Source organism: Floricoccus tropicus, from assembly GCF_001832905.1.
GTDB lineage: Bacteria > Bacillota > Bacilli > Lactobacillales > Streptococcaceae > Floricoccus > Floricoccus tropicus.
In genome coordinates this window covers 57,672-173,014 of record NZ_MKIR01000024.1, presented here as the reverse complement: position 1 = coordinate 173,014, position 115,343 = coordinate 57,672, and the positions used below count along the sequence as shown (strand labels likewise).

General features: G+C 33.4%; 114 protein-coding genes, 3 tRNA genes, 1 pseudogene and 1 other annotated feature (2 of these 119 cut by a window edge). Of the genes and pseudogenes, 26 read left to right on the top strand and 92 right to left on the bottom strand.

All coding sequences use genetic code 11. The annotated features are described in order from the left end of the window. The 9 genes from BG261_RS08875 to BG261_RS08835 form a co-directional block, all read right to left on the bottom strand. On the bottom strand, window positions 1-730 hold the 5' portion of the coding sequence (locus BG261_RS08875; RefSeq protein ID WP_070792968.1) for a branched-chain amino acid ABC transporter permease. Its footprint begins 224 nt before the window's first position; only the first 730 of its 954 coding nucleotides appear in the window; its start codon is at window positions 728-730; its stop codon lies off the left edge, out of view. A gap of 1 nt (window position 731) precedes the next feature. Next, the gene (locus BG261_RS08870) at window positions 732-1,613 is read right to left on the bottom strand and encodes a branched-chain amino acid ABC transporter permease (RefSeq protein ID WP_070792967.1); all 882 of its coding nucleotides are present in this window, start codon (window positions 1,611-1,613) and stop codon (window positions 732-734) included. Between the two features lie 27 nt (window positions 1,614-1,640). After that, complete coding sequence (locus tag BG261_RS08865; protein ID WP_070792966.1) at window positions 1,641-2,822, bottom strand: ABC transporter substrate-binding protein; 1,182 nt, start codon at window positions 2,820-2,822, stop codon at window positions 1,641-1,643. Between the two features lie 202 nt (window positions 2,823-3,024). Then, window positions 3,025-3,807, bottom strand: coding sequence for a TMEM175 family protein (locus BG261_RS08860; protein ID WP_070792965.1), 783 nt, complete (start codon window positions 3,805-3,807; stop codon window positions 3,025-3,027). Between the two features lie 126 nt (window positions 3,808-3,933). Next, entirely contained in the window at window positions 3,934-4,386 is a 453-nt protein-coding gene (dtd, locus tag BG261_RS08855; protein ID WP_070792964.1) for a D-aminoacyl-tRNA deacylase, read from the bottom strand. Beyond that, window positions 4,387-6,609, bottom strand: a complete 2,223-nt coding sequence (locus tag BG261_RS08850) for a RelA/SpoT family protein (protein WP_070792963.1) — start codon at window positions 6,607-6,609, stop codon at window positions 4,387-4,389. Window positions 6,610-6,866: 257 nt separating this feature from the next. Next, the gene (locus BG261_RS08845) at window positions 6,867-7,619 is read right to left on the bottom strand and encodes a 16S rRNA (uracil(1498)-N(3))-methyltransferase (RefSeq protein WP_070792962.1); all 753 of its coding nucleotides are present in this window, start codon (window positions 7,617-7,619) and stop codon (window positions 6,867-6,869) included. A gap of 3 nt (window positions 7,620-7,622) precedes the next feature. Further along, window positions 7,623-8,579, bottom strand: a complete 957-nt coding sequence (prmA, locus tag BG261_RS08840) for a 50S ribosomal protein L11 methyltransferase (RefSeq protein ID WP_070792961.1) — start codon at window positions 8,577-8,579, stop codon at window positions 7,623-7,625. A 16-nt stretch (window positions 8,580-8,595) separates the two neighbouring features. After that, entirely contained in the window at window positions 8,596-9,063 is a 468-nt protein-coding gene (locus BG261_RS08835; protein ID WP_070792960.1) for a DUF3013 family protein, read from the bottom strand. Window positions 9,064-9,252: 189 nt separating this feature from the next. Between BG261_RS08835 and bioB the strand changes: the two genes are divergently transcribed. Beyond that, a complete protein-coding gene (gene bioB / locus BG261_RS08830) occupies window positions 9,253-10,236 on the top strand; it encodes a biotin synthase BioB (RefSeq protein ID WP_070792959.1) in 984 nt (327 codons plus the stop codon). 144 nt (window positions 10,237-10,380) lie between these two features. Here bioB and BG261_RS08825 read toward each other — a convergent pair whose 3' ends face one another. Genes BG261_RS08825 through metE form a run of 3 tightly spaced genes read right to left on the bottom strand, consistent with a single transcriptional unit; the run spans window position 10,381 to window position 14,321 of the window. Then, window positions 10,381-11,139 (bottom strand): cyclase family protein, encoded by a 759-nt coding sequence (locus tag BG261_RS08825; protein ID WP_070792958.1) that lies wholly within the window; start codon window positions 11,137-11,139, stop codon window positions 10,381-10,383. Between the two features lie 16 nt (window positions 11,140-11,155). Continuing rightward, window positions 11,156-12,073, bottom strand: coding sequence for a methylenetetrahydrofolate reductase [NAD(P)H] (gene metF, locus BG261_RS08820; protein ID WP_083318317.1), 918 nt, complete (start codon window positions 12,071-12,073; stop codon window positions 11,156-11,158). Window position 12,074: 1 nt separating this feature from the next. Next, the gene (gene metE / locus BG261_RS08815; protein ID WP_070792957.1) at window positions 12,075-14,321 is read right to left on the bottom strand and encodes a 5-methyltetrahydropteroyltriglutamate--homocysteine S-methyltransferase; all 2,247 of its coding nucleotides are present in this window, start codon (window positions 14,319-14,321) and stop codon (window positions 12,075-12,077) included. Window positions 14,322-14,488: 167 nt separating this feature from the next. Here metE and BG261_RS08810 point away from each other — a divergent pair, with 167 nt between their 5' ends. Beyond that, a complete protein-coding gene (locus BG261_RS08810; RefSeq protein ID WP_070792956.1) occupies window positions 14,489-15,412 on the top strand; it encodes a LysR family transcriptional regulator in 924 nt (307 codons plus the stop codon). Window positions 15,413-15,526: 114 nt separating this feature from the next. Here BG261_RS08810 and BG261_RS08805 read toward each other — a convergent pair whose 3' ends face one another. The 4 genes from BG261_RS08805 to BG261_RS08790 all read right to left on the bottom strand — a co-directional run bounded on the left by BG261_RS08805 (window position 15,527) and on the right by BG261_RS08790 (window position 20,016). Next, a complete protein-coding gene (locus BG261_RS08805) occupies window positions 15,527-16,423 on the bottom strand; it encodes a homoserine O-succinyltransferase (protein ID WP_070792955.1) in 897 nt (298 codons plus the stop codon). Window positions 16,424-16,481: 58 nt separating this feature from the next. Beyond that, window positions 16,482-17,636: an N-methyl-L-tryptophan oxidase gene (gene solA, locus BG261_RS08800; RefSeq protein ID WP_070792954.1), complete on the bottom strand. Its 1,155-nt coding sequence runs from the start codon at window positions 17,634-17,636 to the stop codon at window positions 16,482-16,484. Window positions 17,637-17,649: 13 nt separating this feature from the next. Further along, the gene (locus BG261_RS08795; protein ID WP_070792953.1) at window positions 17,650-18,924 is read right to left on the bottom strand and encodes an O-acetylhomoserine aminocarboxypropyltransferase/cysteine synthase family protein; all 1,275 of its coding nucleotides are present in this window, start codon (window positions 18,922-18,924) and stop codon (window positions 17,650-17,652) included. A gap of 516 nt (window positions 18,925-19,440) precedes the next feature. Then, window positions 19,441-20,016 carry a TetR/AcrR family transcriptional regulator gene (locus tag BG261_RS08790; RefSeq protein ID WP_070792952.1) on the bottom strand — a complete coding sequence of 192 codons (576 nt, stop codon included), beginning with the start codon at window positions 20,014-20,016 and terminating at the stop codon, window positions 19,441-19,443. Between the two features lie 157 nt (window positions 20,017-20,173). Here BG261_RS08790 and BG261_RS08785 point away from each other — a divergent pair, with 157 nt between their 5' ends. Then, the gene (locus BG261_RS08785) at window positions 20,174-21,133 is read left to right on the top strand and encodes an amidohydrolase family protein (protein WP_070792951.1); all 960 of its coding nucleotides are present in this window, start codon (window positions 20,174-20,176) and stop codon (window positions 21,131-21,133) included. 1 nt (window position 21,134) lies between these two features. Beyond that, the gene (locus tag BG261_RS08780) at window positions 21,135-22,082 is read left to right on the top strand and encodes an alpha/beta fold hydrolase (protein WP_070792950.1); all 948 of its coding nucleotides are present in this window, start codon (window positions 21,135-21,137) and stop codon (window positions 22,080-22,082) included. A 47-nt stretch (window positions 22,083-22,129) separates the two neighbouring features. Here BG261_RS08780 and BG261_RS08775 read toward each other — a convergent pair whose 3' ends face one another. The 4 genes from BG261_RS08775 to BG261_RS08760 form a co-directional block, all read right to left on the bottom strand. Continuing rightward, window positions 22,130-22,486, bottom strand: a complete 357-nt coding sequence (locus BG261_RS08775; RefSeq protein WP_070792949.1) for a DUF1622 domain-containing protein — start codon at window positions 22,484-22,486, stop codon at window positions 22,130-22,132. Window positions 22,487-22,663: 177 nt separating this feature from the next. Continuing rightward, window positions 22,664-23,689, bottom strand: coding sequence for an alpha/beta hydrolase (locus tag BG261_RS08770; protein ID WP_070792948.1), 1,026 nt, complete (start codon window positions 23,687-23,689; stop codon window positions 22,664-22,666). Between the two features lie 145 nt (window positions 23,690-23,834). Then, window positions 23,835-25,556 (bottom strand): ABC transporter permease/substrate binding protein, encoded by a 1,722-nt coding sequence (locus BG261_RS08765; protein ID WP_070792947.1) that lies wholly within the window; start codon window positions 25,554-25,556, stop codon window positions 23,835-23,837. Continuing rightward, window positions 25,549-26,784: a quaternary amine ABC transporter ATP-binding protein gene (locus BG261_RS08760; protein WP_070792946.1), complete on the bottom strand. Its 1,236-nt coding sequence runs from the start codon at window positions 26,782-26,784 to the stop codon at window positions 25,549-25,551. Before BG261_RS08760 ends, BG261_RS08765 begins: the two co-directional genes overlap by 8 nt. A 341-nt stretch (window positions 26,785-27,125) precedes the next feature. On the opposite strand from BG261_RS08760, the gene BG261_RS08755 reads away from it, so the two are divergent. Continuing rightward, window positions 27,126-27,500 carry a nucleotide pyrophosphohydrolase gene (locus tag BG261_RS08755; RefSeq protein ID WP_070792945.1) on the top strand — a complete coding sequence of 125 codons (375 nt, stop codon included), beginning with the start codon at window positions 27,126-27,128 and terminating at the stop codon, window positions 27,498-27,500. Between the two features lie 465 nt (window positions 27,501-27,965). Here the strand turns inward: BG261_RS08755 and BG261_RS08745 are convergent, their stop codons facing one another. From BG261_RS08745 to ald, 17 genes are all read right to left on the bottom strand, one after another. Then, window positions 27,966-28,325, bottom strand: a complete 360-nt coding sequence (locus BG261_RS08745; protein WP_070792943.1) for a DUF1304 domain-containing protein — start codon at window positions 28,323-28,325, stop codon at window positions 27,966-27,968. 93 nt (window positions 28,326-28,418) lie between these two features. After that, window positions 28,419-29,000, bottom strand: a complete 582-nt coding sequence (locus BG261_RS08740; protein WP_070792942.1) for a histidine phosphatase family protein — start codon at window positions 28,998-29,000, stop codon at window positions 28,419-28,421. A 100-nt stretch (window positions 29,001-29,100) separates the two neighbouring features. Continuing rightward, window positions 29,101-29,856: a MurR/RpiR family transcriptional regulator gene (locus BG261_RS08735; protein ID WP_070792941.1), complete on the bottom strand. Its 756-nt coding sequence runs from the start codon at window positions 29,854-29,856 to the stop codon at window positions 29,101-29,103. A 72-nt stretch (window positions 29,857-29,928) separates the two neighbouring features. Continuing rightward, a complete protein-coding gene (locus BG261_RS08730) occupies window positions 29,929-31,608 on the bottom strand; it encodes a glycoside hydrolase family 13 protein (protein ID WP_324609672.1) in 1,680 nt (559 codons plus the stop codon). Beyond that, window positions 31,605-32,027, bottom strand: a complete 423-nt coding sequence (locus tag BG261_RS08725; RefSeq protein ID WP_070792939.1) for a PTS sugar transporter subunit IIA — start codon at window positions 32,025-32,027, stop codon at window positions 31,605-31,607. Before BG261_RS08725 ends, BG261_RS08730 begins: the two co-directional genes overlap by 4 nt. A 9-nt stretch (window positions 32,028-32,036) precedes the next feature. Further along, window positions 32,037-32,855 (bottom strand): PTS system mannose/fructose/sorbose family transporter subunit IID, encoded by an 819-nt coding sequence (locus BG261_RS08720; protein WP_070792938.1) that lies wholly within the window; start codon window positions 32,853-32,855, stop codon window positions 32,037-32,039. Further along, on the bottom strand, window positions 32,848-33,654 hold the full coding sequence (locus tag BG261_RS08715; protein ID WP_070792937.1) for a PTS mannose/fructose/sorbose/N-acetylgalactosamine transporter subunit IIC: 807 nt from the start codon (window positions 33,652-33,654) through the stop codon (window positions 32,848-32,850). Before BG261_RS08715 ends, BG261_RS08720 begins: the two co-directional genes overlap by 8 nt. Before the next feature lie 12 nt (window positions 33,655-33,666). Then, complete coding sequence (locus tag BG261_RS08710; RefSeq protein WP_070792936.1) at window positions 33,667-34,143, bottom strand: PTS sugar transporter subunit IIB; 477 nt, start codon at window positions 34,141-34,143, stop codon at window positions 33,667-33,669. Window positions 34,144-34,369: 226 nt separating this feature from the next. Then, the gene (locus BG261_RS08705) at window positions 34,370-34,966 is read right to left on the bottom strand and encodes a helix-turn-helix transcriptional regulator (RefSeq protein WP_070792935.1); all 597 of its coding nucleotides are present in this window, start codon (window positions 34,964-34,966) and stop codon (window positions 34,370-34,372) included. A gap of 216 nt (window positions 34,967-35,182) precedes the next feature. Continuing rightward, window positions 35,183-35,785 (bottom strand): helix-turn-helix domain-containing protein, encoded by a 603-nt coding sequence (locus BG261_RS08700; RefSeq protein ID WP_070792934.1) that lies wholly within the window; start codon window positions 35,783-35,785, stop codon window positions 35,183-35,185. A gap of 288 nt (window positions 35,786-36,073) precedes the next feature. Continuing rightward, a complete protein-coding gene (locus BG261_RS08695; protein ID WP_070793130.1) occupies window positions 36,074-36,418 on the bottom strand; it encodes a DUF2200 domain-containing protein in 345 nt (114 codons plus the stop codon). A gap of 266 nt (window positions 36,419-36,684) precedes the next feature. Next, on the bottom strand, window positions 36,685-37,152 hold the full coding sequence (locus BG261_RS08690) for a VOC family protein (RefSeq protein ID WP_070792933.1): 468 nt from the start codon (window positions 37,150-37,152) through the stop codon (window positions 36,685-36,687). A gap of 17 nt (window positions 37,153-37,169) precedes the next feature. Further along, the gene (locus tag BG261_RS08685) at window positions 37,170-37,568 is read right to left on the bottom strand and encodes a VOC family protein (RefSeq protein WP_070792932.1); all 399 of its coding nucleotides are present in this window, start codon (window positions 37,566-37,568) and stop codon (window positions 37,170-37,172) included. Between the two features lie 15 nt (window positions 37,569-37,583). Next, window positions 37,584-37,979 carry a VOC family protein gene (locus BG261_RS08680; RefSeq protein ID WP_083318315.1) on the bottom strand — a complete coding sequence of 132 codons (396 nt, stop codon included), beginning with the start codon at window positions 37,977-37,979 and terminating at the stop codon, window positions 37,584-37,586. Between the two features lie 213 nt (window positions 37,980-38,192). Then, window positions 38,193-39,266 carry an iron-containing alcohol dehydrogenase family protein gene (locus BG261_RS08675; RefSeq protein WP_070792930.1) on the bottom strand — a complete coding sequence of 358 codons (1,074 nt, stop codon included), beginning with the start codon at window positions 39,264-39,266 and terminating at the stop codon, window positions 38,193-38,195. Between the two features lie 221 nt (window positions 39,267-39,487). Then, window positions 39,488-41,194 carry a TPM domain-containing protein gene (locus BG261_RS08665; protein WP_070792928.1) on the bottom strand — a complete coding sequence of 569 codons (1,707 nt, stop codon included), beginning with the start codon at window positions 41,192-41,194 and terminating at the stop codon, window positions 39,488-39,490. Window positions 41,195-41,328: 134 nt separating this feature from the next. Beyond that, window positions 41,329-42,441 (bottom strand): alanine dehydrogenase, encoded by a 1,113-nt coding sequence (ald, locus tag BG261_RS08660; RefSeq protein WP_070792927.1) that lies wholly within the window; start codon window positions 42,439-42,441, stop codon window positions 41,329-41,331. Window positions 42,442-42,642: 201 nt separating this feature from the next. Here ald and BG261_RS08655 point away from each other — a divergent pair, with 201 nt between their 5' ends. Further along, on the top strand, window positions 42,643-43,677 hold the full coding sequence (locus tag BG261_RS08655) for an NADP-dependent oxidoreductase (protein ID WP_070792926.1): 1,035 nt from the start codon (window positions 42,643-42,645) through the stop codon (window positions 43,675-43,677). Between the two features lie 327 nt (window positions 43,678-44,004). Here BG261_RS08655 and BG261_RS08650 read toward each other — a convergent pair whose 3' ends face one another. The 10 genes from BG261_RS08650 to BG261_RS08605 all read right to left on the bottom strand — a co-directional run bounded on the left by BG261_RS08650 (window position 44,005) and on the right by BG261_RS08605 (window position 54,230). Beyond that, window positions 44,005-44,730, bottom strand: a complete 726-nt coding sequence (locus tag BG261_RS08650) for a hypothetical protein (protein WP_070792925.1) — start codon at window positions 44,728-44,730, stop codon at window positions 44,005-44,007. A gap of 79 nt (window positions 44,731-44,809) precedes the next feature. Continuing rightward, a complete protein-coding gene (locus BG261_RS08645) occupies window positions 44,810-45,490 on the bottom strand; it encodes a Pr6Pr family membrane protein (protein ID WP_070792924.1) in 681 nt (226 codons plus the stop codon). Window positions 45,491-45,564: 74 nt separating this feature from the next. Further along, window positions 45,565-46,641 (bottom strand): restriction endonuclease, encoded by a 1,077-nt coding sequence (locus tag BG261_RS08640; RefSeq protein ID WP_143603384.1) that lies wholly within the window; start codon window positions 46,639-46,641, stop codon window positions 45,565-45,567. 224 nt (window positions 46,642-46,865) lie between these two features. Then, on the bottom strand, window positions 46,866-47,828 hold the full coding sequence (locus BG261_RS08635) for a hypothetical protein (RefSeq protein WP_070792922.1): 963 nt from the start codon (window positions 47,826-47,828) through the stop codon (window positions 46,866-46,868). A 41-nt stretch (window positions 47,829-47,869) separates the two neighbouring features. Further along, window positions 47,870-48,478: a KwaA family protein gene (locus tag BG261_RS08630; protein ID WP_075201862.1), complete on the bottom strand. Its 609-nt coding sequence runs from the start codon at window positions 48,476-48,478 to the stop codon at window positions 47,870-47,872. A 19-nt stretch (window positions 48,479-48,497) separates the two neighbouring features. Further along, window positions 48,498-50,081: a hypothetical protein gene (locus BG261_RS08625; protein ID WP_070792921.1), complete on the bottom strand. Its 1,584-nt coding sequence runs from the start codon at window positions 50,079-50,081 to the stop codon at window positions 48,498-48,500. Window positions 50,082-50,174: 93 nt separating this feature from the next. Then, on the bottom strand, window positions 50,175-51,383 hold the full coding sequence (locus BG261_RS08620) for a DNA cytosine methyltransferase (protein ID WP_070792920.1): 1,209 nt from the start codon (window positions 51,381-51,383) through the stop codon (window positions 50,175-50,177). A 136-nt stretch (window positions 51,384-51,519) separates the two neighbouring features. Beyond that, window positions 51,520-51,912 carry a 30S ribosomal protein S9 gene (gene rpsI / locus BG261_RS08615; RefSeq protein WP_070786938.1) on the bottom strand — a complete coding sequence of 131 codons (393 nt, stop codon included), beginning with the start codon at window positions 51,910-51,912 and terminating at the stop codon, window positions 51,520-51,522. 13 nt (window positions 51,913-51,925) lie between these two features. Next, window positions 51,926-52,372: a 50S ribosomal protein L13 gene (gene rplM, locus BG261_RS08610; protein ID WP_070786937.1), complete on the bottom strand. Its 447-nt coding sequence runs from the start codon at window positions 52,370-52,372 to the stop codon at window positions 51,926-51,928. 568 nt (window positions 52,373-52,940) lie between these two features. After that, the gene (locus tag BG261_RS08605; RefSeq protein WP_070792919.1) at window positions 52,941-54,230 is read right to left on the bottom strand and encodes an adenylosuccinate synthase; all 1,290 of its coding nucleotides are present in this window, start codon (window positions 54,228-54,230) and stop codon (window positions 52,941-52,943) included. Window positions 54,231-54,643: 413 nt separating this feature from the next. Between BG261_RS08605 and hslO the strand changes: the two genes are divergently transcribed. Together hslO and dusB are read left to right on the top strand one after the other, a co-directional pair. Further along, window positions 54,644-55,519 carry an Hsp33 family molecular chaperone HslO gene (hslO, locus tag BG261_RS08600; RefSeq protein ID WP_070792918.1) on the top strand — a complete coding sequence of 292 codons (876 nt, stop codon included), beginning with the start codon at window positions 54,644-54,646 and terminating at the stop codon, window positions 55,517-55,519. Further along, window positions 55,506-56,507, top strand: coding sequence for a tRNA dihydrouridine synthase DusB (dusB, locus tag BG261_RS08595; RefSeq protein WP_070792917.1), 1,002 nt, complete (start codon window positions 55,506-55,508; stop codon window positions 56,505-56,507). Before hslO ends, dusB begins: the two co-directional genes overlap by 14 nt. 59 nt (window positions 56,508-56,566) lie before the next feature. On the opposite strand, the gene BG261_RS08590 is transcribed toward dusB, so the two are convergent. The 18 genes from BG261_RS08590 to BG261_RS08505 form a co-directional block, all read right to left on the bottom strand. Further along, window positions 56,567-57,352: a glucosaminidase domain-containing protein gene (locus BG261_RS08590; RefSeq protein ID WP_070792916.1), complete on the bottom strand. Its 786-nt coding sequence runs from the start codon at window positions 57,350-57,352 to the stop codon at window positions 56,567-56,569. Between the two features lie 32 nt (window positions 57,353-57,384). Further along, window positions 57,385-58,179 (bottom strand): CHAP domain-containing protein, encoded by a 795-nt coding sequence (locus tag BG261_RS08585; RefSeq protein WP_070792915.1) that lies wholly within the window; start codon window positions 58,177-58,179, stop codon window positions 57,385-57,387. Between the two features lie 193 nt (window positions 58,180-58,372). Beyond that, window positions 58,373-60,385: a glycosyltransferase family 2 protein gene (locus BG261_RS08580; protein WP_070792914.1), complete on the bottom strand. Its 2,013-nt coding sequence runs from the start codon at window positions 60,383-60,385 to the stop codon at window positions 58,373-58,375. 2 nt (window positions 60,386-60,387) lie between these two features. Continuing rightward, window positions 60,388-61,530, bottom strand: coding sequence for a glycosyl hydrolase family 8 (locus BG261_RS08575; RefSeq protein WP_083318314.1), 1,143 nt, complete (start codon window positions 61,528-61,530; stop codon window positions 60,388-60,390). After that, window positions 61,517-62,707: a GGDEF domain-containing protein gene (locus BG261_RS08570; RefSeq protein ID WP_070792913.1), complete on the bottom strand. Its 1,191-nt coding sequence runs from the start codon at window positions 62,705-62,707 to the stop codon at window positions 61,517-61,519. Before BG261_RS08570 ends, BG261_RS08575 begins: the two co-directional genes overlap by 14 nt. 22 nt (window positions 62,708-62,729) lie before the next feature. Further along, window positions 62,730-63,434, bottom strand: a complete 705-nt coding sequence (locus BG261_RS08565) for an EAL domain-containing protein (RefSeq protein WP_070792912.1) — start codon at window positions 63,432-63,434, stop codon at window positions 62,730-62,732. Between the two features lie 158 nt (window positions 63,435-63,592). Continuing rightward, window positions 63,593-64,330 (bottom strand): helix-turn-helix domain-containing protein, encoded by a 738-nt coding sequence (locus BG261_RS08560; protein WP_070792911.1) that lies wholly within the window; start codon window positions 64,328-64,330, stop codon window positions 63,593-63,595. 171 nt (window positions 64,331-64,501) lie between these two features. Then, on the bottom strand, window positions 64,502-65,068 hold the full coding sequence (locus BG261_RS08555) for a helix-turn-helix domain-containing protein (RefSeq protein ID WP_070792910.1): 567 nt from the start codon (window positions 65,066-65,068) through the stop codon (window positions 64,502-64,504). Between the two features lie 120 nt (window positions 65,069-65,188). Beyond that, window positions 65,189-66,421, bottom strand: coding sequence for an MFS transporter (locus BG261_RS08550; RefSeq protein ID WP_070792909.1), 1,233 nt, complete (start codon window positions 66,419-66,421; stop codon window positions 65,189-65,191). A gap of 211 nt (window positions 66,422-66,632) precedes the next feature. Then, the gene (locus BG261_RS08545) at window positions 66,633-68,531 is read right to left on the bottom strand and encodes a PTS sucrose transporter subunit IIABC (RefSeq protein WP_070792908.1); all 1,899 of its coding nucleotides are present in this window, start codon (window positions 68,529-68,531) and stop codon (window positions 66,633-66,635) included. A gap of 1 nt (window position 68,532) precedes the next feature. Further along, window positions 68,533-70,236, bottom strand: a complete 1,704-nt coding sequence (locus BG261_RS08540) for a glycoside hydrolase family 13 protein (protein ID WP_070792907.1) — start codon at window positions 70,234-70,236, stop codon at window positions 68,533-68,535. Window positions 70,237-70,304: 68 nt separating this feature from the next. Next, window positions 70,305-71,303, bottom strand: coding sequence for a LacI family DNA-binding transcriptional regulator (locus BG261_RS08535; protein WP_070792906.1), 999 nt, complete (start codon window positions 71,301-71,303; stop codon window positions 70,305-70,307). A gap of 129 nt (window positions 71,304-71,432) precedes the next feature. Continuing rightward, complete coding sequence (cls, locus tag BG261_RS08530; RefSeq protein ID WP_070792905.1) at window positions 71,433-72,884, bottom strand: cardiolipin synthase; 1,452 nt, start codon at window positions 72,882-72,884, stop codon at window positions 71,433-71,435. Window positions 72,885-73,066: 182 nt separating this feature from the next. Beyond that, window positions 73,067-74,353: an MFS transporter gene (locus tag BG261_RS08525; protein WP_070792904.1), complete on the bottom strand. Its 1,287-nt coding sequence runs from the start codon at window positions 74,351-74,353 to the stop codon at window positions 73,067-73,069. A gap of 1 nt (window position 74,354) precedes the next feature. Next, the gene (locus BG261_RS08520; protein ID WP_070792903.1) at window positions 74,355-75,107 is read right to left on the bottom strand and encodes a glycerophosphodiester phosphodiesterase family protein; all 753 of its coding nucleotides are present in this window, start codon (window positions 75,105-75,107) and stop codon (window positions 74,355-74,357) included. Window positions 75,108-75,358: 251 nt separating this feature from the next. Beyond that, the gene (locus BG261_RS08515) at window positions 75,359-76,045 is read right to left on the bottom strand and encodes a YjjG family noncanonical pyrimidine nucleotidase (RefSeq protein ID WP_070792902.1); all 687 of its coding nucleotides are present in this window, start codon (window positions 76,043-76,045) and stop codon (window positions 75,359-75,361) included. A 57-nt stretch (window positions 76,046-76,102) separates the two neighbouring features. Continuing rightward, entirely contained in the window at window positions 76,103-76,345 is a 243-nt protein-coding gene (locus tag BG261_RS08510; protein WP_070792901.1) for a DUF3781 domain-containing protein, read from the bottom strand. Window positions 76,346-76,478: 133 nt separating this feature from the next. Further along, window positions 76,479-76,551: transfer RNA gene (locus BG261_RS08505), tRNA-Lys, on the bottom strand. A gap of 458 nt (window positions 76,552-77,009) precedes the next feature. On the opposite strand from BG261_RS08505, the gene BG261_RS08500 reads away from it, so the two are divergent. The 4 genes from BG261_RS08500 (at window position 77,010) to recO (ending at window position 79,352) form a co-directional block, all read left to right on the top strand. Continuing rightward, window positions 77,010-77,081, top strand: a tRNA-Glu gene (locus BG261_RS08500). 101 nt (window positions 77,082-77,182) lie between these two features. After that, window positions 77,183-77,254, top strand: a tRNA-Glu gene (locus tag BG261_RS08495). A gap of 116 nt (window positions 77,255-77,370) precedes the next feature. Beyond that, the gene (locus tag BG261_RS08490) at window positions 77,371-78,543 is read left to right on the top strand and encodes a pyridoxal phosphate-dependent aminotransferase (protein WP_070792900.1); all 1,173 of its coding nucleotides are present in this window, start codon (window positions 77,371-77,373) and stop codon (window positions 78,541-78,543) included. Window positions 78,544-78,551: 8 nt separating this feature from the next. Further along, window positions 78,552-79,352, top strand: a complete 801-nt coding sequence (gene recO / locus BG261_RS08485) for a DNA repair protein RecO (RefSeq protein WP_070792899.1) — start codon at window positions 78,552-78,554, stop codon at window positions 79,350-79,352. Window positions 79,353-79,354: 2 nt separating this feature from the next. Here recO and BG261_RS08480 read toward each other — a convergent pair whose 3' ends face one another. Further along, entirely contained in the window at window positions 79,355-80,221 is an 867-nt protein-coding gene (locus BG261_RS08480; protein WP_083318313.1) for a glycerophosphodiester phosphodiesterase, read from the bottom strand. Between the two features lie 97 nt (window positions 80,222-80,318). Here BG261_RS08480 and trhA point away from each other — a divergent pair, with 97 nt between their 5' ends. Next, window positions 80,319-80,957, top strand: a complete 639-nt coding sequence (gene trhA / locus BG261_RS08475; RefSeq protein WP_070792898.1) for a PAQR family membrane homeostasis protein TrhA — start codon at window positions 80,319-80,321, stop codon at window positions 80,955-80,957. A 336-nt stretch (window positions 80,958-81,293) separates the two neighbouring features. Here trhA and BG261_RS11765 read toward each other — a convergent pair whose 3' ends face one another. The 12 genes and pseudogenes from BG261_RS11765 to BG261_RS11175 form a co-directional block, all read right to left on the bottom strand. Next, a complete protein-coding gene (locus BG261_RS11765) occupies window positions 81,294-81,962 on the bottom strand; it encodes an HD domain-containing protein (protein WP_083318323.1) in 669 nt (222 codons plus the stop codon). 273 nt (window positions 81,963-82,235) lie between these two features. Continuing rightward, a pseudogene (locus tag BG261_RS11760) lies at window positions 82,236-82,610 on the bottom strand (HD domain-containing protein); the annotation flags it as partial. Between the two features lie 96 nt (window positions 82,611-82,706). Continuing rightward, window positions 82,707-83,975, bottom strand: a complete 1,269-nt coding sequence (locus BG261_RS08465; protein WP_070792897.1) for an MATE family efflux transporter — start codon at window positions 83,973-83,975, stop codon at window positions 82,707-82,709. 204 nt (window positions 83,976-84,179) lie between these two features. After that, complete coding sequence (trpS, locus tag BG261_RS08460) at window positions 84,180-85,208, bottom strand: tryptophan--tRNA ligase (protein WP_070792896.1); 1,029 nt, start codon at window positions 85,206-85,208, stop codon at window positions 84,180-84,182. Between the two features lie 78 nt (window positions 85,209-85,286). Beyond that, window positions 85,287-85,505, bottom strand: a binding site (T-box leader). A 69-nt stretch (window positions 85,506-85,574) separates the two neighbouring features. Then, on the bottom strand, window positions 85,575-86,168 hold the full coding sequence (lepB, locus tag BG261_RS08455) for a signal peptidase I (protein WP_070792895.1): 594 nt from the start codon (window positions 86,166-86,168) through the stop codon (window positions 85,575-85,577). 103 nt (window positions 86,169-86,271) lie between these two features. Beyond that, window positions 86,272-86,685: a YxeA family protein gene (locus BG261_RS08450; RefSeq protein WP_070792894.1), complete on the bottom strand. Its 414-nt coding sequence runs from the start codon at window positions 86,683-86,685 to the stop codon at window positions 86,272-86,274. 86 nt (window positions 86,686-86,771) lie between these two features. Next, window positions 86,772-87,485, bottom strand: coding sequence for an alpha/beta hydrolase (locus BG261_RS08445; RefSeq protein ID WP_070792893.1), 714 nt, complete (start codon window positions 87,483-87,485; stop codon window positions 86,772-86,774). 13 nt (window positions 87,486-87,498) lie between these two features. Next, window positions 87,499-88,782: a D-alanyl-lipoteichoic acid biosynthesis protein DltD gene (dltD, locus tag BG261_RS08440; protein ID WP_070792892.1), complete on the bottom strand. Its 1,284-nt coding sequence runs from the start codon at window positions 88,780-88,782 to the stop codon at window positions 87,499-87,501. Further along, entirely contained in the window at window positions 88,779-89,018 is a 240-nt protein-coding gene (gene dltC, locus BG261_RS08435; RefSeq protein WP_070792891.1) for a D-alanine--poly(phosphoribitol) ligase subunit DltC, read from the bottom strand. Before dltC ends, dltD begins: the two co-directional genes overlap by 4 nt. Before the next feature lie 25 nt (window positions 89,019-89,043). Then, the gene (gene dltB, locus BG261_RS08430; protein ID WP_070792890.1) at window positions 89,044-90,258 is read right to left on the bottom strand and encodes a D-alanyl-lipoteichoic acid biosynthesis protein DltB; all 1,215 of its coding nucleotides are present in this window, start codon (window positions 90,256-90,258) and stop codon (window positions 89,044-89,046) included. Then, entirely contained in the window at window positions 90,258-91,727 is a 1,470-nt protein-coding gene (dltA, locus tag BG261_RS08425; protein ID WP_070792889.1) for a D-alanine--poly(phosphoribitol) ligase subunit DltA, read from the bottom strand. Before dltA ends, dltB begins: the two co-directional genes overlap by 1 nt. 14 nt (window positions 91,728-91,741) lie before the next feature. Next, window positions 91,742-91,891 (bottom strand): teichoic acid D-Ala incorporation-associated protein DltX, encoded by a 150-nt coding sequence (locus BG261_RS11175; RefSeq protein ID WP_075201861.1) that lies wholly within the window; start codon window positions 91,889-91,891, stop codon window positions 91,742-91,744. Window positions 91,892-92,034: 143 nt separating this feature from the next. Here BG261_RS11175 and BG261_RS08420 point away from each other — a divergent pair, with 143 nt between their 5' ends. The 6 genes from BG261_RS08420 (at window position 92,035) to BG261_RS08395 (ending at window position 98,014) form a co-directional block, all read left to right on the top strand. After that, the gene (locus BG261_RS08420) at window positions 92,035-93,657 is read left to right on the top strand and encodes an ABC-F family ATP-binding cassette domain-containing protein (protein WP_070786909.1); all 1,623 of its coding nucleotides are present in this window, start codon (window positions 92,035-92,037) and stop codon (window positions 93,655-93,657) included. Window positions 93,658-93,742: 85 nt separating this feature from the next. Further along, window positions 93,743-94,543 (top strand): Cof-type HAD-IIB family hydrolase, encoded by an 801-nt coding sequence (locus BG261_RS08415; RefSeq protein ID WP_233278921.1) that lies wholly within the window; start codon window positions 93,743-93,745, stop codon window positions 94,541-94,543. Window positions 94,544-94,627: 84 nt separating this feature from the next. Beyond that, window positions 94,628-95,641: a phosphate acyltransferase PlsX gene (gene plsX, locus BG261_RS08410; RefSeq protein WP_070792888.1), complete on the top strand. Its 1,014-nt coding sequence runs from the start codon at window positions 94,628-94,630 to the stop codon at window positions 95,639-95,641. Further along, window positions 95,634-95,876 (top strand): acyl carrier protein, encoded by a 243-nt coding sequence (acpP, locus tag BG261_RS08405; RefSeq protein ID WP_070792887.1) that lies wholly within the window; start codon window positions 95,634-95,636, stop codon window positions 95,874-95,876. The genes plsX and acpP overlap by 8 nt, the downstream gene beginning before the upstream one ends. Before the next feature lie 169 nt (window positions 95,877-96,045). Further along, on the top strand, window positions 96,046-96,456 hold the full coding sequence (locus BG261_RS08400; RefSeq protein WP_070792886.1) for a hypothetical protein: 411 nt from the start codon (window positions 96,046-96,048) through the stop codon (window positions 96,454-96,456). 19 nt (window positions 96,457-96,475) lie between these two features. Then, window positions 96,476-98,014, top strand: coding sequence for a flotillin family protein (locus BG261_RS08395; protein WP_083318312.1), 1,539 nt, complete (start codon window positions 96,476-96,478; stop codon window positions 98,012-98,014). Between the two features lie 227 nt (window positions 98,015-98,241). On the opposite strand, the gene phnE (BG261_RS08390) is transcribed toward BG261_RS08395, so the two are convergent. From phnE (BG261_RS08390) to BG261_RS08355, 8 genes are all read right to left on the bottom strand, one after another. Continuing rightward, a complete protein-coding gene (gene phnE, locus BG261_RS08390; RefSeq protein WP_083318311.1) occupies window positions 98,242-99,069 on the bottom strand; it encodes a phosphonate ABC transporter, permease protein PhnE in 828 nt (275 codons plus the stop codon). A gap of 19 nt (window positions 99,070-99,088) precedes the next feature. Beyond that, window positions 99,089-99,910 (bottom strand): phosphonate ABC transporter, permease protein PhnE, encoded by an 822-nt coding sequence (gene phnE, locus BG261_RS08385; protein WP_070792885.1) that lies wholly within the window; start codon window positions 99,908-99,910, stop codon window positions 99,089-99,091. Further along, the gene (gene phnC / locus BG261_RS08380) at window positions 99,897-100,658 is read right to left on the bottom strand and encodes a phosphonate ABC transporter ATP-binding protein (RefSeq protein ID WP_070792884.1); all 762 of its coding nucleotides are present in this window, start codon (window positions 100,656-100,658) and stop codon (window positions 99,897-99,899) included. The genes phnE (BG261_RS08385) and phnC overlap by 14 nt, the downstream gene beginning before the upstream one ends. Window positions 100,659-100,729: 71 nt before the next feature. Continuing rightward, on the bottom strand, window positions 100,730-101,788 hold the full coding sequence (locus BG261_RS08375) for a phosphate/phosphite/phosphonate ABC transporter substrate-binding protein (RefSeq protein WP_070792883.1): 1,059 nt from the start codon (window positions 101,786-101,788) through the stop codon (window positions 100,730-100,732). A gap of 400 nt (window positions 101,789-102,188) precedes the next feature. Next, on the bottom strand, window positions 102,189-102,377 hold the full coding sequence (locus tag BG261_RS08370) for a hypothetical protein (protein ID WP_070792882.1): 189 nt from the start codon (window positions 102,375-102,377) through the stop codon (window positions 102,189-102,191). A gap of 29 nt (window positions 102,378-102,406) precedes the next feature. Continuing rightward, window positions 102,407-103,225 (bottom strand): metallophosphoesterase family protein, encoded by an 819-nt coding sequence (locus tag BG261_RS08365; protein WP_070792881.1) that lies wholly within the window; start codon window positions 103,223-103,225, stop codon window positions 102,407-102,409. A gap of 15 nt (window positions 103,226-103,240) precedes the next feature. Then, a complete protein-coding gene (locus tag BG261_RS08360) occupies window positions 103,241-104,122 on the bottom strand; it encodes a metallophosphoesterase family protein (RefSeq protein WP_070792880.1) in 882 nt (293 codons plus the stop codon). Then, entirely contained in the window at window positions 104,123-105,055 is a 933-nt protein-coding gene (locus BG261_RS08355; RefSeq protein ID WP_070792879.1) for an aminoglycoside phosphotransferase family protein, read from the bottom strand. A gap of 139 nt (window positions 105,056-105,194) precedes the next feature. On the opposite strand from BG261_RS08355, the gene BG261_RS08350 reads away from it, so the two are divergent. Both BG261_RS08350 and BG261_RS08345 read left to right on the top strand, forming a co-directional pair. Next, window positions 105,195-105,530: an ArsR/SmtB family transcription factor gene (locus tag BG261_RS08350; protein ID WP_070792878.1), complete on the top strand. Its 336-nt coding sequence runs from the start codon at window positions 105,195-105,197 to the stop codon at window positions 105,528-105,530. Further along, the gene (locus BG261_RS08345) at window positions 105,527-106,204 is read left to right on the top strand and encodes a type 1 glutamine amidotransferase domain-containing protein (protein WP_070792877.1); all 678 of its coding nucleotides are present in this window, start codon (window positions 105,527-105,529) and stop codon (window positions 106,202-106,204) included. The genes BG261_RS08350 and BG261_RS08345 overlap by 4 nt, the downstream gene beginning before the upstream one ends. 83 nt (window positions 106,205-106,287) lie before the next feature. Here the strand turns inward: BG261_RS08345 and BG261_RS08340 are convergent, their stop codons facing one another. The 4 genes from BG261_RS08340 to rpmF all read right to left on the bottom strand — a co-directional run bounded on the left by BG261_RS08340 (window position 106,288) and on the right by rpmF (window position 107,975). After that, window positions 106,288-107,013: a DUF421 domain-containing protein gene (locus tag BG261_RS08340; RefSeq protein WP_070792876.1), complete on the bottom strand. Its 726-nt coding sequence runs from the start codon at window positions 107,011-107,013 to the stop codon at window positions 106,288-106,290. Next, a complete protein-coding gene (locus BG261_RS08335) occupies window positions 107,010-107,453 on the bottom strand; it encodes a DUF3290 family protein (protein ID WP_070786894.1) in 444 nt (147 codons plus the stop codon). Before BG261_RS08335 ends, BG261_RS08340 begins: the two co-directional genes overlap by 4 nt. Before the next feature lie 189 nt (window positions 107,454-107,642). Beyond that, on the bottom strand, window positions 107,643-107,792 hold the full coding sequence (gene rpmG / locus BG261_RS08330; RefSeq protein ID WP_070786893.1) for a 50S ribosomal protein L33: 150 nt from the start codon (window positions 107,790-107,792) through the stop codon (window positions 107,643-107,645). Window positions 107,793-107,804: 12 nt separating this feature from the next. Continuing rightward, window positions 107,805-107,975, bottom strand: coding sequence for a 50S ribosomal protein L32 (gene rpmF, locus BG261_RS08325; RefSeq protein WP_070792875.1), 171 nt, complete (start codon window positions 107,973-107,975; stop codon window positions 107,805-107,807). A gap of 164 nt (window positions 107,976-108,139) precedes the next feature. Between rpmF and BG261_RS08320 the strand changes: the two genes are divergently transcribed. The 5 genes from BG261_RS08320 (at window position 108,140) to BG261_RS08300 (ending at window position 113,881) form a co-directional block, all read left to right on the top strand. After that, window positions 108,140-108,700, top strand: coding sequence for a TMEM175 family protein (locus BG261_RS08320; RefSeq protein WP_070792874.1), 561 nt, complete (start codon window positions 108,140-108,142; stop codon window positions 108,698-108,700). Window positions 108,701-109,004: 304 nt separating this feature from the next. Further along, window positions 109,005-110,294, top strand: a complete 1,290-nt coding sequence (hisS, locus tag BG261_RS08315) for a histidine--tRNA ligase (RefSeq protein WP_070792873.1) — start codon at window positions 109,005-109,007, stop codon at window positions 110,292-110,294. Beyond that, a complete protein-coding gene (gene aspS, locus BG261_RS08310; protein ID WP_070792872.1) occupies window positions 110,294-112,048 on the top strand; it encodes an aspartate--tRNA ligase in 1,755 nt (584 codons plus the stop codon). The genes hisS and aspS overlap by 1 nt, the downstream gene beginning before the upstream one ends. Window positions 112,049-112,089: 41 nt before the next feature. Continuing rightward, entirely contained in the window at window positions 112,090-112,950 is an 861-nt protein-coding gene (locus tag BG261_RS08305) for a YitT family protein (protein WP_070793123.1), read from the top strand. A 40-nt stretch (window positions 112,951-112,990) separates the two neighbouring features. Further along, window positions 112,991-113,881 (top strand): YitT family protein, encoded by an 891-nt coding sequence (locus tag BG261_RS08300; protein ID WP_070786887.1) that lies wholly within the window; start codon window positions 112,991-112,993, stop codon window positions 113,879-113,881. 74 nt (window positions 113,882-113,955) lie between these two features. Here the strand turns inward: BG261_RS08300 and BG261_RS08295 are convergent, their stop codons facing one another. Beyond that, a complete protein-coding gene (locus BG261_RS08295) occupies window positions 113,956-114,813 on the bottom strand; it encodes a cysteine ABC transporter substrate-binding protein (protein ID WP_070792871.1) in 858 nt (285 codons plus the stop codon). Window positions 114,814-114,833: 20 nt separating this feature from the next. Further along, a protein-coding gene (locus tag BG261_RS08290) for an amino acid ABC transporter ATP-binding protein (RefSeq protein ID WP_070793122.1) crosses the window boundary here: on the bottom strand, window positions 114,834-115,343 show its 3' portion. The gene runs 237 nt beyond the window's last position; 510 of the gene's 747 nt are visible here — the last part of the coding sequence; its start codon lies beyond the right edge, outside the window — the gene reads right to left on this strand; its stop codon occupies window positions 114,834-114,836.

Here is a 115,343-nt window from a genome sequence, read left to right as displayed (position 1 = left end):
TAATGATATTTACAGACTGTAACCAAGTGAAGTCTTTGGGTGTAACTGTACCAATTAAACCAGCATAGAGTGATCCGGCAATACTAGATAATACTGCTCCATAAACGAATGCAATAACTTTAACTTTAGTTGTATTGACACCCATTGATTCCGCCGCGATTTCGTCTTCACGAATTGACAACGTCTCACGACCTGCTGTTGAATTAATAAAGTTCATAGTGAAAACGACAGCTAACACAACGAAAATATAAACTGTTTGCCAGTTTGTAAATCTTGGAACACCTGATAAACCTGCTGCTCCATTTGTAAGTTCCCCACCATTCATAATTAAAATACGAATGATCTCTGAAACACCAAGCGTTGCGATTGCAAGATAATCACCCTTTAGTCTTAATGTTGGAATACCAACAATTAATGCCACAACACCTGCTAAAATTGCACCAACAATCATTGCTAAATAGAAGTGAGCATAATAACGACTATACATACCTACAATTGCTGCAGCATATGCACCAATGGCCATAAATCCTGCAGTACCAAATGAGAACTGTCCATTGAAACCCATTACGAAGTTTAAACCAACGGCTAAAATAATTTGAATACCGATATAAGAAATTGTCTGAACTCCAAATGGGTTAATTGCTCCACTCCCAATTAAGAGTGACAATACTATATAACCAGCAGCTAAAAATGCCAACCAGATAAGGTTAATTTTTAAATTCTTTTTCATATTACACCTTCTCCTTAACATCTTTACCAAGAATACCAGCTGGTTTAACAAGCAAGATGATAATCAAAATTGCATAAACAACTGCATCTTTGTAACCTGCAATCCATGAAAGTTTTCCTGGAAGTGATTGAGTAAATGTTTCTAGTAGTCCAATTACAATACCACCAAGCGCTGCACCTGGGATAATTCCAATACCTCCAAGAACCGCTGCTACGAATGCTTTAAGTCCTGGTGTCATTCCCATAAGTGGGTCAATTGATCCATAATATAGACCAATCATAACGCCAGCTGCTCCTGCGAGTGCTGAACCTAGTGCAAATGTGAAACTGATTGTGTGATCTACATTAATCCCCATCAATTGTGCAGCTTCAGTATCAACAGATACCGCACGCATTGCTTTACCCATTTTTGTTTTTTGAACTATTAATTGAAGTAAAACCATTAGAACAAGTGAAGTTATCAAAATCATCAATTGAATATTTGTAATATTCACAGAACCAAAAGTATATTTTTTAACTTCAATTGCTTGTGGGAATTGTCTCGCTGAAGAACCGACGAAATAAATCATCACATTTTCAAGCAAGAATGATACTCCTATTGCAGTAATTAGAGCTGCAATTCTCGTTGAATTTCTAAGTGGTCTGTAGGCTAAAAATTCAATTATTACGCCTAAACATGCTGTCAAAATCATCGATAGAATAAGAGCAACATAGAAATTCATATGTAAGTTATTTATCAGGAAGTAACCGATAAAGGCTCCCATCATGTAAACATCACCGTGGGCAAAGTTGATAAGCTTGATAATCCCATATACCATTGTATAACCTAAGGCAATTAGAGCATAGACACTACCAAGAATCAAACCATTTACTATTATTTGCATTGATTCTCCTTTAAACTTTTTTCATTATTATTTTTCAGGGTTTACTACTTCTGCTTTAGATTCTACACCATTATCTAGAGTTACGATAACAGCAGACTTAACTGGATTATGATTTTTGTCTATAGTCATAACTCCTGTAACTCCGTCAAAATCTTTAATCTCAGCTAATTCTTTGGCTAGTTGAGCTGAATCTTCAACCTTACCATTTTCAGCAGCCTCTTTTATCATATAAACTGCATCGTAAGCAAGAGCTGCAAAGGCAGATGGTTCTTGATTATTTGCTGCCTTGAAATTCTTTATAAAAGGTTCTGTCTTTTTACTTGCAGGTGCTTTGGGTGAAAATGCTGCTACATAATGAACATCTGTCGCTGCCTTTTTACCTGAAAGTTGCACATAAGTATCTGATGCAAATCCGTCACCACCAATTATTGGAGCAGTAATTCCAAGTTCACGTGCTTGTTTTGTAATCAGTCCTGTTTCATTATAGTAACCTGGCATTACAATTGCATCGTACTTAAGATTTTTCACTTTTGAAAGTGTAGCTTGGAAGTCTTTATCTCCTGATTGGAAAGTTACTGTATCTACAATATCTCCTTTGAAATTCTTCTTAAATGAAGAATAGATACCTTTAGCATAGTCACTTGAATTATCATAATAGATTAAAACTTTTTGCGCCTTCAAGTTATTAGTGACATAGGTTGAAATAATTCTTCCTTGATCACTGTCTTGGAATATTGTCCTAAAAGCAAATTCGTTAAGACGACCGTTTTTCATTAATGTTAAACTATCATCTGATCCTGAAGGTGTAATTAAAGGAACACCTGCTTGAGTCATATTAGGGATTGTTGCTTTTGCAGCTCCTGATGTGGCAGGTCCTACTGCTGCTACTACCTTATCATTTGATACCAAACTACTTGCAACACTGGCAGCTTCCGCATTATCAGATTTGTTGTCTTTAGAGACAACTTCTATTTTTTTACCATCAATTCCACCAGATTCATTAATTTCTTTAACTGCTAAATCAGCTCCCATTTTTTCTTGTGAACCATAGGCAGCTACAGCTCCTGTAAGTTCTAAATTATAACCAATTTTAAATGTATCACCAACTTTATTTGCTGCACCTTCTGGCGCTCCAATTGGCGCTTGAGCACACCCAGCGAGTGATAAAGTTGCTAGAACAGCTAAAGCAGATTTAACTACTTTTTTCATATTTTAAACCTCTCCAAATTATTCATACTATTTATTTCCAAATATAATATCGTATTATATTAAATTGTCTGAAAATTGTCAATAATAAAATTCTTTAAACAGATTAGACTGTTACAAAAAAAGGAAGCTAAATAATACTTCCTTAATAACATATAGAGTCTTATATATCTATGGATAAGGCTCTTATTTACAAATTTGTTTACTATAAATACTCTTCCCTTTTTCTATTATCAATCGCCATAAAAACGAAGCTCAATATTGGAAGGGTTATAAATAACCAGCGGCCAATGCTTGGATTGATGTATCCAAAGATAGTCAAAATAACTGCCCAAATAAGGGATATGAGTAAACGTCCTAATGAAATCTTTTTAGAAAGCTCACCAGTAACTTTCATACCTTTAAATCTTTCTTTAGAAATAGCATAGTTCAAGAATCCTTGACTCAACCTAATTAAGATGAAGGCGACCCCATAATTCAACACTGCAAAACTTGTTGGCTCAACCATTATCCATTTAGTCAATAAAGGAATAATGGATAATATTGCCATAAATATAAAGTCAAATACTACTATACTGTCGGTTATTTCATCTACATCATCATACATTTTATGATGGGTAATCCAGAAGTCGGCCATTAGGAAAAATGATACTAAAAATATCCCAATGCTTTCTAAAAATTCACCATAACCACTATTCCCAGTTGGAATTGGTATCTCAAGCAACATAACTGTTGTTATTATAGCAATTATTGCATCATTAAATAATTCCAAATGTTCACGTAATCTTTTATTTCTTTTATGAGCACGCGCTTCGCCAAGTTTCCTCATCTCATTAGGAATTTCTTTTTCATCCATATCTTTAAACTCTGGATGATTCTGCAAAAACTCTCCTTGCATTTCTTGACGAGTTTTTATTATTTCAGCTTCTTTTTCTGACTTATTTTTCATTCTTCTTTTTTCTAAAGAATTATTTTTTTCTCTAACCATTTTCTTTTTTGCCTCTGCATTTTATTTAGTTTTTTAAGATTCAATCTAACGAATTTATTTTAAATAAAAATGCCTAACCTGTCAAACTATAGGTTAAACATTTTTCTCTTTTTAAAATATATTGATTTATCTCACTTCAGCAGTATCAAGTACTATAGTAACAGGTCCATCGTTTACAAGACTGACCTGCATATCTGCACCAAATATACCTGTCTGAATATCTTCAATACCCTCTTCTTTTAGTTTTTCATTAAAAGATTGATAGCATTTACTAGCATAGTCAGGACGCCCTGCCTTAGTAAAACTTGGACGATTACCTTTTTTTGTATCAGCATATAGAGTAAACTGGGAAATTGATAAAATACTTCCTTGAATGTCCTTAACTGATAGATTCATCTTGCCATTTTCGTCCGAGAAAATTCGCATATTAGCAATCTTTCGCGCAGCATACACTATATCAACTTCGCTATCTGCGTCTTCCACACCAACAAGCAAGAGCAAACCATCTTTTATCTGTCCCACAACTTTGGAATCAATTGATACACTGGCTTGTGAAACTCTTTGTATTATAATTCTCATCTATCCATTTGTCCTTTTAACCGAATAAACGTCTGGAACCATCTTTATCTTATCAACAACGAAAGTTAGCTCATTAAGATTCTTAATGCCCAATGAAACATGGATATTTGCAGTTTTCATATCCTTACTTGGAACAGCCGATACTGAAATCAAGTTCTTAGTTGTATTACTTAAAACCTGTAAAATATCGTTTAAAAGACCTGGACGGTTGAAGCCATATACATCAACATTTGCAACATATTCCTTATTGTTAGAAATGCTAGAATCTTCCCATTCAACATCAATCAGACGGCTTTCGTAATCTGGTTGCGCCTTAACATTTTGGCAATCACTTCTGTGAATTGACACACCACGACCTTTAGTAATATATCCAATAATATCATCACCAGGTACAGGATTACAACATTTACTCATACGAACTAGTAGACTGTCGATGTTTGCAACATTCACTCCACCATCATGACGGACCTTCATTACATCAGTCTTAGTCTTTTTAACCTCGCCACCTTGCATAAGCTCTTCAGCTTCTTGGCGTTGTTTTTCACGTTCTCGCTCGCGGCGTTCCTCTTCAGTTAACTTGTTGAAGACACTTATGACCCCTGTCTCACCAAAACCTATTGAGGCAAAAAGTGCATCAGCATTCTTAAAGTTTAATTTATCGCAGATATCATCAAGGTGCTTCTTATCAAGGTATTGATTAGCAACAAAATCTTGTTCTTGCAAGTAATCTTGAAGCATCTCACGACCTTTATTAACAGATAATTGCTTGTCTTGATTCTTGAAAAAATTCTTAATTTTATTTTTGGCTTTATTGGTTTTAACCAATTTAAGCCAGTCTCTACTTGGTCCAAATGAAGATTTGCTTGTTATGATTTCAACAACATCCCCTGTTTTTAAAACATGAGTAATTGGAACCATACGTCCATTAACCTTAGCTCCAGTAGCTTTATCTCCTACTTGAGTGTGGATGGCATAGGCAAAGTCAATTGGTACACTTCCTGCTGGTAATTCTTGAACTTCTCCATTAGGAGTAAAGACATAAATCTTTTCTGCAAAGATATCCTCTTGAACCTGTTTAACAAAATCTTGGGCGTTATTACTTGCATCTTGAAGTTCAACAAGTTCTTGAATCCAGTTTAAATTCTGATTAAGCTCTTCAGCCTTAGGTGATTTTTTGCCTTCCTTGTAAGCCCAGTGAGCCGCAACCCCATATTCAGCGATTTCATGCATCTTTTGAGTTCTAATTTGGAATTCGATTGGTCCTTTAGGGCCATAGACAGTTGTATGGATTGACTGATAACCATTTTCTTTTGGGTTTGCAATGTAGTCTTTAAAACGTCCTGGCATTGGCTTCCACAAATCATGGATGTAACCAAGTGTAGTGTAGACATCACTAGTTGTATCTAGAATACAGCGGATTGCAATCAGGTCATAAATTTCATCAAAGCGCTTCTTCTTATCGTGCATCTTTTTATAGATAGAATAAATATGCTTTGGTCGACCATAAACATCAGCATCTTCAATACCAACATTTTCAAGCTGCTCTGAAAGTTTACCAACAACTTCCTTAACCAAGGCTTCTCGGTCCGCACGTTTTTCATTCATTAGACCACGAATACGATAAAATTCCGGTTCATTAAGGTAACGGAATGCTAGATCTTCGAGTTCCCACTTAATGCTACTAATCCCTAAACGATGAGCAAGTGGTGCATAAATTTCCATTGTTTCCGTCGAAATACGCTTTTGTTTATCAGGACGTAGATGCTTAAGAGTACGCATATTATGAAGACGGTCAGCAAGTTTGACCAAAATCACCCGCATATCACGACTCATAGCCATTAGCATCTTACGGTGATTTTCCGCTAGTTGTTCCTCATGCGACTTGTATTCAACCTTACCAAGTTTTGTAACCCCATCAACGATATTTCTAGCATCAGTACCAAATTCACGCTCAATATCATCAAGAGTGTAGTCAGTATCTTCAACTACATCATGTAAAAAACCACATGAAACAGTGACAGCATCAAGTTTTAAGCCGGCTAAAATACCTGCAACCTGAATTGGATGCACAATATATGGTTCTCCTGATTGTCTATATTGTTTAGCATGGGCCTTTGTCGCGTAGTCAAGAGCCTTCTTGACCATACGGACATCCTTTTCATTCATGTAAGTAGAGGCGATTCGTACAACCTGTGCGCCCGTCAAATTTGGTTCAGTAGCCATGTTTTCTCCTAGGGTTTAATTATCTTGCCTAAAATAAAATGTGACATTTAACTAGTTGTAATAATCTTCTGTTATTGTCCAACTTGTATCCAGCCACTCTTTATTTTGTCTGCCAATCTTTGAATAAAGAAAAAAGTTATTAAATATCTCTTTTGCATAGTCTTCAAATTATTAAATATTATTCTAACACCATTTATAGGAAAAAAAAAGCACAATGCGTGCTTTATGAATGCTTTAGTGAATAATTATCCACTTTGTTAATTTTTGTTCAATAATTCTAGATAAAAACTAATTGATGAAAGTGCATAAAGAGGTGCAGTTTCGGCTCTCATGATTCTTGGACCAAGACCAATAAGCTTAGCTCTCAAACCCACTAACCTATCAATTTCACTAGGACTGATTCCACCTTCTGGCCCAAAGATAATTAATATTTTTTGCCCCTTTTTAGCTTCTTGTAAGGCCTGCACAAATGTTGAATTTTCGCCTTCCTTAGCTGATTCTTCATATGCCACTAAAACATGATCAAAATTCTTAAGTTCTCCTAGGAAATTAGCTTTATTTTCAAAAAGTTTTACCTCTGGAATCACTAGTCTTTTACTTTGTTCAGCAGCCCCAAGGCAAATTTTACTCAATCTTTCCTGACGCTTGGCAATTTTTTTACCATCAAGTTTAGTGACTGACCAGTCTGCTGGAAATGCCCAAAGTTTATCAGCTCCTAACTCAGTTACTTTTTGAGCCAAGAAATCAAGCTTGTCGCCTTTTGGAAAACCAACTGCAATAGTCACGCTAACTGGTAGCTCAGTATCTCGCTCAAGATATTCAAGAATTTGAACATTTTGATTTTCAACAACTTTAGCCAAAGCAAGCTTTTCTTCATTAAATACTAACTGAACTTCATCCCCCTCTTTTAGTCGCATAACGCTAAACATATGATTAAAGGTATCTTTATCTTCAATTTGAATTATAAAACCAATTTTTGAAGCATTCTTTTTAATAAAGTATTGTTGCATGATTTATCCTCCGATAACTCCCATAACATCGTCAGTTTTTTTGAAGATGCAAGCATTCCATTCACCTTGTTGAATACGAGTTTCAAGGAAAAATCCTGCTTTTTCAGCTGATTGTCTAACCATCTCCCACTTGCTTTCAATGATTCCACTCATAATTAAATAACCATTATCTTTAACAAGACGGTAAGCATCTTCTGTCATTAAGACTAAAATGTCAGCTAAGATATTTGCGACAACGACATCAGCTTTTTTCTCTACACCATTTAGTAGGTCACCCACTGCAACATGGATATTTGTCATTCCTTCATTTAAATCAATATTTTCTTGAGCGACATTTACAGCCACTTGATCTAAATCATAAGCATAAATTTCCTTTGCTCCTAGTAATGATGCTGCGATTGATAGAACACCTGAACCAGTACCAACATCAAGCAATGTTTCTCCTCCACGAAGGATTTGCTCTAAAGCGTATAAAGACATTTTAGTTGTTGGGTGAGTCCCTGTACCAAAAGCCATACCTGGGTCAAGTCTAATAATTTTTTCAGATTCATTGATTGGCTCATAATCAGTCCATGAAGGTACAATAGTTAAATCATGGCTAATTCTCGTTGGTTCATAGTACTTTTTCCAAGAATCTGCCCAATCTTCTTCTGAAAGTTGGTTAGAACTTACTTTAACATCACCTACTTCGATTCCAAAAGTTGCTAGATTCTTAATTTTTTCTTCTACTTCCACTAAAATTTCTGAAATTACAAGATTTTCAGGGTAGTAACCAGCTATTATAACAACATCAGATTGTTCAATTTCTGGCATAATTTCACCGAAATTATCCACGTGATCTAAATAGTCAGCACTATCTTCAATTGCCAAACCTTGAGCTCCTGAATTAAGCATAATTTCACTAGCTGCTTCGACAGCCTCACGACCAAGTTCAACAGTTACTTCTTGCCATTTATCCATAATTATCTATAACCTCCTAGTATCTTGGGTACTTAAAGAATTCAGTTTCAACCAAAGCGGCAGTCTTTTCGCCAAAAGCGGCAGCGTCAAATTTAGCTGAGAATTCCTCTGCTTCTGGATCTGCTAAAAAGTCCATTAAATCATCAAGACCTTGATCTGCAGTTTCCTGTAAAAAGTCAACAAAAGCTGCAATAAATTCTTTAGATAGACCTTTTTCACTATAAGGTATCGTTGCAAGATATTCCTCAGCATCAACGCTAGATTTTTGTGGATTATAGAAAATCACAGCGTCCTCGTACAAGATATTCTCAGCCGACTCAACGTCATCAGCATCAACGATAGCTAGACCGTCCTTGTTCTCTGCTTCCAAAAGAAAAGCAAGTTCTACTGCATGATTCTTTTTATCCCAGTTAATTTCATAGTCATATGAAAAATTTTTATCAAGTTCGTCATTCAACTGACTTAAAAATCCTAATTTTGCCATTTTTATTTCCTATTCTATTCTTTAGATTATCCTTATTTTAACATATTTGGTAAAAGTTATAAGGGATATTATTTGAAAAGAAATTCTTCAAAGTGATGTTTAACAATTTTCAAAACATCTTGCAACATTTATAGTTAACCTATATAATTTTATGTAGGTTACTAATCTAAAAATATCTGAGGAGAATCAATGGACTACTTAAAACTTGCCCAAGAAATTATTGACGGAACTAGAGAAATTACACCTGATGAAGCGCTCTATATCTTAGAAAGTACTGATGATTGGTGGGCTATCTATGCTGGTGCCGTAGCCTTAAAAAATGGAATTTCTGCCAATGAAGTTAGACTCAATACTTTACTAAACGCTAAGAGCGGACTTTGTGCGGAAGACTGCGGATACTGTGCACAGTCTAAGTACAGTGAAGCTGAAGTAGAAACCTACGGACTAATTCCTAATGATGAAATCATTAAGAAAGCATTGATAGCTAAAAAGAATCACGCAAGTACTTTCTGTATTGCAATGAGTGGAACTCGTGCGACTATGCGTGAACTAAAAGTCATGGGTGCTGCTCTTAGAACTATTAAAGAAGACTTGAACTTAGAGCTATGTGTATCAATGGGACTTCTTGATAGTGAACAAATTGACTACCTTAAATCAGTGGGCGTTGACCGTGTAAATCATAACCTTAATACTCCAAGGGATAATTACGATAACATTACTACTACTCACAGCTATCAAGATCGAATTGATACCCTTGATAGATTGAATGAAGATGATGTAAATATCTGTTCTGGATTTATTTGCGGTATGGGTGAGACGGACGAGCAACTAGTAGAGATGGCTTTTGACCTAAAAGAAAAGAATCCTTACTCAGTTCCTATGAACTTCTTGCTACCGATTGATGGTACTAAATTAGAAGGAAGACACGAACTTACACCACTTCGTTGCTTAAAAGTTGTCACAATGATTAGATACCTCTTCCCACGTACAGAGATTCGCATCAGCGCAGGACGGGAATATCATTTAGCAGAAATGCAAAATCTAGGTATGCTCCTTGTAGATTCGATTTTCCTTGGAAATTACTTAACAGAAAAAGGCGATCCTGTTGAAAAAGATATTGAAGCAATTCACAAACATGGATTGAAGATTTATGAAGCAGTAACAGTAAAATAAGATTGATTAGAAAAAGCCAGACCTCACTCAATGAAGACTGGCTTTATTATTATATAGTTGATTAAAATAGAATTACCTTCGTTTTACTACGCTGTCGATTACACTTAAATAAGCAAGCTTATTAGTATAAATCGCAACGATGTATTAATCTATTTTTAAGTGACTGTATTCTGTGATTGCAAAAGCTCTTACACCAAATCCAGGTGCATCTTTAAACTTTGGTAAGCCAAGTAGGATTGCTGATCCTGCTGATGGAATTTGTTCAAGATTAGTTAATACCTCAACCTGATATTTATCTTGCGATAGCCAGTAACGTTCACCAACGATGTCTTTATTTTCTGTGACATCAATTGCTCGGTCGGTATCTAAAGTTTCATGACCAATGGCATGAACACCACGCTCTCTATCTAAAAACTTTAATGCTTCTAACGACCATCCGGGTGTATGTGCCTGACCATTTTCATCAATATTATAAAAAGCTTCTTTTTCTCTCCATTTTTTAGACCAGCCGCTAGAAAAAGCTACGAAACTACCTGCCTCAATTTTCTCAAATTCAGCCTCAAAATCTAAAATATCTTGAACTGTAAGAAGATAATCGGAGTTTTGTTTGACCTCATCTTCCTTATGGATTACATACAATGGTAGAACTAATTCATCCAAGGCTATATCTTGTAAAGATCTCTTACCTTCAGCAAAATGAACTGGTGCATCTAAATGTGTTCCATACTGGCTTACTATCGTATATTCTTTGGCTAAAAAGCCATCATTTTCTACTGTAAATAAGGTAGTCTCTTTAAGGGGAGAAAATGCTGCAAAGTATGGAATTGAATCAGTAACATCATGTGTCAAGTCAATCCATTTTTTATCTTTTAAAATTTTAATACTATCTAAAATTTGACTCATAAATTCTCCTCTTAAATTATACTGCCAACAATTCTTCAAGCTTTGTCAGAAATATTTTGTCCTGTTTTTCTTGTAAACTTGCTTCTTCCTTCTTAAATAATGGTGCAGTGTTCTCATATATGTGTTTAGCAACTTGAGCATTATTCATGGTGTAAAGATGAATACCTGAAACTCCCTGTGTTGTAAGATCAACGATTTGATCAATTCCATAAGCAAGGCCTGCAGCTTTTAATGATACTGGATCATTTTCATATCTATCCAATATTGCTAAGAATTTTCTTGGAAGTTTTGTCTGCGTTGTATTAAGTAGTCGTAAAGCTTGATTACGATTTACAATGGGCATGATTCCTGCAAGGATTGGAACTTCAATTCCTGCAAGCTGACAAGATTCTTGGAAGTTGTAAAAGAGGTCATTATCAAAAAATAACTGAGTAATAAGTCTATCACAACCTGCATCAACCTTTTTCTTAAGATTATTAATATCAGCAATGCGGTTTATTGATTCTGGATGAACTTCTGGATAGCAAGCTCCTGTAACTTGAAAATGAGGAGCTTTTTCCTTTACATAAGAAGTCAAATCGCTAGCATATTGGAAATCATGAGTTGGTTCAAATCCTTCAACTATATCACCTCTGAGAGCTAGTAACTGATTAATACCTAATTCATCAAGTTGTGTCAATATCTTATCAACTTGTGCCTTTGTCAAATAAGCTGCTGGAAGGTGAGCTATACTTGAAATGCCTAATTCTTTTTGAATATAATCAGCCAGCTTAAGGGTAGTATCCTCAATATTTTTTTGTCTATTAGAACATGTAACACTAATAAAGTCTGGCTTTAAACCTTGAAGACCTTTGAGTGTAGTATATATTTTTTCCTCTCCCACCTGTGTATTTGGTGGGAAAATCTCAAATGAGAGACTTGGATAATTGGACATATTAATATTCCTTTCGTACGTCTTTAGCCGCCTGTGTAAGATTTACAAGGCTAGCCCTTGTTTCCGGAATACCACGTGTTTTAAGTCCGCAGTCAGGATTCACCCAAACTTTTTCTACAGGGACTTTAGTCAAGATGGTATGGATTGTTTTAGTAATTTCTTCGACTGATGGGATACGAGGAGAATGGATATCGTACACCCCTGGTCCTACTTCTGTCTGGAAATTCTTAGCTTTTAGTTCGTCTAAGATGTCTAGGTTAGAACGTGACGCTTCAAATGAAATAACGTCTGCATCAAGCTGGTCAATTGCTGGAATGATATCTGTAAACTCGCTATAACACATATGTGTATGAATCTGCGTTTTCTCATCTACCTTGCTGTGAACCAATCTAAAGGCTGGGATTGCCCAGTCAAGATACTCCTTAAACCAGTCACTCTTACGTAGCGGAAGTTTTTCCCTCAAAGCTGCTTCATCAATCTGGATAATTCTGATACCATTTTTCTCGAGGTCAAGTACCTCTTCTTGAATGGCAAGGGCAATCTGTAAAGTTGACTCTCTAAGACTTATATCCTCACGTGGGAATGACCAGTTAAGAATGGTTACAGGTCCTGTCAACATCCCCTTTACAATCTTGTCAGTTTGTTCCTGAGCGTATGCTGACCACTTAACAGTAATTGGTCGCTCGCGCACCACATCACCCCAAATAATTGGAGGTTTTACACCACGAGTTCCGTATGATTGAACCCATCCATTTTGACTGAAAAGATAACCTGACAAGTTTTGACCAAAGTATTCAACCATGTCATTTCGCTCAAACTCACCGTGAACTAAGACATCTAAGCCAATCTCTTCCTGCCAATTAAGCCAGTCCTTAATTTGGTTACCGATGAAAGTATCATATTCTTCTTGCGAAACTTCACCCTTCTTAAGCTTGGCACGAATTTGCTTAACTTCCTTGGTCTGTGGGAATGAACCAATAGTTGTTGTCGGTAAAAGAGGCAATTTGAATACTTCTTTTTGGATAGCTTCCCTTTCAGCAAATGCTGGCAAACGTGTAAAGTCAGCCTCTGTCAATCCATCAATTTTAGTGGCAAGTTCTTGATTTTTAGAGATTCTTTCCTTAGCAAATAAGGCTTTATTTTGGTCCAAATATTCTTGACCTTCACCTTTTAAAATTGCTTCAAGTTCCTTTAATTCCTTTAATTTTTCCTTAGCAAAGGCAAAATGTTCAAGGACTTCTGGCTCAAATTTTTCATTTTCACTTGTATAAGGTACATGAAGTAGAGATGATGATGTAGTCAGTACCAAATCCTCAATTCCTAAATCTTCTAAGGTAGATAAACTATTTTGGTAATTATTTTTCCAGATGTATTTTCCATTTACAATACCTGCAAATAACTTTTTATCTGCTGGGAAATTATCTTTGATTAATTCAATATTTTTAGGACCTTCTACAAGGTCAAGACCGATTCCATCAAAATCCAAGTCAATTAGCTGACTGTAAATGTCTCTTACGTCACCAAAGTAAGTTTGAAGAAGGACTTTTAATTTTTTATCCGCTAAAAGTTCGCTATAAATTTCTTTGAAAAGACTAATGTCTTCAGGACTCAAATCTTTTACAAGGCTTGGTTCATCTACTTGAATCCATTCTGCACCAAATGAAGCTAGTTTTGCGAAGATTTCTTTATAAGCTGCAGTCAAATCCTTAGCAAAATCTTTGGCACTTAGCCCTTCTGCATAATCACTAAGTTTTAGTAGAGTGAATGGGCCAACAATTACTGGACGGCTTGTGATTCCTAGCTCTTTTGCTTCCGCAAACTCATCGAAAATCTTAGTTCCAGTAAGTTTAATTTTAGTATCTTTTGTAAACTTTGAAACGATATAGTGGTAGTTTGTGTTGAACCATTTTTTCATCGGAAGGGCTTTGACATCACCTTTTTCACCCTGATAACCACGCGCAAGAGCAAAGTACTTATCTAAGTTTGACAGGTCAATTGTCTCAATTTCTTTAGGTACAATATTTAATAAAAATGCTGCATCTAAAGTATTATCATAAAGAGAAAAATCATTAGAAGGTATAATATCAATTCCAGCATCCTCAACTTCCTTCCAGTGCTTTTTACGAATATCTTTTGTTATTTGTTTAAATTCATCGTCTGTAATTTCTTTTCTGAAATATTTTTCAGTCGCAAATTTTAATTCTCTATGTTCACCTATACGGGGAAAACCAATAATTGTTGTTGTCATAAAAAACTCCCTATCTATCTCTTATCTTTATTTGCTTTCTTTTCCTTATTTCAAAGCTATAACATATAAATTAACATATAGAAACTTTTTTGGATAACTGATAATAAACATAGATCGTTATAGTCAAAAGCTATAACCTTTGCTATAATTATAGAAAGGAGTATGAAATGAGAATACAACAACTTATTTATTTAGAAAAAATCGCTGAAAAGGGTTCTATTAATGAGGCTGCTAAAGAGCTCTTTCTAACACAGCCTAGTCTTTCAAATGCCATCAAGGAACTTGAAAGCGAAATGGAGATTCAATTACTTTTAAGAACCAAAAACGGTGTTTCTTTGACACCTGAAGGAAGGGAATTCCTTGTTTATTCAAGGCAAATTCTTGACCAAGTAAATCTATTAGAAGAAAAATATAAAAATAAATCACCGAGAAAACAAGCTTTCTCAGTATCTGCCCAGCACTATGCCTTTGTAGTTCATGCTTTTGTTGAGCTTGTAAAGTCAATCAACAGTGATGAGTATCAACTTACTCTGAGAGAAACTGAAACTCAGAACATCTTAGATGACTTAACTAACTTTAAGAGTGAAATCGGAGTTCTCTATCTGAATTCCTTCAACAGACAGGTGCTGTCAAAACTTTTTAAGGAAAAGGGATTGATTTTTACACCACTTTTCGATGCTAAGCCACACGTTTTCATTAGTCGTTACAACCCTCTTGCCAAGCAGAAATCTATTAAGCTAGAGGATTTGGAAGACTATACTTACCTGTCTTACGAGCAGGGTGAGAATAACTCATTCTACTTTTCAGAAGAAATTTTGAGTACTTGGGATCGTAAGATGGAAATCAAGGTTAGTGATCGCGCCACTATCTTTAATCTTATGGTTGGGCTTAATGGTTACACTATCAGTTCAGGGATTATATCAAGTGAGCTTAATGATGATAAGATTGTGGCCATTCCACTTGAATATGAAGACACTATCCAATTTGGTTGGCTCAAACAAGAGCAGCGTGAACTTAGCTCTACCGGAAATAAATATCTAGACCTTCTTAAGGAACATATAAGGGGTTACGGATTCCATATTTACGAATAAAATATAGTCACTTAAAAATGTACAACGTAGTAAAACGAAGGTATTTCTATTTTAATCAACTATAAAACGACGAAAGAGGAGAACTTTCGCCGTTTTTTTTGATTTTCACATACACTATTTAAATCTATAAGGAGTTTTTTGATAAATATAATTTATCCAATTATGGTAGAGGAGATAGGCTTCAGAGCGCCATGTGTTCTTCATGGTATCAGCTGTATCTGATAAATAATAATTATGGGGCTTTGCCGTACCTATTCCTGCTTGATTATCTCTCACATATTCTTTATGTAAGCTGTCGGTCTCGTATTCCATATGCCCGAGAACGAATATATTTTTATCATCCTGAGACGATAATATTAATGGTCCAAGCTCACTATTAGTTGATAGAACTTTAATTGGAGCTTTGCTTAACTGCTCTAAATCAAGTCCTGTATATCTTGATTGAGGACTATCAAAAGTATCACTAAATCCACGGAAAAGATATGTCTCTTCCTTAATTTCATTTTCATAGAGCCCAAAAATTTTCTTGTCAAACTGAACCTTATCGACCCCGTAATGATAGTAAAGACTTGCTTGTGCTCCCCAACAAATATGTAGGTTTGAGGTAACGTTGGTTTGGCTCCAAGCCAAGACTTTTTTTAATTCTTGCCAGTAATCAACCTGCTCAAAGGGTAGAGTCTCAACAGGTGCTCCAGTTATGATTAGTGCGTCATAAAAGCTGTCTTTTATATCCTCGTAAGTTAGATAAAAGTCATCAAGGTAGGTTTTTTCGGTATTTTTGCATGTATGACTTTCCATCTGAAGGAAATCAACTTCAAGCTGGAGCGGAGTTTGAGATAGAAGCCTGAGGAATTGCAACTCAGTTTCTATTTTATTGGGCATTAAGTTTAAAATGGCAATTTTCAACGGTCTGATATCCTGACTTAAGGCTCTCTCAGTTGTTAGGGAAAATATTCCTTCCTCTTCCAAAAGTGCCTTTGCAGGTAGGTCAGTTGCTACTTTAATGGGCATTATTCACCTCCTTATCTTTTTTAATTACCCAAAATAACTGGAAGCTATTTTTTAGTTATTAATCTTTAACTTTTTCTGTAATTTTAGTAAAACGATCTAGTGCAAATGGACTTAAATCAAGATTTGTTTCTTCTTTTCCTAGAGCACGATTAGCTAATATGTGTCCAAGTACTGAAACAAACTTGAATCCATGACCGCTTAGACCTGTAACAATTTGTGTTCGATCATCTAGCCAGTCAATAATAAAATCTTCATCAGGTGACATGTCGTATGAACAAGTCTTACCAAAATCAAGTTTCCCAGTACCTATCAAATAAGTACCTAGAAGATTTTCAACTTCCTTTGCATCTTTATCATCATCATATTCATATTGCTCTTGATAATTTGAAATATCTTGTCCGCCATCATGACGACCTATTTTAATTAAGTTGTCAGATCCTGGGAAGCCATAGTATGTTTCATTTGATTTAAGATTGACAGTAAAACATGGAAAACCTTTTGTCTCTAGAAGGTTTTCATACTCGGCTTCAAACCAATGGAATGTTTTTCTTACAGGCTGGATGGGCAGATCAGGATATAGACTTTTCACCCAAGAACCTGCTGATACTACAAGTTTTCTTGCCTTATATTCAGCATTATCAGTGATTATTCTAATATAATCTGGCTCATTAATTATCTGAGAAACTTGTTGATTAAAAGCCTGGGTTGCTCCGTATTCCTTAGCTTTCTCAAGATATTCTTTAATAATAATATCTGTCCTTAAATAACCTGCATTTTTTTCATAAATCGCCTTGTAGTCATCATCAAAATTCCAAGTATGGAATCTTTCATTCAGTTCCACGGCTGTCAAAATATCTATTGGTAACCTATATTTTTCAGCACTTGAAAGAATATTTTTATAAAAATCTGACTCTTGAGGAGCGATGTTTACTATTCCAACTTGATGAAGAAATTTTTCCTCAGTTTGATCCTGTAATTCCTCCCAAAGACTTTGGGCTTCTAGAAGAAGAGGAACATATTTGTCACCTTCACCGTATGCATGGCGAATTATTCTCGTTTGCCCATGATGTGTGCCAAAGTCATGAGGTGGTTGATAGCTATCAATTTCAAGGATCGAAGCCCCCTTTCTACTAGCATAGTAACCAACTGCAGAACCAACTGATCCACAACCTAAAACAGCTAGATCGTATATTTTATCTTCATTTTGCTTCATATTTCACTTCCTCTTATATTGCATCTAAAGCTTGACTTAAATCCGCTATAATATCGTCTACGTTCTCAATTCCAACAGATAAGCGAATTGTCTCAGGTTTAATTCCAGCTTCTGCCAACTGTTCCTCGTTTAATTGTGAATGAGTCGTCGATGCCGGATGAATAATGAGCGACTTAGCATCGCCAACATTTGCTAAAAGCGAGAAGAGTTTAACATTGTTAATTAACTCCTTACCTGCCTCTGCCCCGTCCTTCAAACCAAAGGTAAAGACCGAGCTCGTTCCTTTAGGAAAATATTTCTCAGCTAAATCGTGATATTTACTCGATTCAAGACCTGGATAAGATACCCATGATACTTTAGGATGGTTTTCAAGATATTCCGCAACCTTTTGAGCATTCTCAACATGTCTCTCAAGTCTAAGTGATAAGGTTTCAAGACCTAAAAGCGTTAACCAAGAGTTAAACGGGGAGATAGTGGCTCCGGTATCCCTTAATAAAATTGTCCTTGCTCGTGTAATATATGCTGCAGGACCAGTTGCATCCGTCCATGATATCCCATGATAACTATCATCAGGCTCTACTAAGCTTGGAAACTTACCATTAGTCCAATCAAATTTACCGGAGTCAATGATTGCTCCACCTAGGGCAACACCATGTCCTCCAATAAATTTCGTTGTAGAATAAACAACTATATCTGCTCCATATTCAAATGGTTTGAAAAGATATGCTGTCGCAAAGGTATTATCCACAATTACTGGAATACCTGCTTCATGAGCAATTTCTGCTATCTTATCCAATTCAACAATGGTAGTATCTGGATTTCCTAAGGACTCAACGAAAATTGCTTTTGTATTTTCTTGAATAGCCTGACGGAAATTTTCTGGGTCACTTGCATCCACGAAACTTGTCTCAATACCAAATTGAGGTAATGTATGGGCAAAAAGATTATATGTTCCACCATAAATAGTACTTGCTGAAACAACATGATCTCCTGCTGAGGCAATATTTTGAATGGCATATGTGATAGCTGCTGATCCTGATGCAGTAGCAAGTGCACCTACACCACCTTCCAGTAAAGCAAGTCTTTGCTCTAAAACATCAGTTGTTGGATTAGTAATTCTAGTATAGATATTACCAGCATCAGCTAAACCAAAACGAGCTGCCGCATGATCTGCATCATCAAAAACATAGGATGTTGTTTGATAAATTGGTACTGCTCGACTTCCTGTTTCCTTGTCTACTTTTTGTCCACCATGTAATTGAATAGTTTCAAATGCCTGTTCAGTCATATATTTTATTTCTCCTTAATTTATTATTTATCCACTTCTACTACACATCTCAACTTCCATTATTCTTTTTGACTAACCTCCTTTATCTGGTACAGCTTTTTGAATTTCCAAAAACTATACAAAAAATCCTTAGAGATTTCTCTCTAAGGATGCTGCGACACATGGTACCACCTTAGTTCACAATTTATCTATTTTAATGCCAGTAAAAATAGATAGATTATCTCAGTCCACACAAGATTTGTATGGTCTTCCTTTAACGGGGAAGATTCGTTTGCTATATATAAATAGACAACCGCTCTAAAGTCATTTTCAGTTTGTATTACTTTGCTCCCTCTCACCAACGGATACTCTCTTTAAAAGAATTTCAAACTTACTCTCTTTTTCCATGCGTTTTGTTTGAGATTCATTTTATAACAATACAAACTTAAGTCAATAAAATATGGGTTATAAAAATTTAATAGGGATATAAAAAAAATTAATTAAGAAAAAAACCATATTACTACTTAGTATTCAGAATCATTTAATTCTGTTCTCAAACATATTTTCCATTTCAATACCTTGACTTGTTAAAGCTGAACTTGTCAACTCAACCAATAATTTAGATAATTGTTCAGGTCTTTCCATTTTTTCTTGTCTTAACCATTCCATCACCACACCGATATGTGCATTTACTATATAATTGCTAACAAAAATACTAAGTTTTTTATCATAGGTTTGAGAAAAAATAAAATCTTTATAAATATCAATCCCTATTCTATACATTTCACTATTAAACTGCGGCCACATATTACTATTATTAAAAACTTTAAAATATATAGAATTTTGGTCAATGTATGTAAGATAATTATAATAAAATTCTTGTGAATTTTCACTATTGGATTTTGTCGTCGTTGAAAGCCCCTCTAAATAATAGTGTAAAACCCAATCAAAAAATATTTCCTTAGTTTCAAATAAACGATAAAATGTTGAACGACTTATTTTTGCTTCATTAATTAATTCAGAAACCTTAATTTCTTCTATAGGTCTATAGGTTAATTGATGGCTCAAGGCTTCCAAAAGCTTTTCCTTACTAGATGGTAATTTTTTTTGCATATTATACACCCTCATTGGTTTTCATTAAATTAAATCTAACATATATAATTGGCCACTTCAACATATTAAATATGAAACACTATTAGAAATTTTGTACCTTATTTTTCCATATCTCTTTCAATATAATTAACTTATAAATACAACAAAGGAGATAACAATGCTAGCAAAAGTTAAAAAAATAGATTTTCACACACACTTTATTCCAAAAGCCTATAAAAATTTTTTAAAAGACAATTTCAATGATCTGGCAGATGGAGTTAAAACTCCCGAATGGACAGTAGAAGATCACCTTAATTTGATGGAAGAAGAAAATATTACTCATTCAATAATAAGTCTTTCAAGTCCTCACCCTAGTCATGCTACTAAGAATGAATGTTTAAAGCTTATTAGTGAGATAAATAAGGAAGGCTTAAACTTAGTAAAAAATCACTCAAATGATTTTTCCTATGTTGCAAGTTTACCTCTTCCTTATATCAATGAAAGTTTAACTACTATAGATAATTTGAAGAATGAAGTAATTGGATTTTCTTTCCCAACAAATAGTAAAGGACAGTACTTAGGTAATGAAAAATTAAATCCAGTAATGCAAAAACTTAACGACATAAAGTCACTGGCTTTTATCCATCCCACTGAACCATACGAACAAAATATTGAAGCAGGAAAAAATATAAAAACTCCCCTAATGGAATTTTTCTTTGATACTACAAGAACTCTAGCTAACATGGCTGAGTCTAATATATTCACTAAATATCCTAATATTATTTGGATTATTCCTCATGCAGGAGCTCTTATACCAATAATTGCTCAAAGAATATCTGAAGGGAATAAATTTCTTTCTAAGAATGAAATTTATTCTCCTGATAATTTACTACAAATTATGAATAACCAAAATATATACTTTGATTTGGCAGGTATGGTGTTACCTTATCAATTACCTACATTACTACAAATCACAAGTTCTGACCATTTTCTATATGGATCAGACTTTCCATACACACCAATTCATGTGATTGATGGCCTAGCCCAACAGTTAGAGGAGACAAAACTAATAACAGAGATAGAAAAACAAGATATTTTCTATAAAAATGCTGAAAAATTACTGGGAGGAAAATTTTAATATGACATATGAACAACCAAAGTTAAACCATGATAGTGAAAAATTTAAGAATGCTCAGATGGCAGAGCTTGCATTACTAAAAGCCTATAATTTGAAAGAAATAGATCACTGGTTTACTCTTAAAGATGGTTTAAGGATTAGAGTTTCCGAAATAGGTGAAGGTAAGCCAGTATTTGTAGTGCCTGGAAATACTGGAGATATGTTTCCCTTTATTCCTCTATTATCAGAACTCAATGGATATAAATTTTTTATCTTCAATCGCCCTGGCGGAGGGCTTAGTGATGGCATGAACCATGAAAAAGTCAATAACATTAGAGAATTTGTCGTAAATATCATTGATGAAGTGCTAGATAAACTTGAACTTGATAAGGTTGACTTCATGGCACATTCAATGGGTTGTCATTGGTCTCTTTGGTATGCTATGTCACATCCTGAAAGAATACATAGTATGAACCTTATAGCCAATCCCGGTCGCGTTATGCTTGAGAAGATCCCACTTCCTCTAAAGGCCATGACACTCCCAATTATAGGAAATATAGCTGTTAAAGCACTAGTTCCAAAAAAACGTTCTCAAGCCCTTAATGGACTAAGAAGAATGGGTACTTCTGATACAGCACTTAAAAAAATGCCCCAAGAATTTAGTGAATGTTACTACTATTTTCAAAATCTACCAAATTATCAAATGTCTACTTTGAGTTTACTTAAAACATTTAATGCAAAAGCAGAAAATGCTATAAATGGAAAAGAATTAGAATCAATTTCTATTCCTATTCAATTAATCTGGGGTGAAAACGATACTTTTGCCAGCATTGAACAAGGGGAAAAAATCGCTAAATCATTTCCAATAGGTCAATTTAAACTGATTAAAGATGCCGGACACATGCCTTGGATAGACCAACCTAAAGCAGTTGCAGAAGCAGTAAAAACATTTTTGAATACAAAATTATAGAAAGTTTAAATAAAACCTTAAATACTAAAGTATCTAAGGTTTTATTATTATGACTCTTCCTCAATTTCCTTATTTAAGAAGAATGAAATTGCTGTTCTAATTACTACTAAGAAACCTAATTTGAGTAAATCCTGTAAGGTTGGATGGACTACGGATTCAATAATATCAGAAGCTATAAGAACTTCCAAACTAAGTAAAATATAGCTTGCTAGATGATTTTTTATATGTTGATTAGATAATATTGCTTCATCTGTTGAAATTTTGCTTCTTTTAGATGAAATAAACTCTTTAATTCCTAAAAATGATCCATACATAAGAATTAAAACTGCAACTACATTTAAAAAGACTACAAAAATCTTAAAAACTGGGTAGATTGCATCGGTTAAAATTTTGTAAATATCCATAAAAAGCTCCCTTAAATATATAAATCATCTTATCATAAATTATAAAAAACAAAAAATTTTAATAAATCTTTTCAAGATGAGCTGTAAACCATAACCTTTACATATAAAGGCATAAATTCAATGTAAATCCAATCTATTTATGTGATTTAAACGTAAACTCTGTTGTAAACTTCAGCTTTACTTATCTGAAAATTCCTTAATAAATCCTTCTGTTTGTTCAAAACATTTAACTGATGCTGGCTTCGTGTAATTAAATTGGTACTCATGGAATATCATCTCGTTAGTATCATCAAAAAACAGTGTTTCCACAGGAACTTTTAAATTTTTTAATTTACCTTCAAGTGATTTTCCTTGATCTTCAAATGAATAGAAATTTCCATCAGTTATATAAGTTGGCGGATAGTCTGCTGTAACATGCTCGGCAATACTTCCTTCCTTTATTTGAGGGCTTGTTTTCCATTCTCTTGTTCCAATTATTGACCAAGCAATACTTGAAATAGTATATGTGGCTGCTTGATTCTCACCATAAAGACCAATTAAATTTACTAAGTTTACAGGTCCACAATACGAAATCATTCCTTTTATATGACCTTTAGGTATTGATTGCTCAAATTTCATACTATCTGCATACTCTTTATTCGTTTCTACTAGTCCATATTGAAGGGCAATTTGTGCGCCAGCACTATCACCTCCAAAAAATAACTTAGAAAAGTCAAAATGCTTATACTGATCTTGATTCTTAACCATATATTTATAAAATTCATCAAGTTGGATAAGTTGATTAGGGTATTGCGAGTCTGGTGCTAGCTCATAATTCATTGAAACTACTGCAACTTGGTTATGGGCTACAAGTTTACTGGCAAATTCCTTGACCATTTCCTTATCTCCACCCAGGTATCCACCACCATGTACCCAAAATAAAACTGGTACCTTATCTTTAATTTCTTTAGGATAATAAACATCAAAGGTGTTGTTTTTATGACTAGATGTATATTCCAAATTATATTTAGCTTCTACAAGGTCCTTTGTCTTTTCATGAGAATCTTTATCAGATATAGATCCTTTTTCCTTAAAAACTGCCTTATTTAAGACAACAGCAGTTGGCTTAGGAGACACGCGCATTGTCACTACAACAGAAATAAAAAATATTAATAACAGGGCAGCTACCGCAACGGATACAATAATTGCAATTTTTTTCTTCATTTGACCACCCTTTCTTTTCATAAATTATAGCACAGTTGTAATTACTTAAAAAGAAAAGCATCTGGCAATTAAGTCAGATGCTAATCAACAATTTCTAGCTAGATACTTTCTTACATAGTCTAGCAAAAAACTGATTATTTATTGTTTACTTTGTCCACTCAGCTACTTTATCTGAATTATTTTTAATCCAGTTTTTCGCTGCTTGATCTGGTGATGTTCCGTTGTTAATTTCTAACATAACAGATTCCATATCATCTTTTGTCCACTTAAAGTTACCAAGGATTTTATAGGCATCCTTTTTGTCATCTTTAAGTCCGAGACGGGCGATTGTATGGATACTTTCATCGTCTCCCATTGTTTTCTTAGGATCTTCTAAGAACTTAAGGTCATATTTGGCAAACATCCAGTGCGGAGTCCAACCTGTGATTACTATTTCTTCTTTGTTCTTAAGCGCTTGACCAAGAGCTACTATCATTGCTCCTGATGATGAAGATAAAAGATTCCAATCTGATAAATTTGGATAAGATTTTAGAGTCTTTTCAGCGGCATTCATAACACCTGCTCCAGGCTCAATACCTGTGATTGTTTTGTTGGCTTCGCCTTTCAAATCTTCAATTGAGTTCACATTCATATAAGAAGGTACTACCAATCCAAGTTTAGCTCCTTTGAGGTTTGGACCTAAATCATCAAGGCTATCTTTATATTGCTCATATTGTGCTTTGTGGGTATTTGGAAGCCATGCTGAAACTGTAGCATCTGCTTCACCTTTTGAGATTGATTCCCACATGATAGCATTATCTAGCGGTGTCATTGTTACTTTGTAACCCATGTCCTTAAAGACTTGTCCAAGAACGTGCGTTGAAGCAACTTCTGTATCCCACTCAACGTATGCAAGATTTATTGTTTTTTGATCATCTTCTTTGTTACCAAGAGCAAAGAATCCAATACCTACTGCAAGTGCTGCAACTACTGCTGCTGGGATTACCCATTTTTTCATAGGTGATTTTTGACCTGTTTTAGCTTTACGCTTTGGTTTATTAAGATATTGTGTAAAGCGGTCGATGATAATAGCAAGGATTACTAGAGCAAGTCCGTTTACAAATCCGTTACCAACTTGAGCTCTTTGTAAAGCAGATAATACGCCACGACCTAGACCTGGAGCCCCAATCATTGATGCAATAACTACCATTGAAAGGGCAAGCATTACAGTTTGGTTTACACCTGCTAAAATTGTATTTTTAGCTAGTGGTAACTCAATTCCAAATAATTTTTGTCTAGGAGTGCTACCAAATGAATCTGATGCTTCAACCAATTCCTCAGGAATCTGTCTGATACCCAAGTTTGTAAATCTAACTGTTGGTGGTAAAGCAAAGATTATTGATGCGAATACCCCTGGTACCATACCGATACCGAAGAAAGCAACGGCTGGAATTAGATATACAAATCCTGGCATTGTTTGCATAAAGTCAAGGATTGGTGAAATAATTTTTTGAGCTAAATCACTTTTAGCCATCCAAATACCTAGCGGTACACCAATAATTACTGATAATAAACTAGCAAGTAAGACAAGTGTTAGTGTACTCATTAAATCTGTCCAAAGTCCTTGGTTGTAAATAAAGAGTAAACCAATAAGTGTGAAACTTGTTAGACCCCATTTTCTATTTGAAATGAAGTAAGCAATAACTGTCAATACAGCGATGAATAGTAGAGGAGGTACAAAATTTAAGACAGAAATTACTCCATCAATTAATGATTGTCCTCCTGATTGGATTACAGAGAAGAACCCTGAGAAGGTATTTGTTACCCATTCAGTAAAGTTCTCAACCCAGTCAGCTACTGGTAATGGTTTTTGAAGAAAATTAGTCATTGATAATTACCTCCTCAACAATATTTTCACCCTGTGGATCAGTTTCCCCTGTATCAGCAAGGGCTTGAATAACACTACCACGGATTACTACACCAACTAAGCGGTCATTTTCATCAACAACAGCAAGTGGGGCAGGTGAATCATAAATAAGATTAAAGATATCTGTAACAAGAGTATCTTTTGAAATCTTGCGTACATTTTTATCAATCGCATCAATAAGTGGTGTATGATTACGGCGAGCTTCCACAGCACTATCAGCTGTTAGGCTACCGCGAAGTTTTCTGTGCTTATCAATGGCAAGCAACATACTAACTTCTTCATCACGCATTTTCTTAAGTGCAACGTTTGGTCCATCAATTTCAATATTTGTTGTCAAAGCAGGAACCATGATATTTTGTGCTGTAAGTACTTTAGACCTATCAACATCTTCTACGAATTCACGAACATAGTCATTAGCTGGGTTAGTAAGAATTTCTTCCCCTGTACCAATTTGCATGATTTGTCCGTCCTTCATAATAGCAATTCTATCTCCAATACGAAGGGCTTCATTTAAGTCATGGGTAATAAAGATAATTGTCTTTTGAACTGTTGCTTGAAGGTCTAAAAGTTCATCTTGCATTTCTCTACGAATCAGTGGGTCAAGAGCAGAAAAAGCCTCATCCATAAGTAGAATTTGTGGATCATTTGCCAGAGCACGCGCAAGACCTACACGTTGTTGCATCCCACCTGATAATTGGTCAGGATATTGATCTTTAAACGGTAGTAATGAAGAATTTTCCAAGGCACGTTCAGCACGTTCTTGTCTTTCTTCTTTAGGGACACCTCTGACTTCAAGACCATATTCTGTATTTTCAAGAATAGTCTTGTGTGGGAAAAGTCCAAAGTTCTGGAAGACCATGTTAATTTTATGTCTACGAACTTCTCTTAACTCTTCTTTATTCATTTTTGCGATATCTTGCCCGTCAATATAAATTTCTCCAGAAGTTGGATCAATTAGGCGATTTAGCAGACGTATCATTGTTGATTTACCACTACCAGAAAGTCCCATTACGACGAAGATTTCACCTTCATTGACTTCAAAGCTGGCATCGTAAACACCGACTGTCGCTCCTGTTTTAGCAAGAATATCTGTCTTACTTTTGTTTTCTTTAACCATGGTCAAAGCCTGTTGTTGCTTCTTACCGAAAATCTTAGTTAAATTGTTTACTGTAAGTTTAACGTTTTTCATTTTACATCCTCTCTATAATGATTCCATTTTAATAAATAACATATTTGTCTGAGCTCAAATAGGAATACTTATACGTTATATGTAAGCTTAAAGTATTAATTATACAGGACACATAAACCTTGTCAAACGTTTAGCACAGATTTTTTTAGTATTATAAAATTTCATTACTATCTTATCCGCCTCATAGACTGTCTCTAGACCAGTTTAAAATTTCTTTAAAATTTCTTCTATTTTTTCATATTTTTCGACTAAATCTATCAATAATTATCACTTATCTACATGTGGAAAAAAATATATTTTTTGATATACTAATCCTAAATCTGTGGAAAGAATGTGTATAAATGAAAATAGAAAGAATGATTGAAGAATTTCGTAAGGAAAGAAATTGGAATCACGAGAATAAAGAAAAGGATTTAGCATTATCTATATCAATTGAAGCTGCAGAACTATTAGAAAATTTTCAGTGTATTGACTCAACGGAAGCTCTTGAAAGTAATAGAAAAAATATTGAAGAAGAGCTTTCTGATGTGCTAATCTACTCTTATATGCTTGCAGCAAATTTAGGAATTGATGTTAAGAAAAGTATTGCAGAAAAGCTTGATAAAAATTCTAAAAGATATCCAGTTAAAGAACTTGTCGACGGAAGTTCTAGTTATCTAGAACTGAAAGAAAAAAGTCGTATGGAAGAAAAGCTAAAGAAAAAACGTTTGAATTAAATCAAGCGTTTTTTCAATTCTATTATTTCTTACCACGATGGCCAAAAAAATTTTTCCAAATTATGTTATAACCCAAATAGCATGAGTTAAAGCCTATAATCAAAAATAGAAGGATAATAATGTTTACAGTTGCTGTTTGTGAGAACATCCCCTCTTTGATATAGCCGAGACATACCCAAGAAGCTATAATGAGAATTAATGGCAATATATATATTTTCATAGTGTTGCTCTCCTTTTTTCTTTTTCACTTAATTAATTTAATTTTATATTTATTTATAAGGTTAAACAAGAACAGATTGTTTAACCTTATAAATAAATATAAAAAAGCCAGCTTGCGCTGGCTTTAAGGAGTTTTATGAAAAAGAAAAGTTAAGGAGTTTATATTTAACTTTATGCATTCATTATAATCCTTCAAATTTTTCATTCATCAGTCTTAAGACTGAAGTTTTTATTTTTTTAATTAATTTAGAATAATAAACTTATCAAAGCAATAAATGGAAGTAACCCTTGCTTGATTACAATCTTTTTATCTACAGTATAGCCACCGTATAAGGCCATGGCTACGATATAAATCAACATTATTGCTGAAATTTCAACTTTAGCATTAGCGAAAGTTATAGCATAAAGCAAGATCAACCCAATAAAGCCATTATAAACACCTTGGTTTTTAAGTAGTGAAGATACTGTTTCCCTACCTAACTCATCTCTTTCAACACCAAAAGTTAAACTAGTTTTTTCAGATGTTGTAATAACTGTTTCTAAATACATGATATAAAAACATTCTAAAGCTGATAAGATAACTAAAATAATAGAAATAATTGACATATAATTTCCTTTCAATAAATAGTGATTATCTTTAATAATCATTGCTTGATTAGTCTATCATAGACCCGTAACTATCACAAGAAAGTACTATTATTAACTTCTATTTTTGTCAATCCACCAAATTTCTTCTTTGGCAAATAAATTCATAGATTTATCAAATTCTGCCCTTAATATATAAGGTGTAAAGCATCGAATACGGTTGAAATCTTCATAGTCAAATGTAGGATCATAATAATTAAGTATTGATGAGAGAGCTGCTCCATGAGTTGATACTAGAATAGTCTGATCCTGATGATTTGCAAGAATATCATTCAATGCTTCCATATTCCTTGACTGTAGTGAATTCATAGATTCTCCACCTACTTCATGAAAATCAAAATCAGCCCAACGCTTTTTAACCATATCAGGTGTATTATCAGAGGAACTTCCTCGTTTTCTTTCACCCAATCTTTCATCAGTTTCTATTTGTAGATTTAACTTGTCAACTAAAGGTCTGATTGTGTCAAGCGTTCTTTGATAAGGGCTTGAAATAACATAGTCAAATTCAAGGTTTGAAAGCTTTTCAGCAAGTAATCGACTGTCAACTTTTCCTTCTTCTGTCAATGGCATTCCCTTGTCGTCAAGAGAGTTGTAATCTGGTAAAGCATGTCTAACAAAATAGATTGTCGTAGTCATCCGTTTCTCCCCTAAACTTGTTTCGCGTGAAACAAGCTTATTATTTATTTTTTATAACCTTAATCTGAAAAAAGTATCCATATGAAATACCAGATATTTCTTATTCATCAAAAAGAATGAACTCCCGATATTTTCGAGATAATATTGTTAGTATAATGTTTAATCCCACCATTGAAACTGATTCATTTGTGACATTGCTAGGTATCTTACTAGTTTCATAGTAAAGTTGGTAATCAGAATTTTGGCTCAAATAGTTTTTACCAAAAGCTGTCACTGAGCAAATAGATGCCCCATGAATTTTTAACTTTTCAACTGTTTTTTGGATACTTTTAGTATCACCTGATAGAGAAGTGATGATAACTAAATCATTTTCGTCAAGAGTTTCGCTAATCATGTCAAAGTTTGTTTCGCCTGATATAAGTGAATTTGGTCGTCCTGATAAAAATAAATCGTTTGATAATTCTTTGGTATAATTATTCTGAGTAAAGCCTGTCGCATAAAGTAGTAGACGATTACAATTTTTTATTCTTTCTAATAAATATTCAATTTTTATTTGCTGAGCATACTGAAAGGTCTTATTAATTTCATCTCTAAGTCCTGCAACTAGGTCAGAAGGTTGAATTACAACTTTTACAAGAGATTCTTCCAATGAGTATTTTAAGTCAGTATAGCCACGAAAACCTAATTTTTTTGCAAGTCTTAAAACTGAACTTTTTGAAGATAATAATTTTTCTCCAAGCTCAATTATTGAATATTTCACTACTTCTTGCCTATTATTAACTATATAATGGACCATTTCTTTTTCGTTATCAGTTAAGTCCCCAAAGTGCAATTGTATATGTTGATCAAAATCCAAGTTGTCACCTCCATCTAGTATATTATATCAAAAAACTTGAAGTAGATTTCAGTCTTCTTCAAGCTTTTATATTTATTTCTTGTAGTAAATTAAAGCTTCATAGGGACGCAATTCTAATTTTCCACTAAATAATAATGGACTATCTTGGTAGTTTGACAAGAGTAAATCTGCAACCTCAGCATTAACATTTTCTTCCAATTGAAAATTTATTTTTTCTCCTGAAAAATTACAAATTACATATAATATTTCATCATTCAATTCACGTATATATGAATAGACATTTGAATCATCTTTATTTATTAACTTGTAATCTCCGTGGACAACAATTGGATAGTTTTTTCTAATTTTGATTAGATTTTGATAATGATAGAAAACAGAATTATCATCAGAAAGATTTTCCTGAACATTAATATATTTATTATCAGGGGAATAGTCAATCCATGGTTTTCCGGTTGAAAAACCTGAACCAATTTGATTGTTCCATGGCATTGGAGTGCGAGCATTATCACGCGACTTCAAGTAAATTGCCCTCTTAATATAATCCTCAGATTCTCCTTGATTCTTCATCTCTTCATAAAAATATTTCGTTTCAATATCTTGATAAGAATCTATACTCTCAAACGGCACATTCTTCATGCCCAACTCTTCACCTTGGAAAATGTAAGGTGTGCCTTTCATCATATGAAAAAGTGTTCCAAGCATTTTAGCCGATTCTAGGCGATACTTTCCTTCATCTCCAAACCTAGTTACAGCTCTTGGTTGGTCATGGTTACTCCAATACAATGAATTCCAACCTTTGGCAAGTTTTTCCTGCCATTCGCTTAGAACCTGCCTGAGATCACTCATCTTATAGCGAATATCTGAAAACTTTCCATACTTACCATAATCTAAATGCATATGATCAAAGTGGAATACCATATCTAATTCATTACGTTCTGGGTTAGTATATAAAAGAGCTTGTTCACTATTTGTATTAGGTGTCTCACCAACTGTCATCACATTATATTTACTTAAAACTTGTTCGTTCATCTCATGAAGAAACTCATGAACACGTGGTCCATTTGATGCTCCTACATAATATGACTTAGTATAGGCTAGATCATCTGGCGCATCAGGGTAGTCTTGTCGCTTACTAATTAGACTTATCACATCCATTCGGAATCCATCAATACCGATTTCAAACCATGATTCAATCATATTGTAAATTTCTTGCCTTAATGCAGGATTTTCCCAGTTTAAATCAGGTTGCTCCTTGGCAAAACAATGAAGGTAATATTGCTTTCTGCTTTCAACATACTCCCAAGCAGGTCCTCCAAAAGTTGACCCCCAATTATTGGGGGCAGACCCATCTTCCTTAGGGTCTTTCCAAATATAGTAATCAGAATATGGATTATCCTTTGATTTTTGTGACTCTAAAAACCACTCATGTAAATTACTTGTATGATTTACAACTAAGTCAAGTATTATACGAATGCCTGATGCATGTGCCACATCCAAAAGATCCTTGAAATCATCCATAGAACCATATTGAGGCAAAATACTAGTATAGTCGCTGATATCATAACCATTGTCAACAAGAGGAGACTCAAAGATTGGGTTTAACCAGATAACATCAATTCCTAGCTCTGACAAATAGGGAATTTTTTCAATAATTCCTTTGAAGTCACCTACACCGTCCCCATTAGAATCCTTGAAACTTTGGGGATAGATTTGGTAAACGACGCTATCTTTCCACCACTTATCTTCCACTATTCATCCTCCTCGTCTAACTCTTGTGCTTGAGCTTTGATATAATCATTGACGTAAATCAACTGTTCACGCGCGCTTTCAATTGCATGGTTTATCTCAGATTCAGTCACCTCATCATTTGGCGTCATAATCAAAGACATAACCACTGGAAGATTCATACCAGTAATAAGCTCAACATTATTATCAGCCAGATATTTTACAAATGCTTGGTTAACAGAACCTCCGAGTAGGTCGGTAAAAATTAAAATTTGGTCATTTGTGGCAAAAGATTCAATAGTCTCTTTAATTTCATCCTCTACTGGTTTGTTACTAATGTATGCTGATATTGCTTTGATATCAGCCATATCAGGACAGATGTAATTAACAGTATCTTTTAAACCAGCAGCAAATGTGTGATGACTTGCTAAAATAATTTTTTTCATTTTTTAACCTCAAACCTTTAAAATTCCGAAATAAGACATTACAAGAGAGATTGCGATAATCAAAAAGATAATTTGAATTACTGTTAATTTTTTACTTGCAATTAATTTATAAACGGCAAAAGTAAGTAGTGCAGGGAGTAATCCTGGCATAATTTTATCTAAAATATCATTTTGAATTGAAAGTTTAACCTTACCTGTTTTAAAGACAGTTGCTACATTGATCTTAATTACAGTAGGGATTAAAGAACCTACAACTGTTAGTCCCATGATTGAAGCAGCTTCAGTGAAAACAGATAATTTACTGCCTAGTGCAGTAACCATTTTTAAGCCTGAAGTATAACCAATATTAAAAAGACGAATACGGAAGAAGACAAAGAAAATATTTAGTAGCATCCAAATGATTGCACCTGTTGGATTTCCTTCAAGTCCCATGTATGCAGCGATTGAGCCCATGATTGTTGGATAAAGTACCCAAATTAATGTGTCCCCGATACCGGCAAGTGGTCCCATCATACCTGTTTTGAAACTTTGAACCGCATCAAGTGCATCTATGCCATCTTTTTCCTCCATGGCAAGACTGGCACCTAAGAGAATATTAGCCATCCAAGTTGTCGTATTAAAATACTTGAATTGATTGTTTAAAGAAGCTACATAATCGTCATCATTTTTGTGAATTTTACGTAGTGAGTCCTTAAGAGCGTAGACTACTGCTGGTGCTTGCTGATTTTCATAGTTGAAAATATTACAAGCCATGAACATATATTTGAAGGCAGCCTTATTAATATCTTTTTTACTTAAAATATTTGGTGTTTCATTATTATTACTCATCGAAGTCATCTCCTTCATCCTCATAGTTCTCACTTGGAGCTCCCGCTGTTGCAGGTGTTGCTTTATTAATCTGTGTTGTAAAGAAGTAATATGCCATCGCAAATCCTACAATTGATACTCCCATAATAGGTAGGTTTAAGTAGGCTGATAGTACGAAACCAACTAAAAGCATAGTCATGTACTTCTTAACCGGCATAACTTGAAGTAAAAGAGCTATACCTACTACTGGAAGCATGCTTCCTGCGATTGATAGACCATCTGTAAACCATTGAGGTACATAGTCTAAAATAAGTTTTACAATCTTATCACCAAATATTACACAAAGTGCTGTCGGAATTGCTGTTGAGAGTCCAAAGACTACCGGCCCAAGCCAAAGAATTTGGTTCATTTTTTTGAATTTTTTCTCATTAGCTGCCTTTTGTGCACCGTGTGTTACGTATGTGTTTAAAAGTTTAGCGAGTACATCTAGTTGAATACCAAGCATACCAACTGGAACTCCCACTGCAAGTGCTACGGCTTTTGCTTGTTCAATATCTGATGTTGTGCGAATAGCTATAAAGCTACCAACTAGTGCTGCAAGCCCCCAGTTAGGAACTGATGAACCACCAATATTTGCGACACCAAGTGCCATTAATTGGAAGGTACCACCGATTACCATTGCTGTTTGCATATCTCCCATAATAAGTCCAACAAAGAAAGCAACCATTATTGGGAACCAAGTAGTTATAACCAAACCTTGTTGGTCAAGTACTATCCATATAGATAATAAAATAATTAATATATTTTGAACTAATTCCACGTTAAACTCCCTCTATTTAATATAAGTATCAAGTGATTCTTCTGCTTCACTTGGAACAAAGTGGAAAGTAACTGGAATTCCCATTGCTTCAAGTTTTTTAAGGTCTGAAATTTCCTCTTCATTGACAGAAACCATTTTCTTAACAGTTTTCTTTCCTTCGCCATCAAAGATAATTCCAATATTTACTTTAGGAATTTCTACACCATTTTCAGCCAACTTAACCAAAGTTGCTGGCTCCTTAACAATCATAAAAACATTATGACTATCATATTTTCCAGCCTTGAAATTTGTAATTGCTGTATCTGTATCAATAATTGACATACCAGTTCCTGCAGGCTTACTCATACGCATTGCAGCTTTTTGTGTTTCATCTTTAGAAACCATATCATCAACTACCATCAATCGTTTGGCTTTTGTTGCCCCAGCCCATTGAGTTACTACAATCCCATGGATTAAACGTTGGTCAATTCTTGCTAATACTAAAGTCATCTTTTTCTCTCCTTGTTAAATCGTTTGTTAGCTACAAGGCAAAGTATATAGCTATTATGAAAGCGGTTCAATACCATAAGTACTTGTTGGGAAAGGGTTCCAGACTATGGGATAAGTATCAAAGTAATGGGAATTTTCCCGTACAGAAAAAAACTCAGTGAAATTATTCACCGAGTACTAATCATGCAATATATTTATCTCTAACGTTTAACCTACTCCTCATGTCTTATTTAAAATAATCAATAAGTCCTCTAGTTACAAGGAACGAAATATACATAATTGCCAAAAAAACCGCTACATATATTATGACAATAATAATTGTCTCTAATATATCTTTAACTTCACTTCTTTCCTTACGTGCTGCTTTAACATCTCCACCTTCCATGAACACCGCAATTTCTTTATAGGTCTTAATGTCATCATCTTTTTTCCACTTATCAATTTTTGTAGCATAGTAGAAACCTGGTAACAAAAATCCTATTGGAATAAGTAGAGACCAATTTAATGAACTATTGATAAACGGAATTGTTATCCCGAGTGATATAGCTGACAAAATGCTAGAAATTAGCATAATATATGAACTTTTATTAAAATTAGCCTGAGAAATCTTTTCTTTCATAATTTTCACGTCTCCTTTAACAAGTTGATCAAGGGTTACGTCAAAAATTGCAGCAAGCAAAAGTAAATTATGCACGTCCGGATAGCTTCGCTCATTTTCCCAGTTAGATATAGTTTGACGTGAAACATACATTTTTTCAGCCAACTGCTCCTGTGAAATTTCAAGCCTAGCTCTATGTTCCTTTATCTGTTTACTTAACTCCATTTTGATGTCCCTCCATACCCCTAGCTTAAAGAGTTAATTGAAAATCTCTAGCAAAGAATTTTATAATCGACTAATTTGCTTCGCCAAAATATTTTAGCAAGCTAATAAGCTTAATAAATCAGGCTTTTCTTACCCTCTATTATAGCAATAAATGATGTAAACTTGGTGTAAAGTTTAAAAAATCTCCAAATATTAATCTTGAAGATTTTTAAATATTTAGTATGTAATTTTAATACCTCTAATAAACATAATTACAAAAAACATCAATAATAACATCAATACAGTTACAAGTATGCAGAAAAATATTGTTCCAGGAATCAATTTAATTTGATAATCTGATATTCTACTTTTACGTGCAGAATCTATATCTCCACCCTCAAAAAATGCTGTAATCTCTTCATAGGTTTTAATATCTTCAGACTTTTGTATTTTTATAATTTTAATACATGAATACACCATAGATATAATAGGTGTGGCATAAACAAAAATGAACCATATTGTCCTACTTTTTGGAAGAGCTGCATAAATTCCTAAAAGAATACCACACATTAACATATCAAATATGATAATCCATAGATATTTTAGGTATTTCTTTTGAGCAATTTTTTCTTTCATGACTTTAATGTCCCCTTTTACTAGTTGATCCAGAGTTACATCAAAAATTGTAGAAAGTAAAATTAGATTATTTACGTCAGGATAGCTACGTTCAGTCTCCCAGTTTGAAACTGTTTGTCTTGAAACATACAACCTTTCAGCCAGTTCTTCTTGTGAAATATTCAGTTCTGTCCTATATGCTTTTATCTTCTTGCTTAGTTCCATTTTTTGACTTCCTCCTTTCCTCTAGAATAACCATAAAATCAAAATTTTCTAGCAAATCCTCTTATAATCAGTACATTTACTCGATAAATTACCTTATATTTTTCTCTTATGCATAGTTGATTAAAATAGAAATAAGACAAGGCGACGAATTGATGATAGAACTAGCGTTCATCGAAATGAGTCAACGATGTATTAGTCTATTTTTAAGTGACTATATTATAGCAATAAATAGTGTAAACTCACTGTAAAGTTTAAAATTTCAATCAAAAAAACTAGGTTTCCCTAGTTCTAAGTTCTTAATATTTTATCCATTGACTTTCCTTTAGCAAGTTCGTCAATTAATTTATCCATATAGCGTATTTTCTGCATGAGTGGTTCTTCAATATCTTCAACTCTGCAGCCACAAATCACTCCTGTAATTTTATCAACATTAGGATTAATTTGAGGTGCCTTATTAAAAAATGCTTCTAACGAACATAAAGACTCAACTTGCTTATCAAGTTGCTTCTTACTATATCCAGTTAGCCACTCTATGACTTGGTCTACTTCATCTCGAGTACGCCCTTTTTTCTCTACTTTTTCAAGATAAAGACTGTAGATGCTTGCAAAAGACATTTTATAAACTCTGTTCATATTAGCAATCTGTCTATCAGTTTTAGGACTAGTTGATTTAGATGTAGATTTTTTTGATACAACTTTACTCTTTTCAACCTTATCAACTGGTTTTGCTAAATAGTCTTTAAGGAGTGGAATTGTCTTAGGTCCAATACCATGTATGGAAAGAATATCCTTATCAGTTAACTTCTTTAGCTTTACAAAGCTGTCAATGTTCTTGTCAAGTAGAGCATTTCTTGCTGGTTTTGATAAACTATCAAGTAGTTTTTGATATTTCTCTTCCATTAGGCTTCCTCAAAAGCTGATTTATCAACTTCTTTTGGTGGTAAGTGAAGCATCCATTTGACACCATACTTATCAGTAAAAGCTCCCATTTTACCACCCCAAAATTGTTCTGCATAAGGCATAGTAATCTCAACCTGATTTGAATCATGTAATCGAAGATAAAAATCATCAGCTGCCTTAATCTCATCTTCATTATCATTGTCAACTTCAATCATCAAAGTGATATTATTATCTTCAGAATTTTTTGAACCTGCAGCAAAATCTGATACATAAATTTGTACACCTAGAACTGTAAAGCCACCATGCATTGTTGTATCATTTAGATTTTCATCAGGAATATTATATCCCTCAGCTTGTTCTTTAGTTAGAGGTAAGCGAAAAATATTTTCTGCACTAAAAACATCTTCATAGTAAGCTAGTGCCTCTTTTGCACTTTCATATGAAATATAGGGATTTAATATTGCCATATTTTTTCCTTCTTTCTCTATTGAGCCATCCAGTTAGGTTCAAGGTTATTTCCATCAAGGTCTTGTACTTCTAAGCCAAACATTACATCTTCAGCAATCCCATGGTCAATACGATAAACATTACCACCATTTTCCTCAGCAATACGACCGAATTCCTTTACTTCCTCAGCTGAATTCATCGAAAAGGCGATGAGCGCACCACTAGTTGCATGATTGTCAGCAATCGTTCTTTCCTCAATGAAAGCTTGATAGAACTCATGCCTCAAAAGCATAATATAAAAGTTTTCATCCCAGACCATAGCTGATGCCTGGTCATTTGAAAATTCTTCATTTAGAATAAACCCCAGCTTCTTGTAAAATTCAGTAGAAGCTGCCAAGTCCTTTACAGGAAAGTTTACAAATACCATAGTCGCCATATTATTTCCCTCTTTCTAAACAGCCATCCAAACAAGTTTCAATGGATTTCCATCAATATCTTCAATAATTGCGCTATACATAAATTCTTCCGGCATATTTTCATCAGTACGGAAAGAGTTTCCACCATTTTCTAGCGCACGACGACCAATCTCGATAACCTCATCCTTGCTATCAAGACCAACAGCAATAATATTTGTAACAGAAGTTTTGGGATCAACAATAGTTTTACCATCAATAAAATTCTTCAGATGGTCATGTGACTGAACCATAACTGTCAGATTTTCATCCCAAACCATTGAAGACACATTTTCATTTGAAAAATCATCATTCTTCACAAAACCAAGTCTTTCATAGAAAGTAGTAGAAAGAGCAACATCCAATACAGGGACACTAACAAAAATAATAGACATAATAAGTCTCCTTTTCTTATACGAGAAAAAATAAAGCTTTATTGTAAGCGTTTAAGTATTCTTCAGTTAATTATATCATAGGCCTAAAATTTCAATTAAGAATAACTACGATATCTTTGTAACAAAAAAACCGTATAAAATACGGAATTCCTTACAGAGCAACTAATAGACACAAAAGCAAAACTACTTCCAGTAAACTTAAATTCTCATCCATCAGTCTTCAAGTCCTTCAAGATATCGGATTGCCTTATACATATCATCAGCTGTGATTTTATCATCAACTAATCTAAATGTTGTATTTGGTCCAACTGAAAAATTCATAAATTCATCTAGATAATCACGACTCGTGTCCTTAACATTAACTTCAGCAAGCTTACTTGGAAGACCAATTTGTTTATAAAATGGAAGCAAATCTTCAATAATATCATAATCCTCAGTATGAGCTAATTGAACCAGAATACCATAAGCAACCTTTTTACCGTGAAGCATTTCATGGGTTTCATGCAAGTATGATAGACCATCATGAGTTGCATGAGCTCCAGCAGAACGCCCATAAACACCTGCAAATCCACCAACTTCTCCCGCAAGGGCAACAATTGTATCAGTGATTTTTTCAAAGGCTAGAGTAACTTCTCCTTTATTCAAATCATTGACTGCCGCTTGGGCATTGGTCATGAGTAAATCACGAATTACCTTAGCAGAGGCAATACCCAGAGTAATGTAGGCTGAAAGTTTTTCTTCAGGAAGACTACGAACAATACCATCAATTTCATACCACTTAGCAAGAGTGTCTCCAATTCCAGCTACAAAGTAATCCACAGGTGTGCATAAAAGGAATTTGGTATCAACCAATGTTAGGTAAGGTGCCTTACGGAAATAACCAATCTCACGGAAACTACGATCTGGATGATATACGGCAGCAACTGGAGTAAATGGTGCGCAATTTGAGATGAGAGTTGGAACAGTGATAAGTTCAGCATCCAAGTTTTGAGCAACCATCTTGGCTGTATCTAAAAGTCTACCACCACCGATACCTACTACCACATCAGCCTGACCAATCTCCTTGGCTAGAAACTCCCCATCTTCATAAGAAGCAGTTTCATCATAGTGAAAGATTGGATAATTAAGTTCAGCATCGTAATAGTCAGAAAAAGCCTCAAATGATTTATGACCAGTAACTACCACAGGATTTTTAAAATCTGCCAAATATTCTTCTAAATTATTCAAAGTCCCCTGACCTGACACGTAACGATTAGCACCTGGTTTTACTTCACTTGCAATATTCATACCATTACTCCTTATACTGAATTTTCAGAATTTTTATTCTAAGTATAGGACCATTTTTTTTATTTGTCAAAGAAAAATGTAAAATTTTGTACAATGAGATGAAATTTTCACTCCCTTTTGTAAATCCATGAAAAGAGACAGTTAAAATTGAGAATCTTATCCACATGTGAATAAATTTAATAAAAAAGACAATGATTTCCACCATCATCTTTCTAAAAATATTAAAAGCTCCCAGAGAAACCTCCACCTCCATCAGATGAAGATGAACCACCACTACTCGATGACTCAAAATAGGAATTGCCATTATCCGAACTTGGCGTATGATCCAAAATGAAGTCCTCATATGTTTTCCTAAAACTTTCAAAATTTTCTTCTTCTATATATTTACTAGAAAAAACAACATAGTTCATAAAAGTCTTCTTTGGTAATAAAATTTTTGACATATTGTATAAAAATGCTGGTTTATTATAATCGAAATTTGATAAATCATTATTGTTTACTTCAATTCTCAGGCAATCTCTTATAGCTTTTCCAAGCATATTATTAGGTATTTTACTACAAATTTCTAAAGCATTTTTATAGGCAATAGAAATTTTATCATCTGAAAATAGGTTAGGAACTCCACTTAAATCTTTATAAACGGGAAAACTAGAAATCAACATATTAGTCATAAGCTTGTTTATCAAAACATCACGCTTATCCACAAGCTTCCTTTTTTCTTCAATTCCCACATCGTTGCTATATCCTTTTTCATCAATATACTTAGCATCTATATCTAGGACATCAAAATATTCTTTCAGCTGCTCATCGTTAAAGTTAGACATGAACGAATTAATTGCTTTACTTACTAGAAAAATATTGTTCTCATAAATTTTATTAAATTTATCATATTCCTCATACTCTGCCATAAAATGAGAATTAATTTCCTCTATCAATGATTCCTTATCAAGACTTTCTAAATCATTCTTTATTATAAGATACTTAAAATAATTTTCATTCTTGTAATACTTTTCCCAGACAATATCTTTTACAATATCACCCCATTTACGTCCATCTCGAATCTCTCCATATAGATCAGGAATTTCAAAATCCTTCATCGATTGAAGTATTTCAGAATCTGTTGCTTCCCACCATTTAGAATTTACCTTGCATAAGCTATATGTTAATGCTTTATTTAAAGTTCCTAAACTGACTTTTTTTAAGTCATCATTATAAAAATAATGTGATTTTTTTAAATCCAATCCTAATTTTTCAGCTCTAAGTCTCTTTTTTTCCTCTATTTCTATTTCTTTTTTATCACCAGTTAAAGCAATAATAACTATAAATACAAACAGTAAAATAAATGGTAAATAAAGAAGAATTGAAAAATCAAAATCTTTTAGTCTTCTTAAAAAGACACTATGTCCATTATTCCCAGTTGTTAACTTCCCAGCTGTGTTAAAATTTTCAAGCCCATATACTTTAATATTGTTTAGTATTGAAGCCATAGCTGAGTTCCAATCATGTTTAGAAAAATCTTCTATTACATTTTTAGTAACTATTTTTTCCTCTGATGAACTATCAACTATATTTTCAAGATCCTTAGATACCTTTAGGCTATACTCCCTATCTTCAACAGATATAACGAACACCATTGAAGTTTGATATAAACTAAACCTATTCTGTTTCTTTTTAAGTAACTTATATGCAAAGCTGTCTGAAGAAGTATTTTTAGGTAGATGTTGAACTACTTCAATATAAAGTTTAGGTTTTGTTTGCCAAGAAGAAAACTCTTTGTTTAAATCCTTGACTTCATTGATAGTTGCTGTAGAGAGAAATCCATTTTTATCTATAACAGTCCTTTTAAAACCGTTAGCAATTGAACCAATTCCAAACATAGCTATTAAAAAAAGTAAAATAAGTACAATATATTTATATTTCTTTTTCATAATTTCCTCATATGTGTGCGACCTTGAGGTAATTATATCATAATATTAAGTTTAGATTATAAAATTTCAAGTCACAAAAAGACACTTAAAAATTTTTAGGTCTTTAAGTGTCTCAAATTAAGGATAAACAAATTTTATAGTAGATCATCAAGTGCTGTATATTGAATTTCAACATCACTTGCTACTTCACGGCTTGTAAGTTTGCCTTCGTAGGTACTAACTCCACGATGAAGGGCAATATTATTTTTCAACACCTCTGTCAAAGGATTGCCTGCTAAGATTTTAGCGTAAGCAAGGGTACTATTGCTGAGGGCATATGTTGATGTTTGAGGTACTGCGCCTGGCATATTTGCTACTGCATAGTGAAGTACGCCTTCTTTGATGTATGTAGGGTCATCATGAGTCGTTACGCGGTCTTCTGTCTCAAAAATACCGCCTTGATCGATGGCAACGTCGATAATGACTGACATATCTGGCATGCTAGCAACCATTTCGCGTGTTACTAGGGTTGGAGCCTTACGACCTGGAAGGAGAACTGAACCGATAACTAAATCAGCTGTCTTCAGACTCTCTTTAATATTAAAGCTGTTTGACATGAGAGTCTGAACTTGATTTCCGAAAATGATATCAAGTTCCTTAAGACGAGCGGGACTAACATCCAAAATTGTTACATTAGAACCGAGCCCTGATGCAATCTTAGCAGCATTCAATCCAACTACTCCACCACCGATGATGACAGTATTGGCACGTCGAACACCTGGTACACCTGAAAGAAGGATACCTTTTCCACCGTGTACGCTCTCAAGATAAGTTGCACCAATCTGAACAGCCATACGTCCTGCAACTTCACTCATTGGACTCAAGAGAGGTAGAGAACCATCCTCTGGTTGAACATTTTCATAGGCGATAGCATTTACTCCACCCTCCATCAAAGCTTCAACCAATGTCTTATTGGCAGCCAAGTGCAAGTATGTAAACAGTAAAAGTCCTTTACGGAAATAACCATACTCTTTAGGAACTGGCTCCTTGACCTTCATTACCATATCAGCTGACCATGCTTCTTTTGCGCTTTCCACAATTGTCGCACCGACACTCTTATAGTCCTCATCTGGAATACCAGACCCAACACCTGCTCCAGTTTCCACTAAAACAGTATGTCCATCATTGATTAAATCAAATACTCCCGCAGGAGGTAACGCCACACGATTTTCATTATTTTTTATTTCTTTAGGAATCCCAATTAGCATTTTTTATCCTCCATATTGTTTTATAACTATTATAAATGTATATAAACAGATAGTCAAGATAGGCTATTCTTCGAAAAAAATATTTACTTATACTTTTCAGAAAATCAAAATCTATTGGTTGACTTTTTTAAACCATTATCATAAAATACTTTTTAGTTAATCGTTTAAAAATATAAACCATAGATAAGGAATAGATAAAATATGAAAGCAGCTCAAATCACCCACTACAAACAGGAAATGCCAGTAATTACAGATGTTGAAATCCCAACTATTAAATCGACTGATGTATTAGTAAAAATAGTTGCTGCAAGCATCAATCCAATTGATCTCAAGACTAAAGATGGTGGACTCAAGATGCTCTTGAAATATAAAATGCCACTTACCCTTGGAAGCGACTTTTCAGGAGTCATCGTTCAAATTGGTTCAGAAGTTACAGACTATAAAATTGGAGATGCAGTCTATGGGCGAGTAGAAAAGAATCGAATTGGGACCTTTGCTGAATATATCGCAACTAGCGCTAATGTAGTTGCTCCATTGCCTAAGAACCTTACTTTTGAAGAGGCAGCCTCTATCCCCCTTGTAGGGCTCACAAGCTATCAAGCACTCCGTGATATCATGAACATACAACCTGGTGAGAAAGTACTCATTCAGGCAGGATCTGGTGGAATAGGTACAATAGCTATTCAAATTGCTAAAATGCTTGGAGCATATGTTGCTACCACAACAAGCAAAGAAAACTTTGAACTTGTAAAATCCCTCGGTGCTGACCTTGCAATTGACTATAAAACAGAAGATTTCATGCAAATCCTATCTGATTATGACTATGTCTTTGATACCCAAGGTGGAAAAATACTTGAGAATGCCTTTAAGATAATTAAACCAGATGGAAAAGTTGTATCAATATCAGGATTACCAAATGAACGCTTTGCAGATGACTACCGCGATTCTGACGGAAAGAAACTTCCACTATGGAAGAAATATGCCTTTAAATTCGTTACCAAAAACCTAACAAAACTTGAACACGAAAGTAAAGCAGAGTACTACTTCCTCTTCATGCGACCTGACAGAGAACAATTAAGAACACTTACTACACTACTTGAAGATGGAACACTACATCCAGTCATAGATAGAATAATACCTTTCGAAAATATTGACCAAGCCTTTGAATATTCTAAGTCAGGCAGAGCAAAAGGAAAAATTATTTTGAAGATGACAAGTGAGTTTGATGAAAAATGATAATATAAAAGAAAAGAGTGCCTCTACTGAAAGCACTTCTTTTTAAATTAATTTTATTTATATATTTATCCAAAACTACTTGTTTCTAATTGACTTTTTCTCCTGTAAGAGATAACTCAGTCCTTTAAGCAGATACCCAAGAACAAGGAAAGCTATCAGCAAAAGTCCAACATTCTTAAACACCTGTGGGCAACCGTACTTATCAGCATTGATGAAGAAGTAAGGATAGTAACCACCCTGTGAGTTAACAGGAATCTTGAAGCTTGCATACAGAATAATAAAGATACAGTAAATAATATTCTGTAGTTTATCGATTAAATAGATGAGTTATATATAACCTACATAATATTTCTTGTTTAAATCTTTTGCACCACTACTAAACAATCTATTATCTCCATCCATTGAGAATAAATCACTAATTGACAATGATATCTCTTCATTAACTTTCTGATTGCCTAATTCTTTACTACTTTCATAGTTATAAAACCCTACTCGATTGTACATTGAATTCAATTTTTTTTGAACAGTTTCATCAAGAGAAACATACAATTTTTTACTAAATACCACCATTGTTATATCATTTTGAAATAAAATTTTCCAATTTTTCACCAAAGATTTTAAACAATTTTCAAAAATTAAAAACTGAAATTCCTCATGGCTATCTTTAATTTCGTCTTCTAAGTAAACAGTCTCTATACTTATCCACTTAGATATAAAAGAATCAGTATACTCAAAAAGTTTATTTTCAAATTCTGAGTCGCTGACATCACTATACATTTTTCTTGCAAAAAAATAATTCATAATTGTATCTTCCGCAATAGCATCAGCCGAATAAGAATAATCATTTTCGAAGTCGCTCATATGGCCAACTAAAGTCATAAGTTCAACTTCCTCAGAATCAAAATACTCCTCTTCATCATCGCTAGTGATCTCTTTCAATCCACTATATGTAGCAAAAAATCGAAATATAGGATCACCGATTTCCTTGGCATATTCATCCATTGAAATTTTTATTTCAAGTTTATCATAATCAAAATTATAGCTTTCGCGCATTTTTTTCTCCTCCTATAATATACATTTAAATTAAAACGTTGAAATTCGAAATTTTCTAGAATCTTGTGTTAATAATACATTAGTAACGATAGTGATAACTCTTATCATAAAGCAAGTAAGATAAGCCTTTTAGCAGATACCCAAGAACTAGAAAAGCTACCAGCAAAAGTCCAACATTCTTAAACACCTGTGGCCAACCGTACTTATCAGCATTGATGAAAAAGTAAGGATAGTAACCACCTTGTGAGTTAACAGGAATCTTGAAGCTTGCATATACGATAGTAAAGATCCAGTAAACCAGCGGAATAACCACCCAAGTTAGTGGATGCAGCTGCTTTGGATCCCTATGACGCGACAGAAGCAACCAATCAATAAAAACCATGACTGGCGTATAAGTGTGAACCAGGAAGTTAGACAGATTAGTCAGTGAGTAAGGCGATGAATTAGGAAGAGTCGGTGCCAAAATAAAATTGTAAATCAGCCCAGTAACTACAATCATCAACATCAACCCACTCATAACATTGGGCGAAAAGTCTCTCCATTCAAAGTGACCAAACCTCTTGCGACTAAGCAAATATCTAACAAGCAGATAAGAATATGCAAGAAAAATCACCAGATTACTAAGAATCGTGTAGTAAACCAAATGCTTAAGACTAAAACGACCATCAAAAAGCCCCATCTCCTTCAGCAAACCATAGCCACAGCCTAGAATGAGGAAGAACCTGAAGATGAATAATGAAATTGATTTTAAATTGGGCATGGGGGCTCCTCGGTTATTTATTCATATACATATATTGTTAAGCCAATAAATATTTGTTGATTATACTTAAAAAACTACACTATATCTTCAACATCTTTAAGTCCATAAAAATTTTCATATGTTCCTAATTCACTAATTTCTACTTTATATTTACTATCTGTTAACTTAGTAAATATCATACTATCGATATTAAACTCTCTTAACATATCATAAGTTACTATAGTTCCTTCCTTAAGTTCAAAGACTGTACGTAGTAACCAGTTGCCTAATAAGCGATTAGGGTTACTCATAATAGCTTTACTATCCTGCTGACAAACTTTAGCACTTATCAATTGTCCATCAGGTAGTTCCAGTTCAAACGGCGTATCTCTCGAAGGAAAAAATTCTCCTCTCCTTCTATCTTCTGCAGGATAAGGAATATATATCTCATTTAAATCACGGGGTCTTCCATTAGCATTCCATTGGTTTAAGCCACTTTTTTCGGGAACAAATTTTATATCATTTTTAGTAGAATACAATTTTAGACATAGCTGATTATTATTCGTCACTTCAATTTGTGAATAGGATTTAATTCCACGAGTACTTAGTTCAGATATAATTTCATAAGGATCTTCATAAATTTCTACATCAAACCGTTCAAGAAGCTCCATGTCATTAAAAATCATAAAAAGTGTATTTTTAGAACGACTAAAATGATATGTATGTTTACCATCATTAAAATAAGTATTATTATCATTCCCTTTATCTTCAATAAGTTCAATATTTGGAATATCGATTTCATCAAATGTTGTCTCATAAATACACATTGATTTTGGTATACGTTTAATAATATGATAAAACATATTGTGTAAGCCATGAGCATTCTTTGTAGTTCTAATTCGAATATTCCTCAATTCTGCAATTTTCGTAATTAAATCTATTCCAACCAAATTATCATAACTTGACCTTAGACGTCCAAATTCGGCAACTTTCTGATCATCATTGCCAACCCATGTTTTCAACCCTATACCAATTCCAGAAGTACTATTATAAGCATCAACTGAATCATCGCTTCTTGCATTATTATTGACATCAAAGTATTTAGTAAAAATATTTTCATGAACCCTATAATACAGATATGGGCTTTCAGATTCAGAAAATAAACGCGACATATTGCCAAATATAGTTAACATATTTTTATAATTTTTTTGGGATTCTATTGACTGATGTTCATAAAACATAATACCTCCAGGGGTTCAAAAGATGGATACAATCCTATATAATATTCTGTTAATAAATAAACAATAAAAACTAGAACTGTAATATTCATAAAGTTTACTACAAAAAATCTTCAACTATTTTTAATAAATATAAATTACATTATCTAATTTATATTTTAAATTGTTATCTCAATATCCCCTGATATTAATCTCTCAACTATAGAATTATGAATTATAGCCACAAAAGTCTTTGTAGATTCATTAGTGACTTTAATTTCCTTTTTTTCATCATCAAAATAAACTTGAATATCCTTTGATAACTTACCAACAGCCTTCTTAATTTGTTCAATTTTATAATGATCAGATTTTTCTCCTGAATATTTTGAAAGTCTCCTAACAGCTCGAGCACTCATAAATAAGCTTTGTTCCACTGACTCATCGTCTAACCCTATGAAAATATAATTTTCTTCAGATATTTTATACTCTCCACTTTTAAACTTGTTGATAGTTTGTCTTGATTTTTCCTTTACATTTTCATTTAGAGTCAGCATCTTTTCAAATCTATTTACATCATAAACAAATAAATTTTTGCTAATTTTATCTATTCTTGCTGTCACTGCTGTAGGTATTTGAATGCCTTTGGGAACATCAAAAACTAAAGTATCTGAAGTAATTGACACCGATAAGATAGATCTTTTTTTAAGTACTGAATTAGTTGATACTTCTAAAAAAACTAAAGAGTTAGAAAATTCTATTATTAAAAATTTTATACCTTCATTTTCTTCGAAATTTTTTATTTCGTTATTCTTACTATTATTCTTAATTTTTTCGAATTGGATTATCCTTATATCATCAGCTGGATTTTTAGATAAAATTTTATCTATATTAAATTTAAATTCTTTTAAATAGCTATCTTCTTTTATAGAATCTAAACTTATTTTGTAAGGAATATCTTGTATTAGTGAATTTTCGTTATAATTTTCAATTTTATTTTCATCCTCTATTTTTTTCTCCAAGTCCGTATTGAAAACTTCAAGAACTTTTCTCTTTTCTACATCTCCTGTCTGCAATCTATATATTCGGAATAGTTTTGCATTTTTTGATGTACAGACATAAATGCGTTCAATATTTTTTTCCATTACTTTTCCCTCTACACATTCATTATTTAAAATACTATTTTTTATGTTTTTTTATACATTGCAATATACATTTTCGACTTATATGTATCACCTATCTGATAGACTTTAAATTCCTCATATTTCGTTGATTTAAATGTAAATACGTAATCGTTTTTTTTAGTAGTTCCTAAATTCATACCTTGAATTATCAATAATAGATTTGGAAACATATCTGAACTATTCATTATTAATATATAAAGTATGATTTGTGTTATAAGAAATGCAATAAATGTTATTTTAGGAGAATTACCAACTAAAATTACTGCAGGTAAAATATTTCCTAATATAAATGATACAACACCACTGTTTAATTCCTTAAGATTTCTTTCTTCAAATAAATTTACATTTTCATTACCAACTCTATCAGTAGTTGAATTTATATATTGAGATATCAAAATTAATTTTAATATCAATGACATAGCTACGAAAAACAAAATAAAAGCAATAATAATATTATCGATATTATTAAGAATAAATTTTAATATATCTTCGTATCCATTTTTTTCGGCTATATATTTATCTTTAAATCCAAAGAGAAACAGAATATAGGATGGTGACATGGCAGTAATAAAATAAAGAATTTTATACCAAATTTTTGTACCATTAAACATATACACCTCCACTAAAATATTATTTATTTATCCAACCCCAAGCATCATTAGGTGGATTTTTTTCATCTATCCAAATAAATTCAATTCCAACTCCTCTTTCAGTATTTTTGAATTTACTTAATCTTATTGCATTGATCCCTATCTCATCCAATCTTTTTTTAGTCAACGGCTCTCTAGGTTTTAACTGAAATATTCCTCTTAAAATCCATTCTCCAAGAATAGATTGTTTATCTTTAGACTGAATTGATTTTCCATTATCTTGATTTATGTATGCCTTTATAGAATCTCCTGATTGCATAAACTCTAAGTTGAATACTCTTTTTTCTTTGTCCAACTTCAATTTGCTTGTTCCTTCTTTAAAAGTTCCAATATTTTGACCAAAAAAATTCGGATTTTCGTCATGAAATTTTTTAGAATTTGGTATTGGTATATACATTTCGCTAACCGGTCTATATAATGTTGACTGTAAAGTATTTATCAATTCTTGACTATCAAATTTTTCAGCATAGCTAAACAACTCATCTCTTATTTCTTTCATTTTTCTTTTGTCTTCGGTTGTTTTCCATTTAGATAAAAGTATTATTTTCAATTGGCTTATAAGATAGTCCATTTCATCAGCTGATAAAATATTGGTATATTTTTCTTCTATTTGATCAATTCTTTTAATCCTCGAATCCTTACCAAGTTTAGTCGCTCCATCAAACCCATTAAACCCCGAGCTCTCTTCAACTTCTCCTTTTTTATTTGCAATCATCCATGATACTGTCTGTTCAATTTCATTTAAATCATTTGTTTGTTTTTTTTCTGACAATAAATGCAAATTTTCAAAAATTGAGAACGGGTCATTCACATAGTTAACATCCCATTCATCAATAACAATATCATTATTTTTAAAAGACATATATAGTTGGCTATCAGCAGATGTATACTTATAATCATGGTTTCCGTCTGTAAATTTAAAATTTGTTGGATTTTTATTAGAAGTTGCTCCTATTATTTTTAAATTATCTATATCGATAGGTGAATATGAAGTTTCTCCAACCCATATTTTTGGACAATCTCCCTTTTTAGATGGCATAAGCACATGATACACGGCTTCCACTGAGATATCGGTCGCTTTGAAGCCTTTTATTAATTCCTTTGAAGATTTGATTCTATCATTTCTCAGATATGATATTTTAAGTGCCAGATCTTTGTATAAATTTTTATTTTCATCTTCATGATTTTCATTATTCTCTACATTATATTTTATCTTTGATAATATTGATCCCCAATCATCTGACACACTGTTACTTTTGAACTGAGCAATTTTCTGATCACCTGAACTAATACCAAATGACTTTATTCCGATTAAATATTTTTTATTATTATCAAGTTTTAATGATACATCATATGATGTATTTGCAATATCTTCTGCAACACCTCCGAATGATTTTTGAAAAACTGTTTCTTGAAATTTTGAATTTACAATTGGTGCTACATAAAGTTCTTTTTCCCCATACATTTCTTCTGCCTTCTGTGAGAAAGCCTCACTCAAACTTGCAAAATTTGTTATTAAAGTTTTATATTTTTGTTTATTTTCTTCTTTTAATTCTTCCCACATATTATTTTATCCTCATACCTCATACCTCATGGCTGTGTATTCTTGACTATAATATAACAAAAAAGAACCCACTAATCTAGTGGGTTCTTAATTTTATTCATAACTGTAGAAATCCATTTTCTTATTTTTCGATAATCCATTTATGTACTCATTTTCAAGTATAAAATGAATATTATTTTCTTTTCTAAAATTTTCTAAATCGATTTCATTTTTTGCAATATAAATTAATTCAGACTCTCCTTCAAATTTTCCATTCATCTTAGTATGCATAATATGAAAGGAACCATCATCAACTAATTTAGCTTTATATTCAGAATCTGAAATTTCTAATGATTTAGCAATGTTTTCCGCAATTCTTTTAATGACCGGAACAACAACACTATTGCCTGCCTGTTTATATAGATGACTATTGGCTATAGAGGGCAATTTAAAGGTGGATGGATATCCTTGCACATTAAATGTCTCCCTTGGAGTTAATTTTCTAATCCCATCTACTGCCTTTATTAAAGGAACATTATGTCCACCTGTTCCCATATTTGCTGTTAATGTTGGAACAACCCCAGATTTATTTTCACGGACATACTGTCTTCTCCACTGATAGATGGAATTATCATCTATAATTTCGTTGACTAGCTTGTCATAAAAAGGTTGACGCCCTTGTTTATAATAAAGAAGATCATCCTGTGGAGTTTTAAAATCAATTACATCACTAAGGCTAGTTGTTAATTCAATTTCATCAGGAAACTGAAATGCTTCAAAAGATTCCATATTTCTAAAACCAACAATATATATCCTCTCCCTATTTTGAGGTATGTTCCCATAGTCCTTACCATTTAAAACTTTCCATTTTATTAAATAGCCATTCATGGTTAATGCTTCTCTAATAATTTTGAAAGTATTTCCATGATCATGAGTAACCATATTCTTTACATTTTCAATAAATATTGATTGTGGTTTTTTTGATTTAATAATCCTCAACAATTCAAAAAACAAATCTCCTCGATCATCTTCAAAGCCTTTCCTATATCCAGCAATACTGAATGCTTGACAAGGAAAACCTCCGACAATAACATCAGATTTAGGTACATCACTAGATTTAACATCTCTGATATCCCTCTCATCTAAATTCACATCAGGGTAATTTTTTTTATATGTAATTTGAGCATTTTTATCAAATTCATTTGCATATACCACTCTGAACTTACCTGTTTGTTCAAAACCAAGCTCAATTCCACCAACACCACTAAAAAAAGCTGCTATATCAAACATTTTTTCAGAAGTAGAACTTACAGAATTAGTCATATTAAATACCTTCCTACCATTAATTTTTTATTACAAATATTTATACGTAATTTAAATCAATTAATAGCAAACCCACCTCTCCATTTCTGGAAAAGTGGGTTTTGCTGTATAATATATATTCTTTCGAATCTGTATATTAACGTTTTGAGAATTGGCTTGCTTTACGAGCTTTCTTAAGACCTGGTTTCTTACGTTCTACCATACGAGCATCACGTGTTAGAAGTCCAGCGCGTTTAAGTTCGCTACGGAAGTCAGGGTCAACTTCAAGCAATGCACGAGAGATACCGTGACGGATTGCTCCAGATTGTCCTGCATATCCTCCACCGTTAACGTTTACTAAAACGTCGTATGCACCAACAGTTTGAGTAACGCCAAATGGTTGGTTGATTACTAAACGTAGGTCAGCATGTGGGATATATTCTTCAACAGGTTTGTTGTTTACTGTGATTTTACCAGTACCAGGTACTAAACGTACACGAGCTACTGAGTTTTTACGGCGTCCAGTGCCGAGATATTGTACTTGTGCCAATGTTCAGCCCTCCTTAAATTAATCCTGTGATATCAAGCACTTCTGGTTGTTGAGCTTGATGAGTATGTTCTGCTCCAGCGAACACTTTAAGTTTCATACCTTGAGCACGTCCTAGAGTGTTGTGTGGAAGCATACCTTTTACAGAAGTTTCGATAAGACGGATTGGGTTCTTAGCGCGAAGTTCTCCTGCAGTAGTTGATCTTAAACCACCTGGGTATAATGAATGACGGTAGTAAATCTTGTCAGTAGCTTTTTTACCTGTAAGTTTTACTTGTCCAGCGTTGATAACGATTACGAAATCACCTGTGTCAGTGTGTGGTGTAAATGTTGGTTTATTTTTTCCGCGTAAGATGCTTGCAACAACTGCTGAAAGGCGTCCTAGAGGTACATCAGTTGCGTCAACAACGTACCATTTACGCTCAACTTCACCTGGCTTAGCCATGTATGTAGTTTTGTTCATGATATCTCCTAATATTTTCTGTCTTTGTTTACTTGTGAATGCCGTTCCTTGCATTCGTTATTTTCTGGTTTCCGGGGCCAAAAAATGGTGGTAAACAATACCGTTTATTATCTTACCGTAAATTTGTATAGCCGTCAAGGGGTTTTACTTGAAAAGAACAAAAATAAAAGAAATTTATTACTTTAAATCGCAATTTTCAAAACCAATTTACGTATAAATATTTAAGTACACTTCATAGTTTTAAAGAAAGAAAACGAAGCCCTAACCAAAGAACTCCGTTTAAATACAAAATAATAATTATCAAATATCCATTTGTTTAAAAGAATATATGACAAATTGTTTGTGGCTAGGAAACGCGCCACAGATAGAACCTACTTATCACATCATCACTACATCTACAGTAAAGCCAGAGTATAATATATGAAATGCAAGAAGATAAGTTAGGATAGATAAACTTAATTATCTTATATAATCGAGATAAAATAGATGGGGTACGAGGAGATGAGGAGCGATAGAACTTATGGTTCATCGCAACGAAATCGACGACGTAGCACGCTATTTTAGACGATTATATACCCCAAACAGATTCTAAGACGTTAGTCTGGTCACGATCCGGCCCAACAGAGAAAGTAGAAATACGTACTCCTACAAGTTCACCTACACGACGAACATAATTACGGGCATTTTCTGGAAGTTCTTCTAGGGTACGGACACCTGTGATATCTTCTTCCCAACCTGGAAGTGTTTCGTAGATTGGTTTACAACGTTCTAGAGTTTTAAGGCTTGCTGGGTAGTATTCGATTCTTTCACCGTCAAGGTCATAAGCGACACAGATTTTAACTTCTGGTAGTCCGCTTAGTACGTCGATTGAGTTAAGTGAAAGGTTTGTAAGTCCTGATACACGGCGAGAATGACGCATTACTACTGAGTCAAACCATCCAACACGACGTGGACGACCTGTTGTAGTTCCGTATTCATGTCCGATTTCACGGATACGTTCACCAGTTTCATCAAATAATTCAGTTGGGAATGGTCCATCACCTACACGGCTAGTGTATGCTTTACATACTCCGACAACTGTTGAGATTTTAGATGGTCCTACACCACTACCGATAGTTACACCACCAGCTACTGGGTTTGAAGATGTTACGAATGGATATGTACCTTGGTCAATATCAAGCATAACTCCTTGTGCACCTTCGAAAAGAACACGTTTACCTGCATCAAGAGCATCATTTAAGATTACTGAAGTGTCAGCAACATATTTTTTAATTTGTTGACCATATTCATAGTATTCGTTAAAGATTTCATCATAGTCAAGAGGTTCGCTGTCATACATTTTAACAAATAGACGGTTCTTCTCTTCAAGATTGATTCTTAAACGTTCAGCAAAGATTTCTTCGTCAAGAAGGTCTGCGATACGGATACCAACACGCGCTGCTTTATCCATGTAAGCAGGTCCGATTCCTTTGATAGTTGTACCAATTTTGTTATCACCCTTAGCATCTTCTTGAAGTTGGTCAAGTTTGATATGGTATGGCAAGATAACGTGCGCACGATCTGAAATACGAAGATTTTCAGTAGTTACACCATTTTCATGTAAATATGCAAGCTCTTTAACAAGAGATTTTGGATTTACTACGACACCATTTCCGATTACAGAAATTTTCTCTGGGAAAAAGATTCCTGATGGGATTAAGTGAAGTTTATATTTGAAACCGTCAATGACGATAGTATGTCCCGCGTTATCTCCACCTTGATAGCGTGCGATAACTTCTGCATTTGCACTAAGGAAGTCAGTAATTTTACCTTTACCTTCATCTCCCCACTGAGTACCTACAACAACAACTGATGACATATTTTTTCTCCCTAATTTTTACTTAGTTACAGTTTATTATACCAATCTTCAGCCCATCTTTCAAATAGTTCGAGTTTAAAAGTCGAATATTAAGCTTGTTTTATAAATAACTTTCTCAGAAAAGCGAATATTGTCTAGTATTTTAAATTAATATTTTTGAATTTCCGAACATAAACAACAAATATCTAATATTTAACTGCTATTAAATATTAACTCAATATATTCCATAAAAAGTTTTTCAGTGTCCTTTTTTTGATCATTATTCTTCTGAAAATAATATTTATGCAAGATTTATGGGATTCTTTTTCTAAAGAGAGAAAAGAAAAACTGCTTTATATGGGATTCTAGGCAGTAATGGGGTAAAATGGGTAAAAGTATGTTAAAATATTTTGTACTAATTAGGAGATTTAATCATGGATAAAATAATTAAAACAATATCAAATAATGGACATTTTCGTGCCTATGCACTAGATGCCACAGAAACTGTAACTACTGCCCAAGACTTACATCATACTTGGTCAACTTCTACTGTTGCTCTTGGACGTACTCTCATTGCGGCGCAAATTTTGGGAGCAAACCAAAAGGGTAACGACAAGATTACTCTAAGAATTTTGCCTGATAATGAGCAAGTGGGACCAATTATTGTGGTCGCTGATAGCCATGGTAACGTTAAGGGATATATGAAGAACAACGAGATCGACTACAAGAAAACTTCGACAGGTGAAGTAATTGTCGGACCTATTCTTGCACCAGGATGGTTTGTAGTTGTGAAAGATATGGGATTAAAGAATCCTTATACTGGTCAAGTACCTTTGGTAACTGGTGAAATCGGTGAAGACCTTGCTTACTATCTTACAACTAGTGAACAAACTCCATCTGCTGTTGGACTAAATGTCTTACTTGATGGTGAAGACAAAGTTAAGGTTGCGGGTGGCTTCTTAGTTCAAGTAATGCCTGATGCTACTGAGGAAGAAATTGCACGTTTTGAAGAACATGTACAAAAAATGCCTGCTATCTCTCAAATCTTAGAAGAAGAAAATCCGCTTAAATCAATGCTTGATGCCATCTATGGTGAAGACGAATATAAGATTTTAGAAGAAAGTCCTCTAGCATTCAAATGTGATTGTAGTAAAGAACGCTTCGCTGAAGGTTTAGCAAGTCTTGGAAAAGATGAGATTCAAGCTATTATTGACGAAGATCATGGTGCTGAAGTTACTTGTCAATTCTGTACTAAGCACTACGATTTCAGTCAGGCTGATTTGGAGGAAATAATCAATGCAAATGGATAAAAAATACAACTCGCCTTGGAAAATCGGTAATGTGGAGATTCCAAACCGTGTAGTCGTAGCGCCGATGGCTGGTATCTCGAACAAGGCCTTCCGTGTAACTGCTAAAGAGTTCGGTGCAGGACTTGTGGTCGTTGAAATGATTTCTGATAAAGGAATCCAACACCGTAATAAAAAGACTCTATCAATGCTTGAAATGGATGAAAAAGAACATCCAATTAGCTTGCAGATATTTGGTGGGGATAAAGAAACTCTTGTCGAAGCTGCTCAATTTATTCAAGAGTATACACCTACTGATATAATTGATATCAATATGGGTTGCCCAGTACCTAAAGTAACAAAAAATGAGGCTGGTGCTCGTTGGCTTCTTGATCCTGATAAAGTTTACGAAATGGTAGATGCTGTTACTTCTGCTGTTGATCTACCAGTCACTGTCAAAATGCGTACTGGTTGGGATGAAGAACATTTATATGCCGTAGAAAATGCACTTGCTGTTGAGAAAGCTGGTGGAGCTGCTCTTGCCATGCACGGGCGTACTCGCGTTCAAATGTATGAAGGTCATGCTGACTGGGATGTATTGGCTCGTGTAGCAAGTGAACTTACAATTCCTTTCATGGGTAATGGTGATGTAAGAACTCCAGAAGATGCTAAGCGCATGATTGATGAAGTTGGCTGCGATGCCGTCATGATTGGTCGTGCTGCCCTTGGTAATCCTTGGATGCTTCACAGAACTGAACACTACCTAAGAACAGGTGAACTTCTTGATGAACCATCAGTTGAAGAAAAAATGGAGATAGCTAAACTTCACTTGGCACGTTTAGTGGCTCTTAAAGGAGAAATGCTTGGACCACGTGAATTCCGTCAACACGCGGCTTATTATTTAAAAGGTGCTCCACGCGCTGCAAAAGTAAAAGTTGCTGTCAACCAAGCCGAAACACAAGAAGAAATTATTACAATAATTGATGAATATTTGGCTCAATTGCCGAAATAATAAATATATAAAAGACCTAGAAACATTTTGATTCTAGGTCTTTTATATATTAAATATTACTATTTGAAATCACAAATTCTCTTATATGCATTAGCTGTCGCATCATTATTTGTCCAGTCAAAAATTTTAATTTTTTGAGCTTTTCCAGTCTTTTGTTCTGCTACTTGGCTATACACTGCTTGCAGTACACTCCATTGTGCTGGATCTGTCAATACTTTCATTGTAGTTCCATGTACATAATATATAGCGCTTCCTTGTTTAAATGCAAATTCTGTCATATCTATTTCTCCTTCTTTATATTCATCGTAATTAATTTTTGAGTCAATCTGTTCTAACTTCCCAGGATTTTGTCTAATCATTGAATTATAGGTTGGAACCGTCATGCTTATATAATGATCATAGCCACTTTCTGCATAGTCATATCTAGCTCCACCAACTTTAAATAATCCCTTTGTATATGCTTCAATTGTATCCGCACCTTCTACATTATATAGTCCATTTCGTTTAGAGATTAGAAAGGCATACGCCTTAAAAAAGTCATTTAGTGTTGAAAAGTGAACGTAGTAACCACCTTCATTCACTGGACGAGCAGTTCCTCTTCGCATACTTATTCCAAAATCTGTTGGAAGTGAGAACGGCTCAGAAATACCACTCCAATTGTTATCAATACGTCCCACATTTGAATCGCCCCAATGACTTTCTATAAACATTTGTGTGATTAAGAAACTCGGCTTTAGATTATATAGCCTAGCTGCATTAATTACCAATCTAATATTTTCTTGAGAAATTAAGTATTGATTATTTTTCAATGCACCACCTGAATAAGTGCTCTCTCCTAAAACCATAATATCTCCTTAGTTTATTCTAATAATTAAAACTACCCTTTAAAATCACAGATTTTTTTGTATGCCTCATATGTAGGCTTATTGTCTGTCCAATCAAAGATTTTAATTTTCTGTGCTTTTCCTGTTTTGCGCTCAGCTACTTGACTGTATACTGCTTGAAGTACACTCCATTGTGCTGGATCTGTCAATACTTTCATTGTAGTTCCATGTACATAAAACATTGCAGTACCATATTTAAATGCAAATTCCGTCATATCTTCCTCTTCCCCTTTATCCTCTTGTACTAGTCCATTAACATTTTTCAGTTCATCTACTAAATAGTTATTTAAATCTACAAACGTTACACCTGTTGAACTATTAAATGTACTTAAAGAACGTATTTTTACAATAGTCCCAATGTTTGGATATGCTCCATCCAATCCACCATATTTAAATCCATAGTTTGCTTCACCAGTAATAACATTATTTCCATCAATTCCAAGTACAATTCCTGTATGTCCCTCTTTTTTAGTACCATAATTACTATTAGGTCCTGTGATAGAAAATAATGAAAATGCTTTCGGAGTATTGCTAATAGTGAATTTTCCTTGATTAGCATTTACAAAATTCTCCACCATTTTATACCCTTTACCACTCGGTTGTGCCACATTAATACTATCAACAGTATAATTTTTTAAAAACCATTGACTAAACAATGTACAGTTAGAATGTGAATCAGGTGAACCTCCGTATGTACCATAGTAAACTCCTGGATATGTAGGCATTGGTGCATCTAAGTATTTTTTCATTAGATTCTTTGCCTGTTCAATCGTTAATCCTGTTGCCATTATTTTTTTCCTTTCTTTCTTTTTTAATCTAGATTAGGTATTTGTTTTTATAAAGTACTTTATGTATATATAATACATTCAAATTGGATATTACTATTCCCAACTTATACCCATAAAATACCTATTCCTACAAAAAAAGTAGCTGTGGTCTTTTCCACTGCTACTTTTTATACTGTATACTTATAAATTAACTCTAACCTTTTTTTGGTTTTTGAAATACTTTGAAATGATTACGTATGAGTGATAAGAAAATCACTGAGATACTATTGTTATATCTAACTGGCTTATAGATTGTTGAAGCAAGAGCATAGGTTTGAGAAATAATATATGAATAATTTTCTTCAGATAGATTTACATAAGAAATTGCCATATCTACTTGACCGTCTTTCACCTTATTACGACTAACAGTACCTTCAATAGTATGTCCTTCAATACTTATTAAGACCCTAATCCCGTTTGAAACTACCTCTTCAAAGTTAGGAGCAATATCTTTGTTTAAAGTCATTGCTGCCCCAATTTCATTCCAGTCGTTTAGATTTCCTGTTCCTAATTTTTGTCCATCTAAGCTAAATACTTCAACATTCTTATTATCCGGGAAACGTTCAGCTTTTCTAAATCTTGGTCTTTCAAATGGCATGAAGGCAGCAAGAGCAAGAGCTGAAATATTATAACAAAGCCAGAAAACATTAATGTAAACAGCATTTACAGGTTCCTTAAACGGTACAATTCCAAGCATGATAAGTATTCCCTTAATCAAGGCTAAGATTGAAAGTGCAAGAATTACAAGTACAGGCATAGCTAGTCGCCAGTTATAATAAGTTTCATCTGTATTTACACCTTTTCTGGTTACAGCGAATTTATTTTTTGACAAGAAGAGGGCTTCACGCACTACAGCAAAGGACATGTATGGTGCCATTACAGTCTCGTAAACGTTGGTCAGCATGATTGTTTGACGACCTTCACTTACCGTATTAAAGGCAAGCTGTGACGATATGAAGGCTGGGAACCAAAAGAGCATGATTCCTGCAAGTGAGGCACGTAAACTGTAAACTCCGAATAAAAGAAAGACGATTGGAGCAAAGAGATAGATCATCTTATAAATCCCTGAGACCCAATAATGAATTCCATCCATATATATGACTCTCTGCATAAATGTAAGACCTTTGGTGAAAAGAGGATTCCATTTGCGAGCTACTTGAATATTTCCACGCGCCCAACGGTCTCTTTGTGTTATAAGGTCTCCAAATGTTTCAGGAGCAAGTCCTGATGCTAAGTTCTCATTGACAAAGGCTGTCTTCCAACCTTTAGCCTGAACTAACATTCCAGTCGCCATGTCTTCTGTAATTACACCTGTTGAGAATCCTCCGATATCTTCAAGAGCTTCTCGTCTAAAGACGGCGTTTGATCCTACGTACATAGTGGCATTATAGGCATCTTTTTGCGCTTCAATACTTTGCATAAAGAAGTCCTGGTCATTAGCTATCAGACCCTCTGAAAAAAGGTTAAATTGATATGGATCATTATTAAAGAAGGTCTGTGGTGATTGAATAAATCCAACTTTTTTATCAGCAAAGTAACCGATTGTTCTTAATAAGAAGTCTGAGCGCGGAACCATATCTGCATCCATTGTAACAATCAACTCACCGTCAGTGACATCTAAACCATTGTTAAGATTCCCAGCTTTTGCATGATCATTGTTATCTCGGCTTACATAGTTTACACCAAGTTTTTCAGAAAGAGCTTTTATCTCATCACGATGTCCATCATCTAAAACATAGACCTTATGAACACCTGGATAAGTCATATTCTTGGCCGCAGTAATGATACGACTAAGAATCATCTCATCCTCATTATACGTTGCGATAAATACATTAACAGTTGGATATTTACCATCCTCAAACTCTGCTAAGGTCTTAACTGGTCGTTTGTGCTTCTTAGCAAATAACAAGTAGAATACTGTAGACAGGAAAAATCCCCCGATTTCTGCTACATATAGCAATATTCCTGCTATTAAATTGACAATATTGTCATGTGGCATTGTAAAGAATAGTCTCCATACAAGGTATATAATCATTGCCACCCAATAAATAATTATAATTGTATTCTTAAAGAATTGATAACGAATTGCCAGTCGATATATTACAAAAACGACTAAGGCAAAAATTACATCGAATATCAGAATTTGTTGAAAACTCAAATTCAGCATGTTCAATTTTTTTCCTCCATATTTAAAATAGTAAATGCAGATAAAACCTGTAAAGTATCTGCGTAATAACTGCTCCCCAAAGCATTTTTCAAAGTCTCATTTTTACTTTTTACAGCCAGGTTACTTCCAGAATCTTCATAATTAGCAAGAACTGCAACTGGCGATGTAAAAGCAGTTGATGAATAGTCTACCAAATCTTGCCCGTTTAGTCTATAGCCAGCACTTATTGTTTTTCGTTCAGCGAAGAAAGCAAGCAATTTTTCTTTGGTCTGAGTGAGTTCTGCCCCAGTTCCTGCTAAGCGTAAAGGTACCCTATTAGCATTCCAATAGTAATCCCCATCATGTTCGCTTTCAAGAACTCTACCATTTGCTATCTGCACATCATCTCCATAGACTTGAATAAAGTCTGGCATCAACCCTGTGTCTGTTTTTAAGCTTAAATCATTTAAAACTTTTATCGACTTTTCAGCAATTAACTTCCAGGTATCTATCCCAGTTTTTTTATAGAAATACTGGTAATAAGGGACTATCAAATCAGATGTTCTTACTAAGCTATTCTTGTCCTCAGTTGACCTTGCCCAATCTCCTACAAGTAAAAGATTATTACTCGATTGATAATTATATTTTAATAAATCATTGAGAATAGAGTTTGCAATTTCTTTATAATTATAGTTTCCCTCACTACCCCACAATTCATCAGCCTCAAACAAGGCATAAGCAATATCTAAATCACCATCAGTAGCACTAGTATTATTTTCGTCACTTGTAACCATAGACGTTGAATTTACATCCTCAGTTTGTTTCCAAGCCATCAAGTCATTGTTTTCAGAAATAGTATGAGCCTTATAATACTCAGTTAGCTTATCAAAGTTCTCTTGTTTAGACCAACCTTTTTTTGACGCATCAATTTCAATAAGCATCCCATATCCTTGTGCTTCTGAAACTGTCATTCTCTTATCTTTCCCTGTATTTACAAAACTCCCTTGACTACTGTTTGATATATATTTATTAGACCAAGCTTCGTATAAATTTTTTACTTCTTTTTCATTTGAATTATTATTTTTTATTATTCGAAATCCTCCAATTATTATCAATCCTATTAAAAAAAATAATAATAGAATTGGTAAAATTTTATTTTTTTTCATTATTATTCACCTGCTTTAAAAAACTTAATAAACCTAGTTGCTCATTTATTTGTTCATCGTCTTTATATATTACTACTTGATTTCGTCCATTATTTTTTGATTTGTAAAGGGCTTTGTCGGCTTCCTCTAGCGCAATATGAACTACTTCCTTATCACCATCAACAACCTTACTTGATATACCTGCTGAAAAACTAACTTGAACCTTATCATAATCTTCCACACTATCATAATAAGTTACAAAAGACATTCTAAAATCATCCAAAAGATTTTTAACTTTTTTTGAATCAAGATTGAAAAATACTAAGCAAAATTCTTCACCACCAAATCGGAATATATAGTACTCTTCTTCTCTTAATTGGCTATTCATGTAATTACGTATCATACGAACCAAAGAAATCAATAAATTATTTCCTTCTATATGACCATATGTATCATTTACCTTTTTAAAATAATCTAAATCAATCATAGCTACGGTTACAACACTCGTATCCATTGGAAAATTTTCTAGAAGTTTAGTAAAACCTGAAAAATTATGGGCACCTGTTAAACTATCAATTTGAGATTTCTTCACTTCAGCATTCATTGCCTTAATATCTTGTAGCTGTATGTCATGAAATCTTCGATACAAGAAGACGACAACTAAAGAGCCTAAAAATACCAATACCTCTTCGTCTACTATAAATCCCTTACCATCAATTGTAATAGCCGCGGAATCCGAGCCTAAAGAAATTACCATATCAATTAAAAGAAGGAACACTATTTGTAACCATCTTTTCCTATTAATATCCATACTTTGTAATAAAGAAAATACTGTAAAATGAATTATTCCTATTAACATAATTCTTATTTCTGAGCCTGAATAATCAAAGTCATAGACACTATAATAAGTCATCATTAGTACAGGCGTTATGAGAAATAAATATTTTCCTTCTTTTGGCAAACAATAATATGCAATAAAGATTGCTAAAGTATATTCAAAACAATAAAAACCAACGAAAGTATAAGTAAAACTTAGTATAAAATATTCATATATGGCATAGAGTATAAGTAATAGTGCATATTTTTCTAATTTCGCAAACCTAGTACGTCCAGTCGTTCTTGAGATAGAATAAAATGATAAAAGAAGACTAGTCAATATAATAGGGACAAAAAATATTAAAGTAACAATCATTTTCATTTCTTAAGTGGGTCTCCAACACCTAATACATATCTTTTATAAGCGGCCAATAATATCCCTGTTGATAGGTAAAACCCGAGTCAGACAGCCTTTTACTTATATCCTCATTCTCAACGCCCTCAATAATAAATCGTTTGCCATGCCTTATAGATACCTGTCTCCATGCATAAATAAAATCTCTAACATCTTCCATCTTTGCATCCATGAAAGCTGTCAAAGTAAATTTCATTGTATCAATATGATCAATATTTTTTAAAACAAACTCCAAATTATTCTGACCAGTAGAAATATCATCTAAAGCGATTTGATACCCAAGTTGATTTATTTTAACTAAATAAAATTCCATATCAATTTGATCGTTCATGTGATCAGACTGTTTTTGAAATGGTTTGATATGTTCAGTTATTTCAATCATAATTTGAGATGAATAGGGTTTTAATTCATTCAAAAATTCCCATGTTGCTTCCTTATTTATTTGGCTGGGAAAAAGATTCAAAGAAAAATTATACTGAGGAAATGCGTCTAAATATTTTTTCATTTCTTTATGAAACCAGTATAAATAGTTTATATATAAATCTTCATCATTCATTAATTTAGTAAATAAACTTTCGGGAAATGATTTAGTCTCATGGTTCCTAAGCAGGACCTCAAACTCAATAAAATCCATTGTAGATTCTGTATTAACTATTGGTTGAAACAGTAAGTATAAGTCATCAAAGATATTCATTTTTCACTCCATTTATATATAGGAACTATAGTATTATATTACAATGATTTTACTAAAACATTAATACCACTGCAAGAATTAAGCTTAAGTATTCTATGATATTGTACTTTACTTAAATATAACTAAAAAAAAGCCTGTTTCGACAGACTTATATTATATTAATTAAGTACTACATCCTTCCAGATATCTCTACTTTGACTATAAGATTCTTCAATTAATTTCATATTTTTATCGAGATATTGTTCTATCTCTTCAAGTTCATTTTTACTATAGTGCACTACCTCGTCCGAAGACAACATTTTAGAAATAAGTTTAAAGCTTTTATCTAGATGAATAGTAATTGGTTCTTCCCTTTCGTCTGTGGTATTAATTGTTACATTAATGGTTGCGTAAGGATTTTCTTTTTCTTTAAAATGCCACTCAATTCCCTCGCTACTTACGAAAGAAAACATTTCCTTTTTATTATTAATATCTAGATACTTTGCTTTAGGTACAAGGCATTCGACATCTTTAAAATTTTTTGTATAGTATCTAGTATAATTATTCCAACTTTTAGCAAATGAATAGTCACAAGTATTCTTAATAAACCATGCAGAGCTTAAGACAATAAAAAGTAAGACGCACGCAATAATAACTTTATACAAAAATTTCAATAATTTTATTTGACTGTTATCTGCAATTAAATTTTCAACAATTTTTTCATCATCATTTAATAGAGAATCAATACTTATGTCTAAAATCCGACTGATTTGGAAAATCATTTCAATATCTGGAAAAGTTCGTCCAATTTCCCAGCTGGAGATTGTTGATCTTGAGACATTTAATAATTTACCTAATTCTTCCTGAGTATAGCCTCTTTCTTGACGAAGATTTTTTATTTTCTTCCCAAAATCCATTATGCCCTCCTCTTTGCTAACCTTATAAATAATAATATATACTATTATTTATATATTTAAGTCTTATTTTCCTAATTTTTTTGATTTTATTATGTGATGAATCATCACACTCAATATATTAGCTATTTAGAGCAAGTATACAAGCACAAAAAAAGCCAGTTTCCTGACTTTTTAATTGTAAATAGCTTTTACATTGTACTTTACATACTTTACAAAGAAGTTTACAAGTAGTTTTGTTATTCTCATAATTATAGGAAATGCTACAATTCCAATAACAAAGAAAATAATCGCGTAAACAGTCTGATCATTTGCATAAGCTTGAACCCCTGATACGTTAGCAATCAGTAATATTAAGGGGCTTGCAATAAATACTATATCCAAAAGCCATATACTAAACAAAACTGCACCTACCACGGTAAATACAGTCAATGCTAATAAAACATTGAAAATTAACACCCCAATTAAAGCAAACCAGTTAATTTTTGTTCTTGTCATCTTTTTTCCTCCCGAATCAATAGAATCTGCTTCATCACTCGAATCTGTTTTCTCAGAAACAAGCTGTTCAAGAGATAGATCATAGAGAGAACTCAATTCCTTAAGTACATATATATTAGGCATGGTCTTATTTTGCTCCCACCTAGATACGGTCTGCCTAGTTACATATAATTGCTCAGCTACCATATCTTGAGTAAGATTTTTATCTTTACGAGCCTTACTTAATGATTCACCTAAAGCCATATTTGAGTTCCTTTTGCCTTTCTCTTTATAATTCTATTATCTTTAAATTGTAGTAAATGACAAGCAACAAAGCTGTTACATGCTTATATATATTGGGTTTATAAACTTAATTTTTTAGATTTATCCTATATCTAATTTTGTATTTCTTGTTAGAAACAAAATTAAGAGTGCAGTGATGGAAATCACACCAACAAATAAAGCATATATAAATATCGAGTTAGTAACCAAACTTATTAATACTGTTGATATCAAAGCTGGAATTACCATAAAAAAGGTATTCATACAAGAGTTTATAATTCCCATTTTCTCTAATGGTGTATTCTTTAATATAATTACGCTAAATCTAATGTTAAATATCCCTATGGTAAAAGTACTTATCAGCAAACTCAAAACTGCTAACATTGGTAAATTTTTAAATATAAAAACAGAAAACAACATATTCCCAGCATATGAGATAGCTAGAATATTATTTGTTGACAACCTTGTAAAGTATTTTGGCCCTAAAAAGTTACCTAAAAGTCCAGATAGAACAATTAATCCCTGAGTTATTGCTACCGAATATGCCAAATTGATAATTTGAAAATCTTTATTTTGGGATAAGTAGATTGACAATACAGGTATAGTCGTTTGCGAAAAACTATTAAGGCAAGCAGCAAATAAGAAAAAATTCCTTATTGATTTTTCACTAATTAAATCTTTCAAACTATATAAAATATGGTTTACAACGTCCTTAATATGAGTAAACTTCCCAACTTCAATCTTCTTCTCAACCTCAATTAATTGACTACTTATTGCCTTTACACCAAAAGCAACGAAAAAGAAAGTTAAGGCGTTGAAAAAAGCCAGTAATTGAATTCCTAATACTCCTAATAAAGCCGCACCAATTAAATTAGCAAACATATAAATAAAGTTATGAAAGAATGAGTTAATAGCTAGTGATTCCTCCAAATCATCTTCATCTACTATCAACTTGATAAATGGTGATATGCATAGTTCTACATATGAACCAAACAAATCGCTGAGTGCATTTAATATACCAATTATAAGTATTCCTATAATGGAATTTGATTTTAACATTATTATTCCAATCAAGAGATAACAAAATCCCCTAAAAATCCCTGATTGGAAAAATCTCTTTGTTCTCTGCCGGGTCGAATCAGCTAAAACTCCAAGAAATACTTCAAAAACTCTTGGAAAAATCTCAGAGATACTGATTATCATTATAGCTATTTTTGGATTAGATAAGTTTGAAGCATATGATAAAAGGGCGATATAGTAAAAACTATCACCCAGCATACTAATCCATTCAAGACTACGCCATTGGTAATATAATTTATTATTTTTTAAAAACATTTATTCTCCTAAATAAGGTTTCCCTCTTCAATTTGTGTAACATAAAAAGACTTTTACATACACAAAAGTTTAATAAATATCGGAATTGTTTTTAAAAAACATTACATAAATTGACATTACCTTTCAAAGACTTATTTTCTTTTATAATATCCTACTTTATTAAATCAGTCAAAATTTTATAAAAAAAGGCCCTTTAAGGACCTTCTGAATTTTATTTTTTCAATATAGGTACAACATGCTCACCATAAAACTTAATTGATTCTACTTGAGTTCCTGAGTCTGTAATGATTACCATTGTAGTAATGTCTTTACCATTTTTGATAATTTGGTCAAGATCCATTGTTCCGAGTTTTTGGCCAACTTCTACATGGTCTCCCGGCTTCACATCAATTTCAAAGGGTGCACCATCAAGCGCCACTGTGTCAATACCCATGTGAATAAGTAACTCAAGACCACTATCACCCTTGATACCTATAGCATGTTTACTAGGAGCAACCATTTCTATAACCCCTGTTATCGGTGCTTTAACAGTTCCTTCACTTGGGATAACTGCAAATCCCTCTCCCATAAGTTTGTTGGCAAATACAGGATCGCTAACTTCTTCAATAGGAATAATTTCACCTGCAAGTGGAGTATGAATTTCATCAATGCTTGTAATAACATCAGTAGATGGAACTGGACTTTCTTTTGGACTATCACTGTCATTTGTTGCGGCAGTTTTAGCTTTACCTGGTACCACAATAATATTAGTCATAACAAAGGCAAATACAAAAGTAAGAATTCCGACAATCACATAAGTTGTAACTTGATAAGGGCTATAAATATACATCAGTGGTGAAAGAAGAACAGCAAGACCATAACTGTTAGCTTGAATGCCCATCAATGAAAGAACCATTCCTCCAAGAGATGAACTTGCCAAAAGTACTCCAATAGCCTTCATACCAGTACGCATAACTACCCCAAATAAAGCGGGTTCACTTACACCAAGTAGTTGAGTAAGAGTTGCTGAAATTCCTGCTGCCTTTACAGCTGAATTTCTAGCTTTGAGAGCGATGGCTAAACAGACTGCTGCATTGGCGAATCCATACATAGCACAAACTGTAATGAGGGGATTAAATCCAGTTGTTGCGATTAAAGATGTTTCAATCATGATGAACATGTGATGCATTCCTGTCATAACAGCAATAGGATAAAGGAATCCGATAATCAAACCACCAATACCGAATGGTAAATGTAAGAACATTTCAATTAGCTTAATCGCTTGCCCTTCAAAGGCGTGAACGATTGGACCAAGTACAAATAAGGCAACTAAAACTGAAACCAAAATTACTACAAATGGTGTAAAGATTAAATCCATTGAGTTTGGCATAATCTTACGCAGTTTCTTTTCAAGCGTTGCACCAATCATACCAGTAATTAATGCTGTTAGGATTGAGCCCTGGTAACCCACTAATGGAATTACACCAAAGGCCATAATTGGTTGAGCAGTGCCACCAGCAACTGCATAGGCATTAGGAAGTGCAGGTGATACCAGCATTAAACCAATTAAGAAACCAATAATAGGAAGTCCACCCATCTTCTTAAAGGCCGACCAACAAATAAATGCTGTTAAAAATCCAAAGGCAGTATCAGTTAAGACTGTTACAAGAGCTGATAGCCATTGAGGAATAGCTTCAGGAGTAGTTCCAAATAAATTCAAAACTGTCGGGTTAAAGAGCACTCCTTTTAAACCTAAGAAAAGTCCTGTTGCACCTAATATTGGAATAATTGGTACAAAGATATCAGCAATATTTCTTACTGCTCTTTGTAACCAAGATGAATCATCTTTAGTCATTTCATCCTTTGATACTTCTGGGAATGAATACTGTTTTTGAACTTCATCGTAAACCTTGTTTACAATACCTGTACCAAGGATAACTTGGTACTGTCCAGCATTATAGAAAACACCCTTTACTTCATCAACAAGTTCTACCTGACTATCATCAATCGCTGAACGATCCTTTACTTGAACACGTAAACGTGTAGCACAGTGAGTTACCGAAACAATATTATCCTCACCAATAAGTTCAACAAGATTATTTGCAATCTGTTTATAGTTAATTTCTGCCATCTTATTTTTCCTTTCTCACTAGAAGAGCTTGATAGGGCTCTAACTCCAAAACTCCATTAATATTTATATCTTTTGAATCGTAATTATCTAAAATCACTTGTCCTTTTATTTCCACTTGGACTTTATCAGAACTTAGGTTTACAAATACTTGTAAAGTATTGTCGTCACCAATTCGCTCATAAGCAATAACATTGTCATCTACTTTAAGACCATTAAACTCACCATAGATTAGGGTATTTCTGTATTGAGAATTCTGTCTCAATTCTATTATTTCCTTGTAAAATGAAAGGGTTGAATCATTTTTTTCCTCTTGATCATTTACATTAATTTCTTGATGATTTCCAACAGGGGATAACCAGCTATCTTTACTAGCTGTAAACCCTGCATTACTTGTAGAATCCCAGTGATATGGTGTTCTACCGTTATCTCTAGAGCGATCGTTTACAAAGCCCATTGCTTCATCTTGGCTAAATCCTTCAAGAATTGAACGATTGTAATTATCAATACTTGATACATCATTGAACTCATCAATGGAAGTTCGTTTGAAATTGGTCATTCCAATTTCTTGACCTTGATAGATGAATGGAGTCCCTCTCATGAAAAAGAACAAGGTTGCCAGTGCTTTTGCTCCAATTTCATTTTGATATTTTTCATCACGTATATACTTATCTATTGATCTTGGTTGGTCATGATTCTCTAAGAAGTTTGCTCCCCATCCATTAGCTTGAAGAGCATACTGACTTTGAAATATTAGATCTCGAAGTTCTGAAACCTTCCAATCAACTTTTTTAAACCACTCGCTACCTGTTTCGACATCAATATCAGCATAGTGGAAATCAAAAATCATATTAAAGTAACCACCTTCACCAATATATCCATCAAATTCATCATAATTTACACCAGGAGCCTCACCAACCGTCACACATTTATGCTTTTCAAATGTTTCATGATTTAGCTCATCGAGGAAAACTTCAATACCCGGACGATTACGTGCCTTATGTTTCACATTTGAAAGACCATCAAGTCCATCAACTGGCATACTAGCATAATCTTGATCCTTCTTAATAAAGGTGATAGCGTCTACTCTAAATCCTGCAATTCCTTTATCAAGCCACCAATTTACCATGTCATAAATTTCTTGACGAAGTAGCGGATTTTCCCAATTCAGATCTGGCTGCCTCTTATCAAAAGTATGGAAGTAATAAGTATCCTCTTCGCCATCAACCTTTTCCCAAACACTACCTCCAAAGATTGACCTCCAATTATTCGGAGCCATTCCATCTTGCCCCTCTTTAAAGATGTAGTAATCACGATACTTACTTTGAGGATCTTTTAGTGCTGCTTGAAACCATGCGTGTTGGTCAGATGAATGATTGACCACAAGGTCTAGTATTACCTTAATTCCAAGACTTTCTGCCTTAGAAAGCATCTCATTTAAATCTTCTTGTGTTCCAAATTCTTCTTGAATACCCTTGTAGTCTGAAATATCATAACCGTTATCAACCATTGGAGAAGAAAAGATTGGACAAATCCAAAGCATTGTTACACCTAAATCTTTTAAGTAATCAAGCTTCTCGGTAATACCTTTTAGATCACCAATACCGTCATTATTGCTATCGTAAAAACTCTTTGGATAAATTTGATAAACAACTTCCTCTTTCCACCATTCGGGTGTATTACCAAATTTCGAAATAACTTTTTCCATTTTTCTCTCTTTCTTTTAACCATTTATGCACTTTATGGTATCGATACCATGTTTTTCAAAAAGAAATATTAAGCGGATTTCCTCTTAATTAATTCTAATTTTAGATTTTTATAATCAACTTCGTAAGTTTGTCCTTCAAGTTTAGCAATAATCAAATTAGTAACTTCTTGACCTAAAGTTTTTACAGGTTGCTGGATTGTCGTTAAAGGCACAGCCAGGATTTCAGTCGATGGCTGATTATCAAACCCCATAATTGCTAGATCTTCAGGAACCTTTAATCCTCGACTTAAGTATTCGCTTAAAATCCCAGTAGCGACCTCATCGCTTGAAGTAAATATAGCAGTCGGTCTCTTGTTTTCATCTTGCTTTAATATTTTACAAGCAACCTCCCTACCATCAGCGATACTGTGGGTCTTCGGAAATATCCAATTCTTTTTGACTGATAAATTACTTTCTGACAAAGCTCTTTCAAATCCCTGCGCCCGATTACTACCATGACCATTTGTCGTCAAATCGCCACCGGTACAATAAGCAATTTTCGAGTAACCTTGATCAATAAGATATTTAGTAGCCTCATAAGAGCCAGCTTCTTGATCCGTTGACACTTGAAGCAAGTCACTTTCAGGAAACTCTTCATTACAAAGGACAATTGGTCCAAATTTCTTATAATTTTCAATAGTTTCAATAGAGCCTTCCATCGAACACATTATGATTGCTGAAACGAATTGCTGTTTAAGCATTTCAAGCATATGAAGTTCTGAAGTTTTATCGTCATAGGTCTGCATGATTAGAACATTGTAACCTTTTGACTTTGCAGTTCTCTCAATGGAATCGACTAGGTAGGAAAAATATGGATTGGTAATTCGTGAAACTAGAATCCCAATGGTATTTCCCTTTTTCGTCCTCAGTTGCGTTGCAACCGAGCTTGGACTGTAATTCAATTCATCCATTGCTTTCTTAATCGCATCCCGCTTGTCATCAGAGATATAGGGGTGATTATTCAAATATCTAGAAACTGTAGAAACTGAAAGCCCAGCCTTCTTTGCAACATCTTTTATAGTTGCCATATTATCTCCTTTGTTGTGGTATCGATTTCATATATAATTTATCAAATATTACATTTGCTGTCAATGTTTTTATGTGTATTATAAAAAAATCCCAAATCTTAGACGATTTGAGATTAAATACATTTAATTTTATAGGATTGGGCTTAATAGTCTTGAGAAATTTTGTTTAAATTTAAGCCAAAGTGATTGATTACTAATTATCTCATCAGTTAATTCAGTAGATTTCTTCATATCATTTTTGAAAATTTCTGCCATTTCTTTGGCCACACCTTCATCATAACAGAAAGCACTGACTTCAAAGTTCAAATCATAACTACGAATATCTTGATTAGTTGTTCCAAATACCCCTAGTCTATCATCCATAACAACCGTTTTTGAATGAATGAATCCATTGTTATAGTTATAAATTTTAACACCATGTTTATGTAGATAATTAGAATAATACTGAGTCGCACGGAAGATAAATGGATGGTCTGGCATATCAGGAACCATGATTCTTACGTCTACTCCTGATTGGGCTGCGGCAACCAATGCTGTAATCATTGGATCATCTGGAACTAGATATGGAGATTGAAACCAAATGTAATCTTCAGCATCCATGATCATTTTCATAAATCCGGTTCTTAAAGTCATAGATTCACTTTCAGGTCCATCTGATACGATTTGAATATCAACATTCCCGACTGGCTCTTTTGGTACCACAAAATAATTATCTTTTCTTTCAAGCTTATCTTTTTCATCAGAGACAGATACATTCCAGTCACGAATGAATGTTTCTTGCAGACCAAAAGCTGCTGTTCCAACCATTCGACCATGAGTATCACGCCAAAAACCAAATTTTTCACTACCATAGATGTACTGGTCACCTACGTTAAAGCCACCAGTCCATCCAATTTGCCCATCAATTACCACCACTTTGCGGTGTAAGTGATAATTCAAACGAGTATTCCGAATAATATCACGCGCAGTGATAAAGGGAATGACTTGTCCTCCTGCTTCTTCAAGAGGTTTAAAGAAACTAGATTTTGTATGACCACCCCATGGATCGTAAATAAGTTTTACTTCGACACCTTGTTTTGCTTTATCAATCAAATGATCACGGAAGATAGTACCTATTTTATCACTAAAAAAAGCATAGTATTCAACGTGAATATTGTCTTTAGCATTTTTAATATCTTCAAATAGCGCTGCAAATTTTTCTTCCCCACTGAGGTAAAAAGAAACATCGTTTCCTCTACATAATGGCGTACGCTCAATATTACTAAAGTAACGTTTTAGCTGACGTTCCTGAGGAGTCATAACTTTCCTCTCAACAGAATGGTTCATTTGATTAATTTTTTCTTGGATGGCACTTAAATCTTGTTTATTTTCTTCAGCAAAATGCTCTACTGTTTTCTTATCAAGACCTCGACCTAGGAATAGATAGGCAATAAAACCAACCCCGGGTAAGAAGATAAGAATCAAAGACCAAGCAAAGATACTTGCTATTGACCTTGGCTTACGAAAAATTGTTATAAGTGCTAGAACGGCATTTATAGAAACCAAAGTCCCCAGTATGCTATAAAATGTTGCAAGTGACATAATTCACTCCTCTCCTAAAAATTAAACTCAATAAAAAATAAATACTATTTTATTTATAAGTAATAATGTTTACTAATTATAACAAAATTTCTCAAAAATAGTGGTTTATAAGCAAATAGTAAATTTACTTGATGAAAAAGGCTGCTTTTCAGCAACCCTTAGTTATTATTATATTGTTTTAACTATGCAGCTTTACTTTTCTTACTTAAGGCCACTAAAACAAATGAACAGAATGCACCAAATAATGCAACTCCTACTCCAATTAAAAAGATAGTTTTATATGCAGCTACTGGATCTGATAGATTATTATCTATAATACGACCATTCATTGAATAGACAAGGAGAACCGGTGCATACGCTAAGAATGATCCTACACTCATAGCTGATCCTGAATACCTAGAATCTATATCAAGTTCTGCAACAGGAGCTAAAATGATACTTTTTGCTAAGAAAATTGAAAATGAAAATAGGAATAATACTATTACAGCTGGAAGAAGTGCTTCTTTCGTTTTTGGAACTATTAAAGTTAAACCAAGTGATGCAGCAGTGACAAGTAGAGCTAGTCCCATTAATAATGATGATGATTTAAGAACTTTTGATGCTATATAACCTGCTAATACACCACATATGATTCCCATAACCCCCGTATTAAAAATACCAAATAATGCAGCTTGTGATGAATTAATTTTATAAACAGCTTGAAGATATGGCACAGTATATATAAGTATGATGTAGCACCAGTATACAGTCAATGCAGAAAGTGAGGCTAGCCAAACTTTTGGTTTAAGCATAACTGCAATCAGTCCTTTTAATGCATCTGCGGCTTTTGCTCCCTCTCCCTCATGTTCAGCTGAAATACCATTTTTAGGAATATATTTCATTACTAAGAAGCATAGAGGTATCAATAGTAAGTTATAAACAAACATACCACCTTTAAATATTGCCAAACCTCCAGCAACTGACATAACAGTTACAAGAATGAAATTCATTAAAACTTCCAATGCTCTACGAACCGACTCTAGTAAACCAAAACCTATAGATCTATTGCTTTCGTTTGTTGTCAGTATTACTCCGTTAAGAACTGCAGGCCAAAAGAACGCATCTACTACACCCCAAATCATAGCAATGAATTTTAATTGCTCAAATCCTGGAGTGAAAAGTAACATATAGTTTATAGTTAAAAATCTTACTAGCATACCCGTAATCAATAATGATCTAGTAGAGAATCTATTATTTATCCATCCACCAGGTATATATAGAAATGTTGATATTCCTAGTGCGCCAAGAATTGTACCTAACTGTGCATTACTTAAATTGAAAACTTCCAGCAATGTATTATAAAATGTACCTTTGAATGCTTCAAATGCCGAATAAATAATCTGTCCAGAACTCACAACTGTTAGAAAACCTAGAAATTTTTTCTTATCTTTAAAGCCTATCTTATTCATTATCGTTTGACTAAAACTCATCTTATTCCCCTTTCTCTCCAACAAATGTATCTGCTACATCTGTAAAAATTCCATCAACTCCCCAGTTGAAAAGTTCATTTGCTCTTCCATGATCATTAACCGTCCATACATTAACGTTATAGCCCCGTTTTTTGATTTCTGAAATCATATCATATGTTAACCTTTCACTCTCTAAGTGAACTGTCTTTGCTCCACATGCATCAGCAATTAATTGCCAATCGGGATACAAAGTATGTTGCTCAAAAAGAATAGCATATTCATATTCAGGAGCAATATTGTGCATCTTAGCTAACATTATCGAATTGAAACTAGAAATAATAATTTCAACGCTAGGATCAATTTGATCTAATAGGTCTTTTAATTTATAAACTAGACCATCCGCTAGTTTATTACCTTCCGGACCTGTAATACCTTTGAGCTCAATGTTCAAATTAATTTTGGTTTCATTAACAAAATCAACAATATCTCTCATAGTTGGCAGTTTTTCACCATCATATTTTGATGAAAACCAAAAACCTGTATCTGCATCTTCGATTTCTGAATAATTCATTCTTGAAACCTCTCCTGATTTATTTGTCGTTCTATCAAGATAGTCATCATGAATAATTACAAGTTCCCCATCGCTAGTCGAAGTAACATCGGTTTCGAACCAATCTACATTATATTTCTCCATTAGCTTAAAACCACCCATTGTGTTTTCAGGTGCTAATACTGGTAATCCCCTGTGCGCAATAATCTTTTTACCTTTATGCATTATATAAATCCTCCAATAAATTTTCCAACATCAAAAATTATATCATGAAAACGCTTCCTTTGCATGTGATTTTCACAAAAAGAACACTTAAAAACACCTTTAACTTAAAGTAAGAACTTCAAGTATGATGTTTGTGATTTCACATATTTATAGTATAAAGATTTAAAACTTATTTGTGTGTAAATTCTTTATTAAATATTTGTAAAAATAAGGTTAATAAAAGCCCCTACTATTAAGCAAGGACTTGAAAGCTATTTTAAAATTTCATATATTTTTTCTATATCATTTATCTCATATGTAGGAACGGCATCGGTTAAGTTTTCAGCATCTTTATTATTAAGCCACAGTGTATCAACTCCTGCATTATTACCACCTTTAATGTCAGAGGATAATGTGTCGCCTATCATTAAAGTCGTATCAGGATTAAAATTTTCTATCCTTTCAAAAGCACAGTTAAAAAATTCTACCATTGGTTTTTGATACCCGGTCTCCTCTGACACAATAACATCTTCAAAAAAACGATATAAATCAGCATCCTTTAGTCTCTTATGTTGAGTGACAGATACTCCATTAGTCAAAATATACATTTTATAATCATCTTGCGACAACTTTTCTAGCACTTCAAGACTTTTCCCTAAAAATTGAGGGTTTTCTGCTAAATGAGAGCGATACTTATTATCCATTTTTGGACCATCAACCTCAATACCTAATGTAGAAAATAAATTAGAAAAACGAGTATTTGTTACTTCTTGACGGCTTATCTTACCGTCTTCATAATCCTTCCAAGCTTGCTTATTTATCTTTAAGTAATAGTCTTTAATATCATCTGTTAACTCAACACCCATATCTTCAAATAGCTTAGCTAGAGCGTAATCTTCAGCAGCGCCAAAATCTAAAATCGTATCATCTAGATCAAATAGTAAAGTTTTGTATTTCATAAATCTTCCTTTTAATATATAAAATAAATGCCCTAAGTCGGACATATGGTTTGCAATTTAAAATCTATTAACTGTTATTACTCTATAGGTATAAGAATTAATAGTAGCACTAATGTTTTCTGAATAATTTTTAACATAATAATTCTTTGCTATTTTCTCAATAACACTACTATCATCAGAGATTAGTGAAAGAATTAAATTTTCAATTGCTATGTTATCAATGTTAAATCCTAGTTTTTTATTAATCCTAGCATATACAAGCTCTGTATAGCATAGATTCTTCAATATCCCATTTTTCATAACTCATTATAGCATACAACAAATATACAATATCATTTGGAATTCAGAATTCACTAGAACAAAAAGTGTGACAACTCACATTTAAAACAATAAAAAAGCCTTCTATGAAAGGATTCATAGAAGGTCTACTTAGTGCCCCCTGTAGGATTTGAACCTACGACCCATGGATTAAGAGTCCACTGCTCTGCCAACTGAGCTAAGAAGGCTTGTTAAAGCTTTAATAAGCTTACTTGAATATTATAGCACTTAAGTTATAAATTTCAATATATTTTTTCAAAAAAATAAAGTACTGATTGAATGCCGTATACCAACTCGTGTATTGAACCCGCCTAATAGACAAGGTGGGCTTCTCGCTCTTACTAAGACTAGCTCCCGGATGTTCGGTATGCACGCTGTAAGATGTCTTCGAATCCCAAAGCAATACGATTTAGTCGGTCAAAAAAGATGAGCTGATTCGCACATTCCAGTACCTTTATCTGTGTATATAATACCATTAAATTTTAAAATTTTCAAGAACTTGAATACGCTTGCAAAATTGCTTAAAAATAAAAAAGCAGAGCAGACAAAGTCATTATAAACCTTTTTTTAAAAAAATACAAAAAATTTCTAAAAAGTTGTTGACAAAGTAGAGGGTATCGGGGTATACTATTCAAGTAGTGTTTTTGGTCCGTTGGTCAAGGGGTTAAGACACCGCCTTTTCACGGCGGTAACACGGGTTCGAATCCCGTACGGACTATTAAATCTTAATGATTTATACACAACTACAATCGTAGTTGATTTGAATAGAAATAATACAACGAAGTATTAATCTATTTTAAACTACTATATATTTACCCTGGTCCGTTGGTCAAGGGGTTAAGACACCGCCTTTTCACGGCGGTAACACGGGTTCGAATCCCGTACGGACTATCTTATAAAACTTCAGCAATTGTTGAAGTTTTTTTGTTGTCTACTAATTAGCATTGAATAATTCTGAAAATACTGATAAAATCATTGCTAAGCATTATATAATCTAGGAGGATAACATGGATTTATCACACCGTTTTAATCAAAATATTAATAAAATTGCTGTTTCTGAAATTAGACAATTTGACCAAGAGGTTTCTAAGATTCCAAATATTATTAAATTAACACTTGGAGAACCTGATTTTAATACACCAGAAGAAGTTAAAGCTGCAGGTATTGCTGCAATTGCTGATAATCAAAGTCACTACACAGGTATGAGTGGTTTACTTCCACTTCGTCAGGCTGTCAGTGAGTTTATGAAAGAAAAATATAATTTATCTTATAATCCTGACAATGAAATTTTGGTCACCGTAGGTGCTACTGAGGCTATTTCAGCAAGTCTTCTTTCAATTCTTGTTGAAGGTGATAAGGTACTTATTCCTGCTCCTAACTATCCAGGTTATGAACCTATTATTACTTTGGCTGGTGGCGAGGTTATTACCATTGATACTACACCAAATAATTTTATCCTAACACCTGAGACACTAGAACAATCACTAATTGATGGTGGTGAAAGTGTTAAGGCTATTATTCTAAACTACCCATCTAATCCAACGGGTGTGACTTATTCTAGAGAACAGATTAAGGAATTTGCTGAGGTTCTTAAAAAATATGAAGTCTTTGTTATCAGTGATGAGATTTATTCTGAACTGAACTACACTGGTGAAGAACATGTATCGATTGCTGAATTTATTTCTGAGCAAACAATTGTTATTAATGGACTTTCAAAATCACATGCTATGACTGGTTGGCGTATTGGATTCATCCTAGCAACTGAAGCTATCACTGCCCAACTTATCAAGACGCATCAATATTTGGTTACTGCTGCTACTACTAACGCGCAATTTGCAGCAATCGAAGCTTTAACCGCAGGAAAAAATGATGCTTATCCTATGAAGGTTGAATACATCAAGCGTCGTGATTATATTGTAGAAAAAATGACTGCACTTGGTTTTGAGATTATCAAACCTGATGGAGCCTTCTACATTTTTGCTAAAATACCAGCTGGGTATGAACAAAATTCATTTAAATTCTTACTAGATTTTGCTCAAAAGAAACAAGTAGCTTTTATACCGGGAAGTGCTTTTGGTGAACTAGGTGAAGGTTATGTACGTCTTAGCTATGCTGCTAGTATGGAAACGATTGAGACAGCTATGACTCGTCTAAAAGAATATATGGAAGAAAATAAGTAAGGTTAACTATGCCTCAAATGGAATCAAATGCTCTTGTCCTCTACTCTCAAAATTACAAGGAACAGGACAAATTGGTAAAAATCTTTACCAAGGAGCATGGCAAAAGAATGTTTTTCCTAAAAAATCCGTCTAAGTCTCGTTTAAATTTTGGAATTCAGCCACTAACTTCTGCAAATATGATCTTTCAAATAAATGATACTGGTTTTTCATTCATTAACGATATTAGCGAAGTAAGGATTTTCAAAAATATTAATGAAGATATTTTCCTCAATGCCCATGCTGCTTACTTAGTGGCCCTCGCTGATGCATCCATATCAGATAACATTAAAGATGTTCCCTTGTTTGAATTTCTAACAAAGAGTTTAGAGTTAATTGACTCGAGATTTGATAGGGAAGTAATAACAAATATTTTTGAATTGCAGATTATGGGGCACTTTGGTTCTAGTATTGACTTTTCACAGTGTGTCTTTTGTCATAGAACCGACTTGCCAATGGACTACTCCTTCAAATACAATGGCTGCCTCTGTATTAATCACTTCAATGAAGATGAACGACGTAGCCATTTGGATCCAAATGTCATATATTTTGCAAATCTCTTTATGCACGTTGATTTAAATAAGATACAAAACATTTCATTAAAAGATGACTTGAAAAAGAAAATCCGTCTCTTTATTGACGAATTATATGAGGAATATGTTGGAATACATCTCAAGCCTAAGAAATTCTTAGATCAAATGGATTCATGGTCAAGTTTGATGACCGATCTAGGACAAGCACGAAAAAGTGAAGAAAATGATAAAGAGAGTTAAAATCAACTCTCTTTTTTGTATTCATTTCTAATCTTCACAGCACGTTCTGGATAATCTGTCATTATTCCTAAAACATTCAGACTAGAAAGTGCAATTTTAATATCTAAATCACTATTTATAGTCCAAATCCTAAAGAACTTTTCAGATTTATCAAGCTTATCTATATTTTTATATAACCAATCAACTCTAGGATGGATGGTATTTGCAAATGGTGAGTCTAAGCCTCTAATAATTCTATCTTTTTCATTCTTGGCTAGATATGCTAGCTCTGTGTCTGGCTCTAAATCATGTAATAGTTCAAGACTTTTATAATTAAATGAGCAATATATATGAGAAAAAGGATAATTTTTCTTAAGCATCAATTCTGATACTTTTTCTTCAATTCCTGGATAGTAATATTTATCTGTCTTTATCTCAATATTCAATATACCTTTGAAATCTAACTCTTTCAAAAGTTCCAGAACTTCTTTCAAGGATGGAATTTTTTCATTTTTATACTTTTTGTCAAACCATGACCCTGCATCAAATTTTTGAATTTCACTTAAGGTTAAATTTCTGACAAAACCATGTCCATTACTGGTTCTATTAATTGACTCATCATGGATAACAACAATTTCCCCGTCTCTTGTCAGATGAACATCAAGTTCTATCCCGTCTGCTCCAACCCTAACTGCTTCTTCAAAGGCTGCAAGTGTATTTTCTGGTCGATTCGACTTGCTTCCTCGGTGAGCAAAGATTTGCAAATCGCCTTGGCCATTTAAATTCAGTTTTTTCTTTAGGCGTGAGCGTCTTAAAGATAAATTTATATTTTCATAAGTATCAGCAAGTTTTGCTAGTTGATTTTTAAATTGTAAATAAATTTTCCTCATACTCTCCCCCTAACTTTTGCTTCAATTATATACTAAAGCTGTTAATTCTACAAAAAAGTAGTAGAATAGGATAAAGTATTAAATTAGGAGGCATAAAATGCAAGAAAGTAGAGCTTACAGAATAACTAATGAAGTGTTTAATGCGGTAACTCACGGTATCGGTTTTGGTTTAGCAGTTGCTGGACTAGTGCTTTTAATCATCAAAGGCGCTCATATGGGACCTTTAGCTACCGTATCCTTCACTATCTACGGAGCGTGTCTTACTCTTTTATTCCTCTTTTCAACACTTTTCCACAGCCTAATTTTTACCAAGGCAAACAAGGTATTCCAAGTATTTGACCACTCATCAATCTATCTCTTGATTGCGGGTACTTATACCCCCTATTGCCTAGTGACAGTCGGTGGGTGGCTCGGAATTTCAATGATGGTAGCTATTTGGCTTCTTGCCATTGCAGGTATCGTCTACAAAAGCATCGTCTTACCGAAAATGGACAGCGTACCAAAAATTTCAACAGTCATCTATATTATTATGGGCTGGCTATGTGTCGGAATGATCGTCCCACTTTGGAACACCCTAAATCCTACAGCCTTCTGGCTCCTAGTAGCTGGTGGTGTCGTCTACACAAGTGGAGCCTTCTTCTACACAGTCAAGTTTCCCTTCAACCACGTTGTTTGGCACCTATTCGTTATGGCAGCAGCAATGCTTATGTGGTTCTCTGTATACCTCTATGTATAGAATCTTTAATTTATAATAAACGAAAAAGGTGTGGATTTTCCACACCTTTTATAGTTGATTAAAATAGAAATATCTTCGTTTTACTACGCTGTCGATTACACTTAAATAAGCAAGCTTATTAGTGTAAGTCGCAAGACAAGGCCATTCGCTTCGCTACGATGTCCATAGAACTTAAATTGCTGAAGCAATTAGTTCTAGTGGCGACGAATTGATGATAGAACTAGCGTTCATCGAGATGAGTCACTATACTATGTTACGATGTCGATTATACTTTAATAAGCAAGCTTATTAGTATAAATCACAACGATGTATTAATCTATTTTTAAGTGACTATATTTAGCTAACTTCAATCCAATCTCTTTCAATTCCTGTGACAAAATCATGCATTATCTGATCACGACCTTTTGCAAGTTCACGCGCTTCTTCAGTATTCAGCTTATCACTTAATAAAAATAGTTTTTCATAAAAATGATTTATTGTGGTTCCTTCTGAATTACGATATTCATCCTTTGATAAATCATGACGAGGCTTAATACTAGGATCATACAATTTACGACTATGTGACCATCCATATTCAAGTGCTCTATTTATTGCAATAGCACCCATACTATCAAGACGGTCCGCATCCTGAACGATTTGTCCAACTAAATCCAATTCCTTTTGACCATCCATATTAGCAGAGAAACTCATATTGTCGATAATATAAATTATCTTATCAATTACATCTTGTTCAATTTCTAGTTTTGAAAGAAAGTTGATTACCTTAACTTTTTGTTCCAAACTATCCACAAAAAGCTTTTGATCATAACAATCATGTAGATAAACCGTAGCTAGGACTGTAAACTTATCCACATGTGAATAAGTTTCTAGAATTTTTTGAGCTAAACCAGCTACTCGTCTAATATGATTAAAATCATGACCATCATTATTTTCCGAATGAGTATTATAGGCAAAATCTCTTATTATTACTAATTTCTCATCATTTAATAAGGCAGGATTATCCATAACCCATTCTGCTTCAATAGCTGCCACAAAATCACGAATAAATTTATCACGCTCAAAACACATATCCTGAGCCTGTTTTGTATTAAGCATATCCTTTAAAAGAAATAATCTTTCCTTAAAATGAGTTATGGTGCTACTATCTGCCTTACGATAGTCCTCCTTGGACGTAAAAATCTGAGCTACTTCCTCTGGATTATAAAGGGGAATATTATGATACCAACCGAATTGTAGAGCACGTGTAACAGCTATTGGTCCAAGGCTATCAATCCTATCAGCATCTTGTACTATTTGTCCGTTAAGATCAAGAGGTGCTTTACCATCCAGACTTGCTGCAAAACTCATATTATCAATAATAGAAAATATTTGGATAATAATATCCTCATCAAGCTCTAAAGACTTTAGAAATTCTTTTACAGCTTCTTTTTGTTTGATACTATCATCAAATAACTTCTCATCATAAGTATCATGAAGATAGCATGCTGCTAAAACTAAAAATTCGTCTGCCTGTGGATAATCTAGCAAAAGTTCTTTAGCTAATTCCACTACCCTCTGGATATGTTCAAAATCATGACCTTCATTAAAATTCGAATGAATATCTGCTGCAAAGTTCGAAATTTCTCTAAGATTAAGCTCTTGAGAATTGTTCATTGGTAATCACCTCTTTTCTTAAATTGTGGAGTTTTATTCTATCATAAATTGTTAATAAAATCTTAAATAAAAAAAAGCAAATCTATATAATCTGCCTTAATTCAATTTTATTGTATTTAAATTAATTTTTCTCATGAAAATACATGTAAGTATAAACAGTGTTAATCCAAAGATAGCATATAGTGAATAATAACTTTGAAAGCCTAATAACTGGATTAAAAGTAAGATAATAATTCCCAATATGTTTACAATACTAGTGTATTTAACAACTAAATTCTCATGTCCATCACATTGAAGATACATTTTTGAAGTTTCATACAAAGGTGTTGCTCCCATGATAATAAAAGTATAAATAGCTACAGGTATTAAATTTTGTTTTATATCTTGTGCTAAAAATTGACTAAATTTGTTAGCAGATAAAATTGCCAATACTGAGAACAAAGAAGAAACCAACAATGAATTTCTATATATAGTCCTCATAAATTCACTAGTATTATTACCTTTCTCTGCCTCAGGTAGAAAAATAGAAACTGCTCCTGCATAAGTAAACGCAGGAATTTTAGCCATACCGAATAACTGACTAATTACAGCATAAGAACTAAGTGCAACAAGTCCTTGTCTTCCCATTAAAGCATCAAATATCATGATAAATAAGACACTTTCTAATACTTCCTGTATAGTCAAAGGTATACCAAATTTAATTAGCTCTCTTTTACAAGTCGATTTTATTTTTATTGACATAAATACAAGAGGATAAATCAATGAAAAATAAGAAATGATAATTAATAGTAAAGATATAATTGCTGATAGGGCCGCCCCCTTGATTCCTAATCTAGGTACTAATAGATAATTTAAAAGCACGTCAATTATTGAACTTACAAAGCCAATCCAAAATATAGGCTTTGTCTTTTGTTCAACTTTCAAGAGATTAGTAAACAAAAAGCTAAGCAATGTTAATAGAATATAAGGTGACATTATTAACAAATAATTTTTACTTTCTTCAAGAAGTACTCCATCAAAAGAATAGAATTTTTCTAAAAAAATACTTCCAAAAAAAATTGAAAAAACAATAAAAATAAATCCAATTATTAAATCAATTATTAAAGATGATTTCAATAAGTCATAAAATCTATCCCTATCTTCCATATTATGTGCCCTTGAACCTTTAATATTGAATGAAAGACTGAAGGCACCTAATATTCCTCCAAAAGCAAATAATAGATTTTGAATAATTGTAATGCCTGAAAGTGCTGTGCTAGAACCTGATACAGCAAAATGTAAAGATAATTGCCCAATAATAATTTGTATAATATTTGTTGCAATTAATGGTAAAACATAAGCGTTGATTTTTTTCGAGTAATTCATTTTATATCCTTTAGTTATTTCTGCAAAAATATATTATGTATATAGTATCACAAACAAACAATAAGTAAAGATATTGTATATAAAAATATTTAATATTTTTAATTATTTTGTTTAACATTAAGATACATAAATAGCCCTAATCAATAGATTAGAGCTATATGGGTATACTATTTCAAATTCTAAATGAAAATTTTATGATTATCATTATTTAAAATAATTTAATCCCATTGCATCTTTTACTTCATCAAGCGTATTAGCAGCGACTGCTTGGGCTTTTTCACTACCATCTTTAAGCATTTGGTAAACTTGTCCCATATCTTTAGCATACTCTAAGCGACGTTCACGGATTGGTCCTAACTCACGATCTAGAACTTCTAGTAAATAACGCTTAGTTTTAACATCCCCAAGACCACCAGCTGAATATTGTTCTTTCATATCAGCAATTTTTTGAGCGTCATCAGCATTTCCGAATACATCTAGATAATGGAATACCATATTACCTTCAACTTGTCCTGGATCTTCAACACGAATATGATTAGGATCAGTATACATACTCATAACTTTCTTCTGAAGCGTGTCAATGTCATCTGATAGGTAAATACCATTATTTAATGATTTAGACATTTTAGCGTTACCATCAAGCCCAGGTAGACGTCCTGCAGCTTCATTATCAGGATAAATTCCTTCTGGTTCAACTAATACATCAGTATTATAAGCGTTGTTGAATGAACGAACAATCTCGCGAGTCTGTTCAATCATTGGCTTTTGGTCATTACCAACTGGAACAAGATTAGCCTTAAAAGCAGTAATGTCTGCTGCTTGAGATACTGGATAAACCAAGAAACCTGCAGGAATACTTTCTCCAAATCCCTTTTGAGAAATTTCCGTTTTTACTGTTGGATTACGTTCCAAACGTGCAAGACTAACTAAGTTCATAAAGTACATTGAAAGCTCAGCAAGTTCTGGAATTTGGCTTTGAATAAAGATAGTTGATTTAGAAGGATCAAGACCTGCTGCCAAATAATCAAGTGCCACTTCCCCAACACTTTCAATAATCTTTTGAGGCTCTTTTGCATGGTCTGTCAATGCTTGTTGATCAGCTAGAAAAACAAATAAATCATATTTCCCCTGATTTTGTAAAAGCACTCGATTACGTAATGAACCTACATAATGACCAATATGAAGTTTACCTGTTGGTCTATCACCTGTTAAAATAATTTCTTTTGATGTCATCTTCTTCTCCTCATATTAAATAATAATTAAGTTCTTCGATTCAAAAAAATAAAAAAACGCATATAGATTAATAATCTATATGCGGGCGTCTCACGACACGGTACCACCACAATTCGGAATATATCTATTCCCTCTAATTGTCTAAAAACAATTGTCTGATATCGGTGACTTCCGTGATTTTTATTTTTTCAAATCATTATTTTTAAGCAAAGCCCATTCACACTTTTTATGATATTGACTCGCACTACCCGCCAATTCTCTGAAATCATTCCAAATGCTACTTTTCTTCGCTCTTATTAATGTAAATTATATAAGTAATCTACATACCTGTCAATCTAAAAATTTTTAGGTCTAAAGTTGTTTAAGTTAATTTACTGTCCCAATTGACTTAAATGGCCATACTCTAAATTTTACTTTACCTAAAATATCTTTTTTCTCAATCGAACCTAGTCTCCGGCTATCTTCCGAGATTAATCGATTATCTCCAAGTAAATAATATTGTCCTTGAGGTACAGTCACTTCAAATTTTGAGTTAAAATCTTTATCCAGGGTAAAATACTTTGTTTCTCTTGCCCACTCTTGAAATTCACTATTAAATGAATACTCTTTTTGCAGCTTCTCTGTCTTAAGTTTCTGTTTGTAATCATCTAAATACGGTTCATCATATTTTTGACCGTTAATAGTCAAAGTATCATCTTTATAAGAAATTTTGTCCCCTGGTAATCCAACAATTCTCTTGATTATATCTTTTTTATCGCCGTTATTATTAGTTTCTTCTGCAACTACTATATCGAAACGATCTAATCTTTCCGTTTTAAGGAGAATTAAACGTTGACCATCTGTCAAAGTAGGATCCATAGAAGGTCCTGATACTACAACAGGTGACCATAAAAAGGCTCGAGACAGAAAATATAGGGCTAAAACAAGTACAAATATACCCCATTCACGTAAAAATTTCATTTTTACCACCTTTGAAATTTATTTACAACATCTATCAATTAATTAATTACTAATAATATTGTAGGCTCAAGTTTAACTTACTATGTCTATTTTGTCCAAGATATTACTTTTTATATTCCTTATTCATAACTTTTTGTAAATCTTTAGGTATGTCATCCCAAGATACAAACTCCAAATATTTCACATAAGTACCTTTATGTTCTAACTTACCATAGTTTTGTCCTTCCGGTGATTGTCCTCCCGAAAAAGTCAAAGTAAGAGGTTTCTTCCCAGCCTTATCATAGACAGGTTCTACATAATCATCTGGAACTTGTATTTGATTAGACTTTTCTACGTAAGCCTTCCCACCATTATAGGTTACTTCTGGTGGAAGTGTAGCATATCCATAGGTCATTTTCATTAACGGATTTATACGGTCAACAATTTCATTCTTATTTTGATAAAAAGTAAAAAATGCAAACACAAGAAGAACTATTGTTCCTAGGGTCAAGACAGGGACTAAAAATCTATTGTTCATAATATTCCTCCGATTTATATTATATAATCACATGTTTGTATTAGATTAAGATGTAAAGCCATATTATTTTTTACAAAAAATACCTCTTACTGAGGTATTCTTAAAATTGAAGTTAATGAATCAACTATCAATTGATTTTGAGGTAAAGCTGAGTGATAGCTTGTAAGACCTGAAACGTTTAGTTCAGTAAAATCTGCTACCGTCTTATAGAAAATATCTTTACTAGCCCAAGCACTTCTATTAGCAACTATCCCATCATCTAAACCCGCTATTGCATGGACCTTAAGATTTCTAGGAATACTATTCTTTTCTCTTATCAGATCAATAAGCATTGGTGTTTTCTTTCCATCTTTTCTATCAAGATTGAAAGGAGTACCAATTGTAACCAAATTAAGAATTGTCTTGTCATAGTTTCCAAAATATTTTTCTAAGAAAATAGTCCAGTTTAGTCCGCCATTAGAGTGACCTACTGCATTAAATTCTTCAAAGTCGAAACGTGAAACTAGATATGCAAATGCTGCGTCTAATAATTGAGCTTGTTCTTTAATATTTTCATAGCCATCACGATTATTTTCAAAGGCTATAACTACATAGCCTTTGAAAACTCCCGTTGTTGAGATAACTTTATTAGAATTTACAACAAGTTTAAGAACATTCTTGGGATTTATATTCATCATTTTAAAGGTTAAATCAAAGCGATTTTTACCTGCAGAGCTCCCTGGAATAAAAATTGCCGGACAATGTACTCCTGTTTTTATTGTCTTTGGAGTTTTTACAAACAAATTTTTAAAAAAAGCCATGATCTGTCCCCTTTTAATTTTCTGTATTCAAAGTTGATTGTCCAATTTTATCAGGTTCTAACATTGCCCAATCCTTAGACAAGAATTGATCATTATCAATTTTATATCCAGGCTTAATATATTTTTTAGATAGGAATGGATTAATATATCTATCTAAATCAAGCCATCCACGCCATCCTATATGGATTGTATCTTGCATATAGTATGGTTTATCACTCTCATTAGAAAGATCAGCAATATTATTAAAGCCTTGTTCAGTTAATTGATGTTTAATTTTTTTCACAGTATCTTGATACATTTTAGGGCTTAAACCTGTGTAATCAATCCACTTTTGATTAATAGGCGGAATTACAAATAGAACTTCGACTTTTTGTTTGGCAAATTCATCAAGAACCAACTGAAAATCATTGTATTCTTTTGATCTTGTATAATCAAAATGGGCCTGAGCACCTTTTAATCGACCAACATTAGCCCTTAAGCGCTCATTATAAAAACTATTTTTGATACCTAAATCATTATTTGTAGTATTTTTCTTAGCTTGATCTGTAGCTATTTGATCCAATTCTTCATAATTATAGGTGTCTGGAAGTGGTTTTTCCATAGGTATAATCTTTTTCTTATAGTTATCTTTTAAGTCAAAACGAGAAAATAAGAGATCTTCATTGGATAAAATTCCCAAATCAAAGCTAACTTTTCTTTTTTGTTTATCACTCAATGGGTGGCCTTTAGCAACCTGTCTGAAAAGCTCATCATCTTGAATTCCCATGTCCAAATATCTCTGAGCTGCATACCTATCTTCTGCAGAATCAGTAGCATTTTTCAGGAAATAAATTCCTTGAATTTTTGAATAAAAAGTTTGAAAGGCTGCCTTATTTTGTCCTTTTGGATCAAACCATTGAGGACTAATACTGAAGACCACTTTCTTACCAGCAATATCATCTTGAATAGGTTGCATAGCTGAGTACTGAGTTAATGATTGAGTACCCATATATCCTAAAAGAAATGGAGTGTAATCTCTCTTATACTTATCAGCAAGAACTGATGGGTGAAATGAATCAAACCTTGTTAATTCACTTGAACCCATAAAAGGAACATACCTTTTTTCCTTATTTTGAAAGGCCGCTTTTTTTAGTGCACGTCCTTTAAAAACTCGTGTCTCAAGTGATGAAGCTGCCTTATTTAAAACCTTATCTGAATACCTTACATCTGAATTAGTAAAAGCCAGTAAACTAAATAAAATACCTGCTGCGATGACTAGTGGACCAAAGATCCACCACAGGCGTTTTACTAGTTTCATCCTAACATCTCCGTAACCTTAGCGATAACTTTATTTGGAGTGTCCCATTCTTCACGAACAAAACCTAAAACAGGAATTGTCACACCAAATTCGTCCTGAATACTCATCAATACTTCAATAGTTGCCATTGAATCAAGCAAACCATTATCGTAAAAGTTTTCGTCCATCATTGAAGAAACATCTTCTCCCGAAACTTCTTCCATAATATCAATAATTCCATTTTTTACATTTTCCATTTTTATTTTTCCTCTCGAAATTTAATTATTTAAAAAATATTTTATCTAGAATTCCTGAGAATATTAGGAATCCTACAAATACAACCTGTAAAGTTAAAAAGGTTGCAAATATTTCTGTGAACTTATTATGTGGTATCTCTTTCTTATGTTTTCTTTTATATCTAAGCCATGCATCATTGATGACAAGTCCAATTCCATGGAAAAGTCCATATGCAATATAAAAGCGTGTAACTCCATGCCAGAATCCCATTAAAAGCATGTTGAAAATATATGCTACGTTTGCAGTTGTAACACGACTCTTAAATACCTTTTTCTTCATGAGAAGAAAAGATAATCTCATAAAGACGAAATCACGGAACCAAAAACTCAAGCTCATATGCCATCTATTCCAAAAATCTTTAAGGTTTTTAGAGATAAATGGTCGGTTGAAGTTAATAGGCGATCTAATCCCAAACAAATAAGATATAGCGACAGCAAACATTGAATATCCTGCAAAGTCAAAGTACAAGTCTAATCCATATACGTACATATAACCTATTAATGACCAAGAAATTCCGCCATTAGCAATGGCTGCTTTCTCCAAATAGATTTGGAAATACTCTTTTAGGACATAGGCAATTAGGAATTTGTACAGGAATCCTAGCATAACATACCATACTGCTTTTTGGAGCATATCAAGATACTCATCCTTGTCAGGCATATTGTTATAGTCTTTTTCGAAGCGCTCATATCTATCAATCGGTCCGCTAGTAAAAGTAGGCATAAACAATACAAACTTAAAAAACATGGCCGGCTTGAAATCACTTATCACACCATCACGCGCAGTCATTACCATCCCAGTAGCGCGGAAAGTTAAGTAACTGATCCCCATGAATCCTAAGAAAGAATTATGACCAAAAAATGCAGGTGTAAGCTTAACCATAAGCAAAGGTAACAAAGATAGGAATGTCATGACATAGAAAACAATACTATTATTAGCATTCTTTCTATATGTCATGTACCCACCAACTATTATAAACTCCCACGCTATATATGCAAGTAAAGCCATACCCTGTTGCCATTTTACCCCAGTAAACATTACAAAGATAAAACCAAATTGAACTAAAGCTTCATATACATGTAATCTTTTCTGATGATACATAGCTACAACTATAGGTATTAGTGCAATAGCTAGATAAACAAAATACTGTGGATTCCCATAAGCGTCCAAGTTCGGTATCTTATGTAAAAAATCCATCATTATTTATTCACCTCAGCAATCACAGCTTTAATATCAATTTTCCCATTAGGAGAAATTGGTAGACTATCTACATATTTAAAACGACTAGGAACCATATATGGCATCATAATTTCATTTAACTCAGCTTTAATTGCATTTGTTAATTGAATATTTTTCTCAAACTCATGTTCTTTTGGCACTACATAAGCAACCATAGCCTGAACTTTATGATCTGCTCCATATTTTGGTACAGCAACTGCTGATTTTACATATTTTGAAAGGTTCAAGAAGTGATTCACTTCTTCAAGCTCAATACGATAGCCGTGAAGTTTAATTTGGAAATCTTTTCTTCCTCCATAATGAAGAAGACCATTTTCATCAAATTTTCCTAAGTCACCAGTACGGTATGCTGGTTCCCCATCAACTTCATAGAATGCTTCCGCTGTTTTCTCAGGATTATTCATATATCCTTTAGAAACACTCGGTCCAGCAATTACAATCTCACCATCAACTATATGTATTGTTGTATTAGGTTTTACATATCCAATAGGCAAACGATCGCTTGATTCAATTAAATCATTTGTAATCTCAACACGAGTAACAGCAACTGTTGCTTCAGTTGGTCCATAAGTATTAAAAATTTGTGCCTGAGGGAATCTTTCCTTAAGTTTCTTTGCAGTTCCAACTGTTAATTCCTCACCACAGAAAAGGAAATGCTTTAATTCAGGATAATTTTCTTGATTAAATTCTGGGCTAAGCATTGCCACTTCTGAAAATGATGGTGTTGAGACCCAAACTTCTAAATTCATTTTCGGTAAGACATCAAACAATTGAGCAAAGTCATCCGCAACTTCTTTTGGAAGGGCCTTTAAGCAGCCTCCAAGAGCTAATGTTGGTGCCCATTCCATTACGGATAAATCAAATGAGTATGGAGGTTGGGCTAATGTGATTGGTTCTTTTTTCAAATCAAAATCTTCAAGCATCCAATTGGTAAAGCTCAAAAGATTATCATGACTTATTTGAACACCTTTAGGTTTACCCGTTGTTCCGCTAGTGAAGATAATGTAATATGTCTCGTCACCTTTTACTTGAAGTGACTCATCTAATTCTACAGTGCCTGTAAAGATATTATCATCAAGTTTAATAACAGGAACATCAATTTCAATTGGAAGCTCATTGACAGCTATAAGTGCTGCTGGTTTTGCTACTTCCACAATTCCCTCTATACGATCATTTGATGAATTAACATCCACAGGAATGTAGGCATGACCACTTTTGACAGAAGCAAGAAATGCTACTATCATCTCGAATTCATGTCCTCCATAAACCATAATTGCTGCCTTATCAGGAAGATTTTGTTCAATTAAATATGCAGCCAATTGATCAGACTTTTCTTTTAATTCTGCATATGTATGTAACTCTCCTAGGTAGTCATATGCTAGTGCATCTTTATTATGTCCATCAATTGTCTTAATAATGTTTGTTAACATAGTGTTATTTCCTTCTAAAATTCATTGTACATAAAGCCACCTTGGCCTATACCTGAATAGTGATATAGATACAGCAAACCAAGTAAAATTACAAAGTATAACGCTGTACGGGCTAAAAAATTAACCCCACGATTCTCAGTGAAAATTGTTTCTAATTTTTTCATACTATCATTATATCATACTGAATTAAAGTGGCACTTACAAAAATGTAAGAATTCATAAAAGGTAGCTAAAAGTTCCCAAACGTTTACTTTTTATTAAAAAACTTGTAAAATGGTGGTATATATACATATTTATAGGAGAAAAAATGCTTACAGTTAACGATATTAGCTTACAATTTTCAGACCGTAAACTTTTTGATGAAGTAAACATCAAATTTACACCCGGAAATTGTTACGGACTTATTGGTGCCAACGGTGCAGGTAAATCAACATTTTTAAAAATTTTAGCTGGTGATATTGAACCTTCAACAGGTCATGTTTCACTTGGTACAGATGAACGTCTTTCAGTTCTTCGTCAAAATCACTTTGACTATGAAGAACAAACTCCACTTGAAGTTGTAATGTCAGGTAATGAAGTTCTTGCTAAGATTGCAGAAGAAAAAGATGCTATCTACATGAATCCTGATTCAACTGATGATGATTTCATGCATGCTGCTGAACTTGAAGCACAGTTTGGTGAAATGGGTGGTTATGAGGCTGAAGGTGAAGCTGCTTCACTTTTACAAAACCTTGGTATTCCAGCTAGCCAACATTCTGATTTAATGGCCAACCTAACAGCTGGGGAACACGTTAAGGTACTACTTGCTAAAGCTCTATTTGGTAAACCAGATGTTTTACTACTAGATGAACCAACAAATGGATTAGATATTCAAGCTATCAACTGGTTAGAAGAGTTTTTGATAAACTTTGAAAATACTGTTATTGTCGTATCCCATGACCGTCACTTTTTAAATAAAGTTTGTACACATATGGCCGACCTTGACTTTGGAAAAATTAAACTTTTCGTTGGTAACTATGACTTCTGGAAAGAATCAAGTGAACTTGCACTTCGCCTTCAAGGTGATCAAAACCGTAAGGCTGAAGAAAAAATTAAAGAACTTCAAGATTTCGTTGCAAGATTCTCTGCCAACGCCTCTAAATCAAAACAAGCAACATCTCGTAAGAAAATGCTTGATAAAATTGAACTTGAAGAAATTGTTCCAAGTAGCCGTAAATATCCATTTATCGGATTCAAACCTGAACGCGAAATTGGTAATGATCTTCTTTCAGTTAAAGACTTACGAGTTGAAATTGATGGTGAAGTAATTCTTGATAATATCAACTTTATCCTTAAACCAGGCGATAAAGTTGCCTTTATCGGTCAAAATGATATCCAAACTACTACTCTAATGCGTGCTCTTATGAATGATATTGAGTACACTGGTGAAGTTAAATGGGGTGTTACTACAAGCCAATCTTATCTTCCAAAAGATAATACGCGTGATTTTGCTGGAGGAGAAACTATACTTGACTGGTTACGTCAATTCGCAAGCAAGGAAGAAGACGACAACACATTCTTACGAGGTTTCCTCGGACGTATGCTATTCTCTGGGGAAGAAGTTAATAAATCAGTTAACGTTCTTTCAGGGGGAGAAAAAGTACGTGTAATGTTAAGTAAACTTATGTTACTTAAGTCAAATGTCCTTGTTCTTGATGATCCAACAAACCACTTAGACCTTGAGTCAATTTCAGCACTAAATGATGGATTAAAAGCATTCAAAGGAAGTATCCTTTTTGCCAGTCATGACCATGAGTTTATAGAAACACTAGCTAATCATATTGTTGTTCTTTCTAAGAATGGTGTTATTGATAGAATAGATGAAACATATGACGAGTTCCTTGAAAATGATGAAGTTCAAGCAAAAGTAAAAGAACTTTGGAATAACTAATACTTAAACAAATAAATAAAAAGATCCTCATCAACTCCAAATTGATGAGTTTCTTATTTTAACAAACATGGATAGGAGTGAATAATTGATAAAATTAATCGCAACAGATATGGATGGAACATTTCTAAATGCCGCAAGTACCTACGATAAAGAACATTTTTCAAAAGTGCTCGATCAACTAAATAAAAAAGGGATTGTTTTTGCTGCTGCAAGTGGAAGACAGCTACTTTCCCTACAAAATGTATTTTCTGATTTCAAAGATCAAATGGCTTTTGTAGCAGAGAATGGGGCAATTGTAACTTACAATGATGAAATTCTTTTTGAAGAAGTTATGTCAATGGATGATGTAAAAAAAATTCTTGACTTAGTTTCTCAAAATGAAAGATTTATAGGACAAAAAATCCTCTTGTCAGGTGAAAAAGGCTTTTACATTTTCGAAAACTCAGACCCTGATTACTTAGAGAAATCAAAAATCTACTATTCAAATCTCAATATTATTAAAAGTCTTGATGAGGTTGATGACAAAATATTGAAGCTGAGTGCAAATTTACCGGCTGACTATATTTTAGAGTTTGAATCTTGGCTTAACTCTAGGATTGGTGATTATCGCGCTGTTACTACTGGCTTTGAAGGACTCGATATTATCCCTAGCCATATAAATAAAGCTACAGGACTTGAAAAGTTAGCTGAAAAATTAAATATAGGACCTGATGAAATCGCAGCTTTTGGCGATAATCATAATGATTTAGAGATGCTTGAGTATGCAGGGCATTCCTATGCAGTTGACAATGCTCGTGAAAAAGTTAAAAGCGTTAGTGAAAATATAATCGGGCATCATGACACTGGTGCTGTAATCGATGAAATTGAAAAAATAATACATTTGTGATACAATTTTATTCGATGTATATATAAGAAATAATATGTAGGATTATTCTTGCATTAAAATATAAACTATATAAGAGGAATATATATGAAAATTGCAGTTGATGCAATGGGTGGTGATTTCGCTCCTAAAGCTATTGTAGATGGGGTGAAGCTTGCCAGTAAAGATTTTCCAAATCTTGAATTCATTCTCTTTGGAGATGAAGCAAAAATCAAAGAATGCCTTGACGGTGAAAATAAAAATATTTCTATCATTCATACTACCCAAAAAATAGAGGGTACTGATGAACCTGTTAAAGCAATTCGTAAGAAAAAAGATTCGAGCATGGTTCGTGCTGCCCAAGCTGTGAAAGACGGCGATGCAGATGCTTTACTATCTGCTGGGAACACAGGTGCTTTATTAGCAAGTGGTCTATTTGTCATTGGACGAATTAAACAAGTTGAAAGACCAGCGTTACTTTCAACCTTACCTACAATTGATGGGACTGGTTTCGATATGCTTGACCTTGGTGCCAATGCTGAAAATACAGCAAAACATCTCCTCAACTATGGAACTCTTGGTACCTTCTATGCTAAAAACATTCGTGGTATTGAAAATCCACGAGTAGGTCTACTTAATAACGGGACAGAACCTGGAAAAGGGACTACTCTAACCAAGGAAGCTTTCAAACTTCTAGAAGCTGATGAAACGATTAATTTCATCGGTAACATAGAAGCACGTGATCTTCTTGATGGGGTTGCTGATGTTGTTGTTACTGATGGATTCACAGGAAATGCTGTGCTTAAAACAATTGAGGGCACTGCATCAAATATGATGAAGTTATTAAAAGAAGCAATTACTGAAAGTGGTCTTAGAGGTAAAGCTGGTGCTCTTCTCTTAAAAAATGGACTGCTTGGTTTGAAGGATAAAATGGATTATGAAAAGGCTGGTGGTGCTGTGCTATTTGGTGTCAAAGCTCCAGTTATCAAATCACATGGTTCTTCAAAAGAACAGGCTATTTATTCAACAATTAAACAAATCAACAGAATGCTTGAAAGCAATGTTGTTGGACAACTTGTAGATTATTATCAAAAAGAAAGTGAAACACAAACAAATGACTAAAGAAGAAATTTTTAACCAAATCAAAGATACATTGGCTGAAAGCTTAGAAATTGAACCAGATCAGATTACACTTGAAACTGATATTGTAGATGATCTTCATGCTGATTCTATCTCAATCATGGAATTTACTCTAGCCCTTGAAGATGAATTTGATATTGAAATTTCAGATGAGGATGCTGATCGTATAATTACAATTGGCAATGTTGTTGACTATATCGCAGAAAAAAAAGCTTAATTTTATATGATATAAAGTACAAACTTAAAAACAGCTATTATTAGTAGCTGTTTTTTTATATATAATAATTTATTAAAAATGTTTTCTATAATTTGTAATTATTTTTTAAGATATTCAATTTTATATGATATAATTACACCAAGAAAATATTTAGAAAGAGATCCCATATATGGATAGTATTAAAAAAATAATAGAATCCTATAATAGTCTAGATAATTCATTCATAAAGATATTGGTTGCCATAATAGTATTCTTTATTTTTATATTTTGTTTATACATATTATTTTCCATTGTCTTGCTTCCATTCATGAAGCTTTTCAATAAATTTACAGATAATAATATTTCAAATGTCCCTGATAAGAGAGACTATCTTTTAGGTACATTAAGTGAAAAAGTTGGATTTGAACATGTTGGGGAAGTTTTAATTAATTCTTCAAATGGTACTTCTATTCGTCCAGCTAAGCTATATAAGAAGGAAGACATTGAAAACCAGATAGAACTTCCTAAAAATTCACCAGTAATAATCATTGACTTTGATGATAACGGCAATGCACTAGTTATTAAAAATAAAAATATTTAAAATTAAAAAGGAGAATTTCATGTCAACAATTCTAATAATAATTATCGTAATTTTTGTGCTCATTGTTTTACTAGGCATATTTCTTGCAATTACTTATAAGAATGGAAAACCTGATGAAGCATTGATTGTAACAGGTACAAATTTAGGTAAAAACAATGAAGGAATTAAAATAATTAAAAATGGAGGAACTTTCGTCCTTCCTATCTTTCAGCAATCGCACACTCTTAGCCTGTTAACTCATAAGTTAGAAATTGGAACTCCTGAAGTATACACTGAACAAGGTGTTCCTATCAAAGCAAGTGCTACAGTTCTTGTAAAAGTAGGTAACAGCGAAGATGCTATTAAAACTGCAGCTGAGCAATATCTTGGTAAGTCAACTGAGGAGCTAGAAGATGAAGCACGAGAAGTTCTAGAAGGACATTTACGTGCTATTCTTGGTACTATGACAGTAGAAGACATCTACAAAAACAGAGATGACTTCGCTGAAAAAGTTCAAACAGTAGCTTCAACCGACCTTAGAAAAATGGGATTAGAAATTGTTTCATTTACAATAAAAGATGTAAGTGATAGCAATGGTTATCTAGACGCTCTTGGTCGTCCTCAAATCGCTGAAATTAAAAAAGATGCCGAGGTTGCTGAATCAAATGCTAAGCGTGAAACTCGTATCAAACAAGCTGAAAACGAACAACTTGCTCAACATGAAGAAATTAGACGTCAAATTGAAATTGCTGAAGCACGTAAAAACCAAGCATTAAAAGATTCTGAATACAATAAAGAAGAAGAAATAGCTCGAGCAAATGCTATTAAAGAGCAAGAAGTTGCTAAGGCTCAAGCTGACCAGATTGCTAAAGCAGAACAAATGGAAGTTCATATTATTGAACAAAGAAAAAATATTGAAATTCAAGAAAAACAAGCGGAACTAAGAGAAAAAGAACTTAATGCAACACTTCGTAAAGAAGCTGATGCCAAACGCTATGTAGCTATCCAGGAAGCCGAGGCTGCTAAGTCTCGTGAAATTGCACAAGCTGAAGCTGATGCTAAAAAGGTTGAACTTGCTGCTATTGCTGAAGCTACTAGAATTGAAAAATTAGGGGATGCTGAGGCTGAGAAAGTTGCTAAAATCGGTAAAGCCGAAGCTGACAGTAAAGAACAGATGGCTGTTGCTCTTCAAAAACTTAATGAATCAGGTATCTTGATGGAATTCATCAAAGTTTTACCTGCTATTGCAAGAGAAGTTAATGCACCAATTAGTAACATTGATAAAATAGTAAGCTTTGGCGGTGGAGATGGTGTTCATGATTTAGGTGAAGCTGGAATGGCAAGGACATTTGCCACAATTAAAGAAACTACTGGAATTGATTTTGCCCAATTAATAACTAGTTCAATGGCCCAACACAATGCTAATACTGATATTGTCAAAGCTATTAACAACCAAGCAGCGGCAGAAAAGGAAAATAAAATTAACCAAAATCAAAAAATTTCTACTGATAAAAAGATTGAAGTAACCGAACCTACTGAAGTGAAAAAAATTCATAATGGAGAGGAAGCTGGACATTAATATCCTTCCTTTTTACAGAAGTTTCGATAAATATAAATAAATCCAACTCATTGAGTAAAATTCAATGAGTTTTTATTTTGGAAAAAAATTTTGCATTATAATATTAATCAAATAAATATTGATTTCGAAGAACATATTAAAATAAATATGATATAAAAATCAATAATAATTAACACTGGTATAAAAAAAGCAATCACAGTTTTTTAAACTATGATTGCTTTTTATAACTATTTACCATGAAGTAGATAACGACGAATTCTTGATGAAATTGCTTCTACTACAAAAATTAAGAGGAATAGTCCTATTAAAATTGCACCAACCTGATTCCATCTATATGAATTCATTGCAAATATCAATGGTGCTCCAATACCACCTGCTCCTACTAAACCTAAGATGGTTGCATCACGAAGGTTCATATCGAAACGATAAAGTAGCAATGATAAAAAATCTGCCTTTAATTGTGGAATAACCCCAAAACGAATCTTTTGGAAAAGACTAGCACCTGATGCTTCCATCGATTCGATTATTCCTTGATCCAAATCTTCAATTGTTTCAGTAAACATTTTAGCAATCATACCAATTGAAACAACAGCCAAGGTAAGTACACCAGCCGATGCACCTGGTCCTGTAACACGAATAAACATTAAACCATATACAAAAGGTGGTACTGTACGAATCGCCATATTAATAAATCGCATAACAACAGCAATCGGACGAGGAACAATATTGGTTGCAGATAAGAATGCTAAAGGCAGAGCCAAAATTGATCCAAAAAGTGTTCCTAAAACTGCAATTGCTATAGTTTCTAGCAGCAAGAAAGGCACACCCTGTCTAGTAAAATTGAAAAGAAAATCCATACTAGGATGAAAAATACCTCTGAAAATATTTTTAGCAATAACAATACCTTCTTTAGATAATGGTTTCACTTCAATTACAGACATTGACCAGATAAGTGCTGCAACTACTGCAACAGCAATCATGATGTAGTACTTTTTATTACTTTTTTCTTGCTCCAACATTTGGACAATTGAATTATTTTTATTTTTTACTTCCATTTTTTCTCCTTCAATTGACCTAAGATAATTTGTTACGAACAAATTGACTAAATTGCTCTATTAATGTAACAGCTACAAAAAGAACAATCAAAATCATTCCAACATTTGTGTAATCACGGAATCCAATATTCTCATTAAGAATGATACCGATTCCTCCTGCTCCAACATAACCAAGAATCGCAGCATAACGTACATTACCTTCAAAGTTAAAGAGAGTAGTTGAAATATACATAGGCATTAATTGTGGAAATATAGTAGCTACAATCGCTTTTGATCTGCTAGCACCTAAAGCTTCTACTGCTTCAAATGGTCCCATATCTACTGTTTCAATCTGTTCAAATAATTGCTTACCAATGTAAGAAAATGAGAATATAAATATCGCGACTGTACCAGCAAAAGTTCCTAATCCCCATATGTACGTTGCAATAAGGGCCGTTACTAATGTAGGTAAAGTACGTAAGACTGTAAATACAAAACGAACAATTCCATTAATAAATTTATTATTTACAATATTATTTGCTGCTAAAAAGGCAAATGGAACGGCTGTAATACTACCTAAAAATGATCCTAACAAACTCATCTTTATTGTATCAAATAATGGTTTCTTTATTGCTCCTAAATAATCCCAATTGGGTGGAAACATGGAAAATAACATAGTCCAAAAATTTCCGAAATTTTTTATTACCTTTTTAAAATCAAACTGAACAATGTAAAGAGAGAATATAATCAAAGCCAAGAAGAACAATAGATAAAGTAGAGTATATGATCTTTTTTCCTCAACGACTGATCCATCCTCAAGTACCCATTCTTTAGGTTGAATGAACCCTCTATGCTTTGCCATTTTTACCGCCATCCTCTTTTTGATAAATATCATCAAGAATATCCTGTGTTACTTGATCACTTGGACCATCAAAAACAATTTTCCCTTTGCGGATTGCGATAATTCTATCAGCATATTTTAGAGCTAAATCAACGTGGTGAATATTAATCAGAACTGTTTTATTTAATTCCTTATTAATTTTCTTAAAATTATCCATGACTTCATTAGCAGTTACTGGGTCAAGTGCTGCTACTGGTTCATCAGCAAGTAAGACTTGTGGATCTTGTGCTAAAGTACGAGCAAGAGAAACACGTTGTTGTTGTCCTCCTGATAACTCATCAGTACGTATATACGCTTTATCTAAGATTCCTACACGATTTAAAGATTCCAAAGCCATCTTCTTATCTTCTTTAGAAAATTGTGCAAATAAAACTTGTAAAAAATTCATTTCAGCAACACGTGAGTTCAAAACATTTTTAATAACTGAAATACGTGGAACCAAATTATATGATTGAAAAATCATTCCTACTGATCTACGAAATTGACGTAATTCTTTACGTTTTAATTTTGTAATATCTGTTCCATTTACAGTTAAATTTCCACTTGTAATATCTGTAAGGCGATTTATTGTACGAATTAATGTTGATTTACCAGCACCACTCGTTCCAATAATTGCAACAAATTCTCCTTGCTCAATTTCTAAATTAATATCATCTAACCCGACAGTTCCATTAGGGTAGACTTTGGAAACATGTTCCATTTTAATCATATATATGTACTCCTTTAATAGGCAAAATATAGACTGAGCTGTATGCCCAGTCTATATCAACTCAAATTTTCTTATTTTTTAGTTTGTGATTTCATAAGCTCTTGTGCTTTAACTTCAGTATCATAATCAGAATCTGTAGCTTTTTCATAACCTGAATGTGAGTAAACAGCAATTACTTTTTTACCTTCATCAGTTTTAGCCATGTTGATTAGAGCATTTTGTAATGCTTCTTTTACCTTGTCATCCATCTTATCAGATTTTTTAGAAACCAAGATTGCATCGTTGTAGATAGGAACAGTAACACCAATTACGTTTGTTTCAGTCCAAATATCTTTTTTACCATATTCTTTAGTCCAAGCATCAGCAAAGTCAGAACGAGCATCAGCGTAAACTGGTAAAACATCAATTTGTCCAGAAGCTAGACGAGCAAATCCAGAACCATAAGAATCATTTTGAACTGTTGATTTTAGTTCAGTAATATTATGTTTTACATTATCATTTAGCCATAGAGATGGGTAAATATATCCAGCAGATGAAGTTGGTGCTGCAAGACCCCAGTTAGCGCCGTTTAAATCATCCCAAGTTAAATCTTCACCAGCATTAACTTTTTTAGCTAATTCTTGACCTTTAGCAGAAGGACCAGCAATTAAAAGTGAGCGATATGATTTAGCTACTTTATCAGTTAATTTTTCTGTTGGTTTACCGTCATTCCAATCCTTAGCTTTATCACTATCTTTATTTAATCCAGCACGAGTTGCAGTTAAGATAACTTCTGTTTCATCTTTATATACTGCATAAGTTCCACCAGGAACTCCGTAACCTACATCAGCAGAACCAGAACTTAAAGCTTCACCTACTGCTTGGAAGTCAGTACCAACAGAGATTTTAACGTTCTTAACTTCAACACCTTCTTTTTTCAATTCTTCTTGAAGCAGACCACTTAAAGGTTTAGTTGCTGCAACAATATCATCAGGATTCTTAGAAGGTACAAACATTACGTTTAATTCATCAAGTGCTTTAGAACCTGAATCAGATTCTTTAGTTTTTGATTCCTTAGAACCACAACCAATCAAAAGTGCAGCAGCAGCAAAAGCTACCATACTAGTTGCAAATAATTTTTTTGCTTTCATTTTTTGAATTTCTCCTCTATTTTTCAAAAATTAACTTCAATCACTTTTAGTAAACTATTAAAATATAATAAATTTACTATCTCCATCCTACTATATACTAGTAATTCTACTTTACTAAATTATTTTATATATGGTACTCCTTCTTACTTTTTAACCTATTAACGAAAACAATCAAATATTATTCAAAATGGTCTGAAAATTTAAAATAATACATCAATATTCTTTTTAATCTCCATAAAATCCGAACAAAGTTATCTTAGATTCATCATAAAGTTCGTTAATTATATTTTACTATGTTATTAAGCTTAATACAATAAAAAAAATAAAAAAATTTCTCTAAAAAAGAGAAATCTAAAAAGAAAAAGCAAATTGATCAAAATTTTAACCTACTTTTATACACTTATCCCTCAAGCCCACCTTGAAAATCAATATCAATATCTTGAACATAGTCCTTATAATAAGAAATCAAATTATTCTTAAATTCTTGATATTCATCCTCTGTAAAATCAATATCGTCAGAAACCTGTGCCTTAAAATATGGCATCTTCAATTCCTTGCGAATCCTTGCTTGTAATTCTTCCTTATTCATTTCTTTTCATCTCCTAAATTAATATTTTTTTATTCAAATGAACTATAACCATGCTTGTCATTAAGCTCTTTTAATACATCACGATCATGGGTATAAGTAATCCCAGTATCCATTTGCTTTGCATATAATTCAATATAAGGTAACTTCCGTGTTTTAGCAAGTTCAAATTCAGCATGACGATCATATTGTACACGTCTAAAGTCTACATCAGCAAGACCTGTTTCATCAATTTCAAGAATTAAATACCTAGATCTTAAATCAGAAAACAATTTTGCTCGATCCGAAAATGGTTGCCCGACAGCACCTGGATTTAAAACTATCTGACCTCCCGTAGTAGGACGCATAAATTGTCTATGTGTATGACCAACAATTGCTATATCAATTGAATCATCTGCAGTAAATAACTCTTCAAAGTTTTCAGTGTTATTCATTGGTCTCAAATCATGACCATAATTTTTATCTGGCAGATTATGACTAAGAGAAATAGTCAATGGACCAACATGTTTAATGACTTGCATGGGCCATGACCTAATAAAATCAATGCCTTCAGTATTCATATTTTGTTTTACATAATCAATTAATGTCGAAAAATATACATACTGAGGATCGTCATATCTATCAGGTTCATCACTCTCAAATAAATAAGAATCCCAATTTCCTAAAACATATGTTGTCGTATTTATCTCCTTCAACAAACTGAGTAAATCATCTGTACCAGAGCCAGGCATTATCAAATCACCCATATACCACGATTCTGTACAGCCTTCTTTCTTTACATCATTGACAACTTCCTGTAAAGCAGTTACATTACCATGAACATCAGAAAGAATTGCTATCTTATGTTTCATATATTAATCCACACCTCAATCATCTAAATTCAAATCATCCAAAAAATCTACAACTTGCTCCCTATATCCATATTTTTCATTGACATCAATTAGCATATCAACATCGTGGATATGAGGTTCACCAGTCTCCATCTGTAATTTGTACAACTCATTATAAGGCAGATTTCTCTCCTTTGCCAGTTCAAGTTCAATATCATGGTCATAAGGAACCCTCTTGAAATTTACACCACAAATTTTACCGTTTTCAATCTCTAAAATTGTATAATTAGCATCCAAATTCTCTTGAAACTTCTCACGACGGGAAAAAGGCATTCCAACAGACCCAGGATTTATTATCAATTGTTCCTTGGTAGAATATCTCATAAGTTGACGATGGGTATGACCAATCACTGCAATATCAATATCCTCATCAATTTGTCCTTCCTCATTTGTAAATAGCTTATCAAAATTTTCAGTTGGATTTGTAATCCAAAGATCCCCTCCATAAGCATCCTGTGGTAAATTATGTGTTAAAGAAATCTTCAAACCCTCAATTTCTTTAACCTCTCTTAATTTGGTATCTTCCAGAAGCTTTAAGTTTTCAGGACTGATATTTTCTAAAACATATTTATTTAAAATAGTCACATATACAATTTCAGGATTATCAGGAGAAATTTTCTTTCCTTGAGATATTCCTTTTAGAGAATCAAGAACTACATCGTCCCAGTTTCCGCGAACAAAAGCAGTCATATTTATTGATTTAAGAAGATCAATTAAATCATTGACACCAGGGCCTGGCCTCATCAAATCTCCTATGTACCATGTTTCAGTGCACTTTTCTTTCTTTACATCATTGACAACTTCTTGTAAAGCAGTGACATTTCCATGCACATCAGAAAGTATTGCTATTTTTTGCATCTACTCTTTCCTTTCATACCATGATGGAATTAATAATTTGCCGTGTTCATAGTGTTCTAATGTTCGTATTGAACGCTTAGACATCTTCTCAGCTTCTTCACTAGAATAATTATTGGCCCATAATATTGCACACAAAGCAGCATGTAAATTATAGAATTTAAACATTTTCCAAAATTCGTCTGGTATTTCTTTTTCTATTTCAAAATAAGCGTCTATCAACCCTCTAATAAAAAATTTACTCCCAAATAAGATCTCTAACCTGTAAAAATCCTCATATCTATCGCCCAATTCGGAGGCATTAAAATCAATCACTCCAACATCTCCATTTGGTGTATATATAAGATTACCGAGATGATAATCTCCATGTAAAAACGTAGTTGGTCTATAAATTACATCAGGTAAGGTTTTAGATACAAATTCTATTATTTCCTCATCGTTTTCAAGGCGTAATTCAGACTTAGTATAGTTTTCCAGTTGCATCTTTTTTCTATCAAAATATCTCTGTAATTTTGCCTTACCATCAAATTGCTCTCCATAATCTAAATCATGGATTTTTCGTAAACTTCTACCTGCTTGACTACCACAATGATACTGTTCTTCATTTGATAAATTTGTCAGCATGTTCTCTAATGGCTCACCTTCAACATATGATAATATCATATAAAGATATGGTTCATCGTTAACTTTTTCAAAATCAATAGCTTTACACGCTTTGATATCAAGTTTATTACATTCTTTGATAAATTCGTATTGAATTTTCGTATCATTATAAATTTCTTCATAGCTAATTGGTATTAACCTAACTAACAACTTTTGCATATCCTCGGTTTCAACATAGAATTTTCTATCTTCTGACCAACCATATTTTATCTCTTCAATTACCTTCCAACTTTCACTTGAAGGAATTTCTGACAAGATTTTATTGATTTCCATCTAAATTCACCACCTTTCGCACTGTCAATTATAGCATATGAAAGATTATCTATATTCTCAAAATCTTATAAATTGACAGTTAAGTTAGTATATGATTAAATGGTTTAAAAATATCAACCAATTAAATTAAGAGGTAATTATGGAAGACTTAAAAAAACTTAAAAAGGATTTTGACGGACTAAGGGAATTCCTGGTAGCAGTAGGACATGAAAAAAGACAGGCTATTATTCTAGCACTTTTGGAAGATAAGGCATGTGATGGTTTACGTGTAAATGATCTAACTGAGGTTACTCAACTATCGCGTCCTGCTATCTCACATCATTTAAAGATTTTAAAAGATGCACATGTCGTTGATTACTCTCGTGTTGGTACTAAAAATTACTATTTTCTTTCTCACGATTTTGTTGAGATTGACAAGATGGAAATGTTTATTAATGATATAAAAGAAGTTATTAGAAAAAGGGATAAAAAATGAAAAAAGCCTTAATTGTTTTAACAAATGAAACTCGTTACGGGGAAACTGCTGAAGCCACTGGTTTATGGTTGGGTGAAGCTACCGAATTCATTGAAGAATTAGAAAATGAAGGAATTGAAGTAGACTATGTCAGCCCCAAAGGAGGATTTGTACCTTTAGACCCTCGAAGTATGAAATATGTTGATGATTCTATTCTTTCATATTATGAAAGACCTGATTTTCAAAAGCGAGCACTTACTAACTCCCTTAAACCATCTGATATTAATCCATCTGATTATTTTGTCATTTACTATACTGGTGGCCATGGTGTAATGTGGGATTTTCCAAATAACCATGAATTACAGGAGATTGCCTTATCAATTTACAATGATGGTGGCTATATAACTTCAGTCTGTCATGGAATTGCTGGTCTTCTAAATATTAAAGATGAAAATGATGAATATCTTATTAAAGGTAAAAAAATCACTGGATTTACAACTTCTGAAGAAGTTTTAGCTGGCAAAAAATCAATCGTACCATTTTTAAATGAAGAAGTTGCGACTAAACATGGTGCTAATTTCCAGAAAAAAAGAGCCTATAAGGAATTTGCAGTATATGACCAAAGGTTGATTACTGGTCAAAATCCATTTTCTCCACGCGCAGTAGCAAAATTACTTATTGAAGAAATAAAATAAGTTTACATTATTGTAAATTTCAATGTAAACATAAATGAAAAACAAAAAGAATTGTAAATTACTCCTACAATTCTTTTTGTTTTTTAATCATCTTCGAGTATCTGCTTTGCTTCATCAAGAATAGCTTCTTTCTTTTCCTTTAGTCGAGCATTCTGTTTTAACCACAGATCGTGTTTTAATGTATCTTTGTATAGAGTAAAACTTACTTCTCCATCAATGTACTCAGCAAGATAAACATTTCGTAATTTTACCATCTGCCTTTTCATTTCATATTCAATCCAATCCCTATCACGACCTATAAGTTGTAAGACATGATTATTTACATTTCCATTAGTAATGACAGGTAAGTAGAAGTCATTATCATCATACTTGATTAAAGTAATTTGACCATTTTGCTCTCTTATTGCGTAATGGACTTGTTCTAAGTTAGTTACACCACTTTGTCTTAATTGAAGCATTAAATCATCTGCCGCAAGCCCTAGTCGCATTGCCTCGTCAACTTTGATTTTACCATCTTCAATCAAAATAACAGGTCGACCATCAATTATATTTTTTATAATATAGCTATGGTCTTTAGCGTACTTAAATAAGAAAACAATGAGAGTCCAAATCATCAGTACAAGGACAAATTGGAATGCCGTAATATCTGGATTATAAATAACTGCACCGATGATACCACCTAAGATGTAATTTTGAATAAGGTCAATGGCATTATTAGGAGCAAGATTTCCCTTACCAAAAAGATTTATTTGGACGATTAACCCTATCATACCGATTGCTAGCTTTAGGAAAGTTTCATAATAATTCATTTGATATCTAGCTCCCCTCTTTGTAGTAAATATGTTTCATCAAGTAAATATGAAGAGTAGTCATTATTAAAGGTCACTTTATAAAACTTATCATTTACTTTTATTACCATCCCTTCTTTCATTGAAGTCTGATTTACATAGACATTATTAATATTGCTATGCATGTTATCACTTACAGAATCCAGGAATGTTATCATATTCTTGGCATTGTTAGTACTTGTCTTACCATTTGTGTAATTTGAGTATTGAATACCTGAAATAATGAAAAAAGATAAACCAATAATAATTAACAAGTCCCTATGACGTCCCGCAATATGTGAACGAAGACGCAAAAAAAGTAAGATTACAAAAGCAACCCCTGCAATTGCATAGAAGACATGATAATAATTAATATTGGTCTCTGCTAGATTTTTAAAATATTCATATGAATAGACTGTCATCTAAAAGCTCCTAAAAATTTATTATAAAACAATAAGTGTTATTTAATCATAGATTTATCAATTATAATTTATGAAAATTACTAGCTAAAATTATAGCATAATTTGATCAAAATAACATTTTACTGTATAAATATTTTCATTAAAATTTTTAGTAATGAAAAAAACCCTTAGAAAGGGTTTTAAAATAAATTATTTAACTTCCTTGAAAGTTACGCGTTTGCGTAATTTTGGAGAGTATTTTTTAAGTTCTAAACGGTCTGGTGTGTTACGTTTATTTTTTGAAGTCAAATATATACGTTCGCCAGTTTCTTTACATTCTAAAATGATATTTACGCGCATATTAGCCTCCTATTAATCCTTAGTAACTTTACGACCTTTGTAGTATCCTTTTAAAGATACACGGTGTGAACGGTTGTAATCACCTGTAGTCTCATCAAAAGTTACAGTTGGAGCTGAAATTTTGTAGTGAGTACGGCGTTTATTTTTTTTAGCTTTCGAAGTACGACGTGCTGGTACTGCCATGTTTATATGTCTCCTTTAATTATATTTTCTTGATTAGGTTTATCCTAAATTTCAATACTTTAGTATCTTAACATGAATATTAAACAAAAACAAGAGTTTTGTAAAGTATTTTTACTTTACAAATAAAAATAGTATAATTTAATAGAAATTTTGGAGGTATATTTATGAATAAATCACGTTTAGAGGCATTTACAGATGCAATGATTGCAATAGCCGCAACAATTATGGTATTAGAACTTCACTCACCCGATGGAGTAAAATTAAGTAACCTACTTTCCGAATGGCATGTACTTTTTGCCTACATCGTTAGTTTTTTCTTAATTTATCTTTTTTGGTTTTCTCACCATAATACCTTTAAGAATGCTGAAACCATCTCAAATAAAGTTTTCCTATTAAATGGTATCTGGCTCTTCCTACTTACTTTAGTTCCTTTCACGACCTCTTGGATTAGTGAAAAACCCAATGCCACATTACCTATGATAACTTATCTTCTTCTCCAAATTCTTTGGGTGGAAAGCTTCTTTGTTTTAAATAAACAAGTATGTAGAGACAATCCTGACATGGAAAATACCTTACCTAGAACTAATAAATGGGTTAAAAATTTCTACGGTTGTTTTGCTCTGGCCTTTATTTTTGCCTTTTTCATTCCAATTGTCTCTCTAGTAATTGTTGGATTAGTAAACATTAATTCATTTAGAGGTATATTATCAGTTAAAAATGGATAAGGCTCTTATTTTATCATTGTTTTATGATAATGCTTTTGTTATAATGAGTCCTAGAAAAAGAGAGCATTCAGTAAGCTGAGAGAATGCATTGAGATAAGTTTCTAATTTATTAGAAAAAAGTGACGTAAGATATGGTTAGCAACCTTATAGCTTTTAGAGGCAGATATTATCTGTGAATAAAGGTGGCACCACGTCAATGTACGTCCTTGAGTAATCTCAAGGGCTTTTTCTATACCCAAGAAAAGATGAAACAATCTCTCAGTATTTGAATTGCAAACAAATATATCTACCAGAAAGGATATCTATGAAACTACAAAAACCAAAAGGGACAAATGATATACTCCCTACTGAAAGTAACAAATGGCAATTCATTGAAGAAACAGCCAATCTTGTTTTTTCAAGCTATAACTATAAGGAAATCCGTACTCCAATCTTCGAACACTATGAAGTATTTAGTCGTTCTGTTGGTGATACCAGTGATATCGTAACAAAAGAAATGTATGACTTCTACGATAAAGGTGAACGCCATATAACACTTCGCCCAGAAGGTACTGCTCCAGTTGTCCGTTCTTACGTTGAAAACAAAATGTTTGCACCCGAGGTTCAAAAGCCAGTTAAACTTTATTATACTGAACCAATGTTTCGCTATGAGCGTCCTCAAGCAGGACGCATGCGTCAATTCCACCAAATCGGAGTAGAGTGTTTTGGATCAAAAAATCCAGCTACTGACGTTGAAACAATTGCTATGGCTCAAGCATTCTTTGAACAACTTGGTATAGAGGGTGTAAGCCTTCACCTTAACAGCCTAGGTGACAAAGAAAGTCGTGCTGCATACCGTCAAGCACTGGTTGACTATCTGACTCCTTATGCAGAAGAATTGTCTGATGATAGCAAACGCAGACTGACCGAAAATCCTTTACGAATACTTGACAGTAAAGATAAAAGAGATAAAGAAATCGTGCTTGAGGCGCCAAAAGTCCTAGATTATTTAACTGAAGCGAGTCTTGATCATTTTAATCAAGTACGTTCAATGCTTGATGCTCTTAATATTGAATATACAATTGATCACAATATGGTTCGTGGTCTTGATTATTACAATGACACAATCTTCGAATTTATGATTGATGTTAAAGGATCGGAGTTAACAATCTGTGCTGGTGGTCGTTATGATGGTCTCGTTGAATATTTTGGTGGACCATTTACTCCAGGTTTTGGTTTTGGAATGGGTATCGAAAGACTTCTTCTAGTTATGGAAGAACAAGGTATCGAAATACCAACTGCTAATTCTCTTGATGTTTATGTTGTGGTTCTAGGTGATGAAGCAAATTACCCAGCATTAAAGGTTGTTCAAAGTTTACGTGAACAAGGTTTTGTTGCTGACCGTGATTATCTGGGGCGTAAAATTAAAGCCCAATTCAAGTCTGCTGAAGCATATGATGCTAAGCTTATTATCACTTTAGGGGAAGAAGAAGTAACTACGGGTAATATTATAGTTAAAAATAATGAAAATCGTAGAGAAGTTACTACGACACTTGAAAATGTATATGAAGATTTTAACCCAATTTTTGATGAATTATTAGAGGAGATTTTATAATGAAAAGAACTATGTATGCAGGTGATGTAAGAAGCGAAAATATTGGTCAAACTATCACTCTTAAAGGATGGGTTGGGCGTCGTCGTGACCTTGGTGGACTAATATTTATTGATTTACGTGACCGTGAAGGTATCATGCAATTGGTTATCAATCCTGAAAATGTATCAGAAGACTTGATGAAAGATGCCGAATCTTTAAGAAATGAATATGTTATTGAAGTTACAGGTGAGGTAGTTGAACGCGCATCAGCAAATAACAATATCCCAACTGGACAAGTAGAACTTGCCGTAAATGAATTAACTATTCTAAATACTGCTAAAACTACTCCATTTGAGATTAAAGATGATGTAACTGTGAATGACGACACTCGTCTTAAATATCGTTACCTTGACCTTCGTCGTCCTGAAATGCTTAAGAACTTCAAACTTCGTCATCAAATCACAAAATCAATCAGACACTATCTTGATGATTTAAACTTTATTGATGTTGAAACACCAGTACTTACTAAATCAACACCAGAAGGCGCACGTGACTATCTTGTACCAAGTCGTATCTCTGAAGGTCATTTCTATGCTCTACCACAAAGTCCGCAGTTAACAAAACAACTTTTAATGAATGCTGGCTTTGACCGCTATTATCAAATCGTTAAATGTTTCCGTGATGAAGATTTACGTGGAGACCGTCAACCTGAGTTTACACAAGTCGACCTTGAAACTTCTTTCTTATCTGAACAAGAAATTCAAGATATCACTGAAGGTTTACTTGCTAAGGTAATGAAGGAAACTCTTAATGTTGATGTTACCCTTCCTTTCCCACGTATGGCTTATAATGACGCTATGAACTTCTATGGTAATGATAAGCCTGATACACGCTATGAAATGAAGTTACAAGACTTGACAGAACTTGCAAAAACAGTTGATTTCAAAGTATTTGCAGAAGCTCCAGTTGTAAAAGCAATCGTTGCAAAAGGTGCTGCTGACAAATATTCACGTAAAGATATTGACAAGCTTACTGATTTTGCCAAAGATTTCGGTGCAAAAGGTCTTGCATGGGTAAAAGTTGATAACGATCAATTAACTGGTCCAATCGCTAAATTCCTAACAGATAAAACAGCTGATTTCTTAGAAGAATTATCTGCTGAAAATGGAGATTTAATTTTATTTGTAGCTGATGAGTTAGATGTTGCCAATACTACTTTAGGTGCCCTTAGAGGTCGTCTAGCTAAAGAACTTGACCTAATTGATAACGACAAATTCAATTTCCTATGGATTATCGACTGGCCAATGTTTGAATATAGCGAAGAAGAAGGTCGCTACATGTCAGCTCACCACCCATTTACACTTCCAACAGAAGACACAGCACACTATCTTGAATCAGATCTTGAAAAAGTACGTGCAGTTGCTTATGATATCGTATTGAATGGTTATGAACTTGGTGGTGGTAGCCTACGTATCAACAAACGTGAATTACAAGAAAGAATGTTTACAGCTCTTGGATTTACTGCCGATGAAGCAAAAGATCAATTTGGATTCCTTTTAGAAGCTCTTGAATATGGTTTCCCACCACACGGAGGACTAGCTCTTGGTCTTGATAGATTTGCTATGCTTCTAGCTAAAAAAGATAATATTCGTGAAGTTATCGCCTTCCCTAAAAATAATAAAGCGACTGACCCAATGACAGAAGCTCCTAGCCTAGTTTCTGACAAACAGCTTGCTGAATTAAGCCTTTCAGTTGAGGAAAAGAATAAAGACTAAATACTATGAAATTCACCTTCAAAAAATCCCCTGAAGATACTATGAAAAAAGCTACTGCAATGGAGCAGTTTACTGAACGGTTCTCTGCTGCAGTAGTTTATGCCATACTATCAAGTGTTGCTATCAACTTTTTCTTTCAGCCTGGTCATATCTATTCAAGTGGTATTACAGGTTTAGCACAAATCTTAACTACATTAAGTCATAATTGGTTGGGGTATACTATCCCTGTATCTGTAACCTTATATGCACTTAATCTCCCTCTTTTTGTTCTTGCTTGGTATAAGATTGGTCATAAGTTTACAATTTATACCATCCTGACTGTAACTCTTAGTTCAATCTTTATCCAACTTGTTCCAGAGGTTACACTTACCACAGATCCTATCATCAATGCTATTTTTGGTGGTCTTACTATGGGAACAGGGATTGGTTATGGACTCCGTAACGGAATATCTAGTGGAGGTACTGACATTGTCAGTATTTCTATTAGAAAAAAAACAGGAAGAAATGTTGGTTTCATTTCATTAATGTTTAACACCGTCATAGTCTTGATTACAGGTATCCTCTTTGGTTGGAAGTACATGTTTTATTCACTACTAACAATTTTTGTATCAAGTCGTGTTACAGATGCCGTCTATACTAAGCAAAAGAGAATGCAGGTTATGATTGTTACTAAAAAAGCTCCTGAAGTTTGTAAGGCTATTCAAGAAAAACTTCATCGTGGAGTAACTATCATTAATGATGCTGAAGGTGCATATACACATGATAAAACAACAGTTTTAATTACTATAATTACACGGGCTGAATTTTCTTTTTTCAAGGCCATTATGAAAAAAGTTGATGACAAGGCCTTTGTTTCAATCTCCGAAAATGTTAAAATTCTTGGAAACTTCGTAGATGATTAATCATCTAAATATTAATTTATAAAGGGAAAATCTTATTTATATGAAAAAAAATGAATCTATTTTTAACCCGGTCAATCTTTTCATGATTGCACTTGGTGCTGCTATCTATGCCTTTGGATTCGTTAACTTCAATATGGCAAATCACCTTGCTGAAGGTGGTCTAGCTGGTATTACATTAATTTTGTATAACCTATTTCACATAGATCCATCTTATTCGCAAGTTATTATTAATATCCCTTTATTTATAATGGGATACAAATATCTTGGTGGGAAAAAAGCACTATTTTATACAGTCTACGGTACTTTAACCATGTCATTCTTCATCTATCTATTTCAAAGAGTGAACTTCACTATTAACATAGATAATGACTTTCTTATTGCAGCACTTCTTGCTGGAATCTTTGCTGGTGTAGGTAGCGGATTAATATTCCGTTATGGGGGTACATCTGGTGGAGGAGATATCGTCGCTAAGATTTTTGAAGTTAAACGTGGTGCTCAACTAGGTAAAACCTTACTAATTATTGACTCTATCGTTCTATTAGCAAGTCTTTCATATATTGATATCAGACATATGATGTATACATTAATTGCAAGCTTTGTATTTTCAAATGTTGTAGGACTTGTCGAAACTGGTGGATACACTGTCCGTGGTATGCTTATTATTTCTGATAAACACGATGAAATAACTCAAAAAATTGTTGCAGAAATTGATCGAGGAGCAACATATCTTAACGGAGAAGGCGCATACTCTGGTGATAAGAAAAAAATTATATATGTAGTTCTTAATCCACAAGAAGTATTGGCTGTAAAACAATTAACTGCAGAAATTGATCCAAATGCCTTTATTTCAGTTATCAATGTCCATGAAATAGTTGGAAGTGGTTTTACTTATGAAGTTAAAGAGAAAAAAAGTATTTTAAAAAGAAAATAGCAGCTTGGAATAAAATCCAAACTGCTTTTTTCATACAGTTAATTATAAATTTAGACGTTTCACATGAAACATTACTAGTCGGTAATTATAATATCTGATGCTTTAATTTCTGATCCAAAGAATGGTTTCAATGTTTCATCGTAATCTTTTTCAAAGAATTTTTCTTTATTTAATTTTTCAATTTCTTCATTTACCCATTTTAAAAGTGATTCATTTCCTTTTTTGATACCTGGATTAATTGTTGATACTTCACCAATTTCTTTAATTCCAACTTCAAAATTTGGATTTTCTTTTACCCAAGCATACAAGTATGAATTATCGTCAGCAAGTGCATCAGCTCGTCCATCTGTTAAAGCTTGAAACTGCTGAGTCTTTGATTCATATTTTTCTAGATTAATTGATGGGTATTCCTTACTGAAAAAGATTTCAGATGTTGTACCTTTAGTGACAATAAGTTTCTTTCCATCTAGTTGTTTAGCATCTGTGATGGCTGCTGATTTTGGCGATACTACACCAATACCTACTTTCATATATGGACTAGCAAAATCAACTACCTTCTCACGGTCAGCAGTCTTAGTAAAGTTGGCTAGAACAATATCAACTTTATTTGATTTAAGTGCATCCACGCGCTCCTCAGCATTCACAACGACAAACTCAATCTTATTTTCATCTCCTAAAAGATCCTTTGCTAATCTCTTAGCTAGATAGACGTCGTATCCTTGATTCTTACCTGAACTATCAACATAACCATAAGGAGATAAATCTCCAAATACTGCAACCTTAAGTTTACCACGTTCCTTTATGGCTTCTACCGATGAAGGATTCTTATCATCTTTTTTCTCGTTTTTAGCTGATGATGTTGACCCACAACCTGTCAAAATAAGTAAAATTGCTACTAAAGATAAAATAATTGCTCCAAATTTCTTTTTCATTTCTCTTTCCTCTTTCTTTTCTATAAATTTATGTAATCAAGACTCTGTAAAAAATCTTGGGCACGCTGTGTTTTAGGATTTTTAAAAAATTTACTTGTTGAGGATGATTCAATAATTTCACCATCTGCCATAAATATCACTCTATCACTAACTTTATGAGCAAAGCTCATTTCATGAGTAACGATTAATAATGTTTTATCAGTTTTTGCTAATTCTAATATTAGTTCCAACACTTCCTTAACCATTTCCGGATCCAATGAAGCTGTTACTTCATCAAAAAGCATTAGTTTTGGTTCCATACAAAGGCTTCTAACTATTGCTACTCTTTGTTTTTGACCACCTGATAATTGATTAGGATATGAATCTGATTTATCCTTAAGTCCTACTCTTTCAAGCCACTTGAGTGCATTTCTTTCCACGTCAGATTTATTCCTCTTTTGAACCTTAACTGGACCTATTAGTAGATTTTCTAAAACTGTCTTATTTGGGAATAGATCATAGGATTGAAATACCATACCAATTTCTGGTCT

Bases quoted from the DNA above. Each gene is read 5' to 3' on its own strand.
- BG261_RS08790 (WP_070792952.1), bottom strand. From the start codon at position 20,016: ATGCAAAAAAAATTACCATCTAGTAAGGAAAAGCTTTTGGAAGCCTTG.
- BG261_RS08345 (WP_070792877.1), top strand. From the start codon at position 105,527: ATGAAAAAAGCCTTAATTGTTTTAACAAATGAAACTCGTTACGGGGAA.
- BG261_RS08780 (WP_070792950.1), top strand. From the start codon at position 21,135: ATGACATATGAACAACCAAAGTTAAACCATGATAGTGAAAAATTTAAG.
- BG261_RS08520 (WP_070792903.1), bottom strand. From the start codon at position 75,107: ATGCATAAAGGTAAAAAGATTATTGCGCACAGGGGATTACCAGTATTA.
- BG261_RS08700 (WP_070792934.1), bottom strand. From the start codon at position 35,785: ATGGAACTAAGCAAGAAGATAAAAGCATATAGGACAGAACTGAATATT.
- rpmG (WP_070786893.1), bottom strand. From the start codon at position 107,792: ATGCGCGTAAATATCATTTTAGAATGTAAAGAAACTGGCGAACGTATA.
- BG261_RS08705 (WP_070792935.1), bottom strand. From the start codon at position 34,966: ATGGAGTTAAGTAAACAGATAAAGGAACATAGAGCTAGGCTTGAAATT.
- BG261_RS08865 (WP_070792966.1), bottom strand. From the start codon at position 2,822: ATGAAAAAAGTAGTTAAATCTGCTTTAGCTGTTCTAGCAACTTTATCA.
- BG261_RS08770 (WP_070792948.1), bottom strand. From the start codon at position 23,689: ATGAAGAAAAAAATTGCAATTATTGTATCCGTTGCGGTAGCTGCCCTG.
- recO (WP_070792899.1), top strand. From the start codon at position 78,552: ATGCCTCAAATGGAATCAAATGCTCTTGTCCTCTACTCTCAAAATTAC.
- BG261_RS08295 (WP_070792871.1), bottom strand. From the start codon at position 114,813: ATGAAAAAGAAATTTGGAGCAATTATTTTATCTTTAGTAGCAATTTTA.
- BG261_RS08450 (WP_070792894.1), bottom strand. From the start codon at position 86,685: ATGAACAATAGATTTTTAGTCCCTGTCTTGACCCTAGGAACAATAGTT.
- BG261_RS08665 (WP_070792928.1), bottom strand. From the start codon at position 41,194: ATGAAAAAGAAATATAAATATATTGTACTTATTTTACTTTTTTTAATA.
- BG261_RS08560 (WP_070792911.1), bottom strand. From the start codon at position 64,330: ATGGATTTTGGGAAGAAAATAAAAAATCTTCGTCAAGAAAGAGGCTAT.
- BG261_RS08550 (WP_070792909.1), bottom strand. From the start codon at position 66,421: ATGTTTTTAAAAAATAATAAATTATATTACCAATGGCGTAGTCTTGAA.
- BG261_RS08545 (WP_070792908.1), bottom strand. From the start codon at position 68,531: ATGGCAGAAATTAACTATAAACAGATTGCAAATAATCTTGTTGAACTT.
- dltD (WP_070792892.1), bottom strand. From the start codon at position 88,782: ATGAAACTAGTAAAACGCCTGTGGTGGATCTTTGGTCCACTAGTCATC.
- BG261_RS08305 (WP_070793123.1), top strand. From the start codon at position 112,090: ATGAAAAAAGCTACTGCAATGGAGCAGTTTACTGAACGGTTCTCTGCT.
- bioB (WP_070792959.1), top strand. From the start codon at position 9,253: ATGGACTACTTAAAACTTGCCCAAGAAATTATTGACGGAACTAGAGAA.
- plsX (WP_070792888.1), top strand. From the start codon at position 94,628: ATGAAAATTGCAGTTGATGCAATGGGTGGTGATTTCGCTCCTAAAGCT.
- rplM (WP_070786937.1), bottom strand. From the start codon at position 52,372: ATGAACAAAACTACATACATGGCTAAGCCAGGTGAAGTTGAGCGTAAA.
- BG261_RS08710 (WP_070792936.1), bottom strand. From the start codon at position 34,143: ATGACTTTAGTATTAGCAAGAATTGACCAACGTTTAATCCATGGGATT.
- phnE (WP_070792885.1), bottom strand. From the start codon at position 99,910: ATGGCAAAGCATAGAGGGTTCATTCAACCTAAAGAATGGGTACTTGAG.
- BG261_RS08795 (WP_070792953.1), bottom strand. From the start codon at position 18,924: ATGACTGAACAGGCATTTGAAACTATTCAATTACATGGTGGACAAAAA.
- BG261_RS08445 (WP_070792893.1), bottom strand. From the start codon at position 87,485: ATGGCTTTTTTTAAAAATTTGTTTGTAAAAACTCCAAAGACAATAAAA.
- BG261_RS08340 (WP_070792876.1), bottom strand. From the start codon at position 107,013: ATGAATTATTATGAAACTTTCCTAAAGCTAGCAATCGGTATGATAGGG.
- hslO (WP_070792918.1), top strand. From the start codon at position 54,644: ATGGATAAAATAATTAAAACAATATCAAATAATGGACATTTTCGTGCC.
- BG261_RS11175 (WP_075201861.1), bottom strand. From the start codon at position 91,891: ATGAAAAAATTAGAAACAATTTTCACTGAGAATCGTGGGGTTAATTTT.
- BG261_RS08620 (WP_070792920.1), bottom strand. From the start codon at position 51,383: ATGACTAATTCTGTAAGTTCTACTTCTGAAAAAATGTTTGATATAGCA.
- lepB (WP_070792895.1), bottom strand. From the start codon at position 86,168: ATGAAATTTTTACGTGAATGGGGTATATTTGTACTTGTTTTAGCCCTA.
- rpmF (WP_070792875.1), bottom strand. From the start codon at position 107,975: ATGGCAGTACCAGCACGTCGTACTTCGAAAGCTAAAAAAAATAAACGC.
- BG261_RS08765 (WP_070792947.1), bottom strand. From the start codon at position 25,556: ATGACTAATTTTCTTCAAAAACCATTACCAGTAGCTGACTGGGTTGAG.
- BG261_RS08720 (WP_070792938.1), bottom strand. From the start codon at position 32,855: ATGAGTAATAATAATGAAACACCAAATATTTTAAGTAAAAAAGATATT.
- acpP (WP_070792887.1), top strand. From the start codon at position 95,634: ATGACTAAAGAAGAAATTTTTAACCAAATCAAAGATACATTGGCTGAA.
- BG261_RS08605 (WP_070792919.1), bottom strand. From the start codon at position 54,230: ATGTCATCAGTTGTTGTTGTAGGTACTCAGTGGGGAGATGAAGGTAAA.
- BG261_RS08525 (WP_070792904.1), bottom strand. From the start codon at position 74,353: ATGAGTTTTAGTCAAACGATAATGAATAAGATAGGCTTTAAAGATAAG.
- BG261_RS08490 (WP_070792900.1), top strand. From the start codon at position 77,371: ATGGATTTATCACACCGTTTTAATCAAAATATTAATAAAATTGCTGTT.
- BG261_RS08360 (WP_070792880.1), bottom strand. From the start codon at position 104,122: ATGCAAAAAATAGCAATACTTTCTGATGTGCATGGAAATGTCACTGCT.
- trhA (WP_070792898.1), top strand. From the start codon at position 80,319: ATGCAAGAAAGTAGAGCTTACAGAATAACTAATGAAGTGTTTAATGCG.
- BG261_RS08810 (WP_070792956.1), top strand. From the start codon at position 14,489: ATGAGAATACAACAACTTATTTATTTAGAAAAAATCGCTGAAAAGGGT.
- BG261_RS08370 (WP_070792882.1), bottom strand. From the start codon at position 102,377: ATGAATAAGGAAGAATTACAAGCAAGGATTCGCAAGGAATTGAAGATG.
- BG261_RS08400 (WP_070792886.1), top strand. From the start codon at position 96,046: ATGGATAGTATTAAAAAAATAATAGAATCCTATAATAGTCTAGATAAT.
- BG261_RS08755 (WP_070792945.1), top strand. From the start codon at position 27,126: ATGAAAATAGAAAGAATGATTGAAGAATTTCGTAAGGAAAGAAATTGG.
- solA (WP_070792954.1), bottom strand. From the start codon at position 17,636: ATGAAGCAAAATGAAGATAAAATATACGATCTAGCTGTTTTAGGTTGT.
- trpS (WP_070792896.1), bottom strand. From the start codon at position 85,208: ATGACATCAAAAGAAATTATTTTAACAGGTGATAGACCAACAGGTAAA.
- BG261_RS08555 (WP_070792910.1), bottom strand. From the start codon at position 65,068: ATGGCTTTAGGTGAATCATTAAGTAAGGCTCGTAAAGATAAAAATCTT.
- ald (WP_070792927.1), bottom strand. From the start codon at position 42,441: ATGCTAATTGGGATTCCTAAAGAAATAAAAAATAATGAAAATCGTGTG.
- dtd (WP_070792964.1), bottom strand. From the start codon at position 4,386: ATGAGAATTATAATACAAAGAGTTTCACAAGCCAGTGTATCAATTGAT.
- BG261_RS08850 (WP_070792963.1), bottom strand. From the start codon at position 6,609: ATGGCTACTGAACCAAATTTGACGGGCGCACAGGTTGTACGAATCGCC.
- BG261_RS08675 (WP_070792930.1), bottom strand. From the start codon at position 39,266: ATGAATATTGCAAGTGAAGTAAAACCAGGTGCTAATCGTTACGTGTCA.
- BG261_RS08825 (WP_070792958.1), bottom strand. From the start codon at position 11,139: ATGAGTCAAATTTTAGATAGTATTAAAATTTTAAAAGATAAAAAATGG.
- phnE (WP_083318311.1), bottom strand. From the start codon at position 99,069: ATGGAAGTAAAAAATAAAAATAATTCAATTGTCCAAATGTTGGAGCAA.
- BG261_RS08760 (WP_070792946.1), bottom strand. From the start codon at position 26,784: ATGAAAAACGTTAAACTTACAGTAAACAATTTAACTAAGATTTTCGGT.
- BG261_RS08805 (WP_070792955.1), bottom strand. From the start codon at position 16,423: ATGCCCATTAAAGTAGCAACTGACCTACCTGCAAAGGCACTTTTGGAA.
- BG261_RS08785 (WP_070792951.1), top strand. From the start codon at position 20,174: ATGCTAGCAAAAGTTAAAAAAATAGATTTTCACACACACTTTATTCCA.
- BG261_RS08365 (WP_070792881.1), bottom strand. From the start codon at position 103,225: ATGAAACATAAGATAGCAATTCTTTCTGATGTTCATGGTAATGTAACT.
- BG261_RS08465 (WP_070792897.1), bottom strand. From the start codon at position 83,975: ATGAATTACTCGAAAAAAATCAACGCTTATGTTTTACCATTAATTGCA.
- BG261_RS08650 (WP_070792925.1), bottom strand. From the start codon at position 44,730: ATGCGCGAAAGCTATAATTTTGATTATGATAAACTTGAAATAAAAATT.
- BG261_RS08645 (WP_070792924.1), bottom strand. From the start codon at position 45,490: ATGCCCAATTTAAAATCAATTTCATTATTCATCTTCAGGTTCTTCCTC.
- phnC (WP_070792884.1), bottom strand. From the start codon at position 100,658: ATGATTAAAATGGAACATGTTTCCAAAGTCTACCCTAATGGAACTGTC.
- BG261_RS08685 (WP_070792932.1), bottom strand. From the start codon at position 37,568: ATGGCGACTATGGTATTTGTAAACTTTCCTGTAAAGGACTTGGCAGCT.
- BG261_RS08570 (WP_070792913.1), bottom strand. From the start codon at position 62,707: ATGAAAATGATTGTTACTTTAATATTTTTTGTCCCTATTATATTGACT.
- BG261_RS08565 (WP_070792912.1), bottom strand. From the start codon at position 63,434: ATGAATATCTTTGATGACTTATACTTACTGTTTCAACCAATAGTTAAT.
- BG261_RS08580 (WP_070792914.1), bottom strand. From the start codon at position 60,385: ATGCTGAATTTGAGTTTTCAACAAATTCTGATATTCGATGTAATTTTT.
- BG261_RS08655 (WP_070792926.1), top strand. From the start codon at position 42,643: ATGAAAGCAGCTCAAATCACCCACTACAAACAGGAAATGCCAGTAATT.
- BG261_RS08590 (WP_070792916.1), bottom strand. From the start codon at position 57,352: ATGGTTTTAGGAGAGAGCACTTATTCAGGTGGTGCATTGAAAAATAAT.
- BG261_RS08625 (WP_070792921.1), bottom strand. From the start codon at position 50,081: ATGTGGGAAGAATTAAAAGAAGAAAATAAACAAAAATATAAAACTTTA.
- aspS (WP_070792872.1), top strand. From the start codon at position 110,294: ATGAAAAGAACTATGTATGCAGGTGATGTAAGAAGCGAAAATATTGGT.
- BG261_RS08835 (WP_070792960.1), bottom strand. From the start codon at position 9,063: ATGGCAAAATTAGGATTTTTAAGTCAGTTGAATGACGAACTTGATAAA.
- BG261_RS08775 (WP_070792949.1), bottom strand. From the start codon at position 22,486: ATGGATATTTACAAAATTTTAACCGATGCAATCTACCCAGTTTTTAAG.
- dusB (WP_070792917.1), top strand. From the start codon at position 55,506: ATGCAAATGGATAAAAAATACAACTCGCCTTGGAAAATCGGTAATGTG.
- BG261_RS08540 (WP_070792907.1), bottom strand. From the start codon at position 70,236: ATGGAAAAAGTTATTTCGAAATTTGGTAATACACCCGAATGGTGGAAA.
- BG261_RS08335 (WP_070786894.1), bottom strand. From the start codon at position 107,453: ATGACAGTCTATTCATATGAATATTTTAAAAATCTAGCAGAGACCAAT.
- BG261_RS08480 (WP_083318313.1), bottom strand. From the start codon at position 80,221: ATGAGGAAAATTTATTTACAATTTAAAAATCAACTAGCAAAACTTGCT.
- BG261_RS08690 (WP_070792933.1), bottom strand. From the start codon at position 37,152: ATGGCAATATTAAATCCCTATATTTCATATGAAAGTGCAAAAGAGGCA.
- BG261_RS08395 (WP_083318312.1), top strand. From the start codon at position 96,476: ATGTCAACAATTCTAATAATAATTATCGTAATTTTTGTGCTCATTGTT.
- BG261_RS08740 (WP_070792942.1), bottom strand. From the start codon at position 29,000: ATGACTACGACAATCTATTTTGTTAGACATGCTTTACCAGATTACAAC.
- BG261_RS08515 (WP_070792902.1), bottom strand. From the start codon at position 76,045: ATGAAATACAAAACTTTACTATTTGATCTAGATGATACGATTTTAGAT.
- BG261_RS08635 (WP_070792922.1), bottom strand. From the start codon at position 47,828: ATGGAAAAAAATATTGAACGCATTTATGTCTGTACATCAAAAAATGCA.
- BG261_RS08585 (WP_070792915.1), bottom strand. From the start codon at position 58,179: ATGGCAACAGGATTAACGATTGAACAGGCAAAGAATCTAATGAAAAAA.
- BG261_RS08350 (WP_070792878.1), top strand. From the start codon at position 105,195: ATGGAAGACTTAAAAAAACTTAAAAAGGATTTTGACGGACTAAGGGAA.
- BG261_RS08725 (WP_070792939.1), bottom strand. From the start codon at position 32,027: ATGAAAAAAATTATTTTAGCAAGTCATCACACATTTGCTGCTGGTTTA.
- BG261_RS08575 (WP_083318314.1), bottom strand. From the start codon at position 61,530: ATGAAAAAAAATAAAATTTTACCAATTCTATTATTATTTTTTTTAATA.
- BG261_RS08420 (WP_070786909.1), top strand. From the start codon at position 92,035: ATGCTTACAGTTAACGATATTAGCTTACAATTTTCAGACCGTAAACTT.
- BG261_RS08870 (WP_070792967.1), bottom strand. From the start codon at position 1,613: ATGCAAATAATAGTAAATGGTTTGATTCTTGGTAGTGTCTATGCTCTA.
- metE (WP_070792957.1), bottom strand. From the start codon at position 14,321: ATGACAACAACAATTATTGGTTTTCCCCGTATAGGTGAACATAGAGAA.
- hisS (WP_070792873.1), top strand. From the start codon at position 109,005: ATGAAACTACAAAAACCAAAAGGGACAAATGATATACTCCCTACTGAA.
- BG261_RS08640 (WP_143603384.1), bottom strand. From the start codon at position 46,641: ATGTCGCGTTTATTTTCTGAATCTGAAAGCCCATATCTGTATTATAGG.
- dltB (WP_070792890.1), bottom strand. From the start codon at position 90,258: ATGATGGATTTTTTACATAAGATACCGAACTTGGACGCTTATGGGAAT.
- BG261_RS08300 (WP_070786887.1), top strand. From the start codon at position 112,991: ATGAAAAAAAATGAATCTATTTTTAACCCGGTCAATCTTTTCATGATT.
- BG261_RS08375 (WP_070792883.1), bottom strand. From the start codon at position 101,788: ATGAAAGCAAAAAAATTATTTGCAACTAGTATGGTAGCTTTTGCTGCT.
- BG261_RS08535 (WP_070792906.1), bottom strand. From the start codon at position 71,303: ATGGCAACTATAAAAGATGTTGCAAAGAAGGCTGGGCTTTCAGTTTCT.
- dltC (WP_070792891.1), bottom strand. From the start codon at position 89,018: ATGGAAAATGTAAAAAATGGAATTATTGATATTATGGAAGAAGTTTCG.
- metF (WP_083318317.1), bottom strand. From the start codon at position 12,073: ATGTCCAATTATCCAAGTCTCTCATTTGAGATTTTCCCACCAAATACA.
- BG261_RS08510 (WP_070792901.1), bottom strand. From the start codon at position 76,345: ATGAAAAATGGGATATTGAAGAATCTATGCTATACAGAGCTTGTATAT.
- BG261_RS11765 (WP_083318323.1), bottom strand. From the start codon at position 81,962: ATGGATAATCCTGCCTTATTAAATGATGAGAAATTAGTAATAATAAGA.
- prmA (WP_070792961.1), bottom strand. From the start codon at position 8,579: ATGGATAAATGGCAAGAAGTAACTGTTGAACTTGGTCGTGAGGCTGTC.
- BG261_RS08680 (WP_083318315.1), bottom strand. From the start codon at position 37,979: ATGTCTATTATTTTTGTTAGTGTCCCTGTATTGGATGTTGCTCTTTCT.
- BG261_RS08845 (WP_070792962.1), bottom strand. From the start codon at position 7,619: ATGCAACAATACTTTATTAAAAAGAATGCTTCAAAAATTGGTTTTATA.
- BG261_RS08630 (WP_075201862.1), bottom strand. From the start codon at position 48,478: ATGTTTAATGGTACAAAAATTTGGTATAAAATTCTTTATTTTATTACT.
- BG261_RS08355 (WP_070792879.1), bottom strand. From the start codon at position 105,055: ATGGAAATCAATAAAATCTTGTCAGAAATTCCTTCAAGTGAAAGTTGG.
- BG261_RS08745 (WP_070792943.1), bottom strand. From the start codon at position 28,325: ATGTCAATTATTTCTATTATTTTAGTTATCTTATCAGCTTTAGAATGT.
- BG261_RS08695 (WP_070793130.1), bottom strand. From the start codon at position 36,418: ATGAACAGAGTTTATAAAATGTCTTTTGCAAGCATCTACAGTCTTTAT.
- dltA (WP_070792889.1), bottom strand. From the start codon at position 91,727: ATGTTAACAAACATTATTAAGACAATTGATGGACATAATAAAGATGCA.
- BG261_RS08320 (WP_070792874.1), top strand. From the start codon at position 108,140: ATGAATAAATCACGTTTAGAGGCATTTACAGATGCAATGATTGCAATA.
- BG261_RS08860 (WP_070792965.1), bottom strand. From the start codon at position 3,807: ATGGTTAGAGAAAAAAATAATTCTTTAGAAAAAAGAAGAATGAAAAAT.
- cls (WP_070792905.1), bottom strand. From the start codon at position 72,884: ATGTCACTTGCAACATTTTATAGCATACTGGGGACTTTGGTTTCTATA.